A 113,330-nucleotide genomic window follows, 5' to 3' on the forward strand; every position below is an offset into this window, starting at 1 on the left:
ATGGCGGGGCTCGCTTGCCAGCAGATTCAGTCCATCGGCATCGAGCACCATCGGCAGGCCTGCCTCCAGCGCCGTCAGCCACAGCGCATGGCCCCAGGCGCCCTGCCCCAGCCCCGGGCCTACCGCCAGCACGGTGGCACGCTTCAGAAGCGGCGCCAGCGCCTGCGGTCCGTTCACCTCGTGCGCCATCAACTCCGGGCGGGCCGCATTGAGGGCCACGAGGTGCTCGGCGCGGGTCGCCACGCTGACCAGGCCGGCGCCGCCGCGCAGGGCCGCCTCGCCGCAAAGACGTATGGCCCCGGCGGTGCCATGTTCGCCACCGATCGCCAGCACATGGCCGTTATCGTTCTTGTAGGCCTGACGGGGACGCGGCGGCAGGGTCTGCACCTGCATCAACCCGGCATCGGCCTGCGTGCCCTGCCAAAGCGCCTCCGGCAAGCCCAGCGATTCCCATTGCACCCGCCCGACGTAGCCCGGCGCTTGTCCGGTGTAGAGCCCGCGCTTGGCCGCGATAAAGGTCACCGTGATATCGGCCTGGATCGCCTCGCCCGGCACGTTGCCGGTATCGGCATTGACGCCGGAAGGCACGTCGAGCGCCAGGATCGGCACCCCCATGGCGTGTATCCGCCGCACCAGCTGTGCCACCTCGGGCGCCAGCGCGCGCTGCAGCCCGGTGCCGAACAGGGCATCCACCTGCACATCCGTCGCGGGCAGTTCGAGCTCATCGCGCCAGGGATGCACCGTACCACCGCCCTGCTCGAATGCCTGCCGCGCACGCACCGCATCATCGCCACGGCTTTCGCCCAACGCGATTACCTCGGCATGCAAACCGGCCTCGCGCGCGAGCGCCGCCAGCAGAAAACCATCGCCGCCGTTGTTGCCCGGGCCGCAATACACGGCCACGCGCCGCGCCCGCGGCCATTGCTGCCGCAGGCAGATCAGCGCGGCCGCGGCGGCGCGCTGCATCAACTCATAGCCGGGAATACCCAGCGTATCGATGGCACGGCGGTCGAGCGCGCGCACCTGTTCAACGGTATAGAGCTCGTGACGATGGGCGCGGGTAGTCATGGGCGAATTATAGGCATGCCTGCCACGGGCTCCGCAGTCGTAGCGCCTACAATAGGCCCATGCCTAGCACCGCCGCCCCTGCCGTCGACTACGCCGCGCTCGCCCGCGACATCAAGCACTGGGCGCGCGAGCTGGGCTTTGCCGAGACAGGCATTTCCGGCACCGCGCTTAGCGAAGACGAGGTTCACCTCAAGCGCTGGCTCGACGATGGCCACCACGGCGAGATGGATTACATGGCCCGCCACGGCGACAAGCGCAGCCGCCCCGCCGAGCTGGAACCCGGCACGCTGCGCGTGATCTCGGTGCGCATGGATTACATCCCGCCCGGCACGCGCAACGCGTGGAACGTGCTGGAAGACCCCGAGGCCGGCTACGTGGCGCGCTACGCGCTGGGCCGCGACTATCACAAGCTCATGCGCAACCGGCTGCAGAAACTGGCCGAGCGCATCCATGGCGCCATCGGCGACTTCGGCTACCGCGCGTTTGTCGACTCCGCGCCGGTGCTGGAAAAGGCGCTGGCACGCAACGCGGGACTGGGCTGGATCGGCAAGCACACGGTGCTGATCAATCGCCGCGCGGGCTCGTATTTCTTCCTGGGTGAGCTGTACACCAACCTGCCATTGCCGGTGGACGAACCCGCCACGGCCCATTGCGGCAGCTGCCGGCGCTGCATCGACATCTGCCCCACGCAGGCGATCATCGCACCATACCGGCTCGATGCGCGCCGCTGCATCTCGTATCTCACCATCGAGTTGCGCGGCAGCATTCCCGAGGAACTGCGCGCGCCGATCGGCAACCGCATCTTCGGCTGCGACGACTGCCAGCTGATCTGTCCGTGGAACAAGTTCGCGCAGGACACCAGCGAACCCGACTTCGCCCCGCGCCATCGGCTCGATGGAGCCAGGCTGGTCGAGCTATTCGGCTGGAGCGAGCAGGAATTCCTGCAGCGCACCGAAGGCATGGCGATCCGCCGTACCGGCTACGAGGGATGGCTGCGCAACATCGCGGTGGCGCTGGGCAATGCGCCTCGTTCGGAGGAAGTACGCCAGGCGTTGCTGGCGCGCGCCGACCACCCTTCGGCGATCGTGCGCGAGCACGTGGCATGGGCGCTGGCGCGGCACCCGTCCTAGCTCCTTACTTGCGGCGTTCGTGGATCGCCTCGATCAAGGCCTGCGTGGCCGTATCGAAAGACCCGGCATGCCCCGAATCACTTTCCAGCGCCGGCAATATCTGCCGCGCGATGGACTTGCCCAGTTCCACGCCCCACTGGTCGAAGGCATTGATGCCCCACAGATGGCCGAGCATGAACACCTTGTGCTCGTACAGCGCGATCAATGCGCCGAGGCTTTCCGGCGTCAGCGCGTCGAGCAGGATCACCGTGCTCGGGCGATCACCCGGGAAGGTACGCTGCGCGGCCAGCACACGGCGGGCGGCATCATCGCCCTCCTTCGCTTCGGCCAATGCCTCGTCGAAGGTCTTGCCAAGCGCCAGCGCGGCCGCCTGGGCCAGCAGGTTGGACAGCAGGGCATCGTGATTGGCCTGCAGATCGTGCGCGGGCTTCACCACGCCGATGAATTCCAGCGGCACCACGTCGGTGCCCTGGTGCAGCGCCTGGAAGTACGCGTGCTGCGCGTTGGTCCCCACGCTGCCCCACACCACCGCCGAAGTGGATTGCGCCACCGGTTGGCCCTGCGGGGTGACCTGCTTGCCCAGGCTCTCCATCTCCAGCTGCTGCAGGTAGGAAGTGAGGTCGGTCAGCAGATCCGCATACGGCACTACCGCGCGACTGCCGCGCCCATGGCCATTGCGGTTCCACAGTTCCACCAGGCTCAGCAGCACCGGCAGGTTTTCCTGCCAGGGCGCGCTGCGGAAATGATCGTCGATATGTGCCGCGCCCTTGAGCAGCGCATGGAAGTTGTAGCTGCCGATGGCCAGCGCCAGCGACAGGCCGACCGCCGACCACAGCGAGAAACGGCCGCCGACGAAATCCCACATCGGATAGACCTGCGCCGCCGGCACGCCCCAGGCTTCCGCAGCCGCGACGTTCGCGCTCACCGCCAGGAAGTGACGCGACACCGCGTTCGCATCGCCAGCGTATGCACGACTGATCCAGTCGCGCAGCACCGTGCCGTTGAGCAGGGTTTCCTGCGTGGTGAAGGTCTTGGATACCACCACCACCAGCGTGCGCTTGGGATCGAGCTGATGCATCAGCTCATATGCCGACTGACCGTCGACGTTGGTGAGGAAGTGACTGCGCAAGCCCGGCACGTGATACGGCGCCAACGCCCGCACGGCGAGGCGCGGACCAAGATCGGAACCGCCGATGCCGATATTGACCACATCCGTGATGCCCGGCGCGACACCGAAATCGGAGGCATCGCCCAGGCCAATGGCGTGTACCAGGGCGTCGATGCGCTGCAGCGTCTGCTCGATCTCCTGCAACGCATCGCGCGGTGCTGGCGAAGGCAGCTGCGAGCCACTGGCGCGCAATGCGGTATGCAGTACCGCGCGATGCTCGGAGGTATTGATGGGCGCGCCGGCGAACATCGCATCACGCGCGGCCTGCCAGCCGCTGGCCTCGACATGCGCACCGAGCGCGTCGAGCGCGACGCCATCGAGTTTCTGGCGACTCAAATCCAGCAGGATCGGCCCGGATCGGTGTCGCAGCCGCTTGCCGCGCGCGGCATCCTTCAGCAAATCACGCAGATGGACGCGTGCAAGACGATCGACGTGCTCTGCCAGGAAGGACGAACGGCGCTCGGGCGACATGGGCTCTCATGCTTGACGAATGGGAACCCCGATCTTACGCAGCTCCCAGTGCCCGATGCCAGCACCCATGTGGCGGCGCAGCCATGGCACCGGAACCATACGCCTGCGCACAGCGCGCGCTACTGCGTCAGGAAGTGTTTCCGTTGGAACGCACTTCCTGTTGAAGAGCCCATGAGCGGGCCCCCGGGGCTTAGGCCGCCGCCATCTGCTTGGGGATCGAACGATTGGTGTGCGAGATGCGGTTATCGGCATCCACGTACACCAAGGTGGGCTGGAACTGCTCGACCTCGGCCTCGGACAGCTGGGCGAACGCGGCGATGATGATCAGGTCGCCGGGCTGGGCGCGATGTGCCGCGCTGCCGTTGACCGAGATGATGCCGGAGCCTTCCTCGGCACGCAGCGCATAGGTGACGAAGCGCTTGCCGTTGTTGATGTTCCAGGCGTGGATCTGCTCGTACTCGCGAATGCCGGAGGCATCGAGCAACAGGCCGTCGATCGCGATGGAGCCTTCGTAATGGAGCTCGGCGTGGGTCACCGTCGCACGGTGGATCTTGGCCTTGAGCATGTTCAGATTCATGACTTCAGTTTCCGGCAGGTAAAGCCCGCGTAGCCCACTATTATCGAGCCGGGTTCGCGGCGTCGCAACATGGGGCCGACTTCGGCCCCAATATGGGGTCGCTCAGTCGAACGGCAAGTTGTCGATCAGGCGGGTCTTGCCCAGCCGGGCGGCGATCAGCGCCACCAGCCCTTCGCGCTCGCCATCCGCCGGCTCGGAGAGGTCATCGACGCGGCGAATCGCCGCATAGTCCGGCTCGAAGCCGGCCCGGGCCAGCTTGGAGGCGGCGGCCTGTTCCACCACTGCGCGGGCATGCCCCTTGGCGATCAGCTCACGCATCTGCTGCAGCGTGGCGTAGAGCTGCGGCGCCAGGACGCGCTCCTCGGCAGAGAGGTACTGGTTGCGGGAGCTGAGCGCCAGCCCGTCATCGGCGCGCAGGGTCGCCGCGGCCATGATCTTCACCGGCAACGACAGGTCGCGCACCATGCGCTCGATCACCTTGAGCTGCTGGAAATCCTTCTGGCCGAACACCGCCAGGTCCGGCTGCACCAGGTTGAACAGCTTGCACACCACCGTGGCCACGCCGTCGAAATGGCCGGGGCGATGCGCCCCTTCCAGCGTCTCGGTGAGCTGGGGCACATGGATGCTGACGCTGTTCTGCGCGCCGAACGGATACATCGTGGCCACTTCGGGGGCGAACAGCAGATCGCACTCCTGTTCGGCCAGCCCCACCTGATCCTGCACCAGGGTGCGCGGATAGCGTTCGAAATCCTCGTTAGGACCGAACTGCGTCGGATTGACGAATACGCTGGCCACCACGCGATCGGCGCGCGCGCGGGCCAGCTTGATCAGCGAATGGTGACCGGCATGCAGGTTGCCCATGGTGGGCACGAAACCTACGGTGAGGCCTTGGCCACGCCAGCCACGGATGGTGGCGCGCAGCGCGGCGACGTCTTGCACTGTCTGCATGTCTGCTTTGCTCTTCAGTCGAAGCTGTGTTCAGGGGCCGGGAAGGCGCCACTGCGCACGTCCTCGGCGTAGGCCGCGATCGCCGCGGCCACCGAATCGCGTCCTGCGAGAAAATCCTTGCTGAACTTCGGGCGCTTGCCCGGCGTGATGCCCAGCATGTCCTGGATCACCAGCACCTGGCCATCGCAATGCGGGCCGGCACCGATGCCGATGGTCGGGATGGAAACGGCGCGCGTGATGCGCTCGCCCAACGCCGTGGGAATACCTTCGAGCACCAGCAGGTCGGCACCCGCGGCCTCGACCGCCTCGGCCTGTGCCACCAACCGGTCCGCCGCTTCCTGGGCGCGTCCCTGAATACGAAAACCGCCGAACTTGTGCACGGACTGCGGCGTGAGGCCGAGATGCGCGCACACCGGAATCGCACGCTCCACCAGGGCCGAAATGGCTTCGAGGATATGCGGCGCAGCGCCCTCGATCTTCACCATGGCCGCGCCCCCTTCGCTCACCAGCTGGGCGCCGGCTTCCAGTGCATGCGCGACATCGCGATCGGCCATGAACGGCAGATCAGCGATCAGCAAGGTAGCGGACAAGCCGCGCGCCACGATGCTGGTGTGGTAGACCATGTGATCCAGCGTCACCGGCAAGGTGCTGCTGTGCCCTTGGATCACCATGCCCAGCGAGTCGCCCACCAGGGCGACATCGACGCCGGCCATCTCCAGCTGCGCCGCAAACGTGGCGTCGTACGCGGTAAGCATGACGATGCGACGACCTTCCGCCTTCATGGCACGCAACGATGGCACGGTGACCGGCTTGCGTGTGGGTGCGTTCGCTTTCTGCGCGTACACAACAATTCCTTAGAGCGGAGTTAGACGTTGATTATCCCGCGTGCGAGGTGAAGGGCTCAAGGCAACCGTTCACAGCCGGCGGTATCGAGTGAAGCCAGCAGATCCGCCACCCGGCCCTGGCCCGGCAGCTGCAATGCGGGCGCCAGGTCATGCAGGGGCAGCAGCACAAAGGCGCGCTCGCGGATGCGCGGGTGCGGCAAGGTCAATCGCTCGTCGGAGAACGCCACGCCGTCCAGATGCAATATGTCCAGATCGAGCGTACGCGGCCCCCAGCGCTCGCCATCACGCACGCGGCCAGCCGCCCGCTCGATCGCCAGCAGCGCATCGAGCAATTCATGTGGCGGCAGGGCCGTATCGACATGCGCAACAGCATTGATGAAAGGCGGCTGCTCCAACACACCCCATGGTGGCGTGAGATACAGCGGCGAACGCGCCAGCAGTCGCGTGCCGGGCAACTGCGCCAGCGCATCGAAGGCACCCAGCACCTGGGCGCGCGCGTCGCCCAGGTTGCTGCCCAGCGCGATAAAGGCTTCGATCACGCGGGATCCGACTTGCTGCCCGATTTGTTGCCCGACTTGCCGGCCGGCTTGCGTCGGCGACGCTTGCGTGGCGAGGGCACCGCGGCGACTTCGCCAGCCGGGCCCTGCGGCGCACTGCCGGTCAAGGCAGCGGCAAGCGTCTCATGGGGCAATTGCTGGGCATGCGCCCACCACTGCCCCAACTCGCGGATCGCCGGCGACTCGGCGGCACGCAACAACAGGAAATCGAACGCGGCACGGAAACGCGGATGCGCCATCAGCCGGAACACGCGCTTGCGCTGCACCTGCTCGAAACGTGGCTGCAGCGACCAGATCTCTTCCATGGTGAGGGTGAAGCGGCGCGGGATCGCCACGCGCTGGCACTGCTCGCCCACCACCTGCGCGGCGGCACGATCCCAGGCGGCTGCGCTCTCCATGCCCTTGGTCGTCCAGGTGTGCGCCAGATCGCGCACCTCACCCCACAACAGCACGGCAAACAGGAATGCCGGCGTGACCGACTTGCCTTCGGCGACGCGCGCATCGGTATTGGCCAGGCCCTGCTCGATCAAGGCACGCAAGGCCTCGTCGCCGCGCTTGAGCGCGCGCGCGGTGGCTGGGAACATGAACTTCAGCAAGCCACTCCGTTCAAGCAGATGGAAGCTCTTGAGGCCGTTGCCGGCCAGGAACATCTTGAGCGACTCGTCGAACAGGCGCGCCGGTGCGGCATCGGCCAGCAGCGGCCCCAGCTCGGCGAACGGCGCGGACGCCGCCGCGTCGATGCGGAAACCAAGCTTGGCCGCCAGGCGCACCGCACGCAGCATGCGCACCGGGTCTTCGCGATAGCGGGTGGCCGGATCGCCGATCAGGTGCAGCACGCGATCTTCCACGTCCTGCATGCCGCCGACGTAATCGCGCACCGAGAAATCGCTGATGTCGTAGTAGAGCGCATTGACGCGGAAGTCGCGCCTGATGGCGTCTTCCTCGATGGTGCCCCATACGTTGTCGCGCACGATGCGGCCGTCGACGATATGGCGGTCACCTTCGCCTTCTTCCTCGCCGGTGCCACGGAAGGTGGCCACCTCGATGATCTCCGGCCCGTAGACCACATGGGCCAGGCGGAAGCGACGGCCGATCAGGCGCGAGTTGCGGAAAAGCTTCTTCACCTCGTCCGGCGTCGCATTGGTGGCGACGTCGAAATCCTTGGGGTGTCCGCCAAGCAGCAGGTCGCGCACGGCGCCGCCGACCAGATAGGCCTGGTAGCCGGCCTCGTTGAGGCGGTACAGCACGCGCAAAGCGGCCTTGCTGATGTTCTTGCGCGAAATCACGTGCTGCTCGCGCGGAATGATGCGCAGTGCAGGCGTAGTGGTGGTCCTTGCGTCGTGATTCAAGCGGTAGGGATCCTTGCGGGCGCGGTGGCGCCATTCAAAGCGAAATCGCGACGCCAGGCGCCGCGTCCACTCCCGCCGTGGCCCCAGGGAGCTGACGGGACTGTTTCGCACGGAGGGACCATGCGTCCCGGGCATTGCCGGGCGAAACAATTTCGCTATACTAGCGCGCTCCGGTGCATTTCGCTCCCTTCGTCTAGTGGCCTAGGACACCGCCCTCTCAAGGCGGGAACACGAGTTCGAACCTCGTAGGGAGCGCCACTTCCGGCCTGGCAAGGCCCCGGCTCATTCTAAACAGGCACGCGACAGTATGACTTTTGTCGTTACCGACAACTGCATCAAGTGCAAATACACCGACTGTGTCGAGGTTTGTCCAGTCGACGCCTTCCACGAAGGCCCCAACTTCCTGGTGATCAATCCGGACGAGTGCATTGACTGCACCCTGTGCGAGCCGGAGTGCCCGATCAACGCCATCTACCCCGAGGACGACGTGCCCGCCGGGCAGGAATCGTTCGTGGCGCTGAATGCGGAGCTGGCCAAGAGCTGGCCGGTGATCACCGAGCGCAAGGACGGCCTGGCTGACGCCAAGGCATGGGAAAACAAGCCCGGCAAGCTCGACCTGCTGGAGCGTTGAACTCCCCCACTGCCGGCCAGGTGAACCCCGCCTGACGCGCATACAAGAAAACGCCGCCCAAGGGCGGCGTTTTTTATGGCTGCGCGGGCCCGGCTCAGCTGCCGCCCAGGCGACCCTTGAGCGTATCGACCACCTTGGCCACCGCGGCGGCGTCGCCCTGGGCGCGCACTTCGCTGGCCTTGACACCACTGTTGCCGACGGTCAGCTGGACCTGATGCGGCGCGGCACCCGGAGCATCAGCCGTCTGCTTGGACTTGCCGTTGAACATGCTGCTGAAGAAGCCCTTCTTCTCGGTGGGCAGGTCCGAAGCCACCACGCTCAGCGTGTAGGTGTGGGCGTCGTCGTCATGCGCCAGCACCTGGCCGATATCGCCATTCTCCAGCGCCTGGCCGACACGGCGATAGGTGTTGTCGATGGTGTCATTGATCACGAAACCGTCCGCGATCACGCCGCCCCCCTTGCCGAAGCGGGCGGTGGCGCCATTGGCGGTCGGGTTGTTGGCACCCGGCTCGGGGATCACCAGCGCGGCGCTGGTGGACGGGGTATCCAGTCCCGGCGGGATCTCGAGCGGTGTTTCCTGTTTGGCGGTTTCCCAGGCTTTCTGCGAACGGAACATGCCGCAGCCGGAGAGCAACAAGGCAGACAAGGCCAGGACCGGCAGGGCCACCACAAGCGGGTTTTTCTTCATGTAAGCAGATTCCGTAGGAGTATCAGTAGCCCGAAAACATCAGGCCGCATTCGCCAAGGATGCCAGACCTGCCAGCGCTTCGCTCAGGCGCGTGCGGTCGGGACCATCCTCCAATTCAACCAAAGGCAGGCGCGGCGCCGCCAAACCCAGCCCCAAGGAAGGCAGCCCAGCCTTCACGGCGATCGGATTCGGCGCGCAGTTGAGCGCCTCCACCAACGGCGCCAGCGCCGCGTTGCAGCGCTGCGCCTCCAGCCGGTCGCCCGCCGTGGCCGCATCGCACAACATGCGAAACGCACGAGGCACCAGATTGGCTACCACCGAGATGGTACCCGCGCCCCCCGCCAGCATGGCCTTGGCCGCCGTACCGTCGTCACCGGAGAGATAGACGAAATCCGGGCGCGCAAGTTCCGCATTGGCCCGAATACGCTCGTCGCTGCTCAGGGCGTCCTTGATGCCCACGATGGCCGGGTGCTCGCGCAGCAGCGCCACGGTCGCGGGCAGCAAATCACAGGCGGTGCGCGTCGGCACGTTGTACAGCAGCACCGGCAGGCCACCGTGCTCGGCCACTTCCAGGAAGTGCCGGCGCAGGCCCTCCTGGGTGGGCCGCACGTAATAAGGGGCGACCACCAGTGCCGCGTCGGCGCCCAGCGCCTTCGCGCGACGGGTAAGCGCCACCGTCTTGGCCGTGCCGGCCTCGCCGGTGCCGGCGATGACCGGGATACGCCCCGCCACGCGCTCTACCGCAAAGGCCAGCAGGCGGTCGTATTCCTCGTGCTCAAGCATGTGCGCCTCGCCGGTGGACCCGGCCACGACCACGCCTTCCGTGCCGCCCTCGAGCTGGTAGTCGAGCAGCCGCCCGAAAGCCGCCAGATCGAGTGCACCGTCCGCCGCGAACGGCGTCACCAGTGCACAGATGCTTCCACGAATGTTCAAGACCCGCTCCGGCCAAAATCCAGCCCTGCATATTACTTGCGGCTTTGCAGGGGCGACAAGTAAGCTCGGAGGGTCAAGCGCCACCCCGCGGCGTGCGGGGATTGCCACAGGTGGATCCCCTTGAACCGTTCTTCCGCGCGTACCAGCAGTGACAACCAATTGCTGATCCAGACGCTGACCCCTTCCCCGCGCACCCCCTTGCTCAACCTGGCCCGGCGCATCGCCGAGGCGGGCTGCAACCTGGCCGATGCCCGCGTGGCGACGCTGGGCACCGATACGTCGCTGACCCTGCTGGCCACCGGCGCCTGGGATGCCGTGGCCAAGCTGGAATCGGCCCTGACCAAGCTGGCGCGCGACGAGGAGCTGCGGCTGGTCCACTACCGCACCGGCCCGCGCGAGCATCACTCGCACCTGCTGCCCTACCTGGTCGAAGTGATCTCGGCCGACCGCCCGGGCATCCTGGTGAAGATCATCGACTTCTTCGATCGCCGCGACATCGTGATCGAGCAGCTCAGCTCGATGCGCTACCAGGCCATGCAGACGGGAGCGGAGATGTTCCAGGCGCAGATCACCATCGGCATTCCCGCGGCGACCCATATCGCGGCGCTGCGCGATGATTTCCTGGAGTTCTGCGATGGCCTGAACCTTGACGCCATCATGGACCCGGTCAAGTTCTGAGCCCTCGGCGCAGCGCCGGGGCGCGATTTTTGGCATCACCGCCGGGCTGTTGAGCATGCCTCCAGGCGACATGCCTTGCAAGGGCTGTTATCCGCCAAAACAAGCGCTAGTCTCTGTCTCCAGGCAGCACCGGAGAACATGCATGCAGCAGGCGGGTCGAGCCGTACCGATCGCAGGGCACACGCCTGCCGCCCGCCTGCCAGCTGTCGCCGCCCTGCCCGTCCCGATCCCCCGTATGCAGTCGAAGCCCCTCGGGGCTTCGCAGGAGAACTCATGCCCGAAGTCGGCAAAAAAGTCCCCAAGCTCAAAGGCCCGACCGGCGATGGCGGCGAGCTGAAACTCGACAGCCTCAAGGGCCAATGGGTGGTGGTGTACTTCTATCCGAAGGACAGCACGCCCGGTTGCACCAACGAAGCGAAAGACTTTCGCGACCTGTATCCGGCGTTCCACAAGCGCCATGCGCAAATCATCGGCGTCTCGCGCGATTCGGTGAAGTCCCACGCCAATTTCGCCGCCAAGCAGGAACTGCCGTTCCCGCTCGTATCCGACCCCGAGGAAACCTGGTGCCAGGCCTTCGACGTGATCCACGAGAAGGTGCTGTATGGAAAACGTCACATGGGTGTCGTACGAAGTACCTTCCTTATCGATCCCGAAGGCAGGCTGGTCCAGGAATGGCGCAACGTGAAAATTCCTGGCCACGCCCAGGCCGTGCTCGACGCCATCCCCGCCAAGTGACCCCTGACCGCCCTTCCCGCCGCGCTTTCGCCCATCCCGCCGGATGGACGCAAGGCGTGGTGCACGGCAATCCGGCCGACCCGGCCGGCTCCCCGCGGCATGCCGCATGCCGCGGTTCTTCCACCTCGCATCCTCAAGAGGTTCCTTCCGTATGACCGGAAGCAAGCGCATCTACGCCCTCGACACCAATGTGTTGTTGCACGATCCGACCTCGCTGTTCCGCTTCGAGGAACACGATGTCTTCATTCCCATGACGGTGCTGGAAGAGCTGGACGAAAAGAAAAAAGGCGCGTCGGAAGTCTCGCGCAACGGCCGCCAGGTCAGCCGCTTTCTCAACGAGCTGATCGAGCGCGGCAATGGCCATGGCATCAGCAACGGCCTGGAACTGGCCAACCCGCAGGGCGTCAACCTCAAACGCGGCCTCGCGGTGGGCCGCCTGTATTTCCAGCAGCGCACCACCAACGGCCACGGCAAGGCCGACAACCAGATCCTGTCGGCGGTGATCGAACTGCGCGACGAGAATCCCGATAGCGCGGTGATCCTGGTCAGCAAGGACATCAACCTGCGCATCAAGGCCAAGATCTATGGCATTCATGCGGAGGATTACGAGAACGATCGGGCGCTGGACGATTTCGCGCTGTTGTACACCGGCTCGACCGAACTGACCGAGGATTTCTGGGAGCGTCACCCGGAAGTGCAATCGTGGAACGAACGCGGCCGCACCTTCTACAAGGTGGCGCGGCACGATGACGAGGACTGGTATCCCAACCAGTGCCTGTTCCTGCCCGGCGACAACAGCGTGGAACTGCGCGTGCTGCACGTGGACGACGTCAAGGCCACGCTGGTGCTGCTGGACGATCACAGCCACGCCAATCACGCCGTCTGGGGCATCGCGGCGCGCAATCGCGAGCAGAACTTCGCGCTCAACGTGCTGATGGACCCGGATGTGGATTTCGTCACCCTGCTCGGCACCGCCGGCACCGGCAAGACCCTGCTGGCACTGGCGGCGGGCCTGGCGCAGGTGATGGACCAGCAGCGCTATCGCGAGATCATCATGACCCGCGCCACCGTCTCGGTCGGCGAGGACATCGGCTTCCTGCCGGGCACGGAGGAAGAAAAGATGACGCCGTGGATGGGCGCGCTTACCGATAACCTCGAAGTGCTGGCCAACCCCGAGGAAGGCGGCAGCTGGGGGCGCCAGGCCACCAACGACCTGCTTGCCTCGCGCATCAAGATCCGCTCGCTGAACTTCATGCGCGGACGCACCTTCCTCTCGCGCTACCTGATCATCGACGAGGCGCAGAACCTTACGCCCAAGCAGATGAAGACGCTGATCACCCGCGCCGGCCCCGGCACCAAGATCGTCTGCCTGGGCAACGTGGAGCAGATCGACACGCCCTACCTCACCGAAACCACCTCCGGCCTCACCTATGCGGTGGACCGCTTCAAGCACTGGGACCATTCGGCGCATATCACCTTGCGGCGCGGTGAACGTTCGCGGCTGGCGGATTTTGCCTCGGAGGCGCTGTAAGCTCCGCGCATGCCTCGTACCGCACCACCGATCGCCCTCACCATCGCCGGCTCCGACTCCGGCGGTGGTGCGGGCATCCAGGCCGACCTCAAGACCTTCCATGCACGTGGCGTGCATGGCCTGTCGGTGATCGCGGCCATCACCTCGCAGAACACGCGCGGCGTCACCGCTGTGCATGCGGTGCCGTTGAAACACATCCGCAGCCAGCTCGCCGCCGTGTTCGATGATTTCCCGATCGGCGCGGTGAAGACCGGCATGCTCGGCACCGCCGCCGTGGTCCGGCTGGTGGCGAACGAGATGCGCGCGCGCAAGCCTGCCTGGCTGGTGGTCGATCCGGTGATGATCGCCACCAGTGGCGCGCGCCTGCTGGATGCCGATGCGGTAGAGGCCACGGTGGAGGAGCTGATCCCGCTCGCCGACGTGCTCACGCCCAATCTGCCCGAGGCGGAAGCCCTGCTGGGTCGCAAGCTGGGTACCCCGCAGGACTATGACGATGCCGGCGAGGCGCTGCTTGGTCTTGGCGCCGGCAGCGTTTTGCTCAAGGGCGGCCATGCCGATGAGCGCGAGGTGGTCGACCGTTTTTACGACGCTCGCGGCATGATGGAGCTGCGCCATCCACGCTTGCCCATCGAGGGGCATGGCACCGGCTGCACCCTGGCCTCGGCGATCGCCGCCGAGCTGGCCAAGGGGCAGGCGCCCCGCTCCGCCATACGCCGCGCGGTGGCCTACGTGCATCGCGCACTGGCCCGCGGTTACCGTCCCGGCGGTGGACTCGCGCACGTGCTCGGCCACTGAACCCGCACGTCAGCTGAACCAGATCAAAGGGGAGCGCTGGCCAGGGGGTAGAATGAGCGCTTCCGTCCCACGGCCGCGCCCCTAAGTCCATGATCCTTGCCCCGCGCCTCGTCCTGCTGATCCTGTTCCTGCTGTTCGCGTTCTGTGTGCTGCTGGTGCACCTGCGCGGCCGTGCCAAGCTGCGTTTCGACCGCCAGCTGGTGGACCACTCGGCAGTGTTCGCGCCATACAACCTGCTGATGTACGCCTTCTCGGCCGTACCGGCGCGCCCCATCCTGGATCGTCGCGGCTTTCCGCAGCTCGACCTGCTGCAGGCGAACTGGCAGACCATTCGCGAAGAGGCCATGCACCTGTTCGACGAGGGTTATATCCGCGCATCCGAGAAAAGCAACGACGCCAGCTTCAACAGCTTCTTCAAGCAGGGCTGGAAGCGCTTTTACCTGAAGTGGTACGGCGAACCGCTCGCTTCCGCCGAGACGCTGTGCCCCAAGACGGTGGCCCTGCTCAACTCGATCCCCAGCATCAAGGCGGCCATGTTTGCCCTGCTTCCGCCCGGCAGCAAGCTCAATCCGCACCGCGATCCGTTTGCCGGTTCGCTGCGTTACCACCTGGGCCTGATCACGCCAAACTCGGAAGACTGCCGCATCTTCGTCGATGGCGAGATGCACAGCTGGGGTGACGGCAAGGACGTGGTGTTCGACGAAACCTACGTGCACTGGGCCGAGAACCGCACCGACCAGACCCGCGTGATCCTGTTCGCCGACGTGGAGCGCCCGCTGCGCACGCGCTGGATGAGCGCCATCAATCATCGTGTCGGCGCGTTCATGGGCAAGATCACCGCGTCGCCCAATACCGAATCGCCCGAGGAAAAAACCGGTTTCGTCAACCGCGTGTTCGCGCTCAACCAGCGCAGCCGCGAGCGCAACCGCGCCTTCAAGAAGAAGCACCCCAAGCTGTTCCGCGCCGTGAAGTACGTGGGCATGCTGCTGCTGATCTGGATCATCTTCCTCGCGCCCTGGCCGTTCTTCCGCTGAACGTTCCAAGCCGCTGGCCCACGATGCCGTAGCGGTTGATCGCCTGGCCCGGCGGGCCGCACGAAGGTGCGCCGCATCGATGGCGGCACCGGGAAAACACGGCACAAAAAAAAGCCCCTCTCCAACGAGAGGGGCTTTCTGCGAACGAAGACTCAGGCCGCGCGGACGCGCTTGACGATGGCATCGCCAAAGCTGGAGGTGCTGCCCTTGCCGCCCAGGTCCGGCGTCACGCTGTCGCGGTCGTGGGTCATGGTGTCACGGATGGCGGTGCGGATCTTGTTGCCCTTGTCCACCATGCCCAGGTGGTCGAGCATGTCGGATGCGGCCAGCAGCAGCGCACACGGATTGGCGATGCCCTTGCCGGCGATGTCCGGCGCCGAGCCATGCACGGCCTCGAAGATGGCCGCCTCAGTGCCGATGTTGTCGCCCGGGGCCAGGCCCAGGCCACCGACCAGGCCGGCGCACAGGTCGGAAAGGATGTCGCCGAACAGGTTGGTGGTGACGATGACGTCGAACTGCTCCGGCTTCATCACCAACTGCATGCAGGCGTTGTCAACGATCATCTCGTTGAACTCGATCTGCGGGTATTCCTTGGCGATCTCGCGGGCCACGTTGAGGAACAGGCCCGAGGCGGTCTTGATGATGTTGGCCTTGTGCACGGCCGTGACCTTCTTGCGGCCCTTCTTCACGGCCAGCTCGAAGGCGTAGCGCACGATGCGGCTGCTGCCCTTGCGGGTATTGCGGATCATCGAGATGGCGGTCTCGCCGTCCTCGGACAGGGACTGGCCCTCGGCCAGGTAGGCGCCTTCGGTGTTCTCGCGCACCGTGATGATGTCGATGTTGTCGAAGCGCGCCTTGGTGCCCGGGAAGCTGATCGCCGGACGCACGTTGGCGTACAGGTCGAAGTGGCGGCGCAGCGTGACGTTGATGGAGGTGAAGCCACCGCCCACCGGCGTGGTCAGCGGACCCTTTAGGGCCACCTTGTGCTTGGCGATGGCATCGAGCGTGGACTGCGGCAGCAGGTCGCCCTGCTTCTCCAGCGCGACCATGCCGGCCTCGACGAACTCGTAGGACAGACCGCAGTCCAGCGCATCGAGCACGCGCAACGTGGCGTTCATGATCTCGGGGCCGATACCGTCGCCCGGAATCACGGCAATGGTCTTGCTCATGGGGACACTCCTTGGGATAAGAATCGCGCACCCCCGCGACGGGGTCGCGCAGGGATGTAAATCCTGTCAATTATCGCCCATGCGGCGCATGGCGGCCAGTGAAAAGCCCCTGGCCGGCATCGCAAATCCTCGCATGCTGCATTGAATAAACTCGCATGCGTCAAGGTGGCGACAAGGAGTGGCCGCCACCCGCGTCAGTCAGGCGTGGCTGGCGCAGTCCGCGGCCGGCTGGCCCGCCTCGCCCGATTCAAGCTGGTCGAGGAAATCCACCGCGCGGCGCAGATGTGGAATGACGATGGAGCCACCCACCACCAAGCCTACGCTGAAGGTCTCGAAGAACTCCTCGCGCGTCACGCCGGCTTCCTTGCATTGCGCCACGTGATAGCTGATGCAGTCGTCGCAGCGCAGCACCATGGAGGCGACCAGGCCCAGCAGTTCCTTGGTCTTCACGTCCAGCGCGCCGGCCTTGTAGGTCTGCGTATCCAGCGCGAAGAAGCGCCGCACCACCTGGTTGTCCTCGGACAGGATGCGTTCGTTCATGCGCTGGCGGAACGCGGTGAACTCGGCCACCCGGTCCTTGCCGGCCTGCTCGTCGGCGGGCTTGCTCATGCGGTGGTCCCCAGCAGTTCGGCCAGCTTGCCGCTGCGGTCGGCGGCGACCAGGTCGTCGAACCCGCCCACGTGATGATCGTTGATGAAGATCTGCGGCACCGTGCGGCGACCGCCGCTACGCGCCAGCATGGCTTCGCGCTGTGCGGGATCGGTGTCGATGCGCACTTCGCTCCATTCCAGTCCCTTGGACTTGAGCAGGTTCTTGGCGGACACGCAGTAAGGACACACTGCGGTGGAATAGACCTCGATCTTGGGCACGGGAAGCTCCGGAACCGAAAAAATGTACGACACGCCCAAGGTGGGGTTTATCCCACCCGGACACAAGCGTGATAACACTGAACTGACACCATAAGCGGCGGTCACTAATGATATTGTCGCTGACCTATGCGCATGGCACCACGTCTACCGAAAATGGCTTCAGGAAACCGCCTCCGCCCGCGCCCGGAGTCAGCTGCATGCGGTTCAGGAAAGGACAGGAAACGGCATGTCGAAGCACACCCCGCAGGCAGGACGCCAATGAGCCGCCTGTCGCCCACCCGCCTGCTGACGGCGCTGCTCTGCGCCGGCCTGACGCTCAGCGCCAGCGCCCAGGACAAGGACGTACGCCTGCCCGACCTGGGCAGCTCGGCCAACGCGCTGATCTCCCCCCAGGAGGCGCAGGACTACGGCGCGGCCATGCTGCGCCAGATGCGGGCGCTCGACATGGTGGTGGACGACCCCATGCTCGACGACTACATCAACAACCTGGGCTATCGCCTGGTGGCCGGCAGCGAGAAGCCCAAGGAACATTTCCAGTTCTTCATCGCCAAGGACCCGGTCATCAACGCCTTCGCCGCCCCCGGCGGCTATATCGCGGTGAACTCGGGCCTGATCATCATCACCAACAGCGAAAGCGAGCTGGCCGGCGTGATGGCCCACGAAATCGGCCATATCACCCAGAACCACCTGGAACGCGCCTTCGAGGCCTCCAAAAAGGACACGCCGCTGATGGCGCTGATCCTGCTGGGCGCCCTCGCCGCCGGCGCCGGCGCGGGTGCCGGCGATGCGGCCGGCGCCATCCTGCTGGGTGGCCAGGGCGCGCTGATGCAGCGCCAGATCAACTTCACCCGCAAGGACGAGACCGAGGCCGACCGCGCGGGCATCCAGACGCTGGCGAACGCCGGCTACGACCCCAACGCCATGGCCTCGTTCTTCGAACGCATGGAGGACACCATGCGCGTCGGCTCGGGCGGCGACCTGGGCGGCGTTCCCGCACTGCTGCAGGATCACCCGGTCAACGAGGCGCGCATCAGCGACGCCAAGGCGCGCGCCGTCGCCCTGCTGAACCAGCAGAAGCAGCGTCCCTCGGGGTCCACCCTGGACAAGAGCCAGTGGGAAAAAAGCACAGCACCGATTCCCTACGTGAAAGACCCCACCGCCCTGCTGGCCAGCCGCAAGGGCGACCTGGATACCTACCTGCTGATGCGCGAACGGGTACGGGTGCTGTCCGGCGATGCCGGCCAGCTGTCCACCTACTACGCCTCCAACCTGCAGACGAATCACGGCTTCAACACGCCGTCCAACCATTACGGGTACGCGCTGGCCCTGATCCGCAGCAACCGCGGCGCCAAGGCCGTCGACGAATTGCAGCCGCTGCTGACGGCGCATCCGGACAGCCAGGTGCTGCGCCTGGCCATGGCCGACGCCAAGCTCCAGGCGGGCCGCCGCGCCGAGGCCCTGACCATGTATGCCGACCTGAACACCCAATCCCCGCGCAATCACGCCATCGCACTGGGCTATGCCACCGCGCTCACCGAGGGCGGCACCGCGGACGAGGCCAGGCAGGCGGCCGCCATGCTGCAGCCGATGCTGGACAATAACGACGAGCCCGAGCTGTACCAGTCGTACGCACGCGCCAGCACCAAGGCTGGCGATCCGATCCGGGCGGGCGAGGCCTTCGCCGATGCGGCCTACCTGTCCGGCCGCCCGTTCGATGCCATGGAGCAGCTCAAGCGGCTGCTGCAGCGCCCGGATCTGGACTACTACGCCCGTGCCCGCATCCAGGCCCGCATCAACGACCTGACCCCGCTGGTGATGGAACTGCGCAAGCGCAAGATCCAGACCGACGACAACCCGGACGGGCGCAGCCAGCAGCCGCTGCAAAATAGTGCCAATTGCCAGGGCAGGTTCTGCTTCAGCGCCAGCGGGAACGGGCGTTAATCTCCGCCCGGGAGGAGACGCGCCGCAGCCTTGATGTGGCGGCAGTGTGAAATGTCATCGCGGCGTAACATTGGAACGCTGCAATATTTGCGTCACAGCCCCTCCCCCAGCGGATTTTACGCGTGCACAAACGCATCCTGATCGTCGAAGACGAAGCATCGATCCGCGACATGGTCGCCTTTGCCCTGCGCAAGGCCGGCATGGACGCCATTCACGCCGCCGATGCGCGCGCCGCCCAGCTGGCCATCGCCGAACAGGTGCCGGACCTGATCCTGCTCGACTGGATGCTGCCCGGCACCAGCGGCCTGGATCTGGCCCGCCGCCTGCGCAAGGAGGAGCTGAGCCGCGAGATCCCGATCATCATGCTCACCGCGCGCGGCGAGGAAATGGATCGCGTCAACGGCCTGGAGGCCGGTGTCGACGACTACGTGATCAAGCCCTTCTCCACCCGCGAACTGGTCGCCCGCATCAAGGCGGTACTGCGCCGCAGCCAGGGCGACGATGGTTCAGGCATGGTGGAACTGGGTGGCCTGCGCATCGACGGCCCGGCCCATCGCGTGTTTGCGGGTGACGAACCGGTGACCATCGGCCCCACCGAATACCGACTGCTGTATTTCTTCATGACCCATCCGGAACGCGTCTACTCGCGCGCGCAGCTGCTCGACCATGTGTGGGGCGGCAGCGTGTACGTGGAAGAACGCACCGTGGATGTGCACATCCGCCGCCTGCGCAAGACGCTGGAGCCATGGAAGCTCGATGACATGGTGCAGACCGTGCGCGGCGCGGGCTATCGCTTCTCCGCCAGCGTCTGACGCTCCTGCCGCTATTGCGGGAGCTCAGGCTTTTGCCGATGCTGGCGCACCGCCAGCCCGGCACTTTTGACTGATCTCCCTATGCAAAACACCTTCGACCGCTCCTGGATGCTGCCGGCCGCACTTGCCGCCGGCTTGCTTGCGGGCGCCGTCGTCGGCTGGCTAGCGGGCGGCCATGTCGCCACCGGCACCGCCGTGGTGGCCATCGCGGAAATCGTCTTGCTGCTGTCCCGAATCCGTCATCAAGCGCCATTCATGATGACGCAAAATTCCCCGGTGAATTCCCTTCAGCATGACCGTTTCATGACGCGTTCCCGCCGCATAGCTTCCAGTCTGCGCGACCTGCGCAGCGCCGCCGGCAGTCTGCCGGACGCGGTCGTGCTGCTCGACAACGAGCAGCACGTCCGCTGGTTCAATCACGCCGCCGAGGACCTGCTCGGCCTGCGCCGGCCACAGGATCGCGGTGCCTACCTGGAAGAACGCCTGGGGGCCACCGAGCTCGCCGGCTGGCTCAAGGATGGCGCGCGCGAACCGCTCAACGACGTCACCGCGCCCGGCCATCCCAATCGCCACATTAACGTGACGTTGCTGCCGTTCGGTCGTCGCCAGCGCCTGCTGCTGGCCCGCGATATCAGCCACCTCACGCGGCTGGAGCAGATTCGCCGGGATTTCGTGGCCAACGTATCGCACGAGTTGCGCACGCCGCTCACGGTGATCCACGGCTATCTCGAACTGATCGATCCGGAAGACGTGCCCGAACTGGCGCCCGTGATCAACGAGATGCGTGCTCAATCCAAGCGCATGGGCCAGATCGTCGAGGACCTGCTCACGCTGTCGCGCCTGGAAACCCAGGACCATGTCGCGGAAGAGCGCGTACAGATGACGCCGTTGCTGGTCTCGATGCGCAAGGAAGCCGAGGCCCTGAGCCAGGGGCGCCACCAGATCACCCTGGAAAACACCGCCGAAGTCGATCTGCTCGGCTCGCCGAAAGATCTGCACAGCGCGCTGTCGAATCTGGTGAGCAACGCCGTGCGCTACACGCCCACCGGCGGCCACATCACCATTCGCTGGCGGCGTACGCCGGATGGCGCGGTGTATTCGGTCACCGACACCGGCTACGGCATTCCCGCCTCGCACCTGGCGCGACTCACCGAGCGCTTCTATCGCGTGTCGTCCAGCCGTTCCCGCGAAAGCGGCGGCACCGGGCTTGGCCTCTCCATCGTCAAGCACGTGCTGAACCTGCACCAGGCGCGCCTGGATATCCAGAGCGAACCAGGCCAGGGCTCCACCTTCGCCTGCTGGTTCAGCAACGAGCGGCTGCTGGCGCCCGGCGAACCGGAATAAGGCGTCGCCAACGGGGTGCGACCGCGCCCTCGCGGCACCGGCTGCTGAACGGACGTCACGCTACGCGGCACTGCGCCATGTATCCAATCGCCGCATCGGCCAGAATGGCGGGATGCGTCGTAAACCTGCCACCCCTTCGCCCATCGCCGATCAGGCCGCCCCCGAGCTGTACTTCAGTCGCGAGCTGGCCGCACTCGAATTCAACTTCCGCGTACTGGCCCAGGCGCGCGACGCACGCATACCGCTGCTGGAACGGCTACGCTTCCTCAGCATTGTCGCCAACAACCTCGACGAATTCTTCGAGGTGCGCGTGGCGATGCTCAAGCACCATCACATGTTCGGCTCGGCCGCGCCGGGACCGGATGGCATCTCCTCCGGCGAACTGCTGACGCGTATTCGCCATCGCGTGCTCGACCTGGTCGCCGAGCAGTATGTGACCTGGCGCGAGGAACTCGGACCGCAGCTCGCCGCGCAAGGCATCCAGTTCCTCACCCGCGAGCACTGGACCCGCCGCCAGCGTGGCTGGCTGCAGGGTTACTTCGAAAACGAAGTGCTGCCGGTGCTGTCGCCGCTGGGACTGGACCCGGCGCATCCGTTCCCGCGCATTCTCAACAAGACGCTGAACATTGCGGTGGTGCTGAAGGGCCGCGATGCGTTCGGCCGCGAGGGTCACATGGCGCTGGTGCGTGCGCCGCGCTCGTTGCCGCGCGTCATCCGCCTGCCCGATGAAGTCTGTGACGGCGGCGCGCATTACGTCTTCCTGGCCGAGCTGCTGCAGGGCTTCGTCGATCAGATGTTCCCGGGCTTCAAGGTGGCCGGCTCGTACCAGTTCCGCGTCACCCGCAACAGCGAATTGATGGTGGAAGAGGCCGAGGTCGACAACCTGGCCCGCGCGCTCAGCGAGGAGCTGATTGGCCGTGGCTACGCGCGCCCGGTGCGGCTGGAGATCGGCAACGACTGCCCCAAGGCGATCGTCTCCATGCTCATCGCCCACTTCGAGCTGGAGGAAACCGACGTCTATCGCTGCGATGGCCCGGTCAACATCATCCGCGCCGGCACCATCTACGATGGGCTGGACCGACCCGAGCTGAAGTTCCCTCGCTTCATTCCAAAGCTGCCTGCGGCCTTCGACGCCAGCCGCTGCAAATTCGAAGTGCTGCGCCAGCGCGATGTGCTGATGCATCACCCTTACGAATCCTTCGCCGCCGTGGTCGACCTGCTGCGTCAGGCCACGCAAGACCCTGCCGTGCTGGCCATCAAGCAGACGCTGTACCGTGCCGGCGTCGACACGCCGCTGGTGGACCTGCTGGTGGAGGCGGCGCGCAACGGCAAGGACGTCACCGTGGTGATCGAATTGCGCGCGCGCTTCGACGAGGAGGCCAATATCCGCCTCGCCACGCGGCTGCAGGAGGCCGGCGTGCAGGTGGTCTATGGCGTGGTGGGCTACAAGACCCACGCCAAGATGTTGTTGATCGTGCGCCGCGAGGACAACGCGCTGCGCCGCTACGTGCATCTGTCCACCGGCAACTACCACCAGGCCAATAGCCGCACCTATACCGATATCGGCCTGATGACCGCGCATCCGGGCATCGGCGAGGATCTGCACAAGGTCTTCCAGCAATTGTCCGGCCTGGGGCCGGTAATCCATCTGCAGCACCTGCTGCATTCGCCCTTCACGCTCTACCGCAGCGTACTGGAGAAGATCGAGCGCGAGACCGCCCATGCGGAAGCCGGTCGCCCGGCACGCATCGTGGCCAAGCTCAATGCGCTCAACGAAGCCCATGTGATCCAGGCGCTGTACCGCGCTTCGCAAGCCGGCGTGGAGATCGACCTGATCGTCCGTGGCGCCTGCACGCTTCGCCCTGGCCTGCCCGGCATCTCCGAGCGCATTCGCGTGCGCTCGATCGTCGGCCGGTTCCTGGAGCACAGCCGCGTGTACTGGTTCGGCAACGACGGCGCGCCGGAAATCTACTGCGCCAGCGCGGACTGGATGGAGCGCAACCTGATGCGTCGCATCGAGGTCGCATTCCCCATCCTGGACCCGCTGCTGGCCAGGCGCGTCTACGACGAAACACTGGCGAACTACCTCGCCGACAACACCGAGGCGTGGCTGCTGGACAGCACGGGACGCTACACGCGGGCCCGGCCGGGTGATGCACCGCCCCATAGCGCGCAGCAGACGTTGCTCAGCAAACTGGTCCCGTAGCAGCACGCGCGGCTTCGCGGCATGCCACCGGCATGAGAGAATCGCCACCTTGCAGCCCGACACGAGCCCCGCATGAGCCAAGGCGATCAGACCCAGATCAAGGACGGCGAACTGATCGCTGCCGTGGACATGGGTTCCAACAGCTATCACATGGTGGTCGCCCGGGTGGAACACGGCGAGCCGCGGGTGATCGACCGCCTGCGCGAGACCGTGCGCATGGCTGCCGGCCTGCGTGCCGATGGCACCCTGGATGCGGAGCATCGTGCCCGCGCACTCAACTGCCTAGCCCGTTTCGGGCAACGCATTGCCGGCGTGCCATCGATCCGTGTTCGCGCCGTGGCGACCAACACCGTGCGCCGGCTGGCGTCGCCGCAGACCTTCCTCACCGCCGCCGAGGCCGCCCTGGGGCATCCGGTGGAAATCGTGTCCGGCCGCGAGGAGGGCCGCCTGATCTTCCTGGGCGCATCCCACGACCTGCCCGCCTCGCGTGAAAGCCGCCTGGTGATCGACGTCGGCGGCGGCAGCACCGAATTCATCATCGGCCGCGGCTTTGCCCCGATGCACACCGAAAGCGTGCAGGCCGGTTGCATCGCCTCCACCCTGCGCTTTTTCCCGGGCGGCAAGCTCAACCGCAAGCGCTGGCAGCGCGCCAACAATGAGATCGGCGTGCTGCTGCAGCAGTTTTCCGAGGATTACCGCGAGTCGGGCTGGCTCGAAGCCTATGGCTCCTCCGGCACGGCCAAGGCCATCGGCTCCGTCGTCCAGGCCATGAAATTCTCCGACGACGGCATCACGCCGGCCGCGCTGGCCGCGCTGCGCGATGCGTTGCTGATGCAGGGCCAGATCAGCACCCTCAAGCTGCCTGGCCTGGCCGAGGACCGGGCGCCGGTGATCGCCGGTGGCGTGGTCATTTTCGAGGCCGCCTTCGAGGCGCTTGGCATCGAGCGCATGCGCGTGTGCGAAAGCTCGATGCGCGAAGGCCTGCTGTGGGACCTGATCGGCCGCGCCGGCGGCAGCGATCCGCGCACCGCCAGCATCGATGCGCTGGCCAACCGCTATGGCGTGGACCGGGCCCAGGCGCGCCGCGTCGAATCGACGGCGCTGATGCTGTTCGACCAGGTGGCGCGTTCCTGGAAACTCGACGGCGAAGCGCGCGAATGGCTGTCGTGGGCCTCCCGCGTGCACGAGATCGGCCTGGCCATCGCGCACAGCCAGCACCATCATCACGGCGCCTACATCCTGCGCCACGCCGACCTGGCCGGCTTCTCGCGGCAGGAACAGCAACTGCTGGCCGCCATCGTCGAAGCGCACCGGCGCAAGCCCGACAAGGCCACCTTCTCCGCCCTGCCCCAGCGCTATCGCCAGCTGGCGCGTTACATCACCGCCCTGCTGCGCGTGGCCGTGCTGTTCCGCCGTGCGCGCCGCGCCGAATCACTGCCGCAGATGCATCTGGCGGCCACCACCCATCGCATGCGCCTGACCTTGCCGTCCGCCTGGCTGGAGCAGCATCCGCTCAGCGAAGCGGACCTGGAACAGGAACAGGCCCCCATGAACGAACTGGGCCTGTTGTTGGAAGTCCATCCCTCCTGAGCCACGCCGCGCCTTCGCCGCGTATGATGTCCCGATGCCCCACGCCGCCCGACCCGCCATGTCCCGAATCCTGCTTGCCGCCATCCTGCTGATTTCGCCACTCGCGCTGTTCGCGCAGGCCACCAAGCCTGCCGCCACGCCGGCCACGGCCACCACGCCGCCGCATCCGCAGGTGGTGTTGCACACCTCGGCGGGCGATATCACGCTGGAGCTGTACCCCGACAAATCCCCCAAGAGCGTCGCCAACTTCCTGCAATACGTGCGCGACGGTTTCTACAGTGGCACCGTGTTTCATCGCGCCATCCTGGGCTACCTGGTACAGGGCGGCCTGTACACCCGCGACCTGCAGCCCAAGCGCACGCGCTCGGCCATCCCCAGCGAGGCGGACAACGGCCTGTCCAATCTGCGCGGCACCATCGCGGTGGCGCGTGGCGCCGACCCCAATTCGGGTACGGCGCAGTTCTTCTTCAACCTGGTCGACAACCGTCGCCTGGACTTCGTCGGCAACCAGAGCGGCCTGACCTGGGGTTACGCCGTCTTCGGCAAGGTGACTAAGGGCATGGAAGTGGTCGACAAGATCGCCGGGCTGCCCACCCGTGGCCTCGGTCCCTTCGCCGGCGATGTGCCCAATCCGCTGGTGGTGATCGAAAGCGCCAACGTGGTCGGCGAAGAAACGGCAGCGCCCGCGCCGGCCGCCACGGCCGCCAAGCCCGCCAGCGCGCCGGCGAAGAGTGACAAGCCGGCCAGCAAGGGCAAGGGCTGAGCGTCGATGGCCACGCTGTTCATCGCCGACCTGCACCTGGACGACAGCCGACCGCAGATTACCCGCCTGTTCGAGGATTTCCTGGCGAGCGATGAAGCACGCTCGGCGGACGCGGTCTATATCCTCGGCGACCTGGTCGAGGCATGGATCGGCGACGATGACGATGCCGAACTGCCGGCGCGGATCGCGCGCGCCACGCATGCGCTGCGCGACCGTGGCGTGCCGGTGTACTTCATGGTCGGCAACCGCGATTTCCTGCTCGGTGAAGATTTCGCCCGGCGTGCCGGCTTCACGCTGCTCGACGACGGCACCGTGCACGACCTCTACGGCCGCCCCACCCTGCTGATGCACGGCGACGTGCTATGCACGGACGACATCGCCTACCAGACCGTGCGCAAGCAGGTACGCACGCCCGAGTGGAAGGCGCAGATACTGGCCATGCCACTGGAGGCACGCCGCGCATTCGCAGCCAAGGCACGCCAGGACAGCAAGGCGCACACCGGCAGCACCATGGAAACCATCATGGACGTCAACGCGGAGGCTGTCGCCGACAGCATGCGCAAGGCGGGCGTGACACGCTTGATCCACGGCCACACGCATCGACCGGCCACCCATCGTTTCGAACTGGACGGCCAGCCGGCTGAACGCATCGTGCTGGGCGACTGGTACGAACACGGTTCCGTGCTGCGCGTTGCGCCGGAAGGCACCGAACTGCGCGGCCTGGCATTGGGCTGAACCCCGCAAGGCCCGCGTACGCACCACGCCTGTTGTTGATCCTCGTCGTACCTGCTCATGCCGTGCAGGTGAGCGGGCGCGTTCGGCATGCAACGAGATCGTCATACATACCCCGCAGTATGGATGCCCTAGTTCCAGCTCGTAATTTCGTACGCCGCGTTATCCAAGGGGAAAACATGCCGATCCAGATTGCTGGCTGCGCGCCGATGCCGCGCCGTCGTTGGTTGTCATTGTCCATTTCGTGCCTGCTGCTGGGCACCCCGCTGGTGCTGCATGCCCAGCCGGACGATGCCGGGGATGGCCCCGCGCCCGCCTCGTCGGTGTCTTCGGCACCCAATGCCATCAATCTCAACCGCATCGTGGTGACCGCGCAGAAGCGCGAGCAGCAGGAAGTCGACGTGCCGATCTCGATCTCGGCCTACTCCGGCAATTTCCTCAAGACCCTGGGCATCACGCACGTGGAAGACCTTGGCCGTTACGTGCCTGGCCTGCAGGTGCAGGTACAAAGCCCAAACAATCCCGGCTTCGCCGTGCGCGGCATCACCACCGACGACGGCTCCTCCGACGCCGCCTCGCGCGTGTCCATCTTCCAGGACGGCGTGGACATCAGCCGCTCGCGCGGCTCGGTGGTCGCGCTGTACGACATGGACCGTATCGAAGTGCTGCGCGGCCCGCAGGGCACGCTGTTTGGCCGCGGCGCCGAGAGCGGCGCCATCTCGCTGATCCAGAACAAGGCGCAGGACACCACCTCGGGTGGCTTCACCACCGAATTGGGCAACTACAACAGCCGGCTGTTTACTGGCTACTTCAATACGCCACTCGGCGCCAACGTGGACGCCCGCGTGGCCGTCTACGACAGTGAGCACGACGGCTACATCAAGAACCTCAGCGGCGGTTCGCTCAACGGCGAGGACACCAAGGCCATTCGCGCCAGCGTGCATATCAAGACCGGCGAGCAGAGCGGCATCGACCTGATCGCCAATTATCAGCGCGATGCGCCTCCCGGCGATGATTTCCGCAGCGCCATCATCCCCAACCGCAACGGCTCGACCGATGTGTTCGGCCCGGCCGACCTCAACGAAGGCGACGCGCTGGGCATCCGCCGCAAGGTGTATGGCCTCACTGCGCTGGGCAATTTCGCGCTGAGCGACAGCTGGACCCTTTCCACCACCACCGGCCTGCGCAAGTTCAACTCGTTCGAGCAGTTCGATGCCGACGGTTCGCAGGTGAACTTGCTCAATTTCGCCGAGCACGCCAAGAGCCACCAGGCCAGCCAGGAAATCCGCTTCAACTTCGACGATGGCGGCCGCTTCACCGGTTTTCTCGGCGCCAATTACTTCTACGAGAACGGCAGCCAGGCCGTACCCTTCAGCACCGACGAGCGCAGCCTGTTGCTGCAGCTGATGAACATCGGCCCCAGCATCTCGCCCGCCGCGGGTGGCCTGTTGCAGTTGCTTGGCCCGGTACCGCCGCTGCTGAACGCCAACTTCCTGCCCAACCAGCCGTACAGCACGATTCCGATCGTCGGCACCCCGCTCAACCCGGACGAGCGCGAGGGCTACGAAAACTACGGCAGCACCCGCTCATACGAACTGTTCGCCGACGGCACCTTCCACGTCACCGACAGGTTCGACATCACCGGCGGCCTGCGCGTGTCGCGCGAAAAACTCACCGCGGGCTACCAGGTGTTCAACGCCACTGGCCCCTACGCGGCCAGCATCGGCCCCGCACTCGCCGAAATCGGCAAGCTGCTGACCGGCGCGCCGCTGGGCATCAATGGCATCACCGCGCCGAACGACTTGTTCCCCCCCACCTACGGCAAGCTCACCAACGACAATTCCAGCACATCGGTGGTCGGCCGCCTGATCGGCAGCTACCGCGTGGACGACGACACCAATGCCTACCTCAGCGTGTCGCGCGGACGCCGCCCGGATGTGCTGGCGTTCAACATCAATCCCAACGGCATCGGTTACTCCAACGCGGTGCTTCCGGCCGAGATCCTGTGGAACTATGAGGCCGGCATCAAGGGGTCGGCGGCGAGCGGCACGTTCCTGTATGACCTGTCGCTGTTCTACTACAACTACACCAACTTCCAGAGCCAGGTGCTGCAGGGCGGGCGCTATATCACGGTCAACTCCGGTCGGGCCCATGCACCGGGCTTCGAGGCCTCGCTGCAGCAGGCCTTTACCGACAACGCCAGCGTGTTCCTGAACTACAGCTACCTGCACGCGCGTTTCGACGACACCGACCAGAACGGCAACCCGCAGCAGTACGCCGGCAATCACCTGCGACTGGCGCCGGACAACTCCGTGGCACTGGGCCTGCTGTGGAACTTCCCGCTCGACGACGCGCGCGTGGCGTATGTCCGGCCGAGCTACACCTGGCGCTCCAAGGTTTATTTCGAAGACGACAACAACCCCAATTACGTGCAAGCCGGCTACGGCCTGTTCAACCTGCGCGCCGGCGTCACCTTCGATCATGGCCGCTGGGATCTGGGCATCTGGGGCAACAACCTCGCCAACAAGAAATATCTGATCGATGCGGGCAACACGGGTGAGACGTTTGGATTGCCGACCTATATTCCCGGTGCGCCACGCACCTACGGCGTGAGCATCTCGGGCAAGTTCTAGGCACCCGGCGTTTCCGCATCACACCTGGCGTGCCCGCGCAGCGACGGCTTCCCGTCGCGCGGGCACGGTCACTCGCAGATATCGAGGTATTTTCGTGAAGCTTCGCTCTGTATGGTTGCCCGTACTGGCCGCCGCGCTGGTGGCCGGCGTGCTATTGGGGCCGCGCGTGCATACGCATGCGCTGCCGCCGGCCTGGCCCCTGCCCGCCGTGCCGCAAGAACCCGCCGCCCTGCAAGCCTGGGTGGATGCGCACGAACGCGCCACGCCGGGATTGCGTCCCGACAATCAGGCACGCATCGTCTGGGCCGACCCGGCCCGTCCCTCCCGCACGGCATGTGCCGTCGTCTACCTGCATGGCTTCAGCGCCAGCCAGGGCGAAGGCGCGCCAACGCACCAGCAGTTGGCCCATGCCTTCGGCTGCAATCTCTATCTCAGCCGATTGCCCGGCCATGGCCTGGCCTCTCCCGATGCCCTGCGCGGATTGACGACGGATCAACTGCTGCAGGCATCCATGCAGGCACTGGCGATAGGGCACGCCCTTGGCGACAAGGTGATCGTGATCGGCACGTCGATGGGCGGCGCACTGGCGCTGGATCTGGCGGCGTTGCAACCGAAGGCGGTCGACGCCCTGGTGCTGTGGTCGCCCCTGGTGCGCGAACGCAACAACGCACTGCAGCCGATGACATGGCCGTGGGGCAGCACCTGGCTGCGCTATGCGCGCAATCACGGCAGCGAGATCCTGCACGGCGACAGCAACTCGGTCTATTGGGCCAGCGATACCCATCTGGACGGCTATCGCAGCCTGACCGACCTGACCCGCGGGCAGATGGTGCCGAGCACCTTCGCCAGGATCACCGCTCCGGTATTCATGGGCTATTACTACCGCGACGAACAGCACCAGGACCCCACCGTCTCGGTAGCGGCCATGCTCACCATGTTTGATGAGTTGGGGACACCACCGACACTCAAGCGCAAGCAGGACTTTGTCGATGCCGACGCGCATGTGATCGCCTCGCCGCTACGCTCGCACGCCAGCGGCGACGTGTTCGCCGCCAGTCGTGATTTTCTGCAGAACGTGGTGGGGCTGGTGCCGGTGCAACAAGCCGCCGGACCATCCCGATAGGCAAGCCGAACGCATCGCGCCGGACTTGCCTGCATGACGCCGTACCGCGCTTAGTTTAGTTGCGCGCAGGGGTGCCAGATCGCCTCATCGGTGCTCCTCGTGCGGCTGCCCGCCATGGGACGGCTCACTGCGAGGATGGCCCGCCGGCGCATGATTGGCCGGAGCCGCATGGGCAGCCTGGGAATGATAGGCCGGCTGATAGCCATGCGAGGGCGCCGCGTGCTGCGCGTAGGCGGCATGGCTGGCCGCAGGCGAGTAGCCGCCACCATTGCCATCGGGATGCGAGGTGGCGCCCGCCGCATGCGGCCCGAAACTGGACGATCGCAAGGCCATGTTGTGGTGTGGCGCCTGCACCGGCGCACCCGTGCGCTGCGTGCTCACGGCGGTGGTCGCGGGTTGGCCCGACGCGCCGTGCGCGGCCATCACACCCTGCCCATGGAACACACCGGGTTGCGGCGTCGCCGCGACTTGCGGCGCGCCATGGTTGAACGACGCCCGCATCGACGGATCGCGGCTGGCCAATGTGCCCTGCTGCACCTGCGCCGCCACCGGTGGCGCGTGCTGTTCGCGGGCATAACCCATTTCCTGTGGCGACGGCCGCGCGCTCAGCCCGCCCTGGCCACCGTTGAAGCTGGTGCGATTGACCGTGACGTTGTTGACCGTGCGGTTATAGACATTGGTGACGTGCACGTTGCCGATGCGATTCACTGAGCGGTTGTAGTAGAAGCCGCCGTTGCGCCAATAGCCGCCCCCATAACCGACGCCGGTGTATCCGAAGCCGTAGTTGATGCCGCCATAGAAGCCCACGTGCGGCCCCCAGTAGCCCGCGTGGAACACATAGACACCGCCGGACCAGCCCCAGTAACCCGGCGTCCATAGCGCCCCCACGTAAGGCGGCAACACCCAGGTGCCCGGCACCCAGTAGTAACCATCGTCGCTATACGCCCAATAGCCCGGAACCCAGATGTAACCCGGCGCCGGAATGACCGGCTGCACATAGACCGGCAAGGGCGGTGGCGGAACGCCAACCGAGATGCCGACACCTATCGATACGCCTGCCTCGGCCTCGAGCGGCATGCTGGCGCAGGTGGCGAGCACCAGGACGGCAGCCAGCGAATGAAGCAGGCGATGCCGCGAAATGTGACCCTCAAGGCGACGCGGTTCCATGGCATGAACTCCCACATAGTGTTCGTAGGCATGTAACGCTCGAGGCGTCCAGGCATCGCAGCGTGGTAGGTGGTCCTGGTTCAACGGCGTTCAGCAGGCCGGAGCGGATGCGCACCTGTTCACGTATTGCGCGGCCGGAGGCCCCGCCGTCAAGCCATCTGGCTGATGGTCTTGCGAAAACGCACCAGGGCAACGCCGAACAGCACGCTGCCGATGCCGATCAGGGCGAGGCATTGCGGCCACACCACTTCCAGGCCGGCACCACGATACAGGATCGCCTGGGCCGCCGAGACGAAATGGGTGGTGGGGGCGGCCAGCATCACGTCCTGCACGAATGCGGGCATGCTCTCGCGCGGGGTGGTGCCGCCGGAGAGCAGTTCCAGCGGCACCAGCACCAATACCAGCAGCATGCCGAACTGCGGCATGGAGCGCGCGACCGTCGCCAGGAAAATGCCCATCGACGTGGTGGCGAACAGATGCAGCATGGTGGCCAGCATGAACAGCGCGATCGAACCCTGTACCGGCACCTGCATGGCACCCTGCACCACCAGGACCAGGGCGACCAGTGCCGCCAGTGCCACCACCAGGCCCATCGACCACACTTTGGCCAGCATGATCTCGAACGGCGTCACCGGCATCACCAACAGATGCTCGATGGTACCGTGCTCTCGCTCGCGTATCAGCGCGGCGCCGGTGAGGATGATCGAAAGCATGGTGACGTTGTTGATGATCTCCATCAGCGCGCCGAACCAGCTTTCCTCCAGGTTCGGATTGAAGCGCATATGCAGCACCAGCTCGACCGGCGGCGCCGGATCACCACGATGGCGCTGCAGGAATTCATTGATCTCGCTGCTGATGATCTGCTGGATGTAGCCGTTGCCGGTAAACGCCTGGCTCATGCGGGTGGCGTCGATATTCAACTGCAACGTCGGCGCCCTGCCCGCCAGGACGTCGCGCTGGAAATCCGGCGGAATGTCCAGTACGAACGTGTAGCGGCCGTTGTCCATGCCGGCGTCCATCTCGGCCAGGGTGATCAGCTCCGGACGGCGAAAGTGCGGCGGGTAGAACGCCGACCCGATCTGCGCCGACAGCGGCGATGCATCCTCGTCGACGATCGCGATGGTGGCGTTATGCAGGGTCTCCGGCAACGCCGTGGCGGCCACGTAGATCGATACCGTGAAGGTATAGGCGATCAGCACCAGCATCATCGGATCGCGGATCAGGCTCCACAGCTCCTTTACGCCGAGGCGGAAAATCGCGGCCCATTGAGTGCGCAGGTCGAGTCTCACCGGCCGCCTCCTCAGCGTTCCTGCTTGTCGAGCAGGAGCAACGCCGCGCCCAGGATCACCGGCAACGCCAGCAGCAGGGCCAAGAACGAACCACCCAAATCGCCAAGGGTCAGCGCCTTGCTGAACACGCCGCGGCTGATCGTCAGGAAATGGGTGGCCGGATACACCGCGCCGATCGCCGCGCCCATGCCCTCCAGCGAGGAAACCGGGTTGATCAGGCCAGAGAACTGCACGCAAGGGATGATGGTGCCGATCATGGTCACGAACATCGCCGCAATCTGGCTGCGGGTGAACGTCGAGGCGAACAATCCGAAGCTGGTCGAGCAGCCCACGAAAATCAGCGCGGCCAAGCTGAGCGTGGCGAAGCTGCCCTTGACCGGCACGCCGAACACCGTCACCGCCAGCAGCGACATCAGCAGGAAGTTGAACATGGCCAACACCACGTAAGGCAACTGCTTGCCGAGCAGGAATTCCGCGCGGGTCACCGGCGTGGTGTAGAAGTTGAGGATCGAACCCAGTTCTTTCTCGCGCACCACCGAGAGTGCCGTCAGCATGGCGGGGATCATCATCAGCAGCAGCGGAATCACCGCTGGCACCATCGCCGGCAGGCTCTTCACATCGGGGTTGTAGCGGTAGCGGGTTTCGATGCTTGCCGGCCCGCCCAGGCGCAAGCCGAGCCGGTGCTGCGCCATGTCGGCCAGCCAGTCCTGATGCATCGCCTGCACATAACCGCGTACGGTTTCGGCGCGGGTGGGCATGGCGCCATCCACCCAGGCGCCGATCTGCGCGTCGTCGCCTCGTTCCAGGCTACGGCCGAAGCCCGAAGGGATTTCGATCGCCAGGGCGAGTTCGCCAGTACGCATGCGCCGATCCAGGTCGGTGTAGTCGGAAATCGGCGGCTTCTCCACGAAATAGCGTGAGCCGGACAGGTTGAGCGCGTAGGCCTGGCTGAGCGCTGTCTGGTCGCGATCCAGCACGGCATACGGCAGATCCTCCACGTCCAGGCTAATGCCATAGCCGATGATGAACATCAGCACCGCCGTTCCCAGCAGCGCCAAGGTCGCGCGCACCGGATCGCGGCACAATTCCAGGGTTTCGCGCAGGGCATAGCTCAGGGCCCGACTGACGCTGAAGCGCAGGCGCCGCACCGGCTTCGGCGTTGGCGCCTCGCGCAGGGCCGGCGGCGCGGCGGCGGGCGCTTCATCGGCGCCGGGCTCATCCGCACTGGCTTCCTTCAGATAGGCAATGAAGGCCTGCTCGAGGGAGTCCGCATGGCGCGCTTGCACCAGCGCATCCGGACGATCGCTGACCAGCACGCGGCCGGCGTGCATCAGCGAGATGCGGTCGCAGCGCTCGGCCTCGTTCATGAAATGAGTGGAGATGAAGATGGTGACGCCGTCCTGGCGCGCCAGGTCGATCATCAGCTGCCAGAACATGTCGCGCGCCACCGGGTCCACGCCAGAGGTAGGCTCGTCGAGGATCAGCAGTTCCGGCCGGTGCACCACCGCCACCGCCAGCGACAAGCGCTGGCGCATGCCCAATGGCAGGCGTTCGGGCAGACTGTCGCGCACCTCGCCCAGTCCGAAACGCTGCAGCAATTCCTCCACCCGTGGCCCGATCTCCGCCGCCGGCACCTGGAACAGCCGCGCATGCAACACCAGGTTCTGCCCCACCGTCAGCTCACCGTACAGCGAGAATGCCTGCGACATATAACCCACCCGACGGCGGGTGGCGAGGTCCTTCGGATCCACCTCCCGACCGAACAGCCAGGCCTGTCCCTCGCTGGCCGGCAGCAGGCCGGTGAGCATCTTCATGGTGGTGGTCTTGCCGCAGCCATTGGAGCCAAGGAAGCCGAAGATCTCGCCGCGACGGATGCGGAAGTCCACGTGGTCCACCGCCGTGAAGTCACCGAAGCGCATGGTCAAACCGCGCGCCTCCACGGCCACCTGCCCGTCGGCATTCGCCGCCGGCGCCAGCGGTGGCACCACGACGGCCTGGTGGCCTTGCCGTCGCTCCGGCGGCAGCAGGGCGATGAACGCCCCCTCAAGGGTGGCCTCGCCGGTGCGTTCGCGCAGCGCGGCGGGCGTGCCAGTGGCGAGCACGCGGCCCTGGTCCATCGCGGCCAGCCAGTCGAAGCGTTCGGCCTCCTCCATGTAGGCCGTGGCAACCAGCACGCTCATGGACGGACGCTGCGCGCGGATGCGCGCGATCAGCTCCCAGAACTGACTGCGCGAAAGCGGATCGACGCCGGTGGTCGGCTCGTCCAGGATCAGCAGGTCCGGATCGTGGATCAACGCGCAGCACAGCCCCAGCTTCTGTTTCATGCCGCCGGACAGTTTGCCGGCCGGGCGCGACAGGAACGGCCTGAGGCCGGTGCTGGCGGTCAGCGAGTCGATGCGCCGCCGGCGCTCGGCGGCGCCATGGCCGAACAGGCGGCCGAAGAACTGCAGGTTCTCTTCCACCGACAAGGTGGGATACAGATTGCGCCCCAGGCCCTGTGGCATATAGGCGATGCGTGGACACACGGTGGCGCGGTAGCGGGCATCGGCGATATCGCCGCCAAGCACGGTGACACGCCCACCCTGGAGCTTGCGCGCACCGGCGGCCAGCGCGAGCAAACTGGATTTGCCCACGCCGTCCGGGCCGATCAGTCCGGCCATGCAGCCGCCCGGCAAATCCAGGCTGACGTCGTCCAGCGCCAGCACCTTGCGATAACGCAGGCTGACCCCGGCAAAGCTGGCCGCGGGAGCGTGTTGCGATTCGGCCATGATGGCTAGGGCACCCGCACAGCGAGTTCAGCCGGCCATTCGGCATGGCTGTCCTGCTTGATCCAGGCCACGCCAGGCAAACCGGTCTTCACCAGCTTCAGGTGCTTGCTCAGCAGTTCGCGATCGATCTGCGCCTTGACCCGGAACATCAGCTTCTGCCGTTCGCTGGCGGTCTCCACCGTCTTCGGGGTGAATTGCGCGGTACTGGCCACAAACGACACCTTGGCCGGGATCACGTATTGCGGCGCCGCGTCGAGCACGATCCGCACCTCGCTCCCCATGGCCAATCGCCCGGCGGCGGCCTCGGGCACGAAGAACGTCATATAGACGTCCGACAAGTCGACCAGGTTGAGCACGCGCCCGCCTCCGCCCAGCACTTCGCCTGGCTGGGCGATGCGGTATTGCACCCGGCCGTCGCGGGGCGCAGTCAGCTCGCTATCGTCGATGTCGGCGTTGACCCGCGCCACCGTGGCGTCGGCGGCCTTGACCGTGGACTGCGCACCCAGCACCTGGGTACGCGCGGCGGTAACGGCCGCCTCCGCGGCATTGACTTGGGCGCGCGCCGCATTCAATCCGGCTTCGGCGCCGCGCACGCGGGCGCGGTCGTCGTCCAGCTCCTGGACCGAGGAAGCGCCATCGCGCGACAAGGTCGTCGAGCGCGCAAACCTGCGCTGCGCGGCGTCCAGCTCGCTTTCGCGCAAGGCCACCTCGGCGAGCGATGTCTGGCGATCACTTTCGCGCATGGCCACCTGCGCTTGTGCGCTGGCCACCGCGGCCACGGCCTGCTGCTGCCGCGCCACCGCCTCGTCCCGCTGCGCCTCCAGCGACTGAATCTGCATGTGCCCGAGCACCTGCCCCGCGCTGACGAAGTCGCCTTCGTCGACGAGGATGTCCTGCACCCGGCCGGGCAGCTTGGTGGCCACGTCGATTTCGGTCGCCTCAATGCGGCCATTGCCGCTGACGAAGCCGTCGCCGGGTCCGCGCGGACGCAGCGCCTGCCACGACAACCAGGCAACGGCCGCAAGCGCGGCAACCACCAGCAAGGCAATCCATCGGTGTTTGAGAGTCGGATTCATGGTTGGCTCGCGCCGGAAACGGAAGATGGGCTGGTGGACGCCTCGCGCAGGCCTCCGCCAAGTGCGGCATATAACCCGACCCTGCTGGACAACAGGGCGCGGCGCAATTGCACCAGTTGCTGCTGCGCGCTGAGCAGGTCGCGTTGCGCGTCCAGCACTTCGAGGAAGGAGGCGGAACCGGCATCGAAGCGCAGCTTGGACAGCCGCGCACGCTCGGTCTGCACGTCCAGCGCCGTTTGCGCGATGACGACCTGCTCGGCCAGCCAATGGCGTGCGGACAAGGCGTCCGACACGTCGCGGAAAGCGCCCTGCACGGTCTGCTCGTAGTGGGCCACGGCCTCATCGCGACGGGCATTGTTCAAGTCGAGATTGCGGCGCAGCTTGCCGCCCTCGAACAGCGGCAAGGAAATGCTGGGCGCGAAGATCCAGGCATGGGTGCCGGCATCGAACAGCTGGTTCAATTCGTCACTGGCACTGCCGTAGGCACCGGTCAACGCGACGCGCGGAAAAAACGCGGCACGCGCCGCGCCGATATTGGCGTCGGCCGCCCGCAATTGGTATTCGGCGGCAAGGATGTCGGGACGCCGGGTCAGCAGGTCTGACGGTAAGCCCGGGCTGAGGTCGGCAAGCAAGCGGTTCTCGTCCAGCGGCTCGGCGATCGGCGGCAATTCCAGCGGTTGGCCAACCAGCAGGGTCAGCGCATGCGCCTGCACCTCGCGCGCCTGCCGCAGCTGCGCACCCAGCGCCTCGGCCTGGGTCAGCAGGGTCTGCACCTGGGTGAGGTTGAGGCGGGAGGTAGCCCCCACTTCGACCCGCCGAGAAAAGATGCGCAAGGTCTCGCGGCGGCTGTCGATGGTTTGCTGGGCCAGGAAGATGCGTTCATCCAGTTCGCGCAGGCTCAGCCAGTCGTTGGCGACCTGGGCGATCAGGCTCAGCGCCAGGGCCCGTTGCGCAGCCCTGGAAGCCAAATAGTTATCCCGCGCGGCATCGTTCAGATTGCGCAGGCGCCCCCAAAAATCCAGCTCCCAGCTCGACGCCACTGCGCCGGCCTGATACTGCTCCAGCGACAGCGGCACACCGAGTGGATCGGCGCCAGCCGGAAGGCGCGCACGAATCTCGCCCACGCTGGCATTCAAGGCCGGAAACAAGTCGGCGCGCTGGATGCCGTAAGCCGCGCGGGCCTGTTCCACTCGCGACGCCGCCACGCGCAGGTCGCGATTGTTCTCCAGTGCCTGAGCGATCAACTGCCGCAGCCGCGGATCGGTGAAATAGTCCTGCCAATCGGTGGCGGCCGCATCGAGACCGCTTGAAACCTCGACATCGGGGTAATGCGCGGCGACCGGCAGTGCCGGGGCCCGGTAGTCGGGCGCCATGGAGACGCAACCGGCAAGCACGCCCGCGGCAGCGAGACAGCCAAGCCGGACCACCCATATCGATGCTCGCCTCATGCACGCACCAACGGAGCGCACGGCCACATGGACCGGCAACCCCGCAAAGACCGGCAATCGTCCCCCTGCCGGACCGGGATGGAGGCCGTCCCCGGCCTCTCACGCTTAAGCTTGGATGAGCAACACCTTGCGCCGCAACACTACGTGGCCAAATGTCGCAAGCATGTCACGAGGCCCCGCGAAGCTTTAACTTCAGTACCGTCGAATGGCTTGCGAACGGCCATGTTACGCTGCCTTGCAGCAAGCACCATTCACCACCGTTACGGCAAGGCGACAAGCGATTGTCGACTCGCCATGCGAAGCCGAGACGCTTCATTGGGAGATATGCCATGCCTGCCGCTACGCCTGCGTTGCCATCACCCACCCTCGGCGCACGTTTGGACCAGCGGGTCCACGCCGCACTGGCCCGCACCACCTTGTCGATCTCGCCCACCGCGGTTGCGCTGGCCTGGCTGGACTGGGCCATGCACCTGGCCGCGTCGCCCGGCAAGCGCCTCGCGCTGACCCGGCAGGCCTTGGAGGAAATGGCCGAGCTGGGGCGCTATGTCGCGCAGTCCTGCCAGTCCAGCGAGTTGCCCGTCCAGGCCTGCATCGCGCCAAGGGAACAGGATCGCCGCTTCGCTGCGCCCGAATGGCAGCAGTGGCCATTCGCCCCGATGCAGCAAGCATTCCTGCTGACCGAGCGCTGGTGGAATGACGCCACCCGGGAGATACGCGGGGTTTCGCCGCATCACCAGAACGTGGTGAACTTCGCCGCGCGGCAGTGGCTGGACATATTCTCGCCCGGCAATTTTCCGCTCACCAATCCCCTGGTGCTCGAGCGCAGCCAGGAACAGGGCGGTGCCAATTTCGTCCGCGGCTACCTGCACTGGCTGGACGACGTGCGCCGCTACGTGCAGGGCGAACCGCCCGCCGGAACGGAGCGGTTCCAGGTAGGCCGCGAGGTCGCCGTCACTCCCGGCAAGGTGGTGATGCGCAATGCGCTGGTGGAACTGATCCAGTACACCCCAACCACCGACAAGGTGCGCCCGGAGCCGGTGCTGATCGTGCCGGCATGGATCATGAAGTACTACATCCTGGACCTGTCGCCAGCCAACTCCCTGGTCAAGTACCTGGTCGACCAGGGCTACGTCGTGTTCTGCCTGTCATGGAAGAACCCCGGCCAGCACGAGCGCGACCTGGCCATGCAGGACTACCTCGACCTGGGCCTGCGCGCAGCGCTCGACGCAGTGTCCGCGATCGTGCCAGGACGCAGGATCCACGCCACCGGCTACTGCCTGGGCGGCACCCTGCTGTCGATCGGCGCCGCGGCGATGGCTCGCGATGGCGACGAGCGCCTGGCGTCGCTCACCTTGTTTGCCGCGCAGACCGATTTCAGCGAGCCTGGCGAGCTGGCACTGTTCATCGACGACAGCGAAGTGGCCTATCTAGAAGACCAGATGGCGCGCACCGGCTACCTCACCGCGGGACAGATGGCCGGAGCATTCCAGATGCTGCGCTCCTACGACCTGTTGTGGTCGCGCATGGTCGGTGCATACCTGATGGGCGATGCCGAGCCGATGAACGACCTGATGGCCTGGAATGCCGACACCACGCGCATGCCGGCGAAGATGCATTCGCAGTATCTGCGCTGGCTGTTCCTGCAAAACGACCTGGCTTCGGAACGCTACCCGGTGGACGGCAAGCCGGTCGCGCTAAGCGATATCCATTTGCCCATCTTCTGCGTAGGTACGCAAACCGACCATGTGGCGCCTTGGCGCTCAGTGTACAAACTGCATTACGAGACTGCGGCGGAACTCACCTTCGTGCTGACTTCCGGTGGCCACAACGCAGGCATCGTCAGCGAGCCGGGCCACCCGCACCGCAGCTACCAGTCGGCAACGCGCCCCGCGGGCGGCGCCTATCAGCCACCGGACGACTGGCTGACCACGGCGCCGCGGCAGGAGGGCTCGTGGTGGCCGGCCTGGTGCGCCTGGCTGGAGCAGCGCTCTGGCGAGCCGGTAGCGCCGCCGGCGCTGGGCGCGGCGGCCTACCCACCGCTGGCCGAGGCACCGGGAACCTATGTGCTGGAACGTTGAAGCAAGCCCGTCCATCCCCATCCGACCGACAGGTACCGCATGAACGACCTCGCCATTCCACCGTCGCGCACCGCCCCGGCTGGCGGCGATGAGCCACGCACGGTGCGGAACCGTGTTTTCGACGACATCGCCGTGGGTGACGAGGCCGCGCTGCAACGCAGCCTGACCGCCGCCGACATCCAATTGTTCGCCGTGCTGTCCGGTGACGTGAACCCGCAACACCTGGATCCGGCCTTCGCTGAATCGACCCGCTTCCATGGCGTGATCGCCCATGGCATGTGGGGCGCGGCGCTGATTTCCGCGGTGCTGGGCACGCGCCTGCCGGGACCGGGCACGATTTATCTGGGCCAGACCCTGCGCTTTCTCGCCCCGGTGCGGATCGGCGATACGCTGCAGGTGGCCGTGAAGGTCACCGCCAAGGATCCGGCCAGCAAGCGGCTGACGCTTGCCTGCCGCTGCACCAATCAGGACAGCAAGACCGTGATCGAAGGCGAGGCGCAGGTGATCGCCCCCACCGAACACATCGAGCGCAACCGCACCACCTTGCCGGAAGTGCGCCTGATCGATGGCGCCGGCAAGAGCCTGCTCGATTACGTGCGTCCGCTCGGCGCGGTGCGCACAGCGGTGGTGCACCCCTGCGACGAACCCAGCTTGTCGGCGATATTCGAAGCGCGCCGCGCCGGCCTGATCGAGCCCGTGCTGATTGCGCCTCGGGCCAGGCTGGAAGCACTAGCGGCACAGCACAAGTTCGACCTGAGCGGCGTGGCGATCGAAGACGTACCGCACAGCCACGCCGCCGCGGCGCGCGCGGTGGAACTGGCCGGCGCCGGCAAGGTGGAGGCGCTGATGAAAGGCAGCCTGCATACCGACGAACTGATGGGTGCCGTGGTCGCGCACGGCTCGCCGCTGCGCACCGAGCGGCGCATCTCCCATTGCTATCTGATGCATACGCCAGCCTATCCGCGGCCGTTCATCATTACCGATGCCGCGATCAATATCGCGCCAGACCTCGACGCCAAGGCCGACATCATTCGCAACGCGGTGGAGCTGGCCCGCATCATCGGCGTGGAACGCCCGCGCGTGGCGATCCTCGCCGCCGTAGAGACGGTAAACGTGCGCATGCAGGCCACCCTGGACGCCGCGGCGCTGTGCAAGATGGCCGACCGCGGCCAGATTGCCGGGGCCACCCTGGATGGACCGCTCGCCTTCGACAATGCAATCTCGGCCGCGGCGGCGCGCATCAAAGGCATCACTTCGCCCGTGGCCGGCATGGCCGACGTGCTGGTGGTGCCCGACCTGGAGAGCGGCAACATGCTGGCCAAGCAACTCGAATACCTGGGGGGCGCTTCCAGCGCGGGTATCGTGATGGGTGCGCGCGTGCCGATCATACTGACCAGCCGCGCGGACTCCGGCGAAACGCGGATCGCCTCCTGCGCCGTGGCCGCGCTGATCGCCCACAGCCACCGGCAGGCCATAGCGTGAGCGCCTGGATAGCGGTGCTCAACTGCGGCTCGTCCAGCATCAAGTTCGCGCTGTTCGACGCCTCGCGCACACCGCTGCCGCGCACCGCGCCGTGGAGCGGCAAAGTCGAAGGCATCGGTTCGCCGCAGGCGAGTTACCAGGAAAGTGGCGCGCCCTCCGAGCCGCTCGTGCTGGAAGCAGTCGATCCCTACCATGCCGCACTCGCCCACATCCGCGAACGCATCCAGGCGCGCTTGCAGGGTGATCGCCTGCTCGCGGTAGCGCACCGCGTGGTGCACGGCGGCGCCAAGTACTTCCTGCCGACCCGGATCGACGCACAAGTGCTGGCCGACCTGCGCAGCTATATTCCGCTGGCGCCGCTGCACCAGCCGTTTGCGCTGGAGGCCATCGAGGTGCTGCTGCGCGAACGCCCGGAACTGCCGCAAGTCGCGTGCTTCGATACCGCCTTCCACCACACCCTGCCCGATGTGGAAAAGGTACTGCCGCTGCCGTTCGAGAATTGGGAACGCGGCGTGCGCCGCTACGGCTTCCACGGCTTGTCCTATGCCTTCCTCTCGATCGCGCTGGCCGAACGCTACGGCGAGCGCGCGCGCGGACGCACCCTCTGCGCGCACCTGGGCAGCGGCGCCAGCCTGTGCGGCATGAACGACCTCAAAAGCGTGGCGACCACCATGGGTTTTTCGGCGCTGGACGGCCTGATGATGGGCACTCGCTGCGGCAGCCTGGATCCCGGCGTGGTGTTGTATCTGCTGGAGAGCGAGCGGCTCGACGCGCATGAGCTTGGCCAGTTGCTGTACCACCGTTCCGGCCTGCTCGGCGTCTCCGGCGTCTCGGCCGACCCACGCGAGCTGCTGCCGATCGAGAGCGGCAACGAACGCGTGACCCTGGCTCTCGCACTCTACGTGCGCCGCATCGTGCGCGAGATCGGCGCCCTGGTCGCCGTGCTCGGCGGCCTGGACCTGCTGGTATTCACGGCGGGCGTGGGCGAACACAATGCAGCGATCCGCGAACGCGTATGCCATGACCTGGCCTATCTCGGCCTGGAACTGGATCCCGTCGCGAATCTCGCCAACGCGCCCATCATCTCCACCCCATCCAGCAGCGTGCCGGTGGCGGTGGAACCGACCAACGAGGAATGGATCGCCGCGCGCGACGCCATCGCAACCCTCGCCTAGGATCGCATCGACATCGCCATGGAGCCAGCCGCCATGGCCCGCCTAACCTTGATGCAAAAAGAAACGCACACGAGCGAACCAGTCGGTGCGGCAATCGCATGGCGAAGTGTCCATGCCGGCGCCCACGCGGCACTTTCTCCAGGCATAAAAAAACCCCTGTAAAAACAGGGGCTTTTCATTACTGGCGGAGAGAGAGGGATTCGAACCCTCGATAAGGCTTTTGACCCTATACTCCCTTAGCAGGGGAGCCCCTTCGGCCTCTCGGGCATCTCTCCAGTTTTGTCCGCATTTCTGCGGAGCCGGCAAGGATACTAAACCGGCATGCTCGAGGTAAAGCTTTTCTTGCTTGTCAGTGCTCGCCAGCCTCGCCGGAAGTGCTGCCATCCGGCTCGTGCTCGTTCTTGATCCGTTGATAGATCTCTTCGCGATGCACGGCTACGTTCTTGGGCGCATTGATGCCGATACGCACCTGATTGCCCTTCACGCCGAGAACGGTGACGGTCACCTCGTCACCGATCATCAAGGTTTCACCGACCCTGCGGGTCAGAATCAACATGTTTGCCACTCCATGAATACTTTGGTCATAGGCCAACAGACGGTGTCACCTCACCCCTGAGCTTCACCGTCTGGACAGTTCGACGAACTTACCCGCCGAAGGCCCTACCGCCTTCCCGGTTTGACAGACGAGGCATCCCCTGCAGATGCCATGTCGAGCAACACCGTCGCAACCATCGGTGTCGGCAGTATCTTGATACTAGCCGAGCGTCCGCGGGCAGCGCAATGCGTAAACGGGAGTACGGGGGCAATGGTTGACTGGCTTCAGGAAGCCAGCCGCTCGCCGATCCAGCCCACCAGGCCATTCAGGATACGAGGCAACTCGGCACTGTCGGTGCCACCGCCCTGGGCCATGTCCGGGCGTCCGCCGCCCTTGCCGTCGATCTGTCCGGCCACATGAGCCACGACATCGCCCGCCTTGACCCGACCCAATGCCTTGCCATGCACGCCGGCCACCAGCGACACACGGCCGTCCGCTGCGCCGGCCAGCAGGATCACGCAATCGGCAAGCTGCTGCTTGAGCTGGTCGATGCTGTCGCGCAGCGCCTTGGCGTCCAGGCCTTCGAGGCGTGCAGCCACGATCTTGATGCCATCGATCTGCTGGGCCGTCGACGCCAGGTCGGCCGTGGCCGAGCCCGCGGCCTTCGCACGCAGCGACTCCAGCTCGCGCTCCAGCTTCTTCTGTTTGTCGAACAGCTGGCGCAGCTTCTCCACGGCATCGTCGCCGTGGGCGGACAATAGCTGTGAGAATTCGCCGAGACGACGTTCCTCATCGGCCACGTAATTCAACGCGCCCGCCCCTGTCACCGCCTCGATACGACGCACACCGGAGGCGACGCCCGCTTCGCTGACGATCTTGAACAGGCCGATATCGCCGGTACGGCCGACATGCGTGCCACCACACAGTTCGGTGGAGAAATCGCCCATCTTGAGCACGCGCACTTCGTCGCCGTACTTCTCGCCGAACAGCGCCATGGCGCCGAACTCGATGGCGGCGTCGTAGCCCATCTGGTGCACTTCGGCCGGTGCGTTGCGGCGCACTTCGGCGTTTACCAGCGTCTCGATCTCGCGCAATTCGTCCGCGCTGAGCGGCTTGAAGTGCGAGAAGTCGAAACGCAAACGCTCCGGCGCCACCAGCGAGCCCTTCTGCGTGACGTGCGTGCCCAGCACCTTGCGCAAGGCGGCATGCAGCAGATGGGTGGCCGAATGATTGAGCACGATCGCCTGGCGGCGCGCGGCATCCACCACGGCATCGACCGTGTCGCCCACACGCAGCGCCTGGGTGCCGTGCCAGCGACCGGCATGGCCGAAGAACACGCCGCCCATCTTGAGCGTGTCGCTCACCTCGAAGCGGCCGGCGCTGCCGGTCAGCGTACCGGTGTCGCCGACCTGGCCGCCGGACTCGGCGTAGAACGGCGTGCGGTCCAGAATGACCAGGCCTTCCTCGCCTTCGGCAAGCTGCTCGAACTGCTTGCCGGCGCGCACGATGCCGATGACCTTGCCCGCGCCGGACAGCGCCTCGTAACCCAGGAACGCAGTCGGTGCGAGCTGGCTGGCCAGCTCCGCCGGCATCTGCCCCTTGGCCTCGAAACGGCCACCCTCGCGGCTGCGATCCTGCTGCTCCTTCATGGCCTGCTCGAAGCCGTCCATGTCCACCGTCAGGCCGCGCTCGCGCGCGATGTCGGCGGTCAGGTCGACCGGGAACCCGTAGGTGTCGTACAGGCGGAACGCATCGACGCCCGGGATCGTGCCATGGGCCTTGGCGGCGACGGCGTCGAACAGGCGCATGCCGTTCTCCAGCGTCTCGCCGAAACGCTTCTCCTCGGTGCGCAGCGCGTCTTCCACGAAAGCCTGCTTGGCGGCGAGTTCCGGATAGGCCTCGCCCATCTCCTCGACCAGCGGCTGCACCATCTTCCAGAAGAAATCGCCGCGCACGCCCAGCATCCAGCCGTGGCGCAAGGCGCGGCGGATGATGCGGCGAAGCACATAGCCACGACCTTCGTTGGACGGCAACACGCCATCGACGATAAGGAACGCGCAGGCGCGGATGTGATCGGCAATCACGCGCAGCGACTTGTTGGCCAGGTCGCTGGTGTGGGTCAGCCCGGCAGCCACCTTGATCAGGTGCTGGAACAGATCGATCTCGTAATTGGAATGCACGTGCTGCAGCACGGCGGCCAGGCGCTCCAGGCCCATGCCGGTATCCACGCATGGCGCCGGCAGGGGCGACAGCGTGCCATCGGGCGCGCGGTCGAACTGCATGAACACCAGGTTCCAGATCTCGATGTAGCGATCGCCGTCCTCGTCCGGCGAGCCCGGCGGGCCACCAGCGATCTCCGCGCCATGGTCGTAGAAGATCTCGGTGCACGGGCCGCACGGGCCGGTGTCGGCCATCTGCCAGAAGTTGTCCGACGCGAACGGCGCGCCCTTGTTGTCGCCGATGCGCACGATGCGCTCGGCCGGCACGCCCATCTGCTGGTTCCAGATATCGTAGGCCTCGTCATCGGTGTGATAGACGGTGACCCACAGCTTGTCCTTGGGCAACTTGAAGACCTCGGTCAGCAGCTCCCACGCATAGGCGATGGCCTCGCGCTTGAAGTAGTCGCCGAACGACCAGTTGCCCAGCATCTCGAAGAAGGTGTGGTGACGCGCGGTGTAGCCCACCGAATCCAAGTCGTTGTGCTTGCCGCCGGCGCGCAGGCAGCGCTGCACGTCGGCGGCGCGCGTGTACGGCAGCTTCTCGCTGCCCAGGAACACGTTCTTGAACTGCACCATGCCCGAGTTGGTGAACAACAGCGTGGGATCGCTGGCCGGCACCAGCGAACTGGACGGCACGATGGTGTGGTCTTTCGAACGGAAATAGTCGAGGAAAGTCGAGCGGATTTCGGCGGTTTTCATGCAGTTGGGGACGACCTGTAGGAAAGGCCACGCCAAGGCCGCGCCGCCGATCAGTCAGGCTCGTCGGCAGCGTCGTCCACGTCGGCGTGGGTAACATTCCGTACTGTGGCGGCGGGAAAGCCCCGACGCAAGAGGAATTGCGCCCGGCGGGCACGTTCCCCGGAGTCCGGCGCGGCCCCGGCGCCATAGCGTCGGCGCAGCTGGGCTGACGCGACGGCGGCCCAGTCCACCTCGGCGGCGTCCAGCACCTCGCGGATACGCGCGTCGGACAAGCCGTGGCTCTTGAGCTCCGCGCGCAATCGCATGGGGCCATAGCCCTGCCCCACGCGGCTGCGTACCAGCATTTCGGCGAAGCGGTCGTCGTCCTGGTAGTGCTGCTCGCCCAGGCGGTCGAGAGCCGCGCCGGCCTCCTCGCCCTCGTAGCCGCCCTGGCGCAGCTTGAGCTTCAGCTCGCGGCGGGAATGCTCCCGCCGCGCCAGCAGGCCCAGCGCCTTGCTATAGGCGCTGGGCTTGGGCTTCTGGTCGTCCCCGGCATCGGACCGGCGCTTCATGGCATGGGCGCCGCTGGCTCAAAACACCTTGTAGACCTGGCCGGTCTGCAAGCCTTCCACGCTGCGGCTGAAAGCCAGCGCCGCACGGGCCGCCGTCACCGGCTCGAACCCGCGGAAATACGGCGCGTAGTCGCCCATGGCCTCGACCAGCACGTTCGGACTCACCACGTTGATGCGCAGGCCACGCGGCAACTCGATGGCCGCCGCCCGCACGAACGCCTCCACCGCGCCGTTGACCAGGCTGGCCGAACTGCCCTGGGCAATCGGCTGCTCGGACAGGATGCCGGTGGTGAGCGTGATGGAGCCGCCATCGCGCAGGTGATCGCGCGCGGCGAGGGCCAGGTTGACCTGGCCCATCAGCTTGTCCGTGATGCCCAGCGTGTGCTTCGACTCGCCGAACGCGGCCGGGGCGAAATCCGCCAGCGGGGCGAAGGTGACGCGGCCGGTGGTGCTGATCACCGCGTCCAGCTCGCCGGCCTGGGCCAGCCCCGACCGGATGCTGGCCACGTCGGTGAGATCCATCCGCACGTCGCCGGACTGGCGCCCGGCGGCGATCACCTCATGGCGCTGGCCCAGCTCGGCCGCCACCGCGCGCCCCAGCGTGCCGGACGCGCCCACCAGCAGGATGCGCAGACGTCGCTCGGCCATGCTCAGATTTCTTCCATCGCTTCTTCGGAGATCGGCGCGGCCTTGCCGCCCGCGTTGGTCAGCAGGCGCACGCGCAGCTCGGCGTCGATCTCGTTGGCGATGGCCGGGTTGTCGCGCAGGAACTGGCGCACGTTCTCCTTGCCCTGGCCGATGCGGTCGCCCTTGTAGCTGTACCAGGCACCGGACTTGTCGATCAGGTTCTGCGCCACGCCCAGCTCGATGATCTCGCCCTCGCGCGAGGTGCCCTCGCCGTACAGGATCTCGAACTCGGCCTGGCGGAACGGCGGCGCCACCTTGTTCTTGACCACCTTGACGCGGGTTTCCGAACCGATCACCTCGTCGCCCTTCTTCACCGCGCCGATGCGGCGGATGTCCAGGCGCACCGAGGCGTAGAACTTCAGCGCGTTGCCGCCGGTGGTGGTTTCGGGGCTGCCGAACATCACGCCGATCTTCATGCGGATCTGGTTGATGAAGACCACCAGGCAGTTGGACTTCTTGATGTTGGCGGTGAGCTTGCGCAGCGCCTGGCTCATCAGGCGGGCATGCAGGCCGACGTGGGAGTCGCCCATCTCGCCCTCGATTTCCGCCTTGGGCGTGAGCGCGGCGACCGAGTCGACCACCACCACGTCCACCGCGCCGGAACGCACCAGCATGTCGGCGATTTCCAGCGCCTGCTCGCCAGTATCCGGCTGCGACACCAGCAGGTCGTCCACGTTGACGCCCAGCTTCTGCGCGTAGCTCGGGTCCAGCGCGTGCTCGGCGTCGACGAAGGCCGCGGTGCCGCCGTTCTTCTGGCAGTTGGCGATGACCTGCAGGGTCAGCGTGGTCTTGCCGGAGGATTCCGGGCCGTAGATTTCCACCACGCGGCCGCGCGGCAGGCCGCCCACGCCCAGGGCGATGTCCAGGCCCAGCGAGCCGGTGGAAACCGTTTCGATGGCGTCGTCGGTGCGGTCGCCCAGGCGCATGACGGCGCCCTTGCCGAACTGCTTCTCGATCTGGCCGAGGGCGGAAGTGAGCGCCTTGCGCTTGTTGTCATCCATCGTCTTGAATCCTGGGGGGCAGTGAATGAAGGGCATGATGCCCGCGACTAGTCTCACGGGCTGCGATCTGTGACGGGAAAGTATCCCACACCGGTCAAGCCTGTCCGGGGCGGTGCGTCGACTCAGTCCGTCAGCGTCCTGAGCACGCCGCTGAGCGCGGCCGCCACGGTTTGCCGGCGCACCGCCTCGCGGTCGCCGCCGAAGTGGAACAGCGTGGCATGGGCATAGCCGCCACGCCGTTTCCAGCTGATCCAGACCGTGCCCACGGGCTTCTCGACGGTGCCGCCGCTGGGCCCGGCGATGCCGGTGACGGCCACCGCCACGCCGGCACCGAAGCGGGCGAGCGCGCCGGAAACCATTTCCAGCGCGGTTTCCTCGCTCACCGCACCAGTACGCTCCAGCGTGCGCGGGTTGACGCCGAGCAAGGCCTCCTTGGCCCCGTAGCTATAGGTCACCACGCCGGCGTCGAACCAGGCCGAGCTGCCGGGCAAGTCGGTCAGCGTCTTGGCGATCCAGCCGCCGGTGCACGACTCGGCGGTGACCACCATCAGGCGCCGCTGCAGGGCGCCCTCGGCCACCTGCTCGGCCAGGGCCTTGAGCTCGGCATCGGTGGGAACGGACAACGACATGGAGCACTCCCGCGGGGCAGGCCGGTATCGCACCGGCGCGAAGCCGCCTGTTCTACCCCTTCCGCGCCGCCCGGCCAAGGTCTTGACGGCGGGCACGCCACCGGTATCCCCACGCTCCCGCCAGCAGCGCCGGCAGGAACAGCCCGGCCTCGCGCGCGCTGCCTGGCAAGGCAGCCAGCAACGCCACGGCGGGCCCAGGGCAATAGCCGCTGAGGCCCCAGCCCAAGCCGAACAGCAATGCGCCAACGACCAGCGGCCGGTCGATGCGCGTGGCCGTGGGCAGGTCGAAACGCTCCGCCAGCAGCGGGGCCCTGCGCCGGAGGATGAACGGAAACGCGACACTGGCCACGCCCGTCGCTCCGCCCAGCACCAGCAACAGGCTGGGGTCCCAGGACGCACCCACGTCGAGAAAGCCAAGCACCTTCTGCGGATGCGTCATCGCCGACAGCGCCAGCCCGGCACCGAAGACCAGGCCCGCCGCGAAGGCGGCGAGCAGCGCCCACCCGGTCAGGCTTCTGTTCGTGTGCAAGGCTAGCCCCCCAGCCAGTGGCGAAGCACGCTCGCCGTGAACATGCCCGTGAGCAGGAACACCAGCGTCGCCACCAGCGAGCGCGGCGACCGCCGGGCCAACCCGCAGACACCGTGCCCACTGGTACAACCGTGGCTCATCGCCGTGCCGTATCCAACCAGCAAGCCGGCGACGATCAGCAACCATGCCGGAAAATGCGCGCGACTCACCGGCGCCTGCACGCCGAACGGGCCACCGAACCGATACAGCAGCGCCGCCCCGGCAACCAGCCCCAACAGGAACAGCGCGCGCCAGGCCAGCTCGATCCGCCGCGAAAACGGCAACGCCCCCACGATGCCGCTGATGCCCGCCATACGCCCCAGCGACAGTAGGAGCAGGCTGGCGCCGCCCCCGATCAGCAAACCGCCGAGTAATGCGCTGACAGGCGTGAACGAGGACATGGCAAGCGGCCTATTCGATCGGAGGGCTAGATTTTCCACGCATAAGCGAAGCCTAGCGAGTTCTCGCTGAGGGAAATATCCGCGTTTCCGCCACCGAACGGGGGCGGAATCGAATCGACGCCGTTGACGGTCTTCTCGAACGCATGGCTGTAGTAGAAGCTCAATTCCCCGCGGGCACTGGTTTGCCAGGTGGCGCCCACGCTGACCTGGTTCTGCACCACACCCGGCGCGAGGATATTGAAGAACGTCTGGCTGGACGGAATCGGTTGCTGCGCGTGACTGAAGCCGCCGCGCAAGGTCAGCGTGGGCGAATACGCATAACTGGCTGCCAGCTTGTACACGTTGATGTCGCGCCAGCCGAAGCCCGCCCCGTTGGCCGAACCCAACGCATTGCCCTGCAGCAGGTTGGCCAGCGGATTGCCGATGGAATGCGTTTGCGCGTAGAGGATGCGCTGGACATCGCCCAGCAGGGTCAGCCCGGAGGTCACGCGGTATGACGCGCCGATACCGAAATTCTGCGGGATGTCGAAGCTGCCCGACTGCGCGAACAGACCCTGATAGCCGTGGAACGAACCGGGAATCTTCGACGACCACGTCGCGCCCAGCGACAGGTTGTCGCCGAAGCGACCCGTCCAGCCCACGCGCGCACCCACGCCCACCGAAGTGGAATAGCCCGTATTGGTCACCTGGTTCGGCGCCTGCGAAAACGCGGTGAACGGCGTCAAGCCTTCCGCATAGAAACGCTGCCAGGCGATGTTCGCGCCGATGCCGATCGACTGGGTCGGGGTGATCGTGTACGCCACCGTGGGCGTCAACACGATCTGCTGCAGGTTCACGCCCGCCTCGCCCCGGCCACCGAACGCCGCGTAAGGATTGTCGTGGTAACCGGTGTTCATGCCGCCGTTGGCGGTCAGGGAAAGGCCGAAGTAGAGATCGTCCGCCACCCGTCGCGTATAGCCCGCCTCCGGCAGCAGGAAATAGCGCACCGCATTGCCGGAATAGGCACCGTTCGCGCCATAGAGATTGCCGCTGATCGTCGATGAACGGTGCGGGTTGAACACCGTCAGGCCCACGTCCACCCGATCGCCGACGAAGGCGATGCCGGCCGGATTGATGTACCCCGCCAGCGCATCCACCGGAAACGCAATGCCCGCGCCGCCCAGCCCATTGGACTGCACGCTCGACCCATTGGTGAAATAGCCATTGGTCGCCGCTGCAGCAGCCGGCAGCAACGCCATGGCCAACGCCAACACCCCAAGACGCCCTTTACCCAGGCTATGAACCCGTTGCTGCGACATGTCCCGCCCCTGACACTGAGGATAAATGTCATGTATAGCTATCGGGTATGCCGGCTACCAAATGGCCTCTGCGCATATGGTCATGACGCCAGGTGATAACCCCCACAGCCCCGCCTGGCACGCCACTCCATGCTCAACAAGTTCAGGCGGAGTCGCTACAGTGGCGGCTTTGACTTTCCCGTGTCCCGGGCACGTCCGTGCACGAAATGTTGCGGACGTTGGGATTTACCCCCAAGCCGGAACACCGGCCGGGTTTCCACGCGACCGCACAACCTCCATCCCACCGAAGATAGCCAGCCGTAGATGACTGAAATACTTAAGGATCACTCACCCGTCATGCGCCAGTACCTGTCGGCCAAGGCCGAACATCCGGAGGTGCTGCTGTTTTTCCGCATGGGTGATTTCTACGAGCTGTTCTACGACGACGCGCGCAAGGCCGCGCGCCTGCTGGACATCACGCTCACCCAGCGCGGCCAGTCGGCGGGCCAGCCCATTCCGATGGCGGGCGTGCCGTATCACGCCGTGGAGAACTACCTGGCGCGCCTGGTGCGGCTGGGCGAGTCGGTGGCCATCTGCGAGCAGATCGGCGATCCCGCCACTTCGAAGGGGCCGGTGGAACGCAAGGTGGTGCGCATCGTCACGCCGGGTACGGTGACCGATGCGGCGCTGCTGGAGGAACGCCGCGACAACCTGCTGATGGCCATCGCAGCTGGGGCCGGTGGCGCCTACGGCCTGGCGTGGGTGGATCTGAGCAGCGGGCGTTTCCTGCTCAGCGAGGTACCCACCGCCGAAGCCCTGGCCTCGGAACTGGCACGCCTGCAGCCGGCGGAAACCCTGGTGGGCGAGGACGTGGTATGGCCGAAGTTCGTCAGCGGCCTGCCCGGCCTGCGCAAGCGTCCGCCGTGGCATTTCGATAGCGACGCGGCGCGGCGCGAACTCATCCGCTTCTTCGGCACGCGCGATCTCGGCGGCTTCGGCGTGGACAAGCTGCCGCTGGCCGTCGCCGCCGCCGGCTGTCTGCTCGGCTATGTCGAGGAGACGCAAAAGAGCGCATTGCCGCATCTGTCGGGCATGGCGGTGGAAAGCGCCGGCGACACCATCGCGCTGGACGCCGCCACCCGCCGCAACCTGGAACTGGACACCCATCCCAGCGGACGCACCGAGCACACCCTGCTGGGTGTGCTGGACGAAACCGTGACGCCGATGGGCGCGCGCCTGCTGCGTCGCTGGCTCAATCGCCCGCTACGCTCGCGCGACCTGCTGCGCGCCCGCCACCAGGCCATCGGCACGCTGATCGACAGCCGCCAGCACGAAACGCTACGCGAGCAACTGCGCGGCATCGGTGACCTGGAACGCATCCTGGCCCGCGTGGCGCTGCGCTCGGCGCGGCCACGCGACCTGTCCACCCTGCGCGATGGCCTGGCCGCCGCGCCGAGGTTGGCTCGTGCACTCTTCCCTGAGCGCGAAGATCAAGAAGCGGCCATCCATGGCCGCACTCTTCAACAAGATCTCAGCCCATTGCTGGCCGCGCTGGTGGCGCGCATCGGCGATCATGCCGACACCGCTGCCCTGCTCGCCCAGGCGGTGGTACCGCAGCCGCCCGTGCTGCAGCGGGACGGCGGCGTCATCGCCGACGGCTATGACGCCGAGCTCGACGAGCTGCGCCGCCTGGCCACTCATGCCGACCAATACCTGGTCGAGCTGGAAGAACGCGAGAAGGCCGCCAGCGGCATCGCCACGCTCAAGGTCGGCTACAACCGCGTGCATGGCTATTACATCGAGATCAGCAAGGGCCAGGCCGACAAGGCGCCGACGCACTACACGCGCCGGCAGACCACCAAGAATGCCGAGCGCTACATTACCGAGGAACTGAAGGCCTTCGAGGACAAGGTGCTCTCGGCCAAGGAACGCTCGCTGATGCGCGAGCGGGCGCTGTACGAGGCGTTGCTCGATAGCTTGATCGCACGGCTGGAGCCGCTGAAGAACGCCGCCTCGGCGATGGCCGAACTCGACGTCATCGCCACGCTCGCCGAGCGCGCCACCACGCTGGACTGGAGCGCGCCGGAGCTGTCCGACGCGCCGGGCATCACGATCGAGCGCGGCCGCCACCCGGTGGTGGAAAAAGTACGCGAGGAACCGTTCGAGCCCAATGACCTGGTGCTGGACGACAACCGCCGCATGCTGGTGATCACCGGCCCGAACATGGGCGGTAAATCCACCTACATGCGCCAGAACGCGCTGATCGTGCTGCTCGCGCATATCGGCAGCTACGTGCCGGCCTCGCGCGCGGTGATCGGCCCGATCGACCGCATCTTCACCCGCATCGGCGCGGGCGACGACCTGTCGCGCGGCCAGTCCACCTTCATGGTGGAAATGAGCGAGACGGCCAACATCCTGCACAACGCCACCGAACACAGCCTGGTACTGATGGACGAAGTGGGTCGCGGCACCAGCACCTACGATGGCTTGGCGCTGGCTCGCGCCGCCGCGGTGCACCTGGCAGCCAGCAGTCGCTCGTACACCTTGTTCGCCACGCACTACTTCGAGCTGACCGAACTGGCCAACGAATACCCGTCGATTGCCAACGTGCATCTGGACGCCGTGGAATACGGCGAGCAGTTGGTGTTCATGCACGCAGTGAAGGAAGGCCCGGCCAACCGCAGCTTCGGCCTGCAGGTGGCGGCCCTGGCGGGTCTGCCCAAATCGGTGATTGCCGATGCGCGGCGCACCTTGGCCGAACTCGAGCGCGGCATGTACCAGCAGGCCTCTTCGGCGAGCAGCAAGGCAACGGCACAGGAATCGCCACAACTGGGCTTGTTCGCCGCCGCGCCCTCGGTGGTGGAACGCGCGCTGGAAGACATCGATCCCGACGCGCTGTCGCCGCGCGAGGCCCTGGAGGCGCTTTACCGTCTCAAGTCACTGGCTTGATCCGCAGGCGTGGGCGTTCCCTCGGGAACGCCCACGGGCGGTAAGCCGAGCCGCGTCCATCTGCAACATGCGGATCAGTGCGGATATTCCGATCGTCGCGCGTGGCCGATCGCTTCCAGCACCTGCCGCGGCAGATGGTCCAGATCGAGCATGACCTTGCCCGAGTGCACGGCGCGTACGCCGCGCGCCGGGATGATGAAATCGCCCGCGTTCTCGATATACACCAGCAGGGCATTCTCCTCCGGCAACAGGCGCCGCACGGAGCCGATGCCGTCCTCGCCATCGGCCACGAATACCAACGCACCTACCTCAATCGACTCGACCACGGTTGCCTCCACGCACCTGACCCAGAACGCGATCGTCGGCGCGCCCCTGTTTGCCTGACGTGAAATGGGGCGCGGGATGTCGGCGGAGCAGCCATCACGCAGCCATCACGGCAGTCGAGGCCAATCTTTGCGGGATAGCTCGACCCACCAACGATGTCATAGGCATGGGCTATGGCTGGCATCGAAAAAATCAAATTCCATCGTTGCCCTGGCCTCCCTAGAGTCCAAGGGAAGCTAGCCGACGCCAGCCCTCTCTCGCCAGCAAGGGGTACGCCATGAGCGCACATCGCAGAACCCTCGCTCCCCCTCCGACGCACCCGCGCATATGCCAAGAAACCCGAGCAACGCCTGCCTCGGTCGGCGGCCTGCGCCATACGACCTATGCATCAGGAAACGCTTGCATCGCGCGATGCGATGGGCAGGAACGCGCTTTATACGGTGCTCGGACTTCAACGTAGACCGAGTCGTTGGATTCAAACGGCCAAAGGTAGAAAACCCATGTCAACCGAAGCAAAGTGTCCGTTCAACCACACCGCTGGCGGTGGTACGTCGAACCGTGACTGGTGGCCCAATCAGCTGAAGCTCAATCTCCTGGCCCAGCATTCGTCCAAGTCCAATCCGATGGACCAGGGCTTCAACTACGCCAAGGAGTTCAAGAGCCTCGATCTGGCGGCGCTGAAGAAAGACCTGCACGCCCTGATGACCGATTCGCAGGACTGGTGGCCGGCGGACTTCGGTCACTATGGCCCGCTGTTTATCCGCATGGCCTGGCATGCCGCCGGCACCTACCGCATCGCGGACGGCCGCGGCGGCGCGGGCACCGGCCAGCAGCGCTTCGCGCCGCTCAACAGCTGGCCCGACAACGTGAGCCTAGACAAGGCGCGCCGCCTGCTATGGCCGATCAAGCAAAAGTACGGCAGCAAGATCTCCTGGGCCGACCTGCTGGTGCTCACTGGCAACGTCGCGCTGGAGTCGATGGGCTTCAAGACCTTCGGCTTCGGCGGCGGACGCCCCGATACGTGGGAACCGGACCAGGACGTCTATTGGGGCAATGAGAAGACCTGGCTGGGCGGCGATATCCGCTATGGCAAGGCTCCCGACGGCAAGGACGAAAGCGTGATCGTGGCCGACAAGGATCTGCACGGCAGCGAAACCAGCCGCACCGACCAGGGGCGCCACCTGGAGAATCCGCTGGCGGCCGTGCAGATGGGCCTGATCTACGTGAATCCGGAAGGCCCCGACGGCAACCCCGACCCGGTGGCCGCGGCGCACGACATTCGCGAGACCTTCGGTCGCATGGCCATGAACGACGAGGAAACCGTCGCCCTGATCGCCGGTGGCCACACCTTCGGCAAGACGCATGGCGCGGGCCCCGCCGACAACGTAGGCCCGGAGCCCGAGGCCGCCGGCCTCGAAAACCAGGGACTGGGCTGGAAGAACAGCTTCGGCACCGGCAAAGGCCCCGACACCATCACCAGCGGCCTGGAAGTGACCTGGAGCCAGACGCCGACCAAGTGGAGCAATTACTTCCTCGAAAACCTGTTCGGTCACGAATGGGAGCTGACCAAAAGTCCCGCCGGCGCGCACCAGTGGGTGGCCAAAGGTGCCGATGCCACTATCCCGCACGCTTACGATCCCACCAAGAAGCTGCGGCCGACGATGCTCACCACCGACCTTTCGCTGCGCGTCGATCCTGTCTACGAGAAAATCTCGCGGCGCTTCCTGGCGCATCCGGAGCAATTGGCCGACGCTTTCGCGCGCGCCTGGTTCAAGCTGACCCATCGCGACATGGGCCCGCGCGCACGCTATCTCGGCCCGGAGGTTCCCGCCGAGGAACTGATCTGGCAGGACCCGGTCCCCGCGGTCGATCACCCGCTGGTCGACGACAAGGACATCGCCGCGCTCAAGAGCAAGGTACTGGCCGCGGGCCTGACCGTACCGCAACTGGTATCGACCGCGTGGGCGTCGGCGTCCACCTTCCGCGGCTCCGACAAGCGCGGCGGCGCCAACGGTGCGCGCATCCGCCTGGCACCGCAGAAAGACTGGCCGGTCAACCAGCCCGAGCAGCTGGCGAAGGTGCTCAAGACGCTGGAAGGCATCCAGCAGGAGTTCAACCGCGCCCAGTCCGGCGGCAAGAAAATCTCGCTTGCCGACCTGATCGTGCTGGCGGGCAACGCGGGCGTCGAACAGGCGGCGAAGAACGCCGGCCACAACGTGACGGTGCCCTTCTCACCCGGTCGCACGGATGCCTCGCAGGAACAGACCGACGTGGCCTCGTTCGAGGTGCTCGAACCGGTGGCCGACGGCTTCCGCAATTACCTCAAAGCCAAGTTCCGCGTGCCGGCAGAAGCGCTGCTGATCGACAAGGCACAGTTGCTGACGCTGACCGCGCCCGAGATGACCGTGCTCATTGGTGGCCTGCGCGTGCTGGATACCAACGCGGACCGCTCCAAGCATGGTGTCTTCACCCAGCGGCCAGGTTCGCTCACCAACGACTTCTTCGTGAACCTGCTCGACATGGGCACGGAATGGAAGCCGACGTCGGACGCCCATGAAGTGTTCGAAGGACGCGACCGCGCAACGGGCGCCGTCAAGTGGACCGGCACCCGCATCGACCTGGTGTTCGGCTCCAACTCCCAGCTACGCGCCCTGTCGGAAGTCTATGGAAGCTCGGACGCGCAAGAGAAATTCATCAAGGACTTCGTCGCCGCCTGGAGCAAGGTGATGAACCTCGATCGCTTCGACCTGGCGGCCTGATCGCAACCTTAGGTCCTGGCGGCAGGTGCAAGAAGGGCGGCCATCCACGATGGATGGCCGCCCTTCTTTATGCCGGAGCGAGGGGACTCCGGTGCAAACTCAGGCGGCCAGCTCCGACGCGCTGTGCACGCTTGGCTCAGCCGTCGCGTTGGCCAGCATCGAGGGGATCGTCTCCACCGGCACGGACACCGGCAGCGACACCACCTTGGCGGCCTCGCGCTGCGGCAGCCGCCCCAGCCGCACCAATCGATCGATGCTGCGCGTCACCTCGGCCTGGCCGAACGGCTTGCGGATGAAATCGTCGGCGCCGAAGCGCTGCACGTAGAACTGCTCGGTAGCCTGCTGGTTGCCGCTGATCATCACGATCGGAATGCCGCGCGTGACCGGGTCGTGGCGCAACGAGCGCAATACCGCAAAACCATTGATGCCGGGCAGCACGATGTCCAGGAAGATCAGCGCCGGTGGCTGGCTATGCGCCAGCTCAAGCGCGCTTTCGCCGTCTGCCGCGCGCGTCACCTGGTAGCCATCGACCTCCAGCATGCGCCCAAGCACCGCCCTGATCGTCGCCGAGTCGTCGACCACCAGCACGCCGGCGCCCTGGGGCGCCTTGCGCATCGCCTCCGCCGGCCGCGTTTGCGCGGCGCCACCGAGCCATCGCTTAAGGAATGCCAAGCCAGCCATTGTCGTTCTCCTGCATCAAGCCATTGGAAAGCCGCCCCTGTGCGGCGTTTCCTTGAGCGTGATGCTCCCGCAGAAACGCCATGCGTTCTGCGATGGGCGACTCACATGGAATCCTTAAGCCGTCGCAATTCCCGACGTGCCTGCTTGTCCGGGCGTCCCGGCGGGGCCATCGCGCCCACCAGCTTGCGTTGGGCTTTCGCCGCGTCACGGGCGGCGATGCTGGCCGCGCTCTCGCAATAAAGCGCCTGCGCCGCCGAGGCCGGACCGCGCTGCCCGGAAATCGCCAGCACCTCGACTTCCATCCGTTCCTCGCCGCGGCGGACGCGCAACACGTCCCCCACCTGCACGCCTTTGGCCGGCTTGCACGGGGCATCGTTGAGCTCGACCTTGCCGCCTTCGATGGCCTGCTTGGCAAGGCTGCGGGTCTTGAAGAAGCGTGCGGCCCATAGCCACACATCGGCGCGCACGCTCGCCGTAGCTGGAGCGGGTGGTGATGACATGAGAAGACTCCGCTTCAACCGCCGAGCAGCAGATTGCCCAGCGGAATGGTGACCAGCGACAGCACGATGCCGGCGCCCAGGATCGTATTGGCCAGCGTCGGTTCCAGCGTGTACTCGTCGGCCAGGATGGCCGCCGAAATCATCGGTGCCATCGCCGCCTGCAATACGCCGACCGTCAGCGTCAGCCCGCCGACGCCCGCCGCGGTGCCCAGCAGCCAGCATGCCAACGGCGCCAGCATCAACTTCCAGCCAAGCCCCAGGCCCAGCGCGGCCAGCTGCTTCTGGCCCAGATGGAACTTGAACTGCAGGCCCACGGAAAACAGCGCCAGCGGCGTCAACGTGGCCCCTATCGGCGTGAACACGCCATCCGCCCACGCCGGCCAGCCGCCGAGCGCGCCTACCACGCCGCCCACGATCAGCGAGACGAAGGCGGGAAAGGTCAGGATGCGACGCAGGATCACTTTCGGCTGCGGCATGCGGCCCGCGTAGAGCGACGCCACCGCCACGCCCGCCGACGACAGCAGCGGAAAACACCCCAGCTGGTCGGCCACCACCGCCAGCTCCAGGCCTTCCTTGCCATGCAGCGCCTGCATCATGGGATAGCCCATGAACGAGGTATTGCCCAGCCCGCACACCAGGGTCAGCGCGCCGATGCGTTCGCGCGACCAGCCCAGCCATGTCCCCAGTGCGGCGAACAGCAGCCATGCACCAAAGAAGGTGACCCACATGGCCGCCACGGGAAACCACAGCTGCGCGTCGATCTTCACCCGCGGCACCAGTTCCAGCACCAGTGCCGGCAAGGCGATATGGATTACCCACCAGTTGATGCTGTGGACGATGCCCGCAGGCGGCTTCGCGTAACGTGCGACCAGTGCGCCAAGCAACAGGCAGGCGAATAGGAGCAACAGCGCGCTCATGGACTCCCCTACGATAGGAACGACCGCAGTATAGCGGTCGCCCCCGCAGGGCCCTGGAAGTCAGGCCTTTCGAGACACCGGCCGCAAAACGCCGTCATTCCGGAATAGACCGGAATGACGGGCACAGAAAAGGCCGCGCGCTGTCAGCCCGCGATCAGCCGATTGAGGCGCTGCACGAACGCAGCCGGGTCCGGCAACGGGGCACCGGCGGCGATCTCGGCCTGATCCAGCAACAGGTTAGCCAGGTCGGCGGCCTTGGCCGGGTCGCTTTCCGCTTCCACGCGCTTGAGCAGCGGATGCTCGGGATTGATCTCCAGCGTCGGCTTGCTCTCGGGCATCTCGTGGCCGGCTTCGCGCAACAGCCGGGCCAGGTGCGGCGCCATTTCGAAATCGGACAGCGCCAGGCAGGACGGCGAATCGGTAAGGCGTGCGGAGACACGCACGTCGTTCACGCGATCACCCAGGATGTCCTTGAGCTTCTTCAGCAGCGGCTCGGCGGCCTTGCTGAGTTCTTCCTGATGCTTCTTGCCGGCCTCGTCCAGCGGCAGCTCGCCCTTGGCGACGTTCTTGAGCTTCTTGCCCTCGTACTCGTTGAGGCTGCCGATCATCCACTCGTCGATGCGGTCGAACATCAGCAGCACTTCGGTGCCCTTGGCCTTGAACGCCTCGAGCTGCGGGCTGCCGGCAGCGGCGGTGTAGCTGTCGGCGGTGATATACCAGATGGTGTCCTGGCCCACCGCCATGCGACCGATATAGTCGTCCAGCGACACCGTCTGCGCGGCACCGTCGCCCTTGGTCGAGGCGAAACGCAGCAGCTTGGCAATGCGCTCGCGGTTGGCCGCATCCTCGGCAATGCCTTCCTTCAAGGTGTTGCCGAAGGCCTTGTAGAAGACGGCGTACTTTTCCGGCTCATCGCGCGCCAGTTTCTCCAGCAGGTCGAGCACGCGCTTGATGCAGGCGGCGCGGATACGCTCCAGCTGACGATTGTGCTGCAGGATCTCGCGGCTCACATTGAGCGGCAGGTCGTCGGCATCCACCACGCCGCGCACGAAGCGCAGGTAGTTGGGCAACAGCTCTTCGGCCGCATCCATGATGAAGACGCGCTTGATGTAGAGCTTGAGCCCCTTGCGCTCGTCGCGCCCGCCCATCATCAGGTCGAACGGCGGCTGCTCCGGGATATACAGCAAGGTGGTGAAACTCTGGCTGCCTTCGACGCGGTTGTGCGTCCATGCCAGCGGATTGTTGAAGTCGTGGCCGAGCGACTTGTAGAAGCTCTGGTAGTCCTCGTCGGAAATCTCGTTGCGCGGCTTCGCCCACAGCGCCGAGGCATCGTTGACCGTCTCCCACTCGTCACCCGGCTTGCCGTCCTTTTCCTTCGGCATGCGAATCGGGAAGGCGACATGGTCGGAGTACTTGCGGATCAGCGAACGCAGCTCCCAGCTCTTGAGGAATTCATCCTCATCGGCCTTCAGGTGCAGGATCACCGCCGTACCACGCTCCGGCAGGTCGAGCTGCGCCAGGCTGTACTCGCCCTTGCCATCACTTTCCCACTTCACGCCCTCGCCCGCGGGCAGGTCGGCGCGGCGGCTCAGCACGGTGACGCGGTCGGCCACCACAAAGGCCGAATAGAAGCCCACGCCGAACTGGCCGATCAGGCGCGCATCGGTCTTCTGTTCGGCGCTCATCGCCTCCAGGAAGCGGCGCGTGCCGGAACTGGCGATGGTGCCGATATTGGCGACCACTTCGTCGCGGCTCATGCCGATGCCGTTGTCGCGCACGGTGACGGTGCGCGCCTGTGGATCCCAGCTGACGTCGATATGCAGGTCGCCCTCGCCGGCCAGCAGCTCCGGCTTGGCGATGGATTCGAAACGCAGCTTGTCGCAGGCGTCGGACGCGTTGGAAATCAGCTCGCGCAGGAAGATTTCCTTGTGCGAGTACAGCGAATGCGTGACCAGGTGCAGCACCTGGGCAACTTCGGCTTCAAATTTGCGGGTTTCGGGCGCGACGTTCGTCATACGTAAAGACTCATGCAAAGGTGAGGCGAAAGGTCGGAGACACAAGCGGAGGGGCCGGGTGCCCCTCACCATGCCCGCTCCCCAGCGGAGAGCAGGTGAAAATCAGGCGTTGGCCGAGGCGTTCTGCAGCGCGGCGATACGCTCTTCCAGTGGCGGATGGCTCATGAACAGGCGCTTGAAGCCGGTGGCCAAGTGACCGGAGATGCCGAACGCGGCAATGGTCTGCGGCAACGTGCTCTCACCGTGCTGCACCTGGAGGCGCTGCAGGGCGGAGATCATCGCGCCACGACCGGCCAGCCTGGCGCCAGCGGCATCGGCGCGGAATTCGCGCCAGCGCGAGAAGGCCATCACGATCATCGAGGCGAACAGGCCGAACACCAGCTGCAGCACCATCACCGACACGAAGTAACCGATGCCGCCACCGCCGTCACGGTCGCGACCACCCGACAGCCAGCTGTCGACCAGGCGGCCAACCACGCGCGCGGCGACGATCACCAGGGTATTCACCACGCCCTGGATCAGCGTCAAGGTCACCATGTCGCCGTTGGCGACGTGGCCGATCTCGTGGCCCAGTACGGCCGACACCTGTTCGCGATCCATCTGCTGCAGCAGGCCGGTGCTTACCGCCACCAGCGAGCTGTTCCTGGTCATGCCGGTGGCAAAGGCATTCATTTCCGGCGCGTCGTAGATCGCCACTTCCGGCATGCCGATGCCGGCGGCCTGGGCATGCCGGCGCACGGTATCCACCAGCCAGCGCTCGGCTTCGTTCTGCGGCTGTTCGATGACGCGGGCGCCGGTGGACATCTTGGCCGTCCACTTGGACATGGCCAGCGAAATAAAGGCGCCGCCCATGCCGAACACGGCGGCATAGATCAGCAGCCCACCCATGCCGCCGTAACCACGGGCGGCAGCCCACTGGTCGACGCCAAACAGGTGGCAGACGATGCTGAGCAGGAACAGGACGGCGATATTGGTAAGCAGGAACAATGCGATGCGGCGCATGGCTGTCTCTTTGGCAGTCATGAAAAGGGATTGCGGCTTTCGCCGCCGTGGAAGGATCGTGGCGAAACCTTGCGGTTTCAAGGGCTGCCCGGGCGGAATGCCGCATGGGCGCGACCGTCTTTCACCTGCGGCTCAGCGGCGAGCGTTTCCACATGGGCGAGCCACGCTCCGTAAAATGCGCGCATGGATTATCGCGGACGCTTCGCCCCCTCTCCCACCGGCCATCTGCACTTCGGCTCGCTTGTCGCCGCGGTGGGCAGCTGGCTGTGCGCCCGCCACGCGGGTGGCCAATGGCTGCTGCGGGTCGAGGACATCGACCCGCCACGCGAAATGCCCGGCTCGGCCGAAAGCATCCTGGCCGCCCTGCCCGCCTTTGGCCTGACCGCCGACGCGCCGCCGCTGTTCCAGTCCACCCGCATCGCCGCCTACGACGCCGCCTTCGAGCAGTTGAAAGCCGCCGGCCAGGTATTCCCCTGCTGGTGCAGCCGCAACGACCTGGCCGGTGGCCTGCATTGGGACGGGCAATGCCTGGCAGCCCCGGTGGAGGGCCGAGCCCCCGCCTGGCGACTGCGCGTGCCGGATATCGAGATCGCCTTCGACGACGCGCTGCAAGGCCCACAGCGGCAGAACCTGCGCACCGCCGCCGGTGATTTCGTGATACGCCGCGTGGAGGGCTACTACGCCTACCAGCTGGCCTGCGTGGTGGACGATGCGTACCAGGGCATTACCCAGGTAGTGCGCGGCAACGACCTGCTCGATTCCACGCCACGCCAGATCTACCTGCAACGCTGCCTGGGCTTGCCCACGCCGGGCTATATGCACCTGCCGCTGGCGCTCGACGGCAGTGGCCGCAAGCTGTCCAAGTCCGAACATGCCCATCCGATCGATCCCACCAATCCCCTGCCCGCGCTGCGGCGGGCGCTGGCGTTCCTCGACCTGCCGGCATCGCCACTGACGCGGGAGCCAGCGGCGTTATTGACGCAGGCGCTTGAGCAATTTTCTGCGGAACGTTTGCCGCACTGCAGCGAACGCGCGGCCGGATAAGCCGCTATAAAGAACGCTGGTTCTGATCCACCGCACAAGCAGTCGGACGGCGTGCCATCGATCGACGTTTTGCCATATTGTGCGTGGTAGACATGGCTTCGCCCGGCGGTACGATCCGGGTCGATTGAACACCTGCATTATCGGAGAACAGGCATGACGCAGCGCACGGCTTTGGTCACTGGCGGCACGGGCGGTATCGGCACGGCGATCATTCGCTACCTCGGCCGCCAGGGGCACCGGGTCGCCACCAATTATCGCGACCAGTCCAAGGCGGAAGCGATGAAGGAGATGATGGCGAAGGAAGGCATCGAGGTGATGCTGGTGGCGGGCGACGTGAAGGACCCCGATTCCTGCGAGGCCATGGTGCGCATCATCGAGGCCGGCCTGGGCCCGGTGGAAATCCTGGTCAACAACGCGGGCATCACCCGCGACACCACCTTCCACAAGATGACTTATCCGCAGTGGATGGAAGTGGTGAACACCAACCTCAATGCCTGCTTCAACGTAACGCGCCCGGTGATCGAGAGCATGCGTGCGCGCAAGTGGGGCCGCATCGTGCAGATCAGCTCGATCAATGGCCAGAAAGGCCAGTACGGCCAGGCCAACTACGCCGCCGCCAAGGCCGGCATGCACGGCTTCACCATTTCGCTGGCCCAGGAAAACGCCAAGTTCGGCATCACGGTGAACACCGTATCGCCGGGCTACGTGGGTACCGACATGGTGATGGCGGTGCCCGAGGAAGTGCGCGAGAAGATCGTCGCGCAGATCCCGGTGGGCCGCCTGGGCCGGCCCGAGGAAATCGCCCATGCCGTGGCCTTCCTCACCGGCGAGGAAGCCGCCTGGATCACTGGCGCCAACCTATCCATCAATGGCGGCCACTACATGGGTTGGTAAGCATGGCGCTTGCGAGATGCGTTGAAGCGCATCCCGCGCCGGGCTTACCGGGTGAGGCATGGATGCCGAACGGGCAGCGACGCAAGGACGCCTGCTTGCCAGGGCTGCCACAGCTTGCGCGCCCTTCAGGGGGCGGCCATGGATGGAGGCCGCACCGCCTCAGTTCCCCAGCAACTTCTCCATCACCTTGCCCACCGCCGCAAAGGCAAACGCGCCCGTAACGTGCGTGGCTGCGCCAAGGCCACCGCCGCAGGCCAGGTTGAGGGCTTCGGCACCGCTGGCCACCGGCGGGCGCGTGCCGCACACGCTGCCATCGGGCTGCGGGTACTGCACGTTCTGCAGCGAATACACCGCCGACACGCCGAAGTAGCGATCCGGGTTGCGCGGAAAGCCGAAGTCCTGGCGGAGCTTCTTGCGGATCAGGCTGAACATCGCATCGTGCTCGGTGCGCGAGAGATCGCGCACGCGGATCTGCGTGGGATCGGTGCGCCCACCCGCCGAGCCCACCGACACCACCGGCAACTTGCGCCGACGACACCAGGCAATGGCTTCGAGCTTCACGCGGAAGGCGTCGCAGGCGTCGAGCACGACGTCATAGCCGCGATCGAGCAGTTCATCCAGCGTCGACGGCGTGAGGAAACGCTCGATGGCATCCAGCTTGATGGCCGGGTTGATCGCGCGCAGGCGCGCGGCCATCACCGCCACCTTGGACTTGCCGTACTCGCCATCGAGCGCATGCATCTGGCGATTGGTGTTGGAAACGCATACCTCATCGGCATCGATCAGCGTGAGATGCCCCACGCCGCTACGCGCCAGCGCCTCGGCAGCCCACGAGCCCACGCCACCGATACCGATCACACAGACATGGCTCTGCGCCAACTTGTCCACGCTGCCCACGCCATACAGGCGCTCCACGCCGGCGAAACGCTCGCGGGGAAAGGCGATCTCGCCCGTCGTCGCATCGGCGCGTGGGGGCTGCGGGGCGGGGCTGATCGCCACCGCTTCTGGATGCTTCACTGGAACTGTCCAAGATATTGAAGAGACGACATTTTACCGGGAGTACGGGCCCACCGCAGCACGCCATGCCGGCCACCGGGTTATGCTTGCCGCCCTCTTTCCAGGAAGCTCTTGCATGCGCGCCGCCATCCTGATTGTGCTGGGCCTGGTCATCGGCATCCTCGGCACCGTGTTCAGCATGAACGCGTTGCGCGAACGCAACCCCTTTCCTCACGCGGTGATGTCGGTGATGGCCCACCATGCCGGCGCCCTCAGCGCCGCCGTCAAATCACAGCGTTGCGACGCGGCCCAGTCACAGCAGCACCTTAGCCGTCTGCTGGAAACCTCGGCCGACATCAAGGAGGCGTTCCCCGGCATGGACGCGCCGTTCCTGGACGAGGCGAACAAGCTGCACGAGCAGGCCCAGGCCGCACTGACGGCGGCGCCTGCTGACTGCAAGGCGCTGGCAGCGGCGATCAAGCCGATCGGCGAGGTGTGCCAGTCCTGCCATCAGCAATACCGCTAGATGCGCACCTTGCCGCGCAGGATCTGCCAGTACATCACCCAGTCGCCCATCAGGCTGTAGAGCGGATGAGTGAAGGTGGCGGGGCGATTCTTTTCGAACACGAAATGGCCGATCCAGGCAAAGCCGTAACCGGCGACCGGCGCCAGCCATAGCCACCAGGCGTTGCCGGTGACCAACGCCAGCGCGATCACGGCCAGCACCAGCGTGCTGCCGGCGAAATGCATGCGGCGGCAACGAAGGTCGCGGTGCTCGTTCAGATAGAACGGATAGAACTCGCGGAAACTGGCGAAGCCGGACATGCGGGTCACCGGTGCTGTGGTGGCGTCAGGGTAATGCGCTGGGCGCGACGATGCATGTGGGGGCGCAGCATGGCCGCATCTGACTCCCTCCCCTTAGCTTGCAGGGAGAGGAGCAAAAACCAGGCTCGGATCACGCCGGCAGCGGAATATATTCCTTGTCGTCCCCCACCACGGTGCCCATGCGCTGCGCCGCCCAATCGGCCTTGGCCTGTTCGATGCGCTCGCGGCTGCTGGAGACGAAGTTCCACCACAGGTGGCGCTCCCCATCCAGCGGCGCGCCGCCGAACAGCATGACGCGGCTGCGGCTGCGCGCGCGCAGCGGCGGTGACGTCGGGCCGGCCTGCACGGCCGCCTGCATCGGATGCACGGTGACGCCATCCCACTCGACCTCACCCTCGACCACGCAGACGCCGCGTTCCACGTGCTCCGCGGGCCACGGCAGCTCGGCACCGGCATCCAGCGTCGCCTCGATGAAGAACATCGGTGCAAACACTTTGACCGGCGAGGCCTTGCCGTGAGCGGTGCCCGCAATTAATACCAGTTCGGCACCGGGCAGGCTGATCCGCGGCAACTCCCCGGCACCATGATGATGAAACTCGGGTTCCACCTCGGCATCTTTCTGCGGCAGGGCCACCCACACCTGGATACCGTGCGCGCGCTGGCCGCCGCCACGCGCCTCGGGCGGCGTGCGCTCGGAATGCACGATGCCGCGACCGGCGGTCATCCAGTTCACCTCGCCAGGGCGGATGTCGGCAATGCTGCCGATGCTGTCGCGATGACGGATCACGCCTTCGAACAACCAGGTGACGGTGGCCAGGCCGATATGCGGGTGCGGCCGCACATCCATGCCCTTGTCATCCAGGAACGTGACCGGCCCCATATAGTCGAAGAACACGAACGGCCCCACATGCCGTGCCTGCAGCACCGGCAGCAGACGCCGCACATGGAAGCCGTCGCCCAGGTCGTGCACGCGACCATCGATCAACATCGGTTGCTGTTCCATTCGTGGCTCCTCTGCCTGCCGCCCAGGAACATATCATCCTGACATGTCGGCGCGGCGTGTCGTGTTCAAGCGTCCGCGCTGCTGCCCGCCATAGATACGGAAGCGAGCCAGCGCGCGACACGTGACGCCAGCGGTGCCGGCGTCTTCATCCAGCTGAAGTGGTCGGCCGGCGTGCCGTCGAGATCCGCCGAGGTGACGACCTGCTGCGTGACCCGGTTGTGCGGCATCTTGCCGAGCAGCCACGCCAGCGATGGAGCAGGAACCAGCCAGTCGTCGTGCATCCGCAACGCCAGCAACGGCAGCGCGAGCTGGCCCAGGCGCTGCTCGAAATCCTCCTGCATGCCGGCAGCGGCATAGCGTCCGGTGCGGCCACTGCGCGCCCAGTCCGCGATCAGTCCGCGCGCCTCGTTGCCGCCAAAGCCGATCCGACGTCCTGGCAAATGCCCCACCACACGGGCCAGCCAGGGCGCCAAGGCGAAGGCCAGCCAGAATGCTCCGCCTTGTGGAAAACACCGCCAGTAAGGCGCGCCGCCTGCAATCACCAGCAAGCCCCTCACCTCACGCGGATGCAGGCTGGCATACAGCGGCGCCAACTGGGATCCCAGGCTATGTCCACCCAGCCAGCAGCGCGCCGCTTGTGGCAGGCGCTTGCGCAAGGCTGCCATGCCCGCAGGAAGATCATCCACCAGCAACTGGCGATAGCCCCAGTCATCCCGTCGACCGGCGCGGCGATTGCTCGAACCCAGGCCACGCCATTCGTGGATGGCCACGGCAACACCCTGTTCGGCAAGCGCCTGCGCCAAGGGCAGGTATTGCCGCGCCGATACGCCCAGGGCCGGCAGCCAGTAAATCACGTGTTCAATCTCGCCGGCCGGCAATTGCAGCAGCACCTCGGCGGTTGCGCCGTCGGCCGAGATGGCTGGCAACGCGACAACGGCGGGAAGCGAGGATGTGTTCGTGCAGGGCATGGACATCGATGAACACTTTGATGATAGGGCGCCGCAGGCTAGCGAATCCCCGCGCCGTGAAAAAGTCTCGCGAATAAAAAAGGCCGGCTTGCGCCGGCCTTTTCTTCATCTACGAGCTGGACTCAAGCGGGTGCGACTTCGTCAGCCTGCAAGCCCTTCTGGCCTTGCACGACCTTGAAGCTCACCTTCTGCCCCTCCTTCAGGCTCCGGAAACCAGAGCCGCTGATTGCCCTGAAATGCACGAAGACGTCGGGGCCGCTTTCGCGACTGATAAAGCCAAAGCCCTTGGCGTCGTTGAACCATTTGACAGTGCCAACTTCACGATCCGACATGACTCACTCCGATCTGCTCGATACTGAGACAAGTCAGCCTCCCCTATGGCCGACGGCTTACTGGGCATGCAGGGATCGGGTGAAGCGATGTGGACTCTTGCGAGTCGCGCACCGGGCACGCACGTGACCGAGCAACCACAGTGAATCCAGCATAACGGATTTCTTTAATGCAAGTGAATGACCTAAATCGTCTTCACGTTTCAACGACATTTACTTCGAATTCTTCGAATTCGAAAATAAAAAAAGCCAGGCATTACTGCCTGGCTTTTTTGCTTGCGCTTGATGCCGGGAATTAAGCGGCCATCACTTCGTCAGCCTGCAGGCCCTTCTGGCCCTGCACGACCTTGAAGCTGACCTTCTGGCCTTCCTGGAGGCTCTTGAAGCCGTTGCCCTGGATCGCGCGGAAATGCACGAAAACGTCCGGGCCATTGTCACGGCTGATGAAGCCGAAACCCTTGGCATCGTTGAACCACTTGACGGTACCGATCTGACGATCAGACATATAAATCACTCCTAAGGATTAAACAGACTCAGCCCACGCGACATGCGTAGGCCGGCTTACTGGTGTGCTAGGAAACCCTAGGGGTGAGGCGATGAGGCTAGATCGAGATCAGCGGCATCGGGTCACAAAACTCTGGTGACCCCGGCAAACACAGTGGGAGCATCATAGCTGTTCAATGCGCACAAGGCGAATCATTGTTTCTTTTGAAGCTGAATGAATGCGTATGCCTCTCGATGAGACTACGTTTGATTTTCACGTAATCTTCGCATTTGATGCGTGCCCTAACCCCGGGTGTTCACGCCACCGTCCCGCCCGAAAGGCCGGAGTGGCGCAACACACACCCGGGATCGGCCATTTCCCGAGCTGGAGAAGCCCTTTGAAACCTAGCCGTTACCGACCAGCCCTCCTTGCCCTACTGATCGGCGCAGCGTCACTGGCAGGCTGTGCCACGCCAGGCAACCATCCGGCCAAGGCAAGTGGCACCGACACCGCCAACGCCAATAGCGCGCCGGCGGCGACAACGGGCATCCCGGCCTGTGACGCTTACCTGGCCAGCTATGTTGCCTGTCATCGCGCCGCGGCCATCTTCCCGCCGGACCAGATCCAGGCCCACTACCAGGACATGCAGGCCAGTCTGGTGCACGACTCGCTCGACCCGACCATTCGCCCGCAGCTGGGGGCCCGGTGCACGTTACTGACCCAGCAACTCAAGCAGGTGCTGCACGGCCAATCGTGCAGCACCGCCCATGCCTCGAGCGCCGCATCCAACAGCCGCTAAGACTTACGAGGCCCGCCACCGGGCCCGCAAGGCGGCCGCCACGCTCGCCGGACGGCTGCGCACCAGGCGAACCTTTGGCGTGCCGTGCCAGCGAGCGGTCGCCGTCACGGCCTGGGCCAGGTCTTCCAGCAGGCGCTCCGTGGGCTCGACATCCGGTTCGAGAAACAGCGCCTTGATCTCGAATACGCCGTCAGCCCGATGGGCTTTCGCGTCGAGGCGGCCGACCAGCCGCCCGCGATGCAGGATCGGCAGCACGTAGTAGCCATAGCGTCGCTTCGGCGCCGGCACATAGCACTCGATGGTGTATTCGAAGCCGAACAGTGCCTGCGCGCGTGCACGATCCCAGACCACTGGATCGAATGGCGAAAGCAACGCGGTATGCGTACCGCGGAGCTGACCGTTGGCCGCCTGCGCCAACAGCTCGGCATGATCGCGATGCACATAAGCCGGCACATTCCAGTCGGCCACCTGCACCACCAGCAATTCCCCGGCGGCGACCAGGGAAGCCAGTTCACGCCCGGTGACTGCCGGCTTGAGGCGATAGTAGTCGGCGATCCAGCGTGCCTGCGCCACACCCAGCGCACGCACGCTATCGAGAATGAAACGCTCGCGCAGCGCGGTGTGATCCAGTTGCAGCAGCGCCTGGTCCAGCGGCGGATCGAGCTTGTCTAATACGCGCTCGGCCAGGTCATAGACGCGCTGGAACCGCTCGCGGCGCGTCACCATCAATTCGCCCAACGCGAACCATGCCTCCAGCCATCGCTTTTCCGGCTTCCACGACCACCAGCCGCTTGCGCCGCGCTTCTCGCCTTCGAAATCCGCCGCGCGTGCGGCACCCTGCTGGCGAATATGCGCGAGCAAGTCATCCATGCCCTGCCGGTATTCGCGATGCATGCGCGCCGCGTGCTTGTGTGCCCAGTGCATGGAACGCTGCCTGCGCCAGGCTTGATGCAACGCGAGGTCCGCCGCTGGCACAAAGCACGCCTCGTGCGCCCAGCACTCGGCCAGCCGGCCGGCTTCCAGCGCGTCATCCAGCCACTGTGGCGCGTAGTCGCCGAGTCGTGAATGCAGCACCAGATAAGGACTGCGTGCGACGACATGGATGCTGTCGATCTGCAAGAGGCGCATGCGCGCCACCGTCGCAACCACATCCGCCGGCTTTGCGCGCGAACGCGGCCGATGCAACAAACCCTGTGCCGCCAGATGAAGTCGCTGCGCCTGCGCCAGGCTCAACGAGACGGTCGTCGTGGATGAAGGATTAGACAACGATAACGATGACTTCACGTGCTCACGATGCCCATATTGAGGTGGCATTTAAACGGCCCTTGCTAGCGTAGCCATCAGCGCGGAAGGACTTCGCGGCGCGACATCGCCACGAACACCCGCCACGCGCATCCGCCCACAAGCCACGCATTCTGGCATGGAGAAACCACCATGAAAGCACGCACGCCTCTACTCGCACTGCTTGCCACCGGCTCGCTGATGTTTGCCGGCGCGCTGTTGGCCCAAGATCAACCCGCGTCCCCGCAGGCGCCCACCACGGCCATGGCGCAAGACAGCGCGCAGTTCAATACGCCGCAGGGCCAGGTCACCATCCACTCCGTCGTGCCGCCGGTGATCGCGGGTCCCGCGCCCAACTTTGAGCAATTGTCTGGTGGGTCTCGCTACATCACCGAGGAGCAGGCCGCGGCCTACCCGCTGCTGGCGAACGACTTCAACTACGTCGACAAGGGCCACACCGGCCACATCAGCAAGGCCCAGTACGAGCGCTGGGTGAACAGCAACAAGTAAGATGAGGCTCCCGATGCGGGTCGCCAGGCGTGGCGGCCCGCGTCATCGCATGCCATGCATGCCCTTGCTGGTATGCGCCTGGCACACCGGCACCGGTCATGCCGGTGACATGCCTGACATGGACGGAGCCCAACGATGCGATTGATTTTCCCGGCGACCTTGATGCTTGCGGCTGGCCTGGCGTCGATCACTGCGCGTGCGCAGAACCCGGACCCGATGGACATTCGCGCCTGTGCCGCCATCGAAACCGATGCGCAGCGACTGGCCTGTTACGATCGCGCCAGCGGACGCGACAACCTGCCTGCCGCACAGAAGAAGATCAACACGACGACGCAGGCTGTGAATCCGCAGGGCGGTACCGTGTTCAGTCATGAGCCGTCCAAGTCCGTGGCGGCGAACACGCAGGCGGACGCGGGACAGCCAGCCGAGGTGGCGCCGCTGTCGCTGCTCGACAGTCGCTGGGAGCTGTCGCCGGAGATCAAGCTGGGCACCTTCAACCTGCGTGGCTACAAGCCGATCACGGTGATGCCGTTCTTTGCCAGCAGCAACCAGAACAGGGAGCCCAGCAGCCCCAATCCCCTCAACACGGTCGACACGCCCCAGTACCTGGACAACATCGAAGGCAAGTTCCAGCTGAGCCTGAAGACCAAGATCTGGCAAGGCGTGTTTGGCGATGCGGGTGACCTATGGGTGGGCTATACCCAATCGTCGCGCTGGCAGCTCTACAACGAACAGGAATCGCGGCCGTTCCGCGAAACCGACTACGAACCCGAGCTGATGCTGATGTTCAATACCAACTACGAGGTGGCCGGTTGGGATGGCCGCTTGCTCGGCATCGGCCTCAACCATCAGTCCAACGGCCAGTCCGATCCGCTGTCGCGCAGCTGGAACCGCGTGATGGGCTACATCGGCTTCGAGCGCGAGAACTGGACGGTGATGCTGCGCCCATGGTGGCGCATTCCCGAGGGCGGCACGAGCGACAACAACCCCGACATCAGCAACTACGTGGGCCGCGCGGACATGCAGATCATCCGCGAGTGGAACGGCCAGGAGTTCGGACTGATGCTGCGGCACTCGCTGCGCGGCGGCAGTGAAAGCCATGGCGCCGCCCAGTTCACCTGGGCCTTCCCCATTGCCGGCAACTTGCGCGGCTATATGGAGCTGTTCAAGGGCTACGGCGAGAGCCTGATCGATTACAACCACAATGCCACTTACCTGGGCGTTGGGTTGTCGCTGCTCGACTGGTATTGACCGTCAGGTCGCGCCACCGGTGCGCGGCCTGAGCGTACCCGTGGCGCCACGATGACCGCGGCGCCACGGAAGGTCATCAGTGGTGATGACCGCCTTCGCCATGCACGTGGCCATGGGCCAGTTCTTCTTCGCTGGCGGGGCGCACATCGGTCACTTCGACGTCGAAGTGCAGGGTCTGGCCGGCCAGCGGGTGGTTGCCGTCGATGTGCACCTTGTCGGCGTCGACCTTGGTCACGGTGACGTTGATGACGCCCTGCGGGCCACGGCCCTGGAACTGCATGCCCGGCTGGATGTCCTCCACGCCCTGGAAAGCCTCGCGCGGCACTTCCTGGATCAGCTCGGCGTGATGCACGCCATAGCCTTCCTCCGGCACCACGTCGACCTTGAACTGGTCACCCACCTGGCGGCCTTCCATCGCCTTCTCCAGGCCCGGCACGATCTGGCCCACGCCCTGCAGGTAAACGAGCGGCTCACGACCCTGCGAGCTGTCGAGCACCTGGCCCTGGTCGTCGGTCAGCGTGTAATGGAAAGAAACAACGGAGTTGGGGGCGATCTGCATGATGTTCTCGACTAGGGATAGGGGTAGAGGCGCCGACGAAGCTCGGCCCGAAGGGACAAGGGTACCAGACTGGCCACACCGGGCTCGGCCTGCTAGCCGCGAGCCCCTTCCTTTGGCGATACTTTGGCCATGGCCACGCTGCAACACCTGTCGTCCCGTCGTGCCGTCGCCGCCCTCTGCGCCGGCCTGGCCGCATGGTCCGTTGTGACCTCCGCCCTGGCGGCAAGCCCGCCATCCACACTTGCCACCCAGATCGACAGCCTCATCAGCGAGCCGCGTTTCGCCGGGGCCGACTGGGGCATCGCCGTCGTATCGCTGGACAGCGGCCGCACGCTTTACGCACACAAGGCCGACCAGCTGTTCCAGCCCGCCTCCACCGCCAAGCTGTTCACGGCGGCCGTGGCGCTGAGCGAACTGGGGCCGGACTACCGCATTCCCACCCGCGTGCTCAGCAGCGGTGAGATCCGCAACGGCCGGCTGGACGCTCCCCTGGTCCTGTACGGCATGGGCGACCCCACCCTGGGCGCTGATGCATCCACCGCCCAATGGCCCGACCAACTGGCCAGCCAACTGGCGGCGCAAGGCTTGCGGCAGGTGCATGGCGACCTGATCGCCGATGCCACCTATTTCGCCGGGCCGATGATGGGCACCGGCTGGGAAGCCATCGACCTGCAAAGCTGGTTCGCGGTGCCGGCAACGGCATTGAGCGTGAACGAGAACCAGGTGAATGTCACCGTGACGCCCGCCACCAGCGCGGGCCGCCCCGCCACGCTGAGCTTCGACCCCGCCGACGCGATGCCCAGCGTGGTGAGCGAAGTGGAAACCGGCGAGGCGCGCACGCGAAACGACATCAACCTTTATCGTGCCCCGGGCGAAAGCGTGCTGTACGCATTCGGCACTATCGCCGCGCGCTCGCCCGCGCAGAGCTACAAATTGGCGGCGCCCGACCCGGCGCGCTTCGCCGGCAACCAGCTGCTACAGGCGCTGGCGCGCCACGGCGTACAGGTGGACGGCAAGCTGAAGGTGCTGCAATGGCCGCGTCGCGACGCCGCGCTGTCGGCGCAGCCACGCATCCTGGCCGAAGTGCTGTCGCCACCGCTGGGCGAGATTCTGGGCCAAGGCCTGAAGCGCTCGCAGAACCTGTATCTGCAGAACCTGCTGTTACTGGCCGGCGTCAAGGCCCAGGCGGACACCGAGCAACGCGATGGCTACCAGGGCTTCATCACCAGCGAGCGCTGGGGTATTCGCGCCATGCACCAGTTGCTTGAGCAGATCGGCATCGCGCCCTCCACCAGCCTGATCGAGGAGGGCACCGGCCTGTCGCGACGCAACCTGGCCACGCCCAGCGCCATGGCGCGGCTGCTGGCGTTTCTCGCCACCCAGCCCTACGCGGCCACCCTGCATGCGGCGCTGCCGGTGGCCGGCGTGGATGGCACGTTGCAGTGGCGCATGCGCCATACGCCCGCCGAAAACAACGTGCACGCCAAAACCGGCAGCATGAGTTTCGTGCATTGCATGGCCGGCTACGTCACCACGGCCGATGGCGAGCGTCTGGCCTTCAGCATCATGCTCAACAACTACGACCCGCCCGCCGGTGCACCCAGCGCCAGCCACGACGTGGATGCGATTGCCGTGATGCTCGCCGGGTTGCGCAGCCGCGGCGAGGCCACGGCCGCATCACCCAGCGTGGCGGCTCACCCGGCCAACTGAGCCTTGAGGTCCTTGCCGATCTTCTCGGGGGTGTCGGTGGGTGCGTAGCGCTTCACCACCTGCCCGTTGCGGTCGACCAGGAACTTGGTGAAATTCCACTTGATCGATTCGCTGCCGAGGATGCCCTTGCCCTCGCTTTTCAGCCACTTGTACAGCGGATGAGCACCCTCGCCGTTCACCTCGATCTTGGAAAACAGCGGAAAGCTCACCTCATAGCTGGTGGAACAGAAGTTGCGGATTTCCGCCTCGTCGCCGGGCTCCTGGTGGCCGAACTGGTCACACGGAAAGCCCAGCACCACCAGGCCCTTGTCGCGATCGGCTCGCCATAGCGCCTCCAGCCCGGTGTACTGCGGGGTGAAACCGCACTTGGAGGCCACATTGACGATCAGCAGGGTCTTGCCCCGGTAGTCGGCGAGCGAGCGCTCGTTGCCGTCGATGTCACGAGCGGAAAAGTCGTAGACGGAGGTCATCGTGGGGTTCCTCGGGATGAGAGGTCAAGTCTAGTCCCGCATGCCCCGCCAGGGCGACGTCCGCACTTTTGCACCCGGATGGGAAGAACCCGACCTGCACATGCCTTATGCTTGCCACCGGCCGGCATCGCCGGCGCCTGTCCCGAGGCTGGTGCCTCAGGTTTGCCCGAAGGTACCCCGTGATCAGATTTCAGGCCGTCCACAAGTCCTACCGCGTCGACGGCAGGGACGTTTCCGCCCTGCAACCGTTCCATCTCGACATCGCCGATGGCGAGGTGTTCGGCATCATCGGTCATTCCGGTGCGGGCAAATCGACGCTTATACGTCTGATCAACCTGCTCGAGCGCCCCAGCGGCGGCCGCATTCTCATCGATGACGTCGACATGACCGCGTTGTCGGAGGATGCGTTGCGCCAGAAGCGCCAGCACATCGGCATGATCTTTCAGCACTTCAACCTGCTCGCCTCGCAGACCGTGGCACAGAACGTGGCGTTTCCGCTGCGCCTGGCTGGCGAGCGAAACGCCGCCACCATCCGCCAGCGCGTCGATGAACTGTTGGCGCGCGTGGGCCTGACCGCGCACGCCGACAAGTATCCCTCGCAGCTGTCCGGCGGCCAGAAGCAGCGCGTGGGCATCGCGCGCGCGCTGGCCAACCGCCCCTCGATCCTGCTGTGCGACGAGGCCACCAGCGCGCTCGACCCGCAGACCACCGCCTCGGTGCTTGACCTGCTGGCCGAGATCAACCGCGAGCTCAAGCTCACCATCGTGCTGATCACGCATGAGATGGATGTGGTCCGGCGCGTTTGCGACCGCGTCGCGGTATTGGATGCGGGCAACATCGTGGAAAGCGGCTCCGTCGTCGACGTGTTCCTGCATCCGCAACACCCAACCACACGGCGCTTCGTCAACGAGGCGCTGCCGGAAGAGGCGGCCGGCGAGCAGGCGCCCTTCGCGCATGTCCCCGGCCGCATCCTGCGCCTGTCGTTCCGTGGCGATGCCACCTGGACCCCGGCGTTGGGCCGCGTGGCGCGCGAAACCGGCGTGGACTTCAACATCCTCGCCGGCCGCATCGACCGCATCAAGGACCTGCCCTACGGCCAGCTGACCCTCGCCATGCAAGGCGACCGCGTGGACGACGCACTGGCCTGTCTGCGCCAGGCCGCCATCGAGATCGAGGAGATCACCACCCCGTCGCAGGAGAATCGCCCGTGAGCGCCGCCCCGCTGCTGCAAAGCCTGTTTCCCAATATCGACGACTGGGGCGAAATCGGCCAGGCCTGCATCGACACCTTGCTGATGCTCGGCGGCTCATTGCTGCTTACGGTGGCCATCGGCCTGCCGCTGGGCGTGCTGCTGTACCTCACCGGCAAGGGCCAACTGCGCGCGATGCCCAAACTGTACGCCGTGCTGTCGCTGCTGGTGAACATCCTGCGCTCGATTCCCTTCATCATCCTGATGATCGTCTTGATGCCGGTGACCTATGTGCTGGTGGGCACCAAGCTGGGCATCCGCGGCGCGATCCCGCCCCTGGTGATCGGCGCCGCGCCGTTCTTCGCCCGGCTGGTGGAAACCGCCCTGCGCGAAGTACAGCGCGGCGTCATCGAGGCCAGCCAGGCAATGGGCGCCAGCACCTGGCAGATCGTGCGACATGTGCTGCTGCCCGAAGCGCGCGGCGGCCTGATTGCCGGCACCACCGTCACCGCGATCGCCCTGGTGGGCTATACCGCCATGGGTGGCGCGATTGGCGCCGGCGGCCTCGGCGACCTGGCCTACCGGTACGGCTACCTGAGCTACAAGTCCGACTACATGCTGGTCACCGTGGTGCTGCTGATCGTGCTGGTACAACTGCTGCAAATGCTCGGCGACCGCATCGTGGCGCGTTATACGCGGCACTGATCCGCCCGCCGGCTTGGCAACCGGCGGTATGGACGGCTATTCTGGTGCACCGCACCAAGGCCTCCGCCATGAAGAAGCTGATTGCCGCCCTTGCCACCCTGCTCCTGCTGGCGGGCTGCTCCTCGTCCAACCCCGGCAACAGCGACGCCGGCAGCCAGAAACTGGTGGTCGCCGCCACGGCCATACCGCACGCCGAGATCCTCAAGCAGGTCAAGCCGATCCTGGCCAAGGAAGGCGTGGACCTGGAGATCAAGGTATTCGCCGATTACGTGCAGCCCAACGTGCAAGTACTGGAGAAGTCGGTCGACGCCAACTATTTCCAGACCAAGCCTTACCTGGATGCGTTCAACCGCGAGCGCGGCACCAACCTGGTGATCGTCACCGGCGTGCACATCGAGCCGTTCGGCGCGTACTCGCACAAGATCAAGTCGATCGACCAGCTGCCGGACGGTGCCTCGGTCACCATCCCGAACGATCCCAGCAACAACAGCCGCGCCCTGCTGCTGCTCGCCAAACACGGCCTGATCACGCTGAAGGATCCCACCAACGAGCTGTCCACGCTCAAGGACATCACCGCCAACCCCAAGCAGCTGAAATTCCGCGAACTGGAGGCGGCGATGTTGCCGCGCACGCTGGATGAGGTGGATCTGGCGCTGATCAACACCAACTATGCGCTGGCGGCCGGGCTCAATCCCACCAAGGACGCACTGCTGATCGAGGACAAGGATTCGCCGTACGTGAACTATCTGGTCGCTCGCCCGGACAACAAGGATGATCCGCGTATCCAGAAGTTGGCCAAGGCGTTGACGAGTCCGGAGATCAAAGCGTTCATCGAGCAGAAGTATCAGGGGGCGGTGCTGCCGGCGTTCTGAGTACGCGCGATGACCAGTGGCTTTGGGCGCGCGAAGAGGTGGCATCTGGGGGCTTGGCGTAGTCGCCAAGTTGCCGGCTTCGCGGGGATGACGAGCCCCATCCTCAACATGCCGTCAGCGCCACCGGCTCCGCCGGAATCTCGAACACCTGCCTCAGATACGCCACATAGGCAACGTCCTCACACATGTTCTTCCCCGGCGAATCGCTCAACTTCGCCACCGGTTGACCATTGCAGCGGATCATCTTGATGACGATCTGCAAGGCCTCCGGCCCCACATCGTTGGTGAGGTTGGTACCCACGCCGAAGGCGAGCACGCAACGATCGCGGAAGTGCTCGTAGAGGCGCATCACCTTCGGGATATCCAGCCCGTCGCTGAACACCAGCACCTTGCTGCGCGGATCGACACGATTGGCACGGTAGTGGGCCAGCACGCGCTCGCCCCAGGCGAACGGGTCGCCGGAATCGTGTCGCGTGCCGTCGAACAGCTTGCAGAAGTACATGTCGAAATCGCGCAGGAAGGCACTCAGTCCATACACGTCCGACAGTGCAATGCCCAGGTCGCCGCGATACTCCTTGGCCCAGGTCTCCAGCGCCGCCACCTGCGAGTCGCGCAGCCGCGGGCCAAGCGCCTGATGCGCCTGCAGGTATTCGTGCGCCAAGGTGCCCAGGGGGGTAAGGCCGAGCTTCCACGCCAACCATACGTTGCTGGTGCCGGCCAGTTGCGGACCCAGCTCGTCGCGCAGGATGGTCACCACTTCCTCGTGCCAGGCGCGCGAGAAGCGGCGGCGCGTGCCGTAGTCGGCGATCCGGCAGCTTTCGTAACCTTCGGTGTCGCGCAGCAAGGCGATCTTGTGGCGTAGCCGGCGCCGTCCCTCCTGCATATCGAGCCCAGGATGGGTATGGCGGAAATACACCTCGTTGACGATCGCCAGCAAAGGCACTTCGAACAAAATGGTGTGCAGCCATGGCCCGCGGATGCGTATCTCGATTTCACCGGGGCGATCCAACGCGGGATGGATATCCACGTATTTCGCGTTGAGCTGGAACAGGCCAAGGAAGTCGACGAAATCGCTCTTGATGAAACGCCAACCGCGAAGATAGTCCAGCTCTTCGGTGGTGAAGCGCAGCGAACACAGCGCATCGAGCTCGGCGCGGATGTCGTCGATGCAGGGCACCAGGTCGATGCCCGGGTTGCGGCATTTGAACTTGTACTCGACCTGCGCGGCGGGATAGTGGTGCAACACCACCTGCATCATCGAGAACTTGTACAGATCGGTGTCGAGCAGGGAGGTGACGATCATGGGTCGCTCACGCGAGAAGTCGGCGCACAGGCACGGGGTGCGGTGATTATCCCCGCCCGGCTACCGATGAAGCGAGCCCGACCCAAACAGCGGGCAAATAAAAACCCCGGTAGTCAGGGGAGGGACTACCGAGGTTCTGTCAGGCCGGTCTCAAAACAAAGAGGGGAAAAAAGGACCGACCCCTCAGTGGCACGATACGGCTGCACCACTTCTTGTCGCCATCACGGCGATACGACTACTTAGTGCGTCCTGCCTTGCGCTAGTTCAAGGGCAACACCGGTTCTATTCAGGTTTTGGCAAGCTAGCGCCGCTCGCCTCTACAATCGGCCCGATCTCCCGCCCGGAACACACCATGCTGCTGCGCCGTCTGTGCCTGCTCGCTCTTTTCCTCGCCCTGCCCTTGCGAGCCGCCGAGCTCAGGATCGATCTTGGCCATGGCGTGAAGACGTTCAGCACCGAGCAGTTGCTCGCCCGCGGCGACGCGCGCGCCATCACGATCCCGGACGATGTGTCGTTCAAACATGCCATGCACTATCGCGCGGTGCCGTTGAAGGCCTTGCTCGAGGGTGCGGATGCCGACGATGCCTTGCTGTTTATCGCCGCGGATGGGTTCGCCGCAGAGATCCCTGCTGCGCTGGTGCTTCGCGCCCATGGCTCACAGGCCTGGCTGGCGATCGAGGAGCCGGCCCATCCCTGGCCCGCCCTGGCGGAAGGCAAGGGCGATGCGGGCCCCTTCTACGTGGTGTGGACCGATCCGCAGGCCATGAAGATCGGCCAGGAGCAATGGCCTTACCAGCTGGCGACGATACGGCGACTGCCACCCGTGGCCGAGCGCTTTCCCGCCGTGCGGCCAGATGCGGCGCTGAAACCCGGCAACGAAGTGCTGCGCGGCTTTGCCGTATTCCAGCGCACCTGTTTCGCCTGCCACACGCTCAACGGCCAGGGCGACGCCAGGCTTGGGCCGGATCTGAATATTCCGCACAACCCCACCGAGTACCTGCGTGAGGACCTGCTGCGCGCCTATATCCGCGACCCGCAGTCGCTGCGTCGTTGGCCGGAGGCGCGCATGCCGGGTTTCGATCGCCAGGCACTGTCGGATGCGGATATGGATGCGTTGCTGGTTTATTTGCGGCATATGGCCAGGCGGAAAGTGCAACCCTGAGGGCGATGCCTTCGCGCCGGCTGCGCTTCTACAGGGAATTGGCGACGCCGCTGTCCAGCCATCGCTGCAAGGCCTGGTCGCGCTGGGCCTGTGGCAGACGCGCCAGCTGCCGCACGCTGGCATAGAACGCGGGCCACTGTCGTTCGGCCTGCGCGTACAGCGCGGCGAAGGCTGGCGTCCAATGGTCATACAGGCCGAACGGCAGCAGGCGCGCATTGTTGATCGGTGATGCGACCCAGGCGTCGTAGCGATGATCACCTGGCCACTGGCTATCGCGCCACTGGGCATAGCGGGCGCGGAAATCGGCAATCTCGCGTTGCTTGCCGACGGCCAATGCCTGCTCGTCGGCACCGCTGGCATAGAACGCCTTGAGGCGATCGCGCAAGTCGAGCACCAGATGGGTAAATCCATCATCCATGGCCTTGGCGCGATCGTCCTGGGGGCCGAGACCACGCGACAGGCGCCACTGGCGCAGGCCTTCCTCCTGCACGAAGGTGGCGAAGGATTCGTTGAAGGCGCTGTCGTCTTTTACGTAGATCAGCTGATGGGCCAGCTCGTGGAAGATGGTGCTGGCCAGCTCGTCGTCGTCCCAATGCATCATGCTGCTGAGGATGGGGTCGGCAAACCAGCCCAAGGTGGAGTACGCCGGCACGCCGCCCACGTACACGTCATCACCGCTCGCCTGCAGCCGCGCCGCCTCGGCGGTGGCCCTGTCGTGCGAGAAGTACCCTCGATAGGCCACGCAGCCGGCGAACAGGAAGCAGTGCGTCACCGGCACCACCGAATAGCGCGGCGTGGCAAACACGTTCCACACCACGTAGGGACGATCCAGCTTTACGTAGCTGGTGTAGCTGCGGTTGTCCGGCAGCCCCAGGTGACTGGAGGCGAACTGCCGCGCCTGCTGCGAAAGCGCCAGTCGTTGCCTGAGTGCGGGGTCGGTGGCCGGGTCCTTGATGACCGAGGCCACCTCCCGGCGATGCACCAGCAGTTCACCCTGCCCCTTGGCCACATGGGCGTAGTAACTGACCGTGCTGCACGCTGAAAGCAGCAGGCCCAGCGCCATAAGGGCGACGGGCCTGAGCGTTCTCAAGATAGGCGGCATGACGGTGAACAACCTCATGCCGCGATTGTGCCCTGACTTCAGTGGCCGTAGCTGCCGTGGCCGCCCGATCCACCATGGCCACCACCCCATCCACCGCGCCCACCGCCCGATGGGTGACCGCGTCCGCCACCCCAATAGCCGCCGCGACCGCCACGGTAATAACGGGAGCCGCCGCCATACCAGATGCCACCGATACCGACGCTCACGGCCGGCCCGTAGCAGCAGCCGTAATAGCCATAGCCGCCGTAGTACCCAGGATAGTAGTAAGGGGAAGCGTAGTAGCCGCTGTTGTCGTAGACCACGCCGTTGCCGTAGTAGGCATCCCCGCCTGCGGTGGTGGTGGCCACGGGGCGTACATAGCTGTAGTCGGGATAGTAATAACAGCCGGACAAGGTGGCAGTGGCGAGCACCACGGCGAGGCCGGCGAGCGTGCGTTTCATGACCGTGACCTCTAGGGAGGATGATCCCACACTAGACCTAAACCGTTGAGGGCGCACTGAACGCAACCGACATACCCGAAAGGTGTTTACCCGCCAGCCATCTGGCCGACAGGTACGCCGCTTCCCGCGATTCAGAACCGGGGTTGCGCCAGTTCCCCAAGGAAGTGCGACAACACCTCGGGCCGCACCAGCAAGGTGAACGCCACGCCGAATGCGGCTCCCCACAGATGGGCGCTGTGGTTGACGTTGCCCTGACCGCGTCGATCCATATAGACCGAATAACCCACGTAGAGCACGGCATAGATGATGGCCGGCATGGGCAGCACGAACACGATGATGCGCGACCACGGCGCCAGCAGGATGTAGGAGAACAGCACCGCCGACACCGCGCCGGACGCACCCAAGCTGCGGTAGTTCGGATTGTTGCGGTTGTTCAGGTAGGTGGGCAGGATCGATACCACCAGCGCCGCGATATAGAACAACGCGAAACCCAGCGTGCCCAGGCGGGCGGTATAGAAACTTTCCATCACGCGGCCAAAGAAGAACAGCGTGATCATGTTGAACAACAGATGGTTGAAGTCGGCGTGGATCAGCCCGTAGGTCACCAGCCGGTGGTACTCGCGGCTACGCGTGATGGCCGGCGGCCACAGGATCAGGTCGTTCATCAGGCGGGCGTTATTGAACGCCATGAACGAAACGACACAGGTGATGGCGATGATGACCAGGGTGATCATGCGGTAATCCAGACAGGCCAGCGGGCGGCGACAAAGATCCCCATCTTGGCGGCGAGCGGCGCGCTTGTCGACACCGTTTGGGGCCACAGAGCGCCCATCGGCGAGTAATCCGCACTATCATTCGCGACTTTCGCGCGTTTCCCCCACGCCTGCAGACTACCCCCATGTCGATCCGTTACCTGCATCTGGACGTCTTTGCCGCCACGCCTGGCGGCGGCAATCACCTGGGCGTCGTCACCGACGCCACCGGCTGGAGCGATGCCCGCATGCAAGCCTTTGCCCGCTGGACCAACCTGGTCGAAACCACCTTCCTGCTGCCGCCGACCCAAGCCGGGGCCAGCTATCGCGTGCGCATCTTCACGCCACACAAGGAAATTGCCTTCGCCGGCCATCCCACCATCGGCAGTGCGCACGCGGTGCTGCTCTGCGGACTGGCCACGCCAGCCGAAGGCGTGCTGTGGCAGGAATGCGGCGCCGGCGTGCTGCCGATCCGCATCGAGGGTGAAGGCCAGGCGCGCCAGCTGCTGCTGAAGTCGCCCCATGCCACCGTGGAAAAGACCGGCCGCGACGCCCATCCGCTATTGCATGACGCCCTGGCCGGCATCGAGCTGGGCACGCTGCCGCCCGCCTACGTGGCCGGCGGTCGCCACTGGTGGCTGGCCGAGTGCGCGGACGAAGCGAGCCTGCGCCAGTGGCAGCCCGACCACGCCGCCATCGGCGCGCTGGCCCATGCCACCGACAGCCTGGGCCTGTGCGTGTTTGCACGCAGCGCGCATGCCGACTACCAACTGGCGGTGCGTGCCTTCCCGGCTGGCGTCGGCCTGGTGGAAGATCCGGCCTCCGGCGCCGCGAATGGCCTGATCGCCGCCTACGTCGCCCACGCCGAGCCCCATGGCCCGTTAGCCCGCGGCTACACCGTCAGCCAGGGACGCGAGATCGGCCACGACGCCAGCCTCACCGTGCGCATCGATGGCGATACCGTGTGGATTGGTGGACACACCAACACCATCATCGACGGCACGCTGCACTGGAACGGCGCAGCGTGAACCCCGCAGCGCAAATCTGGGTGGACGCCGATGCGTGTCCGGTGGCGATCAAGGAAGTCTTGTTCCGCGCCGCCGAACGCGAGCAGGTGCAGGTGACCCTGGTCGCCAACCAGTGGCTGCGCACGCCAGCATCGCGCTTCGTCCGTGCCATCCAGGTGCCGGGCGGGTTCGATGTGGCGGACAACGAAATCGTGCAGCGCGTCGCCGCGGATGACCTGGTGGTGACCCAGGACATCCCGCTCGCCGCCCTGGTGATCGAAAAAGGCGCGCTGGCGATGCATCCGCGCGGCGAGCTGTACACCGCCGACACCATCGCCCAGCGCTTAGGAATGCGCAACTTCATGGACGAACTGCGTGGCGCCGGTGTCGACACCGGCGGTCCCGCCGCCTTCCATGCGCGGGACAAGCAGGCGTTTGCCAACCAGTTGGATCGCTGGCTGACGCGGCGGCGGCAGGCACGCTAGAGCTTGCGCTCATCCAGGTGCGCGCGACGCGCTGCCACCTGCGCCAGGATCGACCAGTCGACGTTTTCATCGCCGGCCGATAGCGCCTCCAGCAGGCTGTCGCGCAACAATCCCGCCAGCGGCAACGGCACCCGCGTGGCATCGGCCGCGGCCAGCGCCAGGCCAATATCCTTGTAGCCTAGCGGCAACGCAAAGCCGGCCGGCGTGTAGCGCTGCTCGGCGATCATGTTGCTGTAGGACTGATAGGCCGGCGCGGTAAACAACGTGTTGGTCATCACCTCCAGGAAGACGGCCGCGCTGATGCCATGCGCGCGCGTCAAGGCGGAGGCCTCGGCCATGCTCTCGATGGCGGCGCCCAGCATGAAGTTGCCGGCGATCTTCACCACGTTGGCCCGCTCCGGCGACTCGCCCAGGGGCCAGATGCGGCTGCTCATGGCCTCCAGCAGCGGACGCACGCGCTCGATCACCGACGCCTTGCCGGCGGCGAGGATATTGAGCTTGCCTGCGGCGGCGACATCGGGGCGGCCAAAAACCGGCGCCGATACGTAGTCGAGACCGCGCCTGGCGTGCTCATCCACCAGTTCCTTGGCCAGCGCCACCGAGATGGTGGCGTGATTGACGTGCACCGTGCCCTTGTCCATGCCATCGAGCAGGCCGCCGACCAACATCACGTCGCGCACGGCCTGGTCGTTGGCGAGCATGCTGAACAGCACGTCGCCCTGGGCCGCCCGGTCGGCGCTTTTCACCACCTTGGCGCCCAGCGATGCCAATGGCTCGGTCGCGCCCGGCGAACGGTTCCACACGGTCACCTCGTGACCTGCCTTGATCAGGTTGCTCGCCATGGCACTCCCCATGGAGCCCAGACCGATAAAGCCGACTTTCATACGACCATCCTCCGCTCGACCTAACCTATCCAGTGGATCACGCCACACGTTCAACCCGTGCGAAATCGGCCTGCTTCAGGCCACTTCGCCCGCCGCCTGCCCCGACGCCCAGGCCCACTGGAAGTTGTAGCCGCCCAGCCAGCCGGTGACATCGACCACTTCGCCGATAAAGAACAGGCCCGGCACCCGCTTCGACTGCAGGGTGGATGAGGAAAGGCCGTCGGTATCGATTCCGCCGAGCGTGACCTCGGCCGTGCGATAGCCTTCCGTACCGCTCGCCACGATCGGCCAGTCGTGCAACTGCGCGCCGATATTCGCCAGCTCGGCCTCGCGGTACTGCCGCATGGGGCGGCTTTCGAACCATAGCTCGCACAACCGTTGCGCCAGCCGCTTGGGCAGCGCATCGGCCAGCACGCTCTTCAGCTCGGCTGCCGGCCGCGCGGCGCGCTGGGTGGTGAGCCACGCGGCGGCATCCATGTCGGGCAACAGGTCGATGCGCAGGTCATCGCCCGGCTGCCAGTACGACGATATCTGCAGGATCGATGGCCCGCTGATGCCGCGATGGGTAAACAGCATGCCCGCGCGAAAACCGCGCTTGCCCACCCGCGCCTCGACCGCCGGCAGCGCCACGCCGGCGAGATCCTGATAGTGCTCCTGGTGCTTGCCGCTCAGGGTCAGCGGCACCAGCCCGGCTCGCGTGGGCAATACGGCGTGGCCGAACTGCCGCGCAAGCTCGTAGCCAAAACCGGTGGCGCCCATGCTGGGAATCGATAGCCCACCGCTGGCCACCACCAACGACTGCGCATGCACTTCGCCGCGTGCGGTGAATACACTGAAACCCTCGCCGGTATGACGCACGCGCTGGACGCCGCAACTGGTCTCGATACGCACGCCAGCCTGGCTGCATTCGTCCAGCAGCATGCGCACGATCAGTTTGGAAGATTCATCGCAGAACAGCTGGCCAAGCTCTTTCTCGTGGTAGGCGATACGGTGCTTTTCCACCAGCGCGATGAAATCGGACGGCGTATAACGGGCCAGCGCCGACTTGGCGAAATGCGGGTTGGCCGAGAGATAGTTCGCCGGCGTGACCCCGAGATTGGTGAAATTGCAGCGGCCGCCGCCGGACATCAGGATCTTCTTGCCCACCTTGTTGGCATGATCGACCACCAGCACGCTGCGCCCGCGCTGTCCCGCCGCGATGGCGCACATCAGCCCAGCCGCGCCGGCACCGATGATGAGTACATCCACTTTCACGCGCGCACCGCCATCATGTTGTTTTCCTTACGCACAAGCCGCGCATTATCCGCCAGCCGGCGCCGCTTGGCTTAAACTCCACTTCTTCACTCCGTACCGGACCGCCACCATGCCCTCTTTTGACGTGATTTCCGAAGTCGACAAGCACGAGCTGACCAATGCCGTGGACCAGGCCAATCGCGAGCTGACCAGCCGCTTCGACTTCAAGGGCTCGGACGCGAAGTTCGAACTGGACAAGTTCGAGATCACCCAGAGCGCCCCCAGCGAATTCCAGCTGCAGCAGATGCTGGACATCCTGCGTGGCCGGCTCACCTCGCGGAAGATCGACATCCGCGCCCTGGACGTGTCCGACCCGGAAACCAACCTGGGCGGCGCGCGCCAGAAGATCACCGTCAAGCAGGGCATCGAACAGCCGGTGGCCAAGAAACTGGTTGCCGCGCTGAAGGAAGCCAAGCTCAAGGTCGAGGCGCAGATCAATGGCGACAAGCTGCGCGTCACCGGCAAGAAGCGCGACGACCTGCAACTGGCCATGGCCGTGCTGCGCAAGGCCGACGTGGAGCTGCCGCTGCAGTTCGACAATTTCCGGGATTGAGTGACGCTCGATGCCCTCCCCCTGTTCACCGGGGAGGCATGCTCAGCCTGCCAGCCCGGCCGCGATATTCACGCTGATCGCGATGATGAACACGTTGAAGAAGAACGCGATCACACTGTGCAGCAACGCCACGCGGCGCAGGTAGCGACTGGTGATTTGCACGTCGGAAACCTGGAAGGTCATGCCGATCACGATGGCGAAATAGGCGAAATCCCAATAGTCCGGCTGGGGCGTGTCGGGAAACTGCAGGCCTTCGTGCTGCTTGCCGAAATCGCCGTAATAGCCGTGCGCGTAATGCATGGCGAACATGGTGTTCATGAACAGCCATGACAGCACGATGCTGGCCGCCGCGATGATCAGCGCCTGTGCACCACCGCCGCGCGCCGCCCCCATCTCGGTGGTCAGCGCCAACGACACCACGCCGGTCAAGCCCAGGCTGCTCCACAGCACGCCCCAGCGACCGGTGTCCTGCTTGCGTGCCTCGCTGCGCATCAGTGCCGGCGTGTTGGTCCGATTGAACAGGAATGCCAGCGCCAGGAGATAGATCAGCGCGGCCAGGTCGAAGCCGAGCAGCAGCGCGGTGGCCGGCTTCAGGTGCAGCCCATGCCACAACCCCAGCCCGACAGCGACAAAAATCAGCGCGGCCACCACCAGGCGCGGCCTGGTTCGCAGGCTGCGCAGCAAGCCGCCGCGCCGGCCCTTGGCGGATTGCTGCGCGGACTTTCCGGCCGGGCCACTCATGCACGCGCCTTGGCGGCAGGCGAACAACACATCTTCACGATCAAGGCGAACCCTCCCAAGACCCGACATCGGGCATGGCGCATCTTAATCGGTAGTGGGCACGCCTAGACGTGCAGGTCCGCGTACTCGGGATGGCGCGTCATCCAGATCTCGGAGTACGAACAGGCCGGGTCGACCTTCCAGTGCTCGGCACGCGCCTTGTCCAGCGCCGTGCGCACCAGGTTGGCAGCGATGCCACGCCCACCGACGGCCGATGGCACGATGGTGTGGGTGATCGTCATGACACCATCGGCGAGCGTGTAATCGAGCACACAGGGCACGCCATCGACCTTGACTTCGAAGCGGTGCGTCGTGGGGTTGTGACTGATCTCGGCAGACATGAAGCACTCCGGCAGGAGAGCGGGCGGCGCAAGAGTAGAACACTCCGCGGCGAACCCCACGTGAAGGCGACGCGGCCCGGCTTTCGCATTTCATGCATGGCGACTTGTGCAGACTCCGGCGAATTTCCGTGAGCGCGGCTTTGTAGCCTCTGGTAAGGCCAGCAGCCTGCCCGGCGCCAAGCAGGCAGTGAAGCCTGCAGCAGCGATTCAACCCCCTGCCACCACGCGCGACCCGCGACCCGCAACACGGCGCTCACGCACGGCCTCAGCGAGGCGATCGAGCACGTCGACCGAGGTGTCCCAGTCGATGCAGCCATCGGTGATGCTCTGCCCATAGCGCAGAGGCTGGCCCGGCAGCAGATCCTGTCGACCGCCGCAAAGGTGGCTTTCCACCATGACGCCAACGATACGCTGCTCGCCTGCGGCAAGCTGGCCGGCAATATCGTCCAGTACCCGCGGTTGGTTTTCCGGCTGCTTGCCGCTATTGGCGTGACTGGCGTCGATCATCACCCGTCCATCGAGGCCCGCAGCGGTGATGGCTGCGCAGGCCGCATCCACGCTGGCCGCGTCGTAGTTGGGCGCCTTGCCGCCACGCAGGATCACATGGCAATCCTCATTGCCCGTGGTCGCGGCGATGGCCGTCTGGCCGTCCTTGGTTACGGCCATGAAATGATGTGGTTGCGATGCCGCCTGCACGGCGTCGACGGCGATCTTCACATTGCCATCGGTGCCGTTCTTGAAACCCACCGGACACGACAGCCCCGACGCCAGCTCGCGATGCACCTGGCTTTCCGTAGTGCGCGCGCCGATCGCGCCCCAGGCCACCAGGTCGGCGATGTACTGCGGGGTGATCATATCCAGGAACTCGCATCCCGCCGGCACGCCCAGGTCGTTGATGTCACGCAGCAGGCCGCGTGCGGTGCGCAAGCCCTTGTCGATGTGGAAGCTGCCGTCCAGGTCCGGATCGTTGATCAGCCCTTTCCAGCCCACGGTGGTGCGCGGCTTCTCGAAGTACACCCGCATCACGATCTCCAGTTCCGCCGCGTGGCGCTTGCGCTGCGCGGAGAGTCGCCGCGCATATTCGAGCGCCGCTGCCGCATCATGGATCGAGCAAGGGCCGATCACCACCGCGAGGCGATCGTCTGCACCGCTGAGGATGCGATGCAGCGCCAGGCGCGAGGCCGCCACGGTGTTGGCGGCGTGGCCCGAGGGCATGCAGTCGCGCATGACTTCGGCGGGCGTGCTGAGTCGGGTGAGGGCGCGAATGCGCAGGTCGTCGGTGGGCTGGTGCATGGGGACTCCGGGTGATGGGGCTTCACTGGAGGCCATGAAAAAGGCCGCCAGTGGTGGCTGGCGGCCTGTTTGGGAATGGTGTCTTGCCGTTACGACAATCGCGACCAACCCTCCGCCAGCGGCATCGGATAGCCGTAAAACCAAAAATACTGGCGGGTGGCGAGAGTGGTCATGGCGTGTAGAGATAACACAGCTTTTTTGACCATGCAAAGGATGCATTTGAAACCAAGCGATACACTTGGCCGCATGCCTTCTCCCTGGAACCTGCTTGTCCTGCCTGCCCGCGAACCCATTCGCCGCTGGGTGCTGAGCGCCTTTCCACGCGGCGGTGGTGGCCATGTGGATTACGACCACCCGGCAGGTGATCCCGGCCTGTTCGGTCCCCATAGCGCCACCTGGCGCGTGCACGCGGACTTCCCCGGCATGCTCGCGGGCGGCCTTGCCGCGCTGATGCTGCAGACCCTGCACCCGCTCGCTCTCGCCGGCGTATGGGACCACTCCAACTTCCGCGATGACCTGATCGGCCGCCTGCGCCGCACGACGTCGTTCGTCAGCGGCACCACCTATGCACCGAACGACCAGGCGCAGGCCCTGATCGAGCGCGTGAAAACCATCCATGCGCAGGTGCGCGGCAACACCGGGGATGGGCGCCCCTACAGCGCCGATGATCCACACCTGCTGACCTGGGTGCATGTCACCGAGGCCTATAGTTTTCTGCAGGGCTATCGCCGCTACAGTCACATCCGCCTGCCCGCCGGTGCCGCGGATCGCTATTACGATGAAGTGCGGCGCGTGGCCGAGGCCTTGGGCGCACGCGAGGTGCCCGCCTCGGAGGCCGAGGTGAATGCCTATTTTCGGCAGGTTCGCGCTGAACTGCAGTTCAGCGAACGCTCGCGGGTGGTGCTCGAGGTGCTCTCGCGCGTGCGCCTGCCGGTGCCGGTGGCCGGCTTGTCGCGCGATGTGTTCCTGCAGGCGGGCGCCGCGTTGCTGCCGCCCTGGGCCGAAACGCTGCTGGGCCGCTCGCCGTTGCAGCGGGCGCAGGCGCGGCTGGCGGCTCGCGCACTGTGGTCGGTGGCCCCGGTGTTCCGGCTGGCGTTGCACGACGGCATTGCGAGCCGCGCCTGCGCACGAGTGGGCGTGGCTCCGGAGTTGTTGCAGGACTGGGGTTAGTGCGGTCGCGCACAGGGTGCGCTCCTGCAAAAGGCCGGCGGTGGATGGCTGCCGGCCCTTTACTCCTGGCATGGCCAGATTGACACCCCACGCCGATCGGCTAACGTCGCCGGATCGGAACATCAGGGGGCCAGGTTGGCGACGCTTATTCCATCCAGAAACAGCTGCCTGTCGCGCATGACCGGGGGCGAGAAGCGCCTGTCCGAGCGGCTCGAACAGAAGCTCGAGGACGACTACCTGCTGTGGTACGACGTGCCGATCGGCCCGAAACAGCGCCGCCCCGATTTCATCGTGTTCCACCCGCGCCGTGGCCTGCTGGTGCTGGAAGTGAAGGACTGGAAGCCCGGCACCATCCAGCAGGCCGACCGCACCCTGTTCACCCTGCTCACCGGCAGCAGCAGCGTGAAGGAGCACAACCCCCTGATGCAGGCGCGCGACTGCGCCAGTGAAATCTACAAGGAGCTGCAGCGCGATCCGGCGCTGCGCTATCCGCCCGGCCATCGCTACGAGGGCAAGCTGCTGATGCCCTGGGCCTATGGCGTGGTGCTGGCCAATATCAGCCGCAAGCAGTTCGAGGCGGGCCAGCTCGATGCGGTGATACCCGCTCACCTGGTGATCTGCCAGGACGAGATGTACGAATCGGTGGAGCCGGAAGCACTGCAGGAACGGCTGTGGGCGATGTTCCCGCAGGTGTTTCCCACCGCGCTGACGCTGCCGCAGATCGATCGCGTGCGCTGGCACCTGTTCCCGGAGATTCGCGTGGAACCCGGCGAGGGGCAGTTCGGCCTGTTCGCGGCAGGCGAGCGCGGCAACGCGACCAAGGTGGAGATTCCCGACCTGATCAAGGTGATGGATGCGCAGCAGGAATCGCTGGCGCGCTCGCTGGGTGACGAGCACCGCATCATTCACGGCGTGGCCGGCTCGGGCAAGACGATGATCCTGGGCTTTCGCGCCATGCAGCTGGCGCGTGCGCTGAGCAAGCCCATCCTGGTGCTCTGCTACAACAAGACGCTGGCGGCACGCCTCGACCAGCTGATGGGCGAGCGCGGCCTCAGCGACAAGGTGCAGGTGTACAACTTCCACAAGTGGTGCCGCAGCATGCTCACGGCCTACCACGTGCCGCTGCCGGAGGATGGCCCGCACTACGCCAAGGAACTGCCGCCGGCGGTGATTGCCGGCGTGGACAGCGGCCAGATTCCGCGTTTTCAGTACGGCGCGGTGCTGATCGACGAGGGCCACGATTTCGAGCCGGACTGGTACAAGCTGATCGTGCAGATGATCGATCCCAACACCAACTCGCTGCTGGTGTTGTACGACGATGCGCAGAACATCTACGGCCAGGCCAACCGCAAGAAGCTAAGCTGGAAAAGCCTGGGCGTGCAGGCGCAGGGCCGCACCACCATCCTCAAGCTCAACTATCGCAACACGCTGGAGATCCTCTCCGTGGCGCGCGGCTTCGCCAACGAGCTGCTGCGCGAACGCAGCGAGGAGGACGATGGCGTGCCGCTGATCGCGCCCGAAAGCGCGGGCCGGCGCGGCGCCCTGCCCGAGTTGATCCGCGTGGAACGCATGGAGGACCAGTTGCCGGCGATCATGCAGCGCCTGCGCGACGAGCAGGCCAGCGGCCGGCGCCTGTCCGACATGGCGGTGATCTTCCGCAATGGCTGGGAGGGCGAAAAACTGCACGAAGCCCTGCAGCGTGCCGGCATTCCCAGCCGGCTGGCCGAGGGCAACGGCAAGAGCTCGCTGTTCGTGGTCGAGGACACGGTGAAGCTGGTCACCATGCACTCCAGCAAGGGCCTGGAATTTCCGCTGGTGATCATTCCCGGCCTCGGCTCGCTGCCCAAGCCGGGCAAGGACGAAGTCGAAGAAGCGCGCCTGCTGTATGTGGCGATGACGCGCGCCACCGAGCGGCTGGTGCTGATCCACCATGAGGATTCGATCTTCAGCCAGCGCATCCGCAACGCCATCAACGAGGTGCAGGGGCAGCTGGCGGCCATTGCCTGACATTGGCCGCGGCGCAAGAACGCCGTACACCATTTCCACGAACTGGTGCGCGGCGCCTACCGTCACCTGCTCGCCAATGCGTAATGCCGGCCCTGGCTACGGAACGAATGCCATTCGCACATTCCACCTGCGCGAGCCGTTGACGATGCCTTAGCACTGGGCGCAGTCTGATCAGGCACATCTGCAGGAGATGTATCGATGAAGCGATTCTTGGGGTCTGTCCTGCTTGCGCTAGGCGTGGCGTTGCCCACCTTCGCCCAGGGCCTGAACGGTGTCGTGACGTCCTACGTCGACCTGTACGCCGGACCGGACGTGGGCTACCCGCCCATTGCGCAGCTGCCGGCCGGCACCAGCGTGGCCATCCAGGGCTGTACGCAAGGCTGGGCCTGGTGCGACGTGATCACCCTGGGCATGCGGGGTTGGGTCGCCGGCACCTTTGTGCAATACACCTACCAGAACCAGCCGGTGTACGTGGCGGACTATGGCGCGCGCATCGGCATTCCCATCGTCGCCTTCTCCATTGGCCTGTACTGGGACAGCTACTACCGAAACCGGCCGTTCTATCGCAATCGCGATTACTGGTACGGTCGCCCCTATACGCCGCGACCGCCGCCGCGACCGCCGGGTTACCGGCCAGGTTATCGACCGCCCCCGCCAGGTTACCGACCACCGGGCAATGGCCATCGGCCACCGCCCGGCCAGGGACGCCCTCCCGGCAGCCGACCGCCGCCGAACCAGGGCCACCGCCCGCCCAACCAGGGTGGCAACCGGCCATCCCAACCGGGTAACCGGCCGCCCGGCCAGGGTAACAACCGCCCGCCTGGCCAGGGCAATCGACCGCCAGGCCAAGGCAACAACCGCCCGTCCCAACCAGGCAACCGACCGCCCGGCCAGGGAAACAACCGCCCGCCCAACCAGGGCGGCAACCGGCCTCCAAACGGCGGGCAGCGACCGCCGGGCCAGGGTGGCCATTCGCGTCCGGCGCCGCAGCAACGCCCCGCCCAGGAAAACAACGGCGGCGACCGTCGCTGACGTGCGGCTATCTGAAAGCCGGCTCCCTATCCATGTGGCGACAGGGAGCCGGCCCTTGGGTCTTCAGGGCCACCATCCGCGCCCACTCAATGCATAACGGTCCGCCGCACGCTCGAAGGGATTACGTACGCTGACCCCGCCGCAAAGCAGGTAGACCGGCAGGAACAGCGGGCCCAGCAACATGTACTGGTAGACGTGCGCCCGCTCGTGATCGGCCAGCACGATGGCGTCGTCCACGCGCAGCCCGGCGCGGTGCGCATAGGTGAGGCAAGGCGTCGCCAGCTCGTCCCCGGTGTAGATGATGACGTTGCCCAGCGTAAGCGCGCCGCCGCTGCCCCAAGGCCAACGCCGGAACACCAGCGCCCGCTCGCGTGCCCGCCAGTGCGGACGGGCGCCCAGCGACATACCCGCTATGCCGAGCAGCAGCCCAAGCACGCTGTTGGGCAGCGTCCACAACATGCCCAACCCCATCACGGTGGCCAACGCCATGCGTCCGGTTGCGACACGACGGGTAGGCATGCTGCGTATCCGCATCTACGAACTGCAGGAAAGCATGGAACAGCCCGCCTTCTGACGGGCCCAGTCCGGACGCTTTTGCGCGTACCGCTCGTTGCCGGGCTGCTCATCGTAAGGATGGCGCATCACCTCGAGCAGTTCGTGGACACCCGCGTAATCGCCCTGCATCGCACGATCGATGGCTTGCTGTGCCAGATAGTTGCGCAGCACATAGCGCGGATTGGCGGCATGCATGCGTGCACGCCGCTGACCCGGGGATAGCGGATCGCTGGCCACGCGCGCGGCATAACGCAGCAGCCAGTCATGGAAGGCGGGTTCGAAGGCCTCCCGCTTCGCCTCGTCATAGAACGCCGCGTTGAACGGCAGCAGCGAGGGCTGCTTCAGGTCGACCTCACTGAGCGCGCGGAAGAACAGTGTCATGTCCACTTCCGCGTCGGTCAGCAGTGCATGCAGCGATTGCATCAGCGCCACGTCATCATCGCCGCACTCGGCAAGGCCGAGCTTGGCCGCCACGGAAACCCGGTCGGCGGCCGCATACCTGGCGGCATAGCGATCGAGTCCCGCCTGCAGTGGCTCGACGCCGGCGAACAATGGCGCCAGCGCCATCGCCAGCCGGCTCAGGTTCCACCACGCCACGTTCGGCTGCTGGCCGAAACGATAGCGTCGGCGCCCCGCGTCAGTGGTATTGGGCGTCCATTCCGGATCAAAGTTGTCGATCCACCCATAAGGGCCATAGTCGATGGTGAGGCCAAGGATGGACATGTTGTCGGTGTTCATCACGCCATGCACGAAACCCACGCGCATCCACTGCGCCACCATCACCGCGGTGCGCTCGCAGACCTGGCCAAACCATTCGGCGTAGAGCGATTCGCCGCTGCCCTGCAGCTCCGGAAAATCCCGTGCGATGGTGAAATCGACCAGTTGCCTGAGCAGCGCGAGATCACCGCGCGCCGCCGGCAATTCGAAATTGCCGAAGCGGATGAACGACGGCGCCACCCGGCAGACGATGGCGCCGGGCTCCTCCTGCGGGTGGCCGTCGTAGAACATGTCGCGCACGACGGCATCACCGGTGACCACCAGGCTCAAGGCCCGCGTGGTCGGTACGCCGAGGTGGTGCATCGCTTCGCTGCACAGGAATTCACGGATGGATGAGCGCAGCACCGCGCGTCCATCCGCGCCGCGCGAATAAGGCGTGCGGCCGGCGCCCTTGAGCTGCAGCTCCCAACGCCTGCCATCGGCACCGATCGCCTCGCCCAGGGAAATGGCGCGGCCGTCGCCGAGCTGATCCGCCCATACGCCGAACTGATGCCCGCCGTAATTGGCCGCGTAGGGCTGCATGCCCTCCAGCAGGGCGTTGCCGCCGAATACCTGGGCAAACTCGGCGCTGCTGATGTCCGCCTCATCCAGCCCCAGCGTCTGCGCCATCTCGCGCGACCATGCGACGACGCGCGGCGCCGCCACCGGCGTGGGCGCCACCGGGGAATACAGCGCGCCCAGCACCTGTCGCGGCCCGGTGCCCCACCCGGGGTCGCCGGGCAGTTCGCGGACGAAAGCATTGTCGAAACGTAGCTGCTGCATGCGAATGGGATCTCCACGGCTGGCGGAGCCGGCTGGGTACATCTGGTGGTGACGCAAGGTGACACAAGGCACCGCCATGAATGACGCTGCAACCCCTTGTTCAGCTTTGTGAAAAAGATGATCAGCTTGCCGGAAACTTACGCCGGAATTCAGTGACCATTGGCATTTGTGTATAGCCCGTGAACCTGTTTAAAGTCGCCCGAGCGGCTGCACAGGGGCAGCCGGGAGACCCTACATGCACATGCTTCTTGCCCGTTCCGCCATTGAGCGCGGAATGCAGCTGGTAGCAGGGATGCTCACCCCACGGGATACGCAGGACGCTCCCGACAACCACGCCGATCACAGCGGTTTCCAGCTGGTGACTTGGCAACCCGGCGCGCATTCGCGACGGGAGGATGAACTCGCGCGTCGCCGCGAACACCCGTTCGGCTGAGTCCCACGCAACCTCCTGCGCCTCAACGCGGCGCAGGACCGGCGAAGATCTGCGCCACCTCCTCCGCTTGCAAGGCACGCCACTGGCCGGGCGCAAGATCTCCCAGCACCAGGCCGCCGACCGAAATGCGCGTGAGTGTCTCCACGTGGTTGCCCACTGCGGCGAACATGCGGCGCACCTGGTGGTAGCGTCCTTCGGTCAGGGTCAAGCGGGCCTGGCGCGGTCCCAGCACCTCCAATGCGGCGGGTTCCAGCGGCTCCTTCTCCGCTTCGAGCATCATCGTGCCGCTGGCGAACAGCTCGCCTTCGTCGCCGCGCAGATCCTGCGCGAGCGTGGCTTCGTACACCTTGGCCACCTGCGCACGCGGGGAAATGATCCGGTGCAACAGCGCGCCGTCATCGGTAAACAGCAGCAGCCCCGAGGTATCGCGATCGAGCCGGCCTACGGTGGAAAGCGCCGGATCGCGCAGGCGATAGCGCGGCGGCAACAGGTCATACACCACGCGCCCCTGGTCCTTGCGCGAGCAGGTGGCACCCAAGGGCTTGTTCATCATCAACGCCAATCCGGCCGGCGGATCGAGCGGCTCGTCATCGATGCGGATGTGCTCGTGCGGCACCTTGTCGTCGGCGTAGAGCACCTCCCCATCCGGGTCGGTGATGCGGCCTTCGCGGAACATCATCGTCACGTCCTTGCGGCTGCCGTAGCCGAGGTTGGCGATCAGCTTGACCAGCTTCATGCGCGCACTCCACCTGCTTCGATCACCTTGAAACCATCCTGCATGACCACGTTGCGTACCTCGTTGAATCGTGCGGCCAGCGTGGCCTCATAAGGCAGATGGCGATTGGCCACCAGCCAGAAGCGCCCATGCGGAAGCAACGCATCGGCGGCGCTATCGATAAAGGCGCGCCCCAGTTCGGGCAGGTCGGCGCGCCCCTGGTGGAAGGGCGGATTGCTGATGATGGCGTCATACCGTTGCGGCAGGCCCTGCGTGACATCGTGCCAGTGCAGCGAAAACGCCACCGGCCTGCCGCAGTCGCGCTGGGCCTGTTCCAGGTTCATGCGCGCAGGCTCCAGCGCGCGGGCCTCGGCTTCGTAAAGATCGACCGCGGTGACACCGGCACAGCGCGCCAGCAGCTGCGAAGAAAGATAGCCATAGCCCGCCCCAAGATCGGCCACGCGTCCGGTGAGGTCGCTCGGCAGTTGCCCGGCCAGCAGGGCCGACGCCGTGTCGATGCGATCCCACGCAAACAGGCCCGGCCGACTCATGTAACCGGCCACATTGCGCCGTGGCGCATCGAGCGCCAGCCATTCGTCGAGCAGGGCGAGATCCACGCCATCCCCCAATGGCTGGGTCCAGAACACCCGGCATTTGTGCTTGGACAGCTGACGCAGTGATCCTGCCACGCGCGCCAGATCCGCTTCGCCGGACTTGGCGCCCTCTGCATTGGGCAGGGCCGCCAGTACCACGCCACCCGGCATGGCACGCTTTACCGCCTGCGCGAACAGCGCACGCGCCTCGTCACGCTGACGCGGCGGCAGCACCAATACCAGCGGATAACGATCCTCCGCACTCAACGGTGCAAGCCGCAGCCCGCTGCGTTCAAGCGCATTGGCGAAAGGCTTGAAGCTTTGCTGGCAAACCCAGCCAGGCCGCGCCATTTCGCGCAGGCGAAACCCATCGCGCGCGCGCAGGAACAATGCGCGCCCATCCGCAGGCAGACTCAGCTGGCCCGTGTCGAAAGGTACGAAGAGAGCCTCCAGCGCTGCGTCGGAAGCAGCGGCGGGTAACACGGCAGCCATCACGCCAGGGCATCCGTTTCATCAGGGAAAGGCGCATTTTACCCGCCATCTCGCGGAAAACGCCTTCAATCCGGCGCCAGCAGTTCGCGCTCGCTGCGGAAATGACGCATCTTGCCGCTGAGCGGATCGATGAAGCTCAGCGCCTGCGCCAGCAACTGCAAGGGATGCGCATGATCATCGGCCGCCTGCTCGGCCAGCGCCGGGTAAAACGGGTCGTGCAGGATCGGCGCGCCCAGCCCCGCCATATGCACGCGCAGCTGGTGCTTGCGACCGGTGACCGGGCGCAGCACATAGCGCCAGTACTTCCCTGCCCGCTCCAGCACGTCGATATGCGTTTCACTGTTGGCCGGCCCAGCCACTTCCTGCATCCGGAAAAACGGCTCGCCGGCGACGATGCGCGAGCGCCGGACATGCGGGACGTCCAGCGCCGGCAACGCCAAGCCCCAGGCCTGGTAGGTCTTGTCGATCAAGCGCTCGCGAAACAGCGCCTGGTAGGCGGACCGGCTGGCCGGATTGGCGGAAAACAGCACCAGTCCCGCCGTATGGCGATCGATGCGATGCAACGGCACCAGTTCGGGGTTGTCCAGCGTACGAACCAGCCGCGCCAGCACCGTCTCCTGCACGAAACCACCCGCCGGCGTCACCGGAAGAAAGTGCGGCTTGTCGACGACAACCAGGTGATGGTCGACATGCAGCAGCGTCTCACGGAACGGGATGGGCGCCTCGTCGACCACCTCGCGGAAATAACGCACGCACAGGCCTACCCGATAGGGCGCATCCACCGCCAGCGGCTGGCCGGCCTCGTCCTGTACCCGGCCGCGTGCGAACCGGTCCAGCCAGCGTGCGCGGTCGATCTGCGGAAACTGCGCGCACAGCCCATCGAGCACCGAGGCCCATGGGCCGGGCGGCAGTTGCAGGGTACTGGCGGCAATGGGGCTGGGCATGCGCGGATCCATGATGGCAGCCCGTAGCTTAGAGCCACTGCACAGTGCGCGCTCCACCCATATTTCCGGACACGAAACCTTCGCTACACTCCGGCCGGGAACGGGCGCACGCTCGTGGGAGGGGCGTCACCTGGACGCCCGGCATATCCGACAGAGGCACGACATGGATCAGTGGGCAGCACGCGATCGGCAAGAGCAGTTTTCGACACCTCCGGCGCGTCGACGCGCCATTACCTGGCTGGCGTGGATGGTTCTTACCATTGCCCCGGCGCTGCACGCCGCCACGCTCGATCCCGCGGTGCTGCCCAAGGTGCAGGCGGCCACGTTCGAGGTGGTGATTCCCAAGCCGGTGAACGATCCGCTCAGCTACGAGAAGCCGCTGCCGCTGGACCAGCTGCCGTTCCAGATACGCAATGACAAGTACTACTCCGTCGGCACCGCCTTCGCGCTCGGCGACAACCGCTATGTCACCGCCGGTCACGTGCTGTCGATCGGCATCGACAGCCTGATGGGCGAGCCCGCCGTGCGCGATGCCGCCGGCCATGTCTACGCCATTGACAAGATCACGCGCTTCTCGCTGCAGCAGGATTTCGTGGAGTTCACCCTGAAGGACCCGCCCAAGGTCGCCCCGCTGGAGGTGGACACCCAGCCCACCATGAACGACGTGGTCTACGCCGTGGGCAATGCGCTAGGCACCGGCATCGTGATCCGCGATGGCCTGTACACCTCGCAAACACCCGAAGAGGAGAACGGCCGCTGGAAGTGGATGCGTTTCTCCGCCGCCGCCTCGCCGGGCAACAGCGGCGGCCCGTTGCTGGACAAGGACGGCAAGGTCATCGGCGTGGTGCTGATGAAGTCGCCTGACGAAAACCTCAACTACGCCCTGCCGATCGACATGGTGCTCAAGGCGCCGGCCAACCTCGCCGATGCCGACACGCGCACGGTCTACCAGCTGGACGTGATCGACAACAAGCACGCTGGCACCTTCAAGGCCCAGTTCCCGCTGCCCAAGAGCTTTGCCGACTTCAGCGCGACCTTCCAGAAGCTCTACAACGCCAACGTCGACCAGCAACTGCATGACCTGCTGGCGGAAAACGCGGACACCCTGTTTCCCAAGGGCACGGGCTCCAGTCGCATGCTGCATAGCAGCTCCAGCCTCAACCCGTTCCCCACCCTGCTTCATCGCAACAGCAGTGGCACCTGGGTGACCTCCAGCACCAGCGAGAGCAAGGGCACCCTGCCCCACAACGGCTACGTGTCCAAGGCCGTGGTGGGCAGCCAGCTGATGTTCCATCTGCGCAAACCCGACGATGTCAGCGCGCGCCAGCTCTATGGCGATTCGAAGCTGTTCATGGATCTGCTGCTTCAAGGTGCGCCGCTGCAACGTCGCGTCGGCTCCGAACAGATCAAGGTGACCTCGCTGGGCAAGCCCACCGAGGAACACACGTTCACCGATGCCTACCAGCGACGCTGGCAGGTGCGCGTATGGCCGATGGCCTACGACAACACCATGCTCATCGCCTTCCTGCTGCCGGTACCCGACGGCTACTCGGCCATGTTCCGCGTCTCGCCAGCCAAGAGCGAGCATGAGGAAATGGCCGACCTCAAGGCCCTCACCAATTTCGTGTACGTCGCCTACAGCGGCACGCTGGCGCAGTGGAAGGACTATCTCGCCAACACCGATCTGCTGCCCAGCGTGCTTTCCGACATTGCCATCCGCTTCAACTACGGCAGCGATTTCCACTACCAGTCCAAGCGACTGACCTTTGGCTATACGCCGGAATTGCAGAAGATCGACCAGGACAGCCAGTTGGTGCTGGGCATGTCCTACTTCGAGGACCACGGCAAGGTGGTGTGGGATGTGTCCAACGTGGTGGTGAAGTCCAACATCGACAACGCCGAGAAGATCAGCTTCAACCGCCACATCGCCCCCTCCGACGACCTGGACGACAGCTACCGCCACTCCTGGGGAAAGATCGTCCACCGCGATCATCCCGATGACGGCGTGCCTTACAGCGAAAACGACATGACCTATATCGGCACGGTAAGCGGTACGCCGGTTTCTGCCGAGGCCCAGCCCGGGGTGCTCTACACGGCGTTCTATGGGGTGGATGGGCCGCGGCCCGAGGATGCCATGAAGGGGAAGCTCAATTTGTTGCTGCAGAAATTGCAGGTCAATGAGCATTGAGGGCGGTGGCGTTCTTCCGCCCTGCTGCCGGAGGCCGGGTCACTTCTCTTTGCTTGCCCACGCATGCGCAGAAGCGCGTGCGAAGGGCAGGATCCCTGAGTCAAGAGAAGTAACCGGGACAAACGGTACACGGCTTTAGCTCTGGCTGTTGACCTTCCAGTCCCCTATGGCGCGGCGGGCGGGTGGAGGAAAAGCCCGCAGGGTGGCCGGCACGGATGCCGGCCAGTTTGGCGTCAGGGCAGGAGGCTCTGTCGCCAAACCGCCGTAACCCGCCCGCGCACCCGAGGGGCGCGCCATCGGGGTGGCCTTTCTCTTGGTCACTTCTCTTTGTCCACGCAAAGAGAAGTGACCCGGGCCGCGGCAGCGGCTCGGAAGCCCGCCGCAGGCGAGCACGCTGGCGATAACGCCACCATCAAGAACACAGTCACCGGGTCCCTGCTTCCGCAGGGACGACGAACTAAGAGCGAGCACGCGTCGCGCCTGTCCCACCTTCGCTGAAATAACGAACCGAGACCATCTCACACCGAAACAACATCCCCTGGCGCAATGTGATATCGCCACCCGAGAGGAGGCGCAGCGTGACGCGATGGCTAAGGATGTTGGCAGGCGCCCTGCTCGTCATGGCGACCACCGTGTCCACAGCGGCCGGACCAACCGCTGCCGGTGCCTTGCGCCCTCATGGATTCGTGGCGCGCATCGAGCTGACCGGCCCCATCGGCCCCGCCGCCGCCGAGTACGTCGACGACTCCCTGCAGCGCGCCCATCGCGAAGGCGCCACCGCCATCGTGTTGCAACTGGATACGCCCGGCGGCCTCTCCGATTCGATGCGCCAGATCATCGCCAGCATCCTGGCGGCAAGACAGCCGGTGCTGGGCTTCGTGGCTCCCAGCGGCGCGCGTGCCGCATCCGCGGGCACCTACATTCTCTATGCCTGCCAGATCGCCGCCATGGCGCCGGCCACGCACCTGGGCGCGGCAACGCCCGTGCAGTTGGGTGGCGAGAATCCCTTGCCGCTTGGCAACACGCCGGCAGCGGCGGGCACCGCCGCGAAACCCGCCGAGGATGCGGAAGCGGCCAAGGTGCTGAACGATGCCATCGCCTCGATCCGCTCGCTGGCCCAGCTCAACGGCCGCAATGCGGAGTGGGCCGAACAGGCGGTGCGCGGCGCCGCCACGCTGACGGCGGATGAAGCACTGCAGAAGCATGTCATCGACCTGATCGCCAACGATACCGACTCGCTGCTCACCCGTGCCGACGGTCGCCATGTGCAGGTGGCGGGCAGCGATGTCACCCTGAAGTTGGCGGGCCTGGCCGTGCGCGACTATGCGCCCAGCGGGCGCACGCGTTTTCTCGGCATCATCACCAACCCGACCATCGCCTACGTCTTGCTGCTCGCCGGCATGTATGGACTGGTGCTGGAAGCTTTCCATCCGGGCGTGCTGTTGCCCGGCGTAGCCGGTGCCATCTGCCTGCTGATCGGCCTGTATGCGCTGCAATTGCTGCCGGTCAACTATGCCGGGCTGGCCCTGATGGTGCTGGGTATCGGACTGATACTCACCGAAGCCTTGGTGCCGTCGGTGGGAGCGATTGGCCTCGGCGGCATCATCGCATTCGTGCTCGGTTCGATCCTGCTGTTCAAGTCGGGCGTACCCGGTTATGCGGTGAACCTGGGCGTGATCGGCGGCATCGCGGTCTCCGCCATGGTGGTGCTGGCGTTGCTGATGCGGCTGGTGATGAAGTCGCGGCGGGCCCGGCCGTTCAATGGCGACACGCAGATGCTGCTGGCCACCGGCGAGCTGTTGCAGGCGGTAAGTGCGGGTGGCGAAAGCTGGGCGCGCATCAGCGGCGAGCAATGGCGAGTACGCTGTGAATCGGCGCTGCCGGCCGGCGCACGCGTGAGAGTCGTGGGACGTGACGGCCTGCTGCTAAGGGTCACGCCCAGCTGAAATCCCGATGGCAAGAGGAGAGGCTTATGCTCGGCTTCGTCGGTGTGATCGTGGTGTGGGTGGCGGCGCTGCTGTTCCTGTCGATCAAGGTGCTGCCCGAATACCAGCGCGGCGTGGTGCTGACGCTGGGCCGCTATACCGGCACCAAGGGACCTGGCCTGGTGATCCTGGTGCCCATCGTGCAACGCATGATGCGGGTGGACCTGCGCGTGACGGTGATGGACGTGCCGCCGCAGGACGTGATCTCGCGCGACAACGTGTCGGTGCGCGTCAACGCCGTGGTGTATTTCCGCGTGGTGGAGCCGGACAAGTCGATCCTGCAGGTGGCGGATTTCTTCCAGGCCACCAGCCAGCTCGCGCAGACGCGCTTGCGTTCGGTACTGGGCCAGCATGAGCTGGACGACATCCTCTCGCAGCGCGATTCGATCAATCGCAGCCTGCAACAGGTGCTCGACGAAGCGACCGACCCGTGGGGCATCAAGGTAAGCAATGTCGAGATCAAGGACGTGGACCTCAACGAGACCATGGTGCGCGCGATTGCGCGCCAGGCCGAGGCCGAGCGCGAACGGCGTGCCAAGGTGATCCATGCCGACGGCGAATTGCAGGCCGCGGAAAAACTGCGCGACGCCGCCGCCATGCTTTCCCAGCAGCCACAGGCGCTGCAGCTGCGCTATCTGCAGACCATGTCGGACATGTCCAACAGCGGCAAGGCCTCCACCATCGTGTTCCCGTTGCCGATGGATCTGCTCAAGCCGTTGCTGGAAGGGCTTCCCCGCTCCCTGTAGGAGCGCAGCGGGGTGCGCCGGACGCGTACAATGGGCAGTTATCTTTACCCAGGCGTACCCCATGGCCCTCAATGCCACCATCTACAAGGCCGAGCTGCAGGTCAGCGACATGGACCGGCACTACTACGCCACCCATGCGCTGACGGTGGCGCGGCATCCCTCCGAAACGGCCGAACGCCTGATGGTGCGCCTGCTGGCGTTTGCCCTGTACGCCGATGACCGCCTGGAATTCGGCAAGGGCCTCAGCGACGAGGACGAGCCGGCGCTGTGGCGCAAGGCGTATACCGGCGAGATCGAACAATGGATCGAGCTGGGCCAGCCGGACGAGGCACGCATCCGCAAGGCCTGCGGCCGCGCGCAGCAGGTGGTGGTGATCAACTACAGCGGCCGTAGCGCGGACATCTGGTGGGACAAGCTCGCCGGCACGCTGCATCGCAACCGCAACCTCACCGTGCTGGACATCCCCGCCGAGACGGTGGAAACGCTGGCCGCCATGTCCGAACGCGGCATGCGCCTGCAGTGCCTGATCCAGGACGGCCAGTTACAGGTGATGAGCGAAACCACCAGCGTATCGGTGGAACCGCAGCGCCGCATGACGGCCACGCTGCCTCACTGAGCCGGCCGACATGTCGCCAGTGCCCTCCCCCTCCACCCGCGTGGTCATCGTCGGCGGCGGCCCCGCCGGGCTGATGGCGGCCGAAGTCGCGCGCGCGGCGGGCCTGGCGGTGGATCTCTACGAAGCCAAGGGCTCGGTCGGGCGCAAATTCCTTATCGCCGGCAAGGGTGGCATGAACCTCACCCATGGCGAGCCCAAGCCGGCTTTCGTGCAGCGCTACGGCGCCCGTGCTCGCGAGGTCGGCGCATGGCTGGATGACTTCGACGCCGACGACCTGCGCGCCTGGGCGCGCGGCCTGGGCGTGGAAACCTTCGTCGGCAGCTCGGGGCGGGTCTTTCCCAGCGACCTGAAAGCCGCCCCGCTGTTGCGCGGCTGGGTACACCGCCTGCGCGAGAGCGGCGTGCGCTTTCATGTGCATCACCGCTGGCTGGGCTGGAACGACGACGGTTCGCTGCGCATGGCCGCGCCCGACGGCGAACAGGCGATCCATGCCGATGCCGTGGTGCTGGCCCTGGGCGGTGGCAGTTGGCCGCAACTGGGTTCCGATGGCGCATGGCAGCCGTGGCTGGCCGCGCGAGGCGTGGCGGTGGCGCCGCTGGTTCCCTCCAATTGCGGCTTCGACATCGGCTGGAGCGAGCACCTCGCCAGCCGCCACGCCGGCGCCCCGCTGAAACCCGTGGCGATCCATTTCCGCGATGCCGCCGGCATTGAACATTCGCGCCAGGGCGAATGCGTGATCACCGCCGGCGGCATCGAGGGCAGCCTGATCTACGCCTTCTCCGGCCCGCTGCGCGACGCCATCGCCGCGCATGGCGAAACCACGCTGACGCTGGATCTCGCCCCCGACCGCGCGCTGGAACGCCTGCGCCACGACCTGGCCAAGCCCCGCGGCAGTCGCTCGATGAGCGATCACCTGCGCCGACAGACTGGCCTCACCGGCGTAAAGGCCGCCTTGCTGCACGAAGTGCTGACCCGCGAACAGTTCCACGACACCGATACCCTGGTCCGCGCCATCAAACGCCTGCCGCTACGGCTCACGCGGGCGCGGCCCATCGAGGAAGCCATCAGCAGCGCCGGTGGCGTGCGCCTGGAGGCGCTGGACGATCGACTGATGCTTACCGCCCTGCCCGGCGTGTTCTGCGCGGGCGAGATGCTTGACTGGGAAGCCCCCACCGGCGGCTACCTGCTCACCGCTTGCTTCGCCAGTGGCCGCCGTGCCGGCCTGGCGGCGACGAGCTGGATCAAGCACTTGCAGGGCCCGCCGCAAGACTGAGCGACGCGTCGCAAGAACGTTTATCCACACTACATCTTTTCTGTCACATGCCGATACGGAAGCGAAGCGGCAGCGGGATCATGGGGAGCGGAGCAGCACGATGATGGGCTTTTGGTGGCGATTCTTCGCACGTGAGCGCGCGCCTGCCGCACCGGCGCCGCGCCAGCCTGCGGCCGACCACCAGATGCCGGACGTCGTCGAAGCATCGCCGGGCACCGTATCGGGTGACGAGATCGAGGAATGCTTCCACCGCCATATCCTCAACCTGTCCGTCAGCACAGCGGACAGCGCCGGGCTGGCCCGCGAACAGTCCGCGCTGCAGCGCCTGAAGGAGCTGTGCGACAGCGGCCGCTTCGACGTGCGCAGCCTGCCGCGCATGCCCAGCGTGCTGCCCCAGCTGATGCGCGCGATGAAAAGCGACGACCTCAACGGGGCCCAGCTGGCCAACCTGATCCGGCGTGATCCGGTACTGGTCGGCGAAGTCATGCGCGTCACCGGCAGCGTCACTTACCGCACCGCGCACCCGGTGGGCAGCCTTCAACATGCGGTGGTGCTGCTGGGCCAGATCGGCCTGCGCCACGTGGTGTCGTCCTATGTGATGAAACCCATCCTGATGGCCAGCGCCGGCGCGGGCGGCCAGGTGATAGGACAGCGGCTGTGGGATCACGCCGAACGCTGCGCGCACGCGGCCGTGTTCCTCAGCAAGGGGCAATGCGACCCGTTCGAAGCCTATCTGGCGGGCCTGGTGGGCTACAGCGGGCTGGGTGCGGTGGCGCGCCTGCTCGATCGGGACGTGGAAGGCACGCTGACGGCCTGCTCACCGGCCTTTGTCGCCGACTGCGCCGGCATCGCCCGCCAGCTCACCGTGCAGGCGGGGCAGCACTGGGACCTGCCGCCTGCCGTGCTGGATGCGCTGGTCGAACACGCCGGCCCCCGCCAGGATGCCCTGGCGCTGCCCATGAGCCGCGTGCTGCACGCCGCCCAGCGGCTGGCCACCTGCCAGTTGCTTGCCGAGCAGGGCATGCTCGATACCGGCATCGGCTACGCCGACGACCCAGTCGCGCAGTTCCCGCCGCAGTTGCTCGCGCGGTGCCGGCAGGACCTGCAGAAAAACTTCGCGACGCCCTGACCGGTCACGCCGCGGCGGCGATGCGTGATCGCACTTCCGCCACGATCTCGAACGAACGGCAGCGCGCCTCGTGATCGAACACGTTGGCAGTCACCATCAATTCGTCGGGGCGGTGCCTGGCCACGAACGCCTCGATGCCCTGCTTCACCGTATCGGCATCGCCGATCACCGCGCAGGCCAGCGCATGCTCCACGCCGAACTTCTCGGTCGGCGTCCAATAGCTTTCGATATCGTCGATCGGCGGCGGAATCAGCCCCGGCCGTCCACGTCGCAGGTTGATGAAACTCTGCTGCTGGGTGGTGAACAGACGCCGTGCCTCGGCATCGCTGCCGGCCGCCACCACGTTGATGCCCAGCATCGCGTAGGGCGAGGCCAGCCGCTTCGAGGGACGGAAATCCCGCCGATACAGCGCCAGCGCCTCGTCCATCGCATCGGGCGCGAAGTGCGAGGCAAACGCAAACGGCAAGCCCATCACCGCCGCCAGCCGGGCACTGAACAGGCTTGAGCCCAGCAGCCACACCGGCACCTCGATGCCGGCACCCGGCACCGCACGCACCAGCTGGTCGGCCGTGGCCGGCTCGAAGAACGCCAGCAGCTCGGCGACGTCCTGCGGGAACGTATCGGCACTGTCGAAGTAGCGGCGCAGTGCGCGGGCCGTTGCATGGTCGGTCCCCGGCGCCCGCCCCAGGCCAAGATCAATACGCCCCGGGTACAGCGAGGCCAGCGTGCCGAACTGCTCGGCCACCTGCAGCGGCGCATGGTTGGGCAGCATGATGCCGCCCGCGCCCACCCGGATGGTCGAGGTGCCACCCGCCACATAACCGATCAACACCGCCGTGGCGGCGCTGGCGATGCCCGGCATGTTGTGGTGCTCGGCCAGCCAGTAGCGCTGGTAACCCGCCTTCTCGGCGCGCCGCGCCAGGTTCAGCGTATTGGCAAACGCCTGGGTGGCGTTGCTGCCTTCGGTGACCGGTGCCAGATCGAGTACGGAGAAGGGGATCATGGGGCGACCTCTGCAGGGAAGTCACCGATGTGGGGACGCTGGCGGAAAATGCCAGCGCCCCTGTCGCCCGCGGCGGACAAAAAAACGCCTGCCCGGCCAGGGCAGGCGTTGCGGGTGTCAGCGGGAGCGTGCGCTCAGCGGCTCAGCGCATGATGCCCGTGTGGCCCAGCGAGTAACGACCCGGCTGCGGCCAAACGGTAAGGCCATGCGGCTCCTGGCCCACATTGACGAAATGGACCTGGCCGGTGGTGGTGTCGAAGGCGTAGACCACGTCGTCGAAGCGGCCCGACAGCCACAGCGTCTTGCCGTCCGCGCTGACGTTGCCCATGTCCGGGCTGCCGCCGCCGGGCACCGGCCAGTTGGCCACCACCTTCTGGGTGGCGAAGTCGATCACCGACACGCTGCCCTGGCCCTTGCGCGGGCCGTGGATCTTGTTGGAACCACGGTTGGCGACATACAGCTTGGTGCCGTCACGGCTCGGGTAGAGGCCGTGCGTGCCCACGCCGGTCTTGATGAAACCGACCTGCTTGAAGCTCTTGCCATCGATCAGGTAGACGCCATCGGCCATCATGTCGGCCACATAGAACGTCTTGCCATCGGGAGAGGCGCGGATGTCCTGCGGCATGCCGTGCTTGGCCAGGTCCAGGTAACCCACCACCTGGCGCTTGACCAGGTCGATCTTGGTCAGCTTGCCGGTGAACTCGCAGGTGAAGATGGCATAGGTGCCATCGATGGCGAACTCGGCATGGTTGATGCCCTTGCATTCCGGCGCCTGCAGGCTCGAATGCAAGGCCATGCTGTGCGCATCGCGGAAATCCAGGCGCGCATGCGCCTCGACCACCACGATGGCTTCCTTGCCGTCCGGCGTGAAGTACATGTTGTACGGGTCATCGACCGGAATGTTCGCGCCGGGCTTGCCGGTGCGCGGATCGATCGGCGTGAGGCTGCCGTCGGTGCCGCGTTCGGCGTTGTTGGTCACCCACAGCGTACGCAGGTCCCACGAGGGCACCACGTGCTGCGGGCTGCGGCCCACCTTGAACTTGTCCACCACCTTGTAGGTGGCCGGATCGATCACGTACACATCATTCGAACGCAGGTTGGGCACGTACACGCGCTGCAGGTCGTTCGCCACCGCGGGGCTCAGGTGGTTGAGACCGGCCTCGCTGTACATGTCGGCGGGATTGACCACCGGCGGCATGCCGGGAACGGTGGTGACGGACGATGCCGCGAAGGCATGACCGCCCACGCACGCCGCAGTGAGTGCGAACGATGCCAGGCGGAACAGACGGGAGGAACGTGAGGAGTTAGCGATGGCCATGGGCAGACAACATAGGAGTGAAAGTCGGAGGAGCCCCCGCGGGGGCATCAACGCGCCTGCGTATCTTTCCGCAGGGCATTGACGGTTTGTAACACAATAGCATCGATGCCTAATTGACCGAGTTCGGCCGAGGCGCGGCGCGGATCGCCGCCATAGACGCCATCGGCCGGCCCCAGCTTGGGCCCGTGCTGCAACCGATCGAGCCGCACCATCTGCGGATCGACGGCCAACTGCAACGAGGTGTCGGCCAGTCCGGCATGCGTGCCGATTTCGTCATCGCGATAGCCGCGCTGACGCAACTGTTGCGCATAGCCATCAGACGAGGCAGCGTAATACTCCGGCGGCACGATGGCCCGCGCCTTGCCGGCCCAGGCCTTGTTCAACTGCGCCGCGACGCGGTCGAGGTCCTTCTGGTAGCCGCCATGGTCACCCAGGAAAACGATGTTCCTGAAACCGTGCACCGCGAAGCTCTGCGCGGCCGATGCCAGCATCTGCTCGAACACCGCGTCGGGAATGGTGATGGTGCCCGGGAAGCGCATATGCGAGCTGGGCGGCGCATAGCCCCCCTCCGGCACATAGGCGACGACCGGCGCGACCAGTGCGTTGCCCAGTCGCTCGGCGATCTTCCGCGAGAGCAATGCCGCCCGCGCATTGTGCTTGCCCACCGCGATGCCCGGCCCGCTCTGCTCGGTGCCACCGATGGGAATGATGATGGTGGTCTTGCCCGCCTGTACCTGGTCGCGGATCTCCGTCCAGGTCAGGTCTTCCAGCAACACCGTGCGCGGCGCCTGGGCGAAGCAGGCCTGGGTGGCGAGTAGCAGCAAACCGCACAGAAGCGTACGCAGTGACAAGAGGGACATGGGGCGATCCTGAAAAGCAGGGGCGCAAGTGTAAAACGCCACACCGACAGGGGCGAGAACCCGACGACATGGCGCTACACGGTGCCTTCATGTTGAGCGTAGTCTGTTGCCACACGAGTCGATGCCCTCCCCCACATTCAAGGCAAACCCATGCGCCATTCGCTGCTGGCCTTCACTGTTGCCCTCGCCACGTCGATGGCTGCCCACCCGGCCCTTGCCTGTACCCGCACGCTCTACGTGGGCGCGGACAACACCGTGATCACCGGCCGCAACATGGACTGGTCCGAGGACATGCGCACCAACCTCTGGGTATTCCCTGCGGGTATCAAGCGCGACGGCAGTGCGGGGCCGAATTCGCCCCACTGGACCTCGCGCTATGGCAGCGTGATCGCCGCCGGCTACGACATCGGCAGCACCGATGGCATGAACGAGAAAGGCCTGGTGATGAACGCGCTGTACCTGGCCGAAACCGACTTCGGCGCGCCGGACCGCCAACGCCCGCACCTGGCCATCAGCCTGTGGGGACAGTACATCCTGGACAACTTCGCCAGCGTGGACGAAGCGGTGCAGGCGCTTGCCGCGGAACCGTTCCAGATCCTTGCCCCGCCGCTGCCCAACGGCAAGCCGGTCACGATCCACATGTCGCTGTCCGATGCCAGCGGCGATTCGGCCATCTTCGAATACATCGACGGCAAGCTGGTGATCCATCACAGCCGCCAGTACAAGGTGATGACCAACTCGCCGATCTACGCCAAGCAACTGGCCTTGTACGAGTATTGGGAGAGCATCGGCGGCCTCACCTTCCTGCCCGGCACCAACCGCGCCGCCGACCGCTTTGCCCGTGCATCGTTCCTGCTCGACGCGGTGCCCAAGCAACTGGACCCGAACTACATCGCCGGCGTGCCCAGGCAGTCGTATGCCTACCAGGCGGTGGCCGAGGTGATGAGCGTGCAGCGTGCGGTGAGCGTGCCGCTGGGCATCAGCACGGCGGACCAGCCCAATCTCTCATCCACCATCTGGCGCACCGTGGCGGACCAGAAAAACCTCATCTACTACTTCGACTCGGCCACGCGCCCCGATACTTTCTGGGTCGACCTGCACAAGCTGGATCTGAAGCCGGGCGCGCCGGTGATGAAGCTGACCCTGGCCAACGGGCAGGTGTACTCGGGCGAGACATCGGCGCAGTTTGTCGCCACGCCGTCGTTCAAGTTCATGCCGGCCCTGGCGCCATAGGCAGGTGCGCTAGTCGGGCGACTCGCCCGGGTGACGCTCCTTCCAGGCGGCCAGCTGCTCGCGGTAGCGCCCCATCGCTTCGTCGTAGAGGTCGAAGATGCAGGGCACGCAGCCCTGGCCGCAGCAATCCTCGTCGTCGGGACGCTGGGGGCGCGTGGGAGGTGGATCATGGGAGGGCGCCGCTGCGCCCTCCGTCGCGTGGTTTCGTGGTGAATCAGTCAAACGATCATCCGGGCTTGCGGAAACGATAGATGAACTGGTCGGTATGACCACGGATCGATTTGTCGAACACCTTGATGTTGTGCGGATCGGCCGGGTTGCGCAGCACGTCGCTTTCCCCGTCGAACACAAAGCCGACCGACTCCACCTGCTGCTTGACGATGGCCGGGTCGATGCGATGCAGCGTATCGGTGTCGCGCATGCCGGAGCCGGCTTCCGCCACGTGATCCACCACCACGAACAGGCCACCGGGCTTGAGCGAATCGAAGACCTGCTTGTCGAACGACACCGGGTCGACGCTCCCCATGAACTTGTCCGGATAGTCGTGGTAGTTCTGCGAGGTGAATACCAGGTCGACCTTCTCCGGGGTCTTGAACTGCGCCGCCGGCACCATCAGCACGCCCACGTTGGCGTAATGCGGATTGGCCACCAGCGCCTTGGATGCCTGCACGTCGGACTGGGCTTCCTTGCCATATTCATTCGGCCACACGGCGTACACGCGGCCCTTAGGGCCAACGATGGCGCTGAACACCCGGGTGAAATAGCCGCTGCCGGGAATCAGGTCCACCACTGCCTCACCCGGTTTCACCTCGGCGAAAGCCATCAGGTCGGCGATCTTGCGACGATCGTCGTTGGGGGCATCATCCTTGCGGGCCGGGTCGTTGATCGCTGCGGTGACATAGGCGGGAACGCTACTGCCCGTCGCGGTTGGCGCGGCGGCCAGGGCGGCGGTGACGGGAAAAGCCAGGGATACCAGCACTGCAAGAACGGTCGGCCGCATGACGAACTCCTTCAGTCAGCTGTGGGGACGCGATGATGCGCCTTTACAGGGTAACTCGCAGCATGACCTTCGGTATGCCCACTCGCTCAAAAACTTTCGATCGCCCCCCTCCTAACCTCCCCCTGCACGCAGGGGGCGGAGTTTAAGGGCGTTACTTCGACGCCGGCTTGCCGGCCAGATCGATCAGCAGCGCGTGCCAGTAAGCCAGGTCGTCATAGAACGACTTCACCGGAATGCGCTCGTTGAGGCCGTGCGCAAACGCATCACTGTTCTGCATGAACAGGCCGCCCACGCCATAGGTGGGAATACCCGCGGCACGGAAATACAGGCCATCGGTGGCGCCCGACTCCTGCACGGGAGTAATCGGCACGCCCGGGCGAATGCTGTGCACGGCCTGGGTGACGGCCGCCAGCACATCCGGACGCAGCGGCGAGGGATCACTGGATACCGCCTTGCCAACGAGGCTCACCTCGACCTTCGGGCCCACCAGGTCCTGCAGCGTGTTGCGCACGGTATCGATGGCCACGCCGGGGAACACGCGGCAGTTGATGGTGGCCGTGGCCGACTCCGGCAACGCGTTATCCGCATGCCCGCCGCGCAATAGCGTGGCCACGCAGGTGGTGCGGGTCTTGCCCACTTCCGACGGTTCCGCGGCCAGCACCTCGGCAGCGGCCGCATCGTGCGGGTTCTGCGCAAAC

General features: G+C 65.7%; 107 protein-coding genes and 2 tRNA genes (2 of these 109 cut by a window edge). 47 read left to right on the forward strand and 62 right to left on the reverse strand.

Annotated features, from left to right (window positions below; translation table 11 throughout):
- Positions 1-1,068, reverse strand: the 5' portion of a protein-coding gene (locus MJ606_RS10295; protein WP_243049425.1) for an NAD(P)H-hydrate dehydratase. It extends 417 nt beyond the left edge of the window; the window shows 1,068 of its 1,485 coding nt (coding positions 1-1,068); its start codon is at positions 1,066-1,068; its stop codon lies off the left edge, out of view.
- Positions 1,069-1,127: 59 nt separating this feature from the next.
- Between MJ606_RS10295 and queG the strand changes: the two genes are divergently transcribed.
- A complete protein-coding gene (gene queG / locus MJ606_RS10300; protein ID WP_243049426.1) occupies positions 1,128-2,198 on the forward strand; it encodes a tRNA epoxyqueuosine(34) reductase QueG in 1,071 nt (356 codons plus the stop codon).
- A gap of 4 nt (positions 2,199-2,202) precedes the next feature.
- Here queG and pgi read toward each other — a convergent pair whose 3' ends face one another.
- The 6 genes from pgi to pcnB all read right to left on the reverse strand — a co-directional run bounded on the left by pgi (position 2,203) and on the right by pcnB (position 8,113).
- Complete coding sequence (pgi, locus tag MJ606_RS10305; RefSeq protein WP_243049427.1) at positions 2,203-3,837, reverse strand: glucose-6-phosphate isomerase; 1,635 nt, start codon at positions 3,835-3,837, stop codon at positions 2,203-2,205.
- A 190-nt stretch (positions 3,838-4,027) separates the two neighbouring features.
- A complete protein-coding gene (gene panD / locus MJ606_RS10310; protein ID WP_090450268.1) occupies positions 4,028-4,414 on the reverse strand; it encodes an aspartate 1-decarboxylase in 387 nt (128 codons plus the stop codon).
- A gap of 102 nt (positions 4,415-4,516) precedes the next feature.
- The gene (gene panC, locus MJ606_RS10315) at positions 4,517-5,362 is read right to left on the reverse strand and encodes a pantoate--beta-alanine ligase (protein WP_243049428.1); all 846 of its coding nucleotides are present in this window, start codon (positions 5,360-5,362) and stop codon (positions 4,517-4,519) included.
- A gap of 14 nt (positions 5,363-5,376) precedes the next feature.
- Positions 5,377-6,207 (reverse strand): 3-methyl-2-oxobutanoate hydroxymethyltransferase, encoded by an 831-nt coding sequence (panB, locus tag MJ606_RS10320; RefSeq protein WP_243049429.1) that lies wholly within the window; start codon positions 6,205-6,207, stop codon positions 5,377-5,379.
- A gap of 56 nt (positions 6,208-6,263) precedes the next feature.
- Entirely contained in the window at positions 6,264-6,746 is a 483-nt protein-coding gene (folK, locus tag MJ606_RS10325; RefSeq protein WP_243049430.1) for a 2-amino-4-hydroxy-6-hydroxymethyldihydropteridine diphosphokinase, read from the reverse strand.
- Entirely contained in the window at positions 6,743-8,113 is a 1,371-nt protein-coding gene (pcnB, locus tag MJ606_RS10330; RefSeq protein ID WP_243049431.1) for a polynucleotide adenylyltransferase PcnB, read from the reverse strand. Before pcnB ends, folK begins: the two co-directional genes overlap by 4 nt.
- A gap of 182 nt (positions 8,114-8,295) precedes the next feature.
- Here pcnB and MJ606_RS10335 point away from each other — a divergent pair.
- Positions 8,296-8,371 (forward strand) — tRNA-Glu (locus MJ606_RS10335).
- Positions 8,372-8,420: 49 nt separating this feature from the next.
- Positions 8,421-8,744: a ferredoxin FdxA gene (gene fdxA / locus MJ606_RS10340; protein ID WP_243049432.1), complete on the forward strand. Its 324-nt coding sequence runs from the start codon at positions 8,421-8,423 to the stop codon at positions 8,742-8,744.
- 94 nt (positions 8,745-8,838) lie between these two features.
- On the opposite strand, the gene MJ606_RS10345 is transcribed toward fdxA, so the two are convergent.
- Positions 8,839-9,432: a hypothetical protein gene (locus MJ606_RS10345; protein WP_243049433.1), complete on the reverse strand. Its 594-nt coding sequence runs from the start codon at positions 9,430-9,432 to the stop codon at positions 8,839-8,841.
- Between the two features lie 39 nt (positions 9,433-9,471).
- Positions 9,472-10,365, reverse strand: a complete 894-nt coding sequence (gene dapA, locus MJ606_RS10350) for a 4-hydroxy-tetrahydrodipicolinate synthase (RefSeq protein ID WP_243049434.1) — start codon at positions 10,363-10,365, stop codon at positions 9,472-9,474.
- A gap of 114 nt (positions 10,366-10,479) precedes the next feature.
- Here dapA and MJ606_RS10355 point away from each other — a divergent pair, with 114 nt between their 5' ends.
- From MJ606_RS10355 to MJ606_RS10375, 5 genes are all read left to right on the forward strand, one after another.
- On the forward strand, positions 10,480-11,043 hold the full coding sequence (locus MJ606_RS10355) for a glycine cleavage system protein R (RefSeq protein WP_243049576.1): 564 nt from the start codon (positions 10,480-10,482) through the stop codon (positions 11,041-11,043).
- Positions 11,044-11,316: 273 nt separating this feature from the next.
- Entirely contained in the window at positions 11,317-11,778 is a 462-nt protein-coding gene (locus tag MJ606_RS10360) for a peroxiredoxin (protein ID WP_243049435.1), read from the forward strand.
- A gap of 151 nt (positions 11,779-11,929) precedes the next feature.
- Positions 11,930-13,309 carry a PhoH family protein gene (locus MJ606_RS10365; RefSeq protein ID WP_243049436.1) on the forward strand — a complete coding sequence of 460 codons (1,380 nt, stop codon included), beginning with the start codon at positions 11,930-11,932 and terminating at the stop codon, positions 13,307-13,309.
- Between the two features lie 9 nt (positions 13,310-13,318).
- On the forward strand, positions 13,319-14,104 hold the full coding sequence (gene thiD, locus MJ606_RS10370) for a bifunctional hydroxymethylpyrimidine kinase/phosphomethylpyrimidine kinase (RefSeq protein ID WP_243049437.1): 786 nt from the start codon (positions 13,319-13,321) through the stop codon (positions 14,102-14,104).
- Positions 14,105-14,193: 89 nt separating this feature from the next.
- Positions 14,194-15,138, forward strand: coding sequence for an aspartyl/asparaginyl beta-hydroxylase domain-containing protein (locus MJ606_RS10375; RefSeq protein ID WP_243049438.1), 945 nt, complete (start codon positions 14,194-14,196; stop codon positions 15,136-15,138).
- 152 nt (positions 15,139-15,290) lie between these two features.
- Here MJ606_RS10375 and MJ606_RS10380 read toward each other — a convergent pair whose 3' ends face one another.
- From MJ606_RS10380 to grxC, 3 genes are all read right to left on the reverse strand, one after another.
- Positions 15,291-16,307 (reverse strand): isocitrate dehydrogenase, encoded by a 1,017-nt coding sequence (locus tag MJ606_RS10380; protein ID WP_243049439.1) that lies wholly within the window; start codon positions 16,305-16,307, stop codon positions 15,291-15,293.
- Positions 16,308-16,505: 198 nt separating this feature from the next.
- Positions 16,506-16,916 carry a carboxymuconolactone decarboxylase family protein gene (locus MJ606_RS10385; RefSeq protein ID WP_243049440.1) on the reverse strand — a complete coding sequence of 137 codons (411 nt, stop codon included), beginning with the start codon at positions 16,914-16,916 and terminating at the stop codon, positions 16,506-16,508.
- Complete coding sequence (grxC, locus tag MJ606_RS10390; protein ID WP_243049441.1) at positions 16,913-17,176, reverse strand: glutaredoxin 3; 264 nt, start codon at positions 17,174-17,176, stop codon at positions 16,913-16,915. The genes MJ606_RS10385 and grxC overlap by 4 nt, the downstream gene beginning before the upstream one ends.
- A gap of 258 nt (positions 17,177-17,434) precedes the next feature.
- Here grxC and MJ606_RS10395 point away from each other — a divergent pair, with 258 nt between their 5' ends.
- From MJ606_RS10395 to MJ606_RS10435, 9 genes are all read left to right on the forward strand, one after another.
- Positions 17,435-19,117: a M48 family metalloprotease gene (locus tag MJ606_RS10395; RefSeq protein WP_243049442.1), complete on the forward strand. Its 1,683-nt coding sequence runs from the start codon at positions 17,435-17,437 to the stop codon at positions 19,115-19,117.
- A 122-nt stretch (positions 19,118-19,239) separates the two neighbouring features.
- Positions 19,240-19,929: a phosphate regulon transcriptional regulator PhoB gene (gene phoB, locus MJ606_RS10400; protein WP_243049443.1), complete on the forward strand. Its 690-nt coding sequence runs from the start codon at positions 19,240-19,242 to the stop codon at positions 19,927-19,929.
- Positions 19,930-20,010: 81 nt separating this feature from the next.
- Complete coding sequence (gene phoR, locus MJ606_RS10405; protein WP_243049444.1) at positions 20,011-21,273, forward strand: phosphate regulon sensor histidine kinase PhoR; 1,263 nt, start codon at positions 20,011-20,013, stop codon at positions 21,271-21,273.
- Between the two features lie 112 nt (positions 21,274-21,385).
- Positions 21,386-23,479, forward strand: a complete 2,094-nt coding sequence (gene ppk1, locus MJ606_RS10410; protein WP_243049445.1) for a polyphosphate kinase 1 — start codon at positions 21,386-21,388, stop codon at positions 23,477-23,479.
- Positions 23,480-23,551: 72 nt separating this feature from the next.
- On the forward strand, positions 23,552-25,069 hold the full coding sequence (locus MJ606_RS10415; RefSeq protein ID WP_243049446.1) for a Ppx/GppA phosphatase family protein: 1,518 nt from the start codon (positions 23,552-23,554) through the stop codon (positions 25,067-25,069).
- Positions 25,070-25,127: 58 nt separating this feature from the next.
- Positions 25,128-25,832: a peptidylprolyl isomerase gene (locus tag MJ606_RS10420; protein ID WP_243049447.1), complete on the forward strand. Its 705-nt coding sequence runs from the start codon at positions 25,128-25,130 to the stop codon at positions 25,830-25,832.
- A 6-nt stretch (positions 25,833-25,838) separates the two neighbouring features.
- Positions 25,839-26,567, forward strand: a complete 729-nt coding sequence (locus tag MJ606_RS10425) for a UDP-2,3-diacylglucosamine diphosphatase (protein WP_243049448.1) — start codon at positions 25,839-25,841, stop codon at positions 26,565-26,567.
- Positions 26,568-26,743: 176 nt separating this feature from the next.
- Positions 26,744-29,197 carry a TonB-dependent receptor gene (locus tag MJ606_RS10430; RefSeq protein WP_243049449.1) on the forward strand — a complete coding sequence of 818 codons (2,454 nt, stop codon included), beginning with the start codon at positions 26,744-26,746 and terminating at the stop codon, positions 29,195-29,197.
- A 94-nt stretch (positions 29,198-29,291) separates the two neighbouring features.
- A complete protein-coding gene (locus tag MJ606_RS10435; RefSeq protein WP_243049450.1) occupies positions 29,292-30,320 on the forward strand; it encodes an alpha/beta hydrolase in 1,029 nt (342 codons plus the stop codon).
- Between the two features lie 84 nt (positions 30,321-30,404).
- Here MJ606_RS10435 and MJ606_RS10440 read toward each other — a convergent pair whose 3' ends face one another.
- The 5 genes from MJ606_RS10440 to MJ606_RS10460 all read right to left on the reverse strand — a co-directional run bounded on the left by MJ606_RS10440 (position 30,405) and on the right by MJ606_RS10460 (position 38,068).
- A complete protein-coding gene (locus tag MJ606_RS10440) occupies positions 30,405-31,487 on the reverse strand; it encodes a YXWGXW repeat-containing protein (protein WP_243049451.1) in 1,083 nt (360 codons plus the stop codon).
- Between the two features lie 149 nt (positions 31,488-31,636).
- Complete coding sequence (locus MJ606_RS10445; RefSeq protein ID WP_243049452.1) at positions 31,637-32,776, reverse strand: ABC transporter permease; 1,140 nt, start codon at positions 32,774-32,776, stop codon at positions 31,637-31,639.
- 11 nt (positions 32,777-32,787) lie between these two features.
- A complete protein-coding gene (rbbA, locus tag MJ606_RS10450) occupies positions 32,788-35,544 on the reverse strand; it encodes a ribosome-associated ATPase/putative transporter RbbA (RefSeq protein ID WP_243049453.1) in 2,757 nt (918 codons plus the stop codon).
- Between the two features lie 5 nt (positions 35,545-35,549).
- On the reverse strand, positions 35,550-36,620 hold the full coding sequence (locus MJ606_RS10455; protein WP_243049454.1) for an HlyD family efflux transporter periplasmic adaptor subunit: 1,071 nt from the start codon (positions 36,618-36,620) through the stop codon (positions 35,550-35,552).
- Positions 36,617-38,068 carry an efflux transporter outer membrane subunit gene (locus MJ606_RS10460; RefSeq protein ID WP_243049455.1) on the reverse strand — a complete coding sequence of 484 codons (1,452 nt, stop codon included), beginning with the start codon at positions 38,066-38,068 and terminating at the stop codon, positions 36,617-36,619. The genes MJ606_RS10455 and MJ606_RS10460 overlap by 4 nt, the downstream gene beginning before the upstream one ends.
- Positions 38,069-38,397: 329 nt before the next feature.
- Between MJ606_RS10460 and MJ606_RS10465 the strand changes: the two genes are divergently transcribed.
- From MJ606_RS10465 to MJ606_RS10475, 3 genes are read left to right on the forward strand one after another with little or no spacing between them, the layout of a single operon-like run.
- Complete coding sequence (locus MJ606_RS10465) at positions 38,398-40,146, forward strand: alpha/beta fold hydrolase (RefSeq protein WP_243049456.1); 1,749 nt, start codon at positions 38,398-38,400, stop codon at positions 40,144-40,146.
- Positions 40,147-40,185: 39 nt separating this feature from the next.
- Positions 40,186-41,628, forward strand: coding sequence for a bifunctional enoyl-CoA hydratase/phosphate acetyltransferase (locus MJ606_RS10470; protein WP_243049457.1), 1,443 nt, complete (start codon positions 40,186-40,188; stop codon positions 41,626-41,628).
- Complete coding sequence (locus MJ606_RS10475) at positions 41,625-42,803, forward strand: acetate/propionate family kinase (RefSeq protein ID WP_243049458.1); 1,179 nt, start codon at positions 41,625-41,627, stop codon at positions 42,801-42,803. The genes MJ606_RS10470 and MJ606_RS10475 overlap by 4 nt, the downstream gene beginning before the upstream one ends.
- A 182-nt stretch (positions 42,804-42,985) precedes the next feature.
- Here the strand turns inward: MJ606_RS10475 and MJ606_RS10480 are convergent.
- The 10 genes from MJ606_RS10480 to MJ606_RS10525 form a co-directional block, all read right to left on the reverse strand.
- A tRNA-Ser gene (locus tag MJ606_RS10480) sits at positions 42,986-43,078 on the reverse strand.
- Positions 43,079-43,152: 74 nt separating this feature from the next.
- On the reverse strand, positions 43,153-43,359 hold the full coding sequence (csrA, locus tag MJ606_RS10485; protein WP_243049459.1) for a carbon storage regulator CsrA: 207 nt from the start codon (positions 43,357-43,359) through the stop codon (positions 43,153-43,155).
- 263 nt (positions 43,360-43,622) lie between these two features.
- Positions 43,623-46,256, reverse strand: a complete 2,634-nt coding sequence (gene alaS / locus MJ606_RS10490; RefSeq protein ID WP_243049460.1) for an alanine--tRNA ligase — start codon at positions 46,254-46,256, stop codon at positions 43,623-43,625.
- Between the two features lie 50 nt (positions 46,257-46,306).
- Positions 46,307-46,807, reverse strand: a complete 501-nt coding sequence (locus MJ606_RS10495; RefSeq protein ID WP_243049461.1) for a regulatory protein RecX — start codon at positions 46,805-46,807, stop codon at positions 46,307-46,309.
- Between the two features lie 18 nt (positions 46,808-46,825).
- On the reverse strand, positions 46,826-47,440 hold the full coding sequence (locus tag MJ606_RS10500) for a short chain dehydrogenase (protein WP_243049577.1): 615 nt from the start codon (positions 47,438-47,440) through the stop codon (positions 46,826-46,828).
- A gap of 17 nt (positions 47,441-47,457) precedes the next feature.
- Positions 47,458-48,495: a recombinase RecA gene (gene recA / locus MJ606_RS10505; protein ID WP_243049462.1), complete on the reverse strand. Its 1,038-nt coding sequence runs from the start codon at positions 48,493-48,495 to the stop codon at positions 47,458-47,460.
- A 122-nt stretch (positions 48,496-48,617) separates the two neighbouring features.
- Positions 48,618-49,124 (reverse strand): CinA family protein, encoded by a 507-nt coding sequence (locus MJ606_RS10510; RefSeq protein ID WP_243049463.1) that lies wholly within the window; start codon positions 49,122-49,124, stop codon positions 48,618-48,620.
- A 52-nt stretch (positions 49,125-49,176) separates the two neighbouring features.
- Entirely contained in the window at positions 49,177-49,653 is a 477-nt protein-coding gene (locus tag MJ606_RS10515) for a DUF6691 family protein (protein WP_243049464.1), read from the reverse strand.
- Positions 49,654-49,655: 2 nt separating this feature from the next.
- Positions 49,656-50,093 carry a YeeE/YedE thiosulfate transporter family protein gene (locus tag MJ606_RS10520; protein WP_243049465.1) on the reverse strand — a complete coding sequence of 146 codons (438 nt, stop codon included), beginning with the start codon at positions 50,091-50,093 and terminating at the stop codon, positions 49,656-49,658.
- 26 nt (positions 50,094-50,119) lie between these two features.
- Complete coding sequence (locus tag MJ606_RS10525; RefSeq protein ID WP_243049466.1) at positions 50,120-51,331, reverse strand: outer membrane protein transport protein; 1,212 nt, start codon at positions 51,329-51,331, stop codon at positions 50,120-50,122.
- A gap of 363 nt (positions 51,332-51,694) precedes the next feature.
- Between MJ606_RS10525 and mutS the strand changes: the two genes are divergently transcribed.
- A complete protein-coding gene (mutS, locus tag MJ606_RS10530; RefSeq protein WP_243049467.1) occupies positions 51,695-54,319 on the forward strand; it encodes a DNA mismatch repair protein MutS in 2,625 nt (874 codons plus the stop codon).
- Positions 54,320-54,393: 74 nt separating this feature from the next.
- Here mutS and MJ606_RS10535 read toward each other — a convergent pair whose 3' ends face one another.
- Positions 54,394-54,645: a hypothetical protein gene (locus MJ606_RS10535; protein ID WP_243049468.1), complete on the reverse strand. Its 252-nt coding sequence runs from the start codon at positions 54,643-54,645 to the stop codon at positions 54,394-54,396.
- A gap of 498 nt (positions 54,646-55,143) precedes the next feature.
- Between MJ606_RS10535 and katG the strand changes: the two genes are divergently transcribed.
- Positions 55,144-57,402, forward strand: coding sequence for a catalase/peroxidase HPI (gene katG / locus MJ606_RS10540; RefSeq protein ID WP_243049469.1), 2,259 nt, complete (start codon positions 55,144-55,146; stop codon positions 57,400-57,402).
- Positions 57,403-57,501: 99 nt separating this feature from the next.
- Here katG and MJ606_RS10545 read toward each other — a convergent pair whose 3' ends face one another.
- The 5 genes from MJ606_RS10545 to htpX form a co-directional block, all read right to left on the reverse strand.
- Positions 57,502-58,083, reverse strand: coding sequence for a response regulator (locus tag MJ606_RS10545; protein WP_243049470.1), 582 nt, complete (start codon positions 58,081-58,083; stop codon positions 57,502-57,504).
- Between the two features lie 101 nt (positions 58,084-58,184).
- Positions 58,185-58,583, reverse strand: coding sequence for an RNA-binding S4 domain-containing protein (locus MJ606_RS10550; protein ID WP_243049471.1), 399 nt, complete (start codon positions 58,581-58,583; stop codon positions 58,185-58,187).
- A gap of 14 nt (positions 58,584-58,597) precedes the next feature.
- On the reverse strand, positions 58,598-59,500 hold the full coding sequence (locus tag MJ606_RS10555; protein WP_243049472.1) for an AEC family transporter: 903 nt from the start codon (positions 59,498-59,500) through the stop codon (positions 58,598-58,600).
- Between the two features lie 143 nt (positions 59,501-59,643).
- Positions 59,644-61,515, reverse strand: a complete 1,872-nt coding sequence (gene htpG / locus MJ606_RS10560) for a molecular chaperone HtpG (RefSeq protein WP_243049473.1) — start codon at positions 61,513-61,515, stop codon at positions 59,644-59,646.
- A gap of 102 nt (positions 61,516-61,617) precedes the next feature.
- Positions 61,618-62,517 carry a protease HtpX gene (htpX, locus tag MJ606_RS10565; RefSeq protein WP_243049474.1) on the reverse strand — a complete coding sequence of 300 codons (900 nt, stop codon included), beginning with the start codon at positions 62,515-62,517 and terminating at the stop codon, positions 61,618-61,620.
- Positions 62,518-62,700: 183 nt separating this feature from the next.
- Here htpX and gluQRS point away from each other — a divergent pair, with 183 nt between their 5' ends.
- Together gluQRS and phbB are read left to right on the forward strand one after the other, a co-directional pair.
- Entirely contained in the window at positions 62,701-63,561 is an 861-nt protein-coding gene (gene gluQRS / locus MJ606_RS10570; protein ID WP_243049475.1) for a tRNA glutamyl-Q(34) synthetase GluQRS, read from the forward strand.
- Between the two features lie 153 nt (positions 63,562-63,714).
- Positions 63,715-64,455 (forward strand): acetoacetyl-CoA reductase, encoded by a 741-nt coding sequence (gene phbB / locus MJ606_RS10575; RefSeq protein WP_243049476.1) that lies wholly within the window; start codon positions 63,715-63,717, stop codon positions 64,453-64,455.
- A gap of 159 nt (positions 64,456-64,614) precedes the next feature.
- On the opposite strand, the gene MJ606_RS10580 is transcribed toward phbB, so the two are convergent.
- Entirely contained in the window at positions 64,615-65,400 is a 786-nt protein-coding gene (locus tag MJ606_RS10580; RefSeq protein ID WP_243049578.1) for a tRNA threonylcarbamoyladenosine dehydratase, read from the reverse strand.
- 187 nt (positions 65,401-65,587) lie between these two features.
- Between MJ606_RS10580 and MJ606_RS10585 the strand changes: the two genes are divergently transcribed.
- Positions 65,588-65,977, forward strand: coding sequence for a cytochrome c (locus MJ606_RS10585; protein ID WP_243049477.1), 390 nt, complete (start codon positions 65,588-65,590; stop codon positions 65,975-65,977).
- On the opposite strand, the gene MJ606_RS10590 is transcribed toward MJ606_RS10585, so the two are convergent.
- The 5 genes from MJ606_RS10590 to MJ606_RS10610 all read right to left on the reverse strand — a co-directional run bounded on the left by MJ606_RS10590 (position 65,974) and on the right by MJ606_RS10610 (position 69,081).
- Complete coding sequence (locus MJ606_RS10590; RefSeq protein WP_243049478.1) at positions 65,974-66,276, reverse strand: DUF962 domain-containing protein; 303 nt, start codon at positions 66,274-66,276, stop codon at positions 65,974-65,976. The two genes, MJ606_RS10585 and MJ606_RS10590, sit on opposite strands and share 4 nt — an antisense overlap.
- Positions 66,277-66,406: 130 nt before the next feature.
- Positions 66,407-67,279 carry a pirin family protein gene (locus tag MJ606_RS10595; protein ID WP_243049479.1) on the reverse strand — a complete coding sequence of 291 codons (873 nt, stop codon included), beginning with the start codon at positions 67,277-67,279 and terminating at the stop codon, positions 66,407-66,409.
- A gap of 65 nt (positions 67,280-67,344) precedes the next feature.
- Complete coding sequence (locus MJ606_RS10600; protein ID WP_343214811.1) at positions 67,345-68,247, reverse strand: alpha/beta fold hydrolase; 903 nt, start codon at positions 68,245-68,247, stop codon at positions 67,345-67,347.
- Positions 68,248-68,369: 122 nt separating this feature from the next.
- The gene (locus MJ606_RS10605) at positions 68,370-68,579 is read right to left on the reverse strand and encodes a cold-shock protein (RefSeq protein ID WP_019465668.1); all 210 of its coding nucleotides are present in this window, start codon (positions 68,577-68,579) and stop codon (positions 68,370-68,372) included.
- A 292-nt stretch (positions 68,580-68,871) separates the two neighbouring features.
- Positions 68,872-69,081: a cold-shock protein gene (locus MJ606_RS10610; RefSeq protein WP_114823570.1), complete on the reverse strand. Its 210-nt coding sequence runs from the start codon at positions 69,079-69,081 to the stop codon at positions 68,872-68,874.
- A 376-nt stretch (positions 69,082-69,457) separates the two neighbouring features.
- Here MJ606_RS10610 and MJ606_RS10615 point away from each other — a divergent pair, with 376 nt between their 5' ends.
- The gene (locus MJ606_RS10615) at positions 69,458-69,859 is read left to right on the forward strand and encodes a hypothetical protein (RefSeq protein ID WP_243049481.1); all 402 of its coding nucleotides are present in this window, start codon (positions 69,458-69,460) and stop codon (positions 69,857-69,859) included.
- 3 nt (positions 69,860-69,862) lie between these two features.
- Here MJ606_RS10615 and MJ606_RS10620 read toward each other — a convergent pair whose 3' ends face one another.
- Positions 69,863-70,987, reverse strand: a complete 1,125-nt coding sequence (locus MJ606_RS10620) for a crosslink repair DNA glycosylase YcaQ family protein (RefSeq protein WP_243049482.1) — start codon at positions 70,985-70,987, stop codon at positions 69,863-69,865.
- A 306-nt stretch (positions 70,988-71,293) separates the two neighbouring features.
- Here MJ606_RS10620 and MJ606_RS10625 point away from each other — a divergent pair, with 306 nt between their 5' ends.
- Together MJ606_RS10625 and MJ606_RS10630 are read left to right on the forward strand one after the other, a co-directional pair.
- Entirely contained in the window at positions 71,294-71,650 is a 357-nt protein-coding gene (locus tag MJ606_RS10625) for a hypothetical protein (protein WP_243049483.1), read from the forward strand.
- A 135-nt stretch (positions 71,651-71,785) separates the two neighbouring features.
- Positions 71,786-72,901 (forward strand): phospholipase A, encoded by a 1,116-nt coding sequence (locus MJ606_RS10630; RefSeq protein ID WP_243049484.1) that lies wholly within the window; start codon positions 71,786-71,788, stop codon positions 72,899-72,901.
- 76 nt (positions 72,902-72,977) lie between these two features.
- On the opposite strand, the gene MJ606_RS10635 is transcribed toward MJ606_RS10630, so the two are convergent.
- Complete coding sequence (locus MJ606_RS10635) at positions 72,978-73,460, reverse strand: peptidylprolyl isomerase (protein ID WP_279236774.1); 483 nt, start codon at positions 73,458-73,460, stop codon at positions 72,978-72,980.
- Positions 73,461-73,589: 129 nt separating this feature from the next.
- Here MJ606_RS10635 and dacB point away from each other — a divergent pair, with 129 nt between their 5' ends.
- Positions 73,590-75,170: a D-alanyl-D-alanine carboxypeptidase/D-alanyl-D-alanine-endopeptidase gene (gene dacB, locus MJ606_RS10640; protein WP_243049485.1), complete on the forward strand. Its 1,581-nt coding sequence runs from the start codon at positions 73,590-73,592 to the stop codon at positions 75,168-75,170.
- Here dacB and MJ606_RS10645 read toward each other — a convergent pair.
- Positions 75,155-75,640, reverse strand: coding sequence for a glutathione peroxidase (locus MJ606_RS10645; RefSeq protein WP_243049486.1), 486 nt, complete (start codon positions 75,638-75,640; stop codon positions 75,155-75,157). The two genes, dacB and MJ606_RS10645, sit on opposite strands and share 16 nt — an antisense overlap.
- Positions 75,641-75,819: 179 nt before the next feature.
- Between MJ606_RS10645 and MJ606_RS10650 the strand changes: the two genes are divergently transcribed.
- The 3 genes from MJ606_RS10650 to MJ606_RS10660 all read left to right on the forward strand — a co-directional run bounded on the left by MJ606_RS10650 (position 75,820) and on the right by MJ606_RS10660 (position 78,406).
- Entirely contained in the window at positions 75,820-76,851 is a 1,032-nt protein-coding gene (locus MJ606_RS10650) for a methionine ABC transporter ATP-binding protein (protein WP_243049487.1), read from the forward strand.
- On the forward strand, positions 76,848-77,534 hold the full coding sequence (locus MJ606_RS10655; RefSeq protein WP_343214812.1) for a methionine ABC transporter permease: 687 nt from the start codon (positions 76,848-76,850) through the stop codon (positions 77,532-77,534). Before MJ606_RS10650 ends, MJ606_RS10655 begins: the two co-directional genes overlap by 4 nt.
- A gap of 68 nt (positions 77,535-77,602) precedes the next feature.
- The gene (locus MJ606_RS10660; RefSeq protein WP_243049488.1) at positions 77,603-78,406 is read left to right on the forward strand and encodes a MetQ/NlpA family ABC transporter substrate-binding protein; all 804 of its coding nucleotides are present in this window, start codon (positions 77,603-77,605) and stop codon (positions 78,404-78,406) included.
- Between the two features lie 103 nt (positions 78,407-78,509).
- Here MJ606_RS10660 and pncB read toward each other — a convergent pair whose 3' ends face one another.
- A complete protein-coding gene (gene pncB / locus MJ606_RS10665; protein WP_243049489.1) occupies positions 78,510-79,709 on the reverse strand; it encodes a nicotinate phosphoribosyltransferase in 1,200 nt (399 codons plus the stop codon).
- Positions 79,710-80,061: 352 nt separating this feature from the next.
- Between pncB and MJ606_RS10670 the strand changes: the two genes are divergently transcribed.
- Entirely contained in the window at positions 80,062-80,871 is an 810-nt protein-coding gene (locus tag MJ606_RS10670; protein ID WP_243049490.1) for a cytochrome c, read from the forward strand.
- Between the two features lie 28 nt (positions 80,872-80,899).
- Here the strand turns inward: MJ606_RS10670 and MJ606_RS10675 are convergent, their stop codons facing one another.
- From MJ606_RS10675 to MJ606_RS10685, 3 genes are all read right to left on the reverse strand, one after another.
- The gene (locus MJ606_RS10675; RefSeq protein WP_243049491.1) at positions 80,900-81,973 is read right to left on the reverse strand and encodes an aminopeptidase; all 1,074 of its coding nucleotides are present in this window, start codon (positions 81,971-81,973) and stop codon (positions 80,900-80,902) included.
- Positions 81,974-82,011: 38 nt separating this feature from the next.
- Positions 82,012-82,413, reverse strand: coding sequence for a hypothetical protein (locus MJ606_RS10680; protein WP_243049492.1), 402 nt, complete (start codon positions 82,411-82,413; stop codon positions 82,012-82,014).
- Between the two features lie 131 nt (positions 82,414-82,544).
- Positions 82,545-83,147: a rhomboid family intramembrane serine protease gene (locus MJ606_RS10685; RefSeq protein ID WP_243049493.1), complete on the reverse strand. Its 603-nt coding sequence runs from the start codon at positions 83,145-83,147 to the stop codon at positions 82,545-82,547.
- Between the two features lie 164 nt (positions 83,148-83,311).
- Here MJ606_RS10685 and MJ606_RS10690 point away from each other — a divergent pair, with 164 nt between their 5' ends.
- Together MJ606_RS10690 and MJ606_RS10695 are read left to right on the forward strand one after the other, a co-directional pair.
- Positions 83,312-84,193 (forward strand): PhzF family phenazine biosynthesis protein, encoded by an 882-nt coding sequence (locus MJ606_RS10690; protein WP_243049494.1) that lies wholly within the window; start codon positions 83,312-83,314, stop codon positions 84,191-84,193.
- Complete coding sequence (locus MJ606_RS10695; protein WP_243049495.1) at positions 84,190-84,657, forward strand: YaiI/YqxD family protein; 468 nt, start codon at positions 84,190-84,192, stop codon at positions 84,655-84,657. The genes MJ606_RS10690 and MJ606_RS10695 overlap by 4 nt, the downstream gene beginning before the upstream one ends.
- Here the strand turns inward: MJ606_RS10695 and MJ606_RS10700 are convergent.
- Both MJ606_RS10700 and MJ606_RS10705 read right to left on the reverse strand, forming a co-directional pair.
- Positions 84,654-85,541: an NAD(P)-dependent oxidoreductase gene (locus tag MJ606_RS10700; protein ID WP_243049496.1), complete on the reverse strand. Its 888-nt coding sequence runs from the start codon at positions 85,539-85,541 to the stop codon at positions 84,654-84,656. The genes MJ606_RS10695 and MJ606_RS10700 overlap by 4 nt on opposite strands.
- A 75-nt stretch (positions 85,542-85,616) precedes the next feature.
- On the reverse strand, positions 85,617-86,795 hold the full coding sequence (locus MJ606_RS10705) for an NAD(P)/FAD-dependent oxidoreductase (RefSeq protein WP_243049497.1): 1,179 nt from the start codon (positions 86,793-86,795) through the stop codon (positions 85,617-85,619).
- A 109-nt stretch (positions 86,796-86,904) separates the two neighbouring features.
- On the opposite strand from MJ606_RS10705, the gene MJ606_RS10710 reads away from it, so the two are divergent.
- Positions 86,905-87,387: a YajQ family cyclic di-GMP-binding protein gene (locus MJ606_RS10710; protein ID WP_243049498.1), complete on the forward strand. Its 483-nt coding sequence runs from the start codon at positions 86,905-86,907 to the stop codon at positions 87,385-87,387.
- A gap of 42 nt (positions 87,388-87,429) precedes the next feature.
- Here MJ606_RS10710 and MJ606_RS10715 read toward each other — a convergent pair whose 3' ends face one another.
- The 3 genes from MJ606_RS10715 to MJ606_RS10725 form a co-directional block, all read right to left on the reverse strand.
- Positions 87,430-88,128 carry a DUF1345 domain-containing protein gene (locus MJ606_RS10715; protein WP_243049499.1) on the reverse strand — a complete coding sequence of 233 codons (699 nt, stop codon included), beginning with the start codon at positions 88,126-88,128 and terminating at the stop codon, positions 87,430-87,432.
- A gap of 104 nt (positions 88,129-88,232) precedes the next feature.
- A complete protein-coding gene (locus MJ606_RS10720) occupies positions 88,233-88,508 on the reverse strand; it encodes a GNAT family N-acetyltransferase (protein ID WP_243049500.1) in 276 nt (91 codons plus the stop codon).
- A gap of 207 nt (positions 88,509-88,715) precedes the next feature.
- Positions 88,716-89,801 carry a 3-deoxy-7-phosphoheptulonate synthase gene (locus tag MJ606_RS10725; protein ID WP_243049501.1) on the reverse strand — a complete coding sequence of 362 codons (1,086 nt, stop codon included), beginning with the start codon at positions 89,799-89,801 and terminating at the stop codon, positions 88,716-88,718.
- Positions 89,802-90,047: 246 nt separating this feature from the next.
- Here MJ606_RS10725 and MJ606_RS10730 point away from each other — a divergent pair, with 246 nt between their 5' ends.
- From MJ606_RS10730 to MJ606_RS10740, 3 genes are all read left to right on the forward strand, one after another.
- Positions 90,048-90,971, forward strand: a complete 924-nt coding sequence (locus tag MJ606_RS10730) for an oxygenase MpaB family protein (protein ID WP_243049502.1) — start codon at positions 90,048-90,050, stop codon at positions 90,969-90,971.
- A 177-nt stretch (positions 90,972-91,148) separates the two neighbouring features.
- The gene (locus MJ606_RS10735) at positions 91,149-92,978 is read left to right on the forward strand and encodes a 3'-5' exonuclease (protein WP_243049503.1); all 1,830 of its coding nucleotides are present in this window, start codon (positions 91,149-91,151) and stop codon (positions 92,976-92,978) included.
- Positions 92,979-93,176: 198 nt separating this feature from the next.
- The gene (locus MJ606_RS10740) at positions 93,177-94,010 is read left to right on the forward strand and encodes an SH3 domain-containing protein (RefSeq protein WP_243049504.1); all 834 of its coding nucleotides are present in this window, start codon (positions 93,177-93,179) and stop codon (positions 94,008-94,010) included.
- A 63-nt stretch (positions 94,011-94,073) separates the two neighbouring features.
- Here MJ606_RS10740 and MJ606_RS10745 read toward each other — a convergent pair whose 3' ends face one another.
- Both MJ606_RS10745 and MJ606_RS10750 read right to left on the reverse strand, forming a co-directional pair.
- Positions 94,074-94,529 (reverse strand): hypothetical protein, encoded by a 456-nt coding sequence (locus tag MJ606_RS10745; protein WP_243049505.1) that lies wholly within the window; start codon positions 94,527-94,529, stop codon positions 94,074-94,076.
- A 15-nt stretch (positions 94,530-94,544) separates the two neighbouring features.
- The gene (locus tag MJ606_RS10750) at positions 94,545-96,104 is read right to left on the reverse strand and encodes a YdiU family protein (RefSeq protein ID WP_243049506.1); all 1,560 of its coding nucleotides are present in this window, start codon (positions 96,102-96,104) and stop codon (positions 94,545-94,547) included.
- Between the two features lie 235 nt (positions 96,105-96,339).
- Between MJ606_RS10750 and MJ606_RS10755 the strand changes: the two genes are divergently transcribed.
- Positions 96,340-96,537 (forward strand): hypothetical protein, encoded by a 198-nt coding sequence (locus MJ606_RS10755; protein ID WP_243049507.1) that lies wholly within the window; start codon positions 96,340-96,342, stop codon positions 96,535-96,537.
- A gap of 22 nt (positions 96,538-96,559) precedes the next feature.
- Here the strand turns inward: MJ606_RS10755 and MJ606_RS10760 are convergent, their stop codons facing one another.
- The 3 genes from MJ606_RS10760 to MJ606_RS10770 all read right to left on the reverse strand — a co-directional run bounded on the left by MJ606_RS10760 (position 96,560) and on the right by MJ606_RS10770 (position 99,281).
- The gene (locus MJ606_RS10760) at positions 96,560-97,273 is read right to left on the reverse strand and encodes a 16S rRNA pseudouridine(516) synthase (RefSeq protein ID WP_243049508.1); all 714 of its coding nucleotides are present in this window, start codon (positions 97,271-97,273) and stop codon (positions 96,560-96,562) included.
- Positions 97,270-98,337: a methyltransferase gene (locus MJ606_RS10765; protein WP_243049509.1), complete on the reverse strand. Its 1,068-nt coding sequence runs from the start codon at positions 98,335-98,337 to the stop codon at positions 97,270-97,272. The genes MJ606_RS10760 and MJ606_RS10765 overlap by 4 nt, the downstream gene beginning before the upstream one ends.
- Before the next feature lie 65 nt (positions 98,338-98,402).
- Complete coding sequence (locus tag MJ606_RS10770; protein ID WP_243049510.1) at positions 98,403-99,281, reverse strand: pseudouridine synthase; 879 nt, start codon at positions 99,279-99,281, stop codon at positions 98,403-98,405.
- A gap of 163 nt (positions 99,282-99,444) precedes the next feature.
- Between MJ606_RS10770 and MJ606_RS10775 the strand changes: the two genes are divergently transcribed.
- From MJ606_RS10775 to MJ606_RS10800, 6 genes are all read left to right on the forward strand, one after another.
- Positions 99,445-101,469 carry a serine protease gene (locus tag MJ606_RS10775; protein ID WP_243049511.1) on the forward strand — a complete coding sequence of 675 codons (2,025 nt, stop codon included), beginning with the start codon at positions 99,445-99,447 and terminating at the stop codon, positions 101,467-101,469.
- Positions 101,470-102,101: 632 nt separating this feature from the next.
- On the forward strand, positions 102,102-103,415 hold the full coding sequence (locus MJ606_RS10780; RefSeq protein WP_243049512.1) for a nodulation protein NfeD: 1,314 nt from the start codon (positions 102,102-102,104) through the stop codon (positions 103,413-103,415).
- A 26-nt stretch (positions 103,416-103,441) separates the two neighbouring features.
- Complete coding sequence (locus tag MJ606_RS10785; protein ID WP_243049513.1) at positions 103,442-104,200, forward strand: slipin family protein; 759 nt, start codon at positions 103,442-103,444, stop codon at positions 104,198-104,200.
- 61 nt (positions 104,201-104,261) lie between these two features.
- Entirely contained in the window at positions 104,262-104,816 is a 555-nt protein-coding gene (locus MJ606_RS10790; protein WP_243049514.1) for a YaeQ family protein, read from the forward strand.
- A gap of 10 nt (positions 104,817-104,826) precedes the next feature.
- A complete protein-coding gene (locus MJ606_RS10795) occupies positions 104,827-106,089 on the forward strand; it encodes a TIGR03862 family flavoprotein (protein ID WP_243049515.1) in 1,263 nt (420 codons plus the stop codon).
- Positions 106,090-106,189: 100 nt separating this feature from the next.
- Positions 106,190-107,218, forward strand: coding sequence for an HDOD domain-containing protein (locus MJ606_RS10800; RefSeq protein WP_243049516.1), 1,029 nt, complete (start codon positions 106,190-106,192; stop codon positions 107,216-107,218).
- 4 nt (positions 107,219-107,222) lie between these two features.
- Here the strand turns inward: MJ606_RS10800 and MJ606_RS10805 are convergent, their stop codons facing one another.
- From MJ606_RS10805 to MJ606_RS10815, 3 genes are all read right to left on the reverse strand, one after another.
- Positions 107,223-108,221 (reverse strand): LLM class flavin-dependent oxidoreductase, encoded by a 999-nt coding sequence (locus tag MJ606_RS10805; protein WP_243049517.1) that lies wholly within the window; start codon positions 108,219-108,221, stop codon positions 107,223-107,225.
- Positions 108,222-108,363: 142 nt separating this feature from the next.
- Complete coding sequence (locus MJ606_RS10810) at positions 108,364-109,539, reverse strand: YncE family protein (RefSeq protein WP_243049518.1); 1,176 nt, start codon at positions 109,537-109,539, stop codon at positions 108,364-108,366.
- A 47-nt stretch (positions 109,540-109,586) separates the two neighbouring features.
- Positions 109,587-110,399, reverse strand: coding sequence for a creatininase family protein (locus MJ606_RS10815; RefSeq protein WP_243049519.1), 813 nt, complete (start codon positions 110,397-110,399; stop codon positions 109,587-109,589).
- A 150-nt stretch (positions 110,400-110,549) separates the two neighbouring features.
- Between MJ606_RS10815 and MJ606_RS10820 the strand changes: the two genes are divergently transcribed.
- Entirely contained in the window at positions 110,550-111,632 is a 1,083-nt protein-coding gene (locus MJ606_RS10820) for a linear amide C-N hydrolase (protein WP_243049520.1), read from the forward strand.
- 9 nt (positions 111,633-111,641) lie between these two features.
- Here the strand turns inward: MJ606_RS10820 and MJ606_RS10825 are convergent, their stop codons facing one another.
- From MJ606_RS10825 to MJ606_RS10835, 3 genes are all read right to left on the reverse strand, one after another.
- Positions 111,642-111,905 (reverse strand): oxidoreductase-like domain-containing protein, encoded by a 264-nt coding sequence (locus MJ606_RS10825; protein ID WP_343214813.1) that lies wholly within the window; start codon positions 111,903-111,905, stop codon positions 111,642-111,644.
- Positions 111,859-112,632, reverse strand: coding sequence for a methyltransferase (locus tag MJ606_RS10830; RefSeq protein WP_243049522.1), 774 nt, complete (start codon positions 112,630-112,632; stop codon positions 111,859-111,861). The genes MJ606_RS10825 and MJ606_RS10830 overlap by 47 nt, the downstream gene beginning before the upstream one ends.
- Positions 112,633-112,783: 151 nt before the next feature.
- Positions 112,784-113,330: the end of a M20/M25/M40 family metallo-hydrolase gene (locus tag MJ606_RS10835; RefSeq protein WP_243049523.1), read on the reverse strand. It continues 851 nt past the right edge of the window; only the last 547 of its 1,398 coding nucleotides appear in the window; the start codon falls outside the window, past its right edge; its stop codon occupies positions 112,784-112,786.

It is taken from the genome of Dyella sp. RRB7 (assembly GCF_022761115.1).
Classification (GTDB): Bacteria; Pseudomonadota; Gammaproteobacteria; order Xanthomonadales; family Rhodanobacteraceae; genus Dyella.

Excerpts from the sequence above, each read along its gene's own strand:
- MJ606_RS10760 (WP_243049508.1), bottom strand. The coding sequence starts at position 97,273 with ATGAAGCTGGTCAAGCTGATCGCCAACCTCGGCTACGGCAGCCGCAAG.
- MJ606_RS10680 (WP_243049492.1), bottom strand. The coding sequence starts at position 82,413 with ATGAAACGCACGCTCGCCGGCCTCGCCGTGGTGCTCGCCACTGCCACC.
- rbbA (WP_243049453.1), bottom strand. The coding sequence starts at position 35,544 with ATGGCCGAATCGCAACACGCTCCCGCGGCCAGCTTTGCCGGGGTCAGC.
- MJ606_RS10345 (WP_243049433.1), bottom strand. The coding sequence starts at position 9,432 with ATGAAGAAAAACCCGCTTGTGGTGGCCCTGCCGGTCCTGGCCTTGTCT.
- MJ606_RS10470 (WP_243049457.1), top strand. The coding sequence starts at position 40,186 with ATGAACGACCTCGCCATTCCACCGTCGCGCACCGCCCCGGCTGGCGGC.
- MJ606_RS10460 (WP_243049455.1), bottom strand. The coding sequence starts at position 38,068 with ATGAGGCGAGCATCGATATGGGTGGTCCGGCTTGGCTGTCTCGCTGCC.
- MJ606_RS10790 (WP_243049514.1), top strand. The coding sequence starts at position 104,262 with ATGGCCCTCAATGCCACCATCTACAAGGCCGAGCTGCAGGTCAGCGAC.
- MJ606_RS10785 (WP_243049513.1), top strand. The coding sequence starts at position 103,442 with ATGCTCGGCTTCGTCGGTGTGATCGTGGTGTGGGTGGCGGCGCTGCTG.
- MJ606_RS10600 (WP_343214811.1), bottom strand. The coding sequence starts at position 68,247 with ATGCCCTGCACGAACACATCCTCGCTTCCCGCCGTTGTCGCGTTGCCA.
- MJ606_RS10675 (WP_243049491.1), bottom strand. The coding sequence starts at position 81,973 with ATGCCGCCTATCTTGAGAACGCTCAGGCCCGTCGCCCTTATGGCGCTG.
- MJ606_RS10740 (WP_243049504.1), top strand. The coding sequence starts at position 93,177 with ATGAAGCGATTCTTGGGGTCTGTCCTGCTTGCGCTAGGCGTGGCGTTG.
- MJ606_RS10385 (WP_243049440.1), bottom strand. The coding sequence starts at position 16,916 with ATGAGCAAGCCCGCCGACGAGCAGGCCGGCAAGGACCGGGTGGCCGAG.
- MJ606_RS10415 (WP_243049446.1), top strand. The coding sequence starts at position 23,552 with ATGAGCCAAGGCGATCAGACCCAGATCAAGGACGGCGAACTGATCGCT.
- MJ606_RS10610 (WP_114823570.1), bottom strand. The coding sequence starts at position 69,081 with ATGTCTGATCGTCAGATCGGTACCGTCAAGTGGTTCAACGATGCCAAG.
- MJ606_RS10595 (WP_243049479.1), bottom strand. The coding sequence starts at position 67,279 with ATGGAACAGCAACCGATGTTGATCGATGGTCGCGTGCACGACCTGGGC.
- pgi (WP_243049427.1), bottom strand. The coding sequence starts at position 3,837 with ATGTCGCCCGAGCGCCGTTCGTCCTTCCTGGCAGAGCACGTCGATCGT.
- MJ606_RS10465 (WP_243049456.1), top strand. The coding sequence starts at position 38,398 with ATGCCTGCCGCTACGCCTGCGTTGCCATCACCCACCCTCGGCGCACGT.
- MJ606_RS10645 (WP_243049486.1), bottom strand. The coding sequence starts at position 75,640 with ATGACCTCCGTCTACGACTTTTCCGCTCGTGACATCGACGGCAACGAG.
- MJ606_RS10455 (WP_243049454.1), bottom strand. The coding sequence starts at position 36,620 with ATGAATCCGACTCTCAAACACCGATGGATTGCCTTGCTGGTGGTTGCC.
- MJ606_RS10625 (WP_243049483.1), top strand. The coding sequence starts at position 71,294 with ATGAAAGCACGCACGCCTCTACTCGCACTGCTTGCCACCGGCTCGCTG.
- MJ606_RS10605 (WP_019465668.1), bottom strand. The coding sequence starts at position 68,579 with ATGTCGGATCGTGAAGTTGGCACTGTCAAATGGTTCAACGACGCCAAG.
- MJ606_RS10555 (WP_243049472.1), bottom strand. The coding sequence starts at position 59,500 with ATGAGCGCGCTGTTGCTCCTATTCGCCTGCCTGTTGCTTGGCGCACTG.
- dacB (WP_243049485.1), top strand. The coding sequence starts at position 73,590 with ATGGCCACGCTGCAACACCTGTCGTCCCGTCGTGCCGTCGCCGCCCTC.
- phoR (WP_243049444.1), top strand. The coding sequence starts at position 20,011 with ATGCAAAACACCTTCGACCGCTCCTGGATGCTGCCGGCCGCACTTGCC.
- panD (WP_090450268.1), bottom strand. The coding sequence starts at position 4,414 with ATGAATCTGAACATGCTCAAGGCCAAGATCCACCGTGCGACGGTGACC.
- MJ606_RS10755 (WP_243049507.1), top strand. The coding sequence starts at position 96,340 with ATGCACATGCTTCTTGCCCGTTCCGCCATTGAGCGCGGAATGCAGCTG.
- MJ606_RS10630 (WP_243049484.1), top strand. The coding sequence starts at position 71,786 with ATGCGATTGATTTTCCCGGCGACCTTGATGCTTGCGGCTGGCCTGGCG.
- MJ606_RS10815 (WP_243049519.1), bottom strand. The coding sequence starts at position 110,399 with ATGTCCCTCTTGTCACTGCGTACGCTTCTGTGCGGTTTGCTGCTACTC.
- MJ606_RS10525 (WP_243049466.1), bottom strand. The coding sequence starts at position 51,331 with ATGGCGTTGCTGCCGGCTGCTGCAGCGGCGACCAATGGCTATTTCACC.
- htpG (WP_243049473.1), bottom strand. The coding sequence starts at position 61,515 with ATGACGAACGTCGCGCCCGAAACCCGCAAATTTGAAGCCGAAGTTGCC.
- MJ606_RS10430 (WP_243049449.1), top strand. The coding sequence starts at position 26,744 with ATGCCGATCCAGATTGCTGGCTGCGCGCCGATGCCGCGCCGTCGTTGG.
- MJ606_RS10750 (WP_243049506.1), bottom strand. The coding sequence starts at position 96,104 with ATGCAGCAGCTACGTTTCGACAATGCTTTCGTCCGCGAACTGCCCGGC.
- queG (WP_243049426.1), top strand. The coding sequence starts at position 1,128 with ATGCCTAGCACCGCCGCCCCTGCCGTCGACTACGCCGCGCTCGCCCGC.
- MJ606_RS10635 (WP_279236774.1), bottom strand. The coding sequence starts at position 73,460 with ATGCAGATCGCCCCCAACTCCGTTGTTTCTTTCCATTACACGCTGACC.
- MJ606_RS10830 (WP_243049522.1), bottom strand. The coding sequence starts at position 112,632 with ATGCGGCCGACCGTTCTTGCAGTGCTGGTATCCCTGGCTTTTCCCGTC.
- MJ606_RS10440 (WP_243049451.1), bottom strand. The coding sequence starts at position 31,487 with ATGGAACCGCGTCGCCTTGAGGGTCACATTTCGCGGCATCGCCTGCTT.
- phbB (WP_243049476.1), top strand. The coding sequence starts at position 63,715 with ATGACGCAGCGCACGGCTTTGGTCACTGGCGGCACGGGCGGTATCGGC.
- MJ606_RS10380 (WP_243049439.1), bottom strand. The coding sequence starts at position 16,307 with ATGAGCAAGACCATTGCCGTGATTCCGGGCGACGGTATCGGCCCCGAG.
- MJ606_RS10685 (WP_243049493.1), bottom strand. The coding sequence starts at position 83,147 with ATGATCACCCTGGTCATCATCGCCATCACCTGTGTCGTTTCGTTCATG.
- MJ606_RS10660 (WP_243049488.1), top strand. The coding sequence starts at position 77,603 with ATGAAGAAGCTGATTGCCGCCCTTGCCACCCTGCTCCTGCTGGCGGGC.
- MJ606_RS10590 (WP_243049478.1), bottom strand. The coding sequence starts at position 66,276 with ATGTCCGGCTTCGCCAGTTTCCGCGAGTTCTATCCGTTCTATCTGAAC.
- MJ606_RS10395 (WP_243049442.1), top strand. The coding sequence starts at position 17,435 with ATGAGCCGCCTGTCGCCCACCCGCCTGCTGACGGCGCTGCTCTGCGCC.
- MJ606_RS10375 (WP_243049438.1), top strand. The coding sequence starts at position 14,194 with ATGATCCTTGCCCCGCGCCTCGTCCTGCTGATCCTGTTCCTGCTGTTC.
- MJ606_RS10795 (WP_243049515.1), top strand. The coding sequence starts at position 104,827 with ATGTCGCCAGTGCCCTCCCCCTCCACCCGCGTGGTCATCGTCGGCGGC.
- MJ606_RS10520 (WP_243049465.1), bottom strand. The coding sequence starts at position 50,093 with ATGTCCTCGTTCACGCCTGTCAGCGCATTACTCGGCGGTTTGCTGATC.
- MJ606_RS10510 (WP_243049463.1), bottom strand. The coding sequence starts at position 49,124 with ATGTCGTTGTCCGTTCCCACCGATGCCGAGCTCAAGGCCCTGGCCGAG.
- MJ606_RS10690 (WP_243049494.1), top strand. The coding sequence starts at position 83,312 with ATGTCGATCCGTTACCTGCATCTGGACGTCTTTGCCGCCACGCCTGGC.
- katG (WP_243049469.1), top strand. The coding sequence starts at position 55,144 with ATGTCAACCGAAGCAAAGTGTCCGTTCAACCACACCGCTGGCGGTGGT.
- mutS (WP_243049467.1), top strand. The coding sequence starts at position 51,695 with ATGACTGAAATACTTAAGGATCACTCACCCGTCATGCGCCAGTACCTG.
- MJ606_RS10800 (WP_243049516.1), top strand. The coding sequence starts at position 106,190 with ATGATGGGCTTTTGGTGGCGATTCTTCGCACGTGAGCGCGCGCCTGCC.
- MJ606_RS10365 (WP_243049436.1), top strand. The coding sequence starts at position 11,930 with ATGACCGGAAGCAAGCGCATCTACGCCCTCGACACCAATGTGTTGTTG.
- thiD (WP_243049437.1), top strand. The coding sequence starts at position 13,319 with ATGCCTCGTACCGCACCACCGATCGCCCTCACCATCGCCGGCTCCGAC.
- fdxA (WP_243049432.1), top strand. The coding sequence starts at position 8,421 with ATGACTTTTGTCGTTACCGACAACTGCATCAAGTGCAAATACACCGAC.
- ppk1 (WP_243049445.1), top strand. The coding sequence starts at position 21,386 with ATGCGTCGTAAACCTGCCACCCCTTCGCCCATCGCCGATCAGGCCGCC.
- MJ606_RS10775 (WP_243049511.1), top strand. The coding sequence starts at position 99,445 with ATGGATCAGTGGGCAGCACGCGATCGGCAAGAGCAGTTTTCGACACCT.
- MJ606_RS10585 (WP_243049477.1), top strand. The coding sequence starts at position 65,588 with ATGCGCGCCGCCATCCTGATTGTGCTGGGCCTGGTCATCGGCATCCTC.
- alaS (WP_243049460.1), bottom strand. The coding sequence starts at position 46,256 with ATGAAAACCGCCGAAATCCGCTCGACTTTCCTCGACTATTTCCGTTCG.
- csrA (WP_243049459.1), bottom strand. The coding sequence starts at position 43,359 with ATGTTGATTCTGACCCGCAGGGTCGGTGAAACCTTGATGATCGGTGAC.
- MJ606_RS10725 (WP_243049501.1), bottom strand. The coding sequence starts at position 89,801 with ATGCACCAGCCCACCGACGACCTGCGCATTCGCGCCCTCACCCGACTC.
- MJ606_RS10745 (WP_243049505.1), bottom strand. The coding sequence starts at position 94,529 with ATGCCTACCCGTCGTGTCGCAACCGGACGCATGGCGTTGGCCACCGTG.
- panC (WP_243049428.1), bottom strand. The coding sequence starts at position 5,362 with ATGCAGACAGTGCAAGACGTCGCCGCGCTGCGCGCCACCATCCGTGGC.
- MJ606_RS10670 (WP_243049490.1), top strand. The coding sequence starts at position 80,062 with ATGCTGCTGCGCCGTCTGTGCCTGCTCGCTCTTTTCCTCGCCCTGCCC.
- MJ606_RS10820 (WP_243049520.1), top strand. The coding sequence starts at position 110,550 with ATGCGCCATTCGCTGCTGGCCTTCACTGTTGCCCTCGCCACGTCGATG.
- MJ606_RS10700 (WP_243049496.1), bottom strand. The coding sequence starts at position 85,541 with ATGAAAGTCGGCTTTATCGGTCTGGGCTCCATGGGGAGTGCCATGGCG.
- recA (WP_243049462.1), bottom strand. The coding sequence starts at position 48,495 with ATGGATGACAACAAGCGCAAGGCGCTCACTTCCGCCCTCGGCCAGATC.
- MJ606_RS10715 (WP_243049499.1), bottom strand. The coding sequence starts at position 88,128 with ATGAGTGGCCCGGCCGGAAAGTCCGCGCAGCAATCCGCCAAGGGCCGG.
- MJ606_RS10720 (WP_243049500.1), bottom strand. The coding sequence starts at position 88,508 with ATGTCTGCCGAGATCAGTCACAACCCCACGACGCACCGCTTCGAAGTC.
- MJ606_RS10545 (WP_243049470.1), bottom strand. The coding sequence starts at position 58,083 with ATGGCTGGCTTGGCATTCCTTAAGCGATGGCTCGGTGGCGCCGCGCAA.
- MJ606_RS10810 (WP_243049518.1), bottom strand. The coding sequence starts at position 109,539 with ATGGCCATCGCTAACTCCTCACGTTCCTCCCGTCTGTTCCGCCTGGCA.
- MJ606_RS10765 (WP_243049509.1), bottom strand. The coding sequence starts at position 98,337 with ATGGCTGCCGTGTTACCCGCCGCTGCTTCCGACGCAGCGCTGGAGGCT.
- htpX (WP_243049474.1), bottom strand. The coding sequence starts at position 62,517 with ATGCGCCGCATCGCATTGTTCCTGCTTACCAATATCGCCGTCCTGTTC.
- MJ606_RS10425 (WP_243049448.1), top strand. The coding sequence starts at position 25,839 with ATGGCCACGCTGTTCATCGCCGACCTGCACCTGGACGACAGCCGACCG.
- MJ606_RS10620 (WP_243049482.1), bottom strand. The coding sequence starts at position 70,987 with ATGCGCCTCTTGCAGATCGACAGCATCCATGTCGTCGCACGCAGTCCT.
- MJ606_RS10805 (WP_243049517.1), bottom strand. The coding sequence starts at position 108,221 with ATGATCCCCTTCTCCGTACTCGATCTGGCACCGGTCACCGAAGGCAGC.
- MJ606_RS10550 (WP_243049471.1), bottom strand. The coding sequence starts at position 58,583 with ATGTCATCACCACCCGCTCCAGCTACGGCGAGCGTGCGCGCCGATGTG.
- MJ606_RS10730 (WP_243049502.1), top strand. The coding sequence starts at position 90,048 with ATGCCTTCTCCCTGGAACCTGCTTGTCCTGCCTGCCCGCGAACCCATT.
- pncB (WP_243049489.1), bottom strand. The coding sequence starts at position 79,709 with ATGATCGTCACCTCCCTGCTCGACACCGATCTGTACAAGTTCTCGATG.
- gluQRS (WP_243049475.1), top strand. The coding sequence starts at position 62,701 with ATGGATTATCGCGGACGCTTCGCCCCCTCTCCCACCGGCCATCTGCAC.
- MJ606_RS10360 (WP_243049435.1), top strand. The coding sequence starts at position 11,317 with ATGCCCGAAGTCGGCAAAAAAGTCCCCAAGCTCAAAGGCCCGACCGGC.
- MJ606_RS10420 (WP_243049447.1), top strand. The coding sequence starts at position 25,128 with ATGTCCCGAATCCTGCTTGCCGCCATCCTGCTGATTTCGCCACTCGCG.
- MJ606_RS10710 (WP_243049498.1), top strand. The coding sequence starts at position 86,905 with ATGCCCTCTTTTGACGTGATTTCCGAAGTCGACAAGCACGAGCTGACC.
- MJ606_RS10735 (WP_243049503.1), top strand. The coding sequence starts at position 91,149 with ATGACCGGGGGCGAGAAGCGCCTGTCCGAGCGGCTCGAACAGAAGCTC.
- MJ606_RS10770 (WP_243049510.1), bottom strand. The coding sequence starts at position 99,281 with ATGCCCAGCCCCATTGCCGCCAGTACCCTGCAACTGCCGCCCGGCCCA.
- MJ606_RS10495 (WP_243049461.1), bottom strand. The coding sequence starts at position 46,807 with ATGAAGCGCCGGTCCGATGCCGGGGACGACCAGAAGCCCAAGCCCAGC.